A 110,677-nucleotide genomic window follows, 5' to 3' on the forward strand; every position below is an offset into this window, starting at 1 on the left:
CAAGCCACTGCGCTGTATCACTATCGTTCGCAATAACAAATCTACTCCGCTTGTGCTGGCCACTAACGACCTGACCAGTTCTGCACTGGACATCGCCCAGCGCTACAAGGAACGGTGGGGCATTGAGCTGTTCTTCAAATGGGTCAAACAACATTTGAAAATAAAACAGTTCCTTGGCCGCAGTGAGAACGCCGTACGCATCCAGTTGCTCACGGCCTTGATCAGCTACCTGTTGGTGGCGCTCTACAAACAACGCAACAGTTTAAAACGGAGCCTTTGGGAATGCTTATGTCTTGTCCGCGCAACACTGTTTCAGCGGCCTGCGACCGAGGATTCAAGCTATCGACGACGAAGACGCGAAGCTAGTCAAATAGCACAACTCCAGCCAGGACTATTCTGATGACAATGTCAATAAAATTATTCCGGACAGCAGTGCGCGTTCGCGGGGATGACGGAGTGACCGCATTGGTCCATCTAAAGAATACCGTTCGTGGCTTAACTTAACGGCATTAAAATCTGACGGGCACTATTCGGCAGTAGAAAATACCACAAGCTGATATCTGTTTTGATCGAGGTTGAACGGAGTCAAGGCTGTCATTTTCAAGCCTTGGACGTGAACCGCCAGCGAGTGGGGATTAAGGTCATTGATAAACGCTGCGCCGACATCGTAGTTCGCACGGGTATATTCTTTTACGGCCACAAACAGTTTTTTTGCAATACCGTGGCCTCGCCACGCTTTGCCGACACACACCGGACCATAAACAAAAACGCGTTGCTCTTGCAGTGTTTTGCCGCCGAACTGCTGTTCGGGGAATGTCTTGAGCATGGCGTCAACTACCGGATGGCGCGGTGGTGGCGTATCACTTGGCGCCATGCACAGGAAACCGGCAAGTCGTTCGCCGTCCATCGCCACCAGAATCCCCAGGGCCTGATTGATGGCGGCCACCTGCTGCGTGTTCATGCTGGAGACGATAAAACCTTGCAGCTTGTCTTCTTCACTTAGCTTGTCTGGCGTGTTTTCCAATTGCAACGCGATGATTTGTTCGTAGTCTTCCGGGATTGCCCGTCGAATTTCCATGGTGTTTTCCTTATCGGTGCCGTGTTGTTTGCAAGTTAATATTGTATGACACTCCTGTGCGCAAATTGCTCAATTTTAGGCAAACAGGTGGAGCAACTTTAAAAATGCGGCCGATATTGCTTGATACCACTTGTCTCGGAGCAATAAAACAATAATTGATCGAATACATCGCTTAGAAGTATGCTTAAGCCATGGAAATCGAACTAAAACTATTGCTGGCACCTGCTGATGTCAGCGGCTTCAAGCGTCATCCTTTGTTAAAACACTATGCGACCGGCAAACCGCAATCGCGGCAGCTAACCAGCATTTACTTTGATACGCCCGATCTGTATCTGCAAAAGAATCACACTGCGTTGCGGGTGCGCAAAGTAGGGACACGCTGGGTCCAGACTTGCAAGAGCGGCGGCCAGGCTGCTGCGGGCTTGCATCAGCGGCCGGAATGGGAGTCGGATATCCGCAGCGCGGCGCCTGATTTGCCCGCCTTGCAGAGACTGCTGGAGTCCGGCACGCCGGTGGCTGAACTGCTGTCCGCCCCAGGTCTCGCAAGCCGTTTGCAACCGATATTTACTACGCAATTCCGGCGCACCATCTGGCTACTGCGCTCGCAGGCAGGGGATGAGGTCGAGCTGGCCCTGGATCAGGGCGAAATCCGCCATGGCGACAGCAGCGTGCCGATCAGCGAAATCGAACTGGAGCTCAAATCCGGCGCTGCGGCGAGCCTGTTTGAGTTAGCGTTGGCACTGCAACATACCGTGCCACTGCGCGCCGCCAATGCCAGCAAGGCCGAGCGCGGCTATGCCCTGCATTCACCGCAGCCGCCAGCCACTGTGAAAGCGCAACCTGTCAAATTGGCGTCCGAGCTGACGTTGGAACAGGGATTCCAGATCTTGCTCGGCAACTGCCTGACACACATGCAAGGCAATGAAGATGGGCTTGTGCATGGCGTCGATCCGGAAAACCTGCATCAGATGCGTGTCGGCTTGCGGCGCTTGCGCGCTGTGCTCAACCTGTTTAAAAAAATCATTCCGGTTCCGCCAGAAATATCGAGTCAGCTTGACTGGCTGGGAGCCAAGCTGGGACCGGCACGTGATTGGGAAGTGCTGGCAATCGCCACGCTGGCCGATGCGGTAAGGCATTGTTCGGACCAGGCGCAGCTGGAAAATTTGCAGCAGCTTACCTTCAGCGAGGCAGGCAGGTATCGCCATGCCGCAGCAACTGCAGTCAACTCTCGCGCCTATACGCGTTTACTATTGATGCTTGGAAGCTGGATCGAGGGACGGCGGTGGCGCGAGCAGTTGAGCGCAGAACAACTGACTGTGCTGTCGTCGCCTTTGAAGAAATTCGCATTCAAGAAACTGACAGGTTTGCAGGAAAAATTATTGAAGCGCGGCAGGCGGATCAAACAGCATGATGCCGCCAGGCGTCATCGGATAAGGATCGCCGCCAAGAAAATGCGTTATGCCACGGAATTTTTTGAAGCATATCTGGCGCCTAAACGCAGTCATGCTTATGTCGGCGCACTAGGTGATCTGCAAGATGATTTAGGTGCCGCCAATGATCGCAGCGTGGCCGACCGGCTGCTGCAGCAGATTGCAGATTTGCATCCCGAACTGGCCGAGTCCTGCATCCTGGCTCGCAATCTGTTGGGATGTGATCAAAAAGGCAATAAATCTGAAACTGCCCGCTTATGGCAAAGATTCGTCGCATTGAAGCCGCCGATGAAGACCCATTCGCGCTGATTGCTTGGTCCCAAGGCCTATTTGGTGCAAAATACGCTCGCCAAGCTCTTCCTGTAACACCGTGGATGAAGGTGAGCGGGGCTAGAACTCATTTCACCCATATCCATGAGATGCGTTCTAAGACACCGGAGTGAAATCATGACCTACGAAGAATACCTGGACGAAGTCACCACCTTGATGGTCGAGTTATACGACCTGAAAGATGAAGCCGCGATCAAATACGTGATGCGGGCGCAAGCTGCAGATTTTTTTACCTTGCATGACGACGATCCCGCCATGCGTACGCTGGAGCGCGCGCGCGAAGACGCCAAGACGATTTACGAACAGCGCAACAAGTCGCGGCCTGAACTGTATCGCAAATAAGTTTGACAAATAAATTTGACAAATAAGCCAGGCTCAAGACGGTTACAATGGCCGTCCGCAATTTTTCCGCTTCCAGATCACATACATGACCGAATCCATCCGCCTTGCAAAACATCTCGCCAACCTGGTTTCCTGCTCCCGCAGCGAAGCCGAACAATACATCGAGGGCGGATGGGTCAAGGTCGATGGCAAAGTGGTGGAGGAGCCAGGGGTGCGCATCGGGTCGCAGCAACAGGTCGAATTGATGGCGGGCGCCACATTGGAGCCGCAAGATCCGGTGACCATCCTGTTTCATAAACCGGCCGGTCTCGATCTGTTTGCAGGCCCGGCGCTGAGCGAGTTGGCGTCACAATTGATTGTGCCAGACAAGCGCGCTGCCGACGACCGCGCCGAATTACGTTTTCTGAAACGCCACCTGAGCAATCTGAACCTGATCGAACCGTTGGAAACACAGGCTAGCGGTTTACTGGTTTTTACTCAGGATTGGCGGATCACCCGCAAACTGGTTGACGATGCCGCCAAGATCGAACATGAATTCATTGTCGAAGTGGCCGGCGATATCATTCCTGACGGTCTCAAATTACTGAATCACGGCCTGAGTTTCAACCGCAAGCCGCTGCCGCCGATCAAGGTCAGCTGGCAAAACGAAAAGCGTTTGCGTTTCGCCCTCAAGGCGCCGCCGCGCGGCCTGATCGTGCATATGTGCGATCAGGTCGGGCTACAAGTGGTCGCCAGCAAACGCATCCGCATCGGCCGCCTGCCGATGGCTGGCCTGGCGGTCGGTGAATGGCGTTATCTGCTGGGTTACGAGCGGTTCTGAGTACGATTTTGACTACGATTTAAATCCTTTTCACTCTGCGCAATAAATGGCTGCTCCGCTTTTAAATCAAGTGAGCGTGCGAATAAATAATAAGCGCTGCCAGAGACGATCAAGCCAATCAGCCAACCTATGTCAATCCCACCTATGGCTTTGGCAATTGGTCCTTGATAAAAGTCTCCTGCAATAATAAAAGGAATCATTGCGACAAAGCCGATCAGGTAGGCGCTTATTCCGCGCCATCCCCATGCCCCATAAATGCCATCGGGTGTGAAGAAATGCGTAATTGCATAATGACCGCGGCGCACGAAGAAATAGTCGACCAGATTGACAGCGGTCCAAGGCACCAAAAAGTACAGCATGATTGCCAGGAATCCTTCAAGCAAGTGCAGCGCCTCGCCGCTTAGCGCCAGCGTGAATGCCAGCCAGGCAGCGGCAACCACGACCGTAGTGATCATTCGGGTGCGAGGTGTCGGGTGAATCTTGCGGATCGAATCAACGCCCGTCAGCACGGTCAACACGCCGCTGTAGGCATTCAATCCCATCACGGAAACCAGCGAAATCACTGAGGCAATTACCACCAAATAACCAAAACCGGGCAAGACGTTAGTGCCAGCCTGATACAACGCAACCAACGCGTCCGTGCCGCCCAGACGGGTTGCCAGCCAAGCGCCCAAAGCAATCATCCAAATACCGGAAAATGAGGCGCCGCCGGCAATTGCTGTAATTAAAGCCGATGAACGTGTTTTACGCGGTAGATAGCGCGAGTAATCGGAGACATACGGGGCGTACGAAATATTGTAACTGGCACCCGCGGCAAATTGCGTCAGGAACGCGACCCAGCCAAAAGTCGCGGTGCTTGCAGCGGGCGTTATGAGGGCATCAGAGTTATTTGCAAATCCCAGCAACGCAGCCAGTGTCAGCACGACATACACCGGTACGCTGATCATGAATGAGTACTTGAACACCTTGTGCAACAAGTCATGCCCATAAATCGCCAACACAGCTGCAATTACGGTCGCAACAATGGCGACCACGCTACTTTTCCAGCCAAACAAACTCTGCAAACCACTACCCAGCAACGCAGCATTGACTACGTTGAAGCCGACGAACACCAGCAAAGTCCCTATCAAAGCCAGCACCACTCCGCGATAGCCAAATTGCGCACGTGACTGAATCATTTGCGGCAAGCCAAGTTGCGGCCCCTGCGAACCGTGAAATGCCATGAACAGGGTGCCAAACAGAATTCCCAATCCGCCTGCAAGTGCACTCCATCCAGCTGGCAATCCCATTGCCGGGCCGATAAAGCCGATGGATACCGTGAAAAAATGAAAGTTACCCAGAAACCAGAATGGACCCTGATCCCGCACCTTGGATGTGCGTTCACCTTCGGGAATGTAATCTATCGAATGTGCTTCAATAGTGGTGTGGCGTGATGTGCCACTCACGTCAATGGCCTGGGTATTTACAGTCATGTCTTCTCCTGATTTATTTTAATTTGATCGCAGGTGGCTGCACGTGATAGCACTTGGTAATGCTGTGCGTCTTTATGTTTTTTTTATGCGCTGTGTCCGTGTGTGCTGATTGATGGTGTCTACCTCTTCCATCGCCAGCGTCACCTGGCGTTGCTCGAGATAACAATATTCTTTCCGGCTCTCTTGCACCGCAGAGAAATCCAATTGCGCCGTCAAGGTGGAAACACCGTCATCTGCTTGCAAAAGGACGTCGCCATAGGGATTGATCACCATGCTGCCACCGGCAAACGATTCTCCGCCGGCACCTGGTCCGCAGCGATTTACAAGAACGGAGAACACTTGATTTTCCATGGAACGTGCGGCCAGTGCGCGTTGATGCACCACGCCATGGGGATGAATCAGGCCATCGCTGACGATAATCAGTTCCGCGCCCAAACTTGCGAGTGCGCGTGCCGACTCAGGAAATTCGATATCGAAACAGATTAATAGTCCGATCTGGCGACCGTTCCACTGCGCAGTTGTGAAACGATCGCCGGGACTGAAAATACCGATATCGGACGACCACAAATGTACTTTGCGATGATGTAAGACAATTTCACCTGCAGCGTCGATCAATACACTCGCATTGAAAAATTGATCGTCGCTTGCTTCGGCAAAACCAAGTACAACCGCTACTTCATGTTGCCGCGCTGCTGCGCGAACTTGAACGATCATTTCGCCGCTGACGGCTTGCGCCAACGCGGCCACATTATCTGCGCGCGGAAATCCACTGAAAACGGTTTCAGGAAAAACCATGAGCTGTGTGCCGGCATGGCGTTGCGATATTTTTTCCAGCACAGTCGCTAAATTGATGGCGAGCTCACCGTCCACAATCGCTACTTGAGCCATTTCGATTTTCATTGCAATTCCGCAAGTATTGATATGGTGTGAAACTAATATGATGACTAATAATCAATATTACGGGTATTGCGGCACTATAATATAGTGCCAATTTTATTTTTTTGATGGAGCCACTTTGTGCGTGGCACTTTCTGTAAGCCGAAACTCATAATTCGAGTCAGCTTTTGCAGCTTGATGCCGTATTCGCCTTGAACGCCACGACATTAGCTGCAATCCCGTCGGCCGCATCGGCCACCGTGCGCTGCACGCCGAGCACCAAGGCATCAATCCCCGAGGCCACCGCTTCGGTCACACTTAACTGGCAAGCACTACTGCGGCTGTTGTCGGAACGGCTGATGGTCCAGCCGTAGGTGGCTTGCACTTTTTCCCCCGGCACTGCGTCAAATTCACGCAACTCCACAGCAATCCGATAGACCGGCTGATCTGTCGGCCGACCGCTGCGGCTGACGTCGATCGCGCCCAGTCGATTGGCAATGCTGCTAGCCAATGCATCCCGTAATTCACTGTTGAACGGTGCGGACCAGCGCTCCTGCTCCAGGATGTCAACCCGGGTGCTGGAAGCGCTGCCGGCGCTTCTGACCACCAGTTGCGGCCGCGCCAGGCGTTCCGGCAAGGTGACCGGCGCGACGTCGATGAATAGTCGCGCGCTCTGGATCGCGGGCGCAGGTGCGGCCAAGGGCGCGGAAAGCGTATAAAAGCGCGTCGGCGGGGAAGCGCAGCCGGCCAGCAGCAGTGCGATGGCGATAGCGCTGAAGCGCGTCGATAGGATCGATGTCATTATTTATTTCCCTCTTGCTTGCCGCGGATCAGTGCTTCCGGATGGCGTTCCAGGTAATCGGTCAAAACCCGCACCGATGCTGCCGAGCGCGTCAGTTCCTGCAAGGTCTGGCGGATGTCTTGCTGTAACGGCGCGTTGTCGGACAGGGTGCGGTTGGCGTTGTCCAGCGTGGTGCGCACGTCTTTCATTGCTGCCGTGATTTCCGGCGCGACATCGTTATTCAGGCTCTTGGTCAATTGTTCGGCATTGAGCAAGGTGCGATTCAAGGTGCCCAGCGTTTTCTGCAAATCGGCGGCGATCTGGTCGAATGGCACTTTGCTCAGCTTCTTGGCGATTTCGGCGATCTGCGACTGGATTTCATCCAGGCTGTTCGGGATGGTCGGTAACTCGATTATCGCATTCGAGGTATCGATGGCTACCGGCGGCGCTTTCGGGAAAAAGTCGAGCGCGATATACAACTGGCCGGTCAACAGGTTGCCGGTCCGCAGTTGCGCCCGCAAGCCGCGGCTGACCATGTATTGCAGACGCTGTTTGGCGGTATAGCTCGAGTGCTTCTCGTCTTCGGCATACTTGCGCCCCAGCCGTTCCGGATAAATCTGCACCGCCACCGGCATGCTGAATTCACGGCGTTTGGCGTCGTATTCTATGCCTATCGATTTGACCTCGCCCAAGACCACGCCGCGGAAGTCGACGGTAGTTCCAGGCGTTAAGCCGCGCAAGGACTGGTTGAAATACATCACCACGGTTTCCGACGGGCCATCCGGTTCCTTCAAGGCGGTTTCTTCGTCTGCGGCCAGGTTGAAAGTGGTGTTCTCCTTGGCAGTCATGCCCAGTTCGTTATCCGGTGACTGGAACGCTATGCCGCCCAGCACCACGGTTGCCAGCGATTGCGTACGCAGCTTGAAGCCGCTGGCATTGATCTGCATGTCGAAACCGCTGGCATGCCAGAAGCGGGTGTTGACGCCAATGAATTTGTCGTAAGGCGCATCGATGAAAATACGCAGCGTGACACCTTTGCCGTCTGCGTCGAGGTCGAAAGCGGCCAGCTGGCCGACCTTGATCCGGCGGAAATAAACCGGCGAGCCGATATCCAGCGAGCCGATGTCGGTAGCGTGCAGCATGTATTGTTTGCCTGAAGCGTCGATCTTGACAATCGGCTGTACTTCCAACCCGGTAAACTCGTCCTTTTTATCCTTGGAAGTACCGGCGTCGGCGCCGATATACGCGCCCGAGAGCAACGTCCCCAGGCCTGAAACGCCGGAAGCCGCCACCCGCGGCCGGACTACCCAAAAGCGCGTGTCGGCGGCGGTGAAGCTTTCGGCTTCTTTCGACAGTTGCACGTTAGCCAGGACATGCGAACGATCTTTGCTCAAGGTGATGGTCTGCACCAGGCCGATATCGACATCCTTGTATTTGACCTTGGTTTTTCCGGCTTCCAAACCTTCCGCCGTGCGGAAAGTGATGGTGATGGCTGGCCCGCGTTCGACCAGTAACTTGACCACCAGCGTCAAGCCGACCACCGCGGCGACTATCGGGATCAGCCAGATCAGCGAAGGCAGCCAGTCGCGTTTCCGGCTTAGCCTGGGCTCGGGTAAGGGTGGTATAGCAGGAGGCGGAGCGCTAGGCGGAACGTTTTCATCACTCATCTTGTACTTTCGTTTCTATTGTTCTGATTCGCAATTTGCTTTGCAATCTGATTCTTATCAATCGCATCGTCGCTCCCGTCCCAGCTCAGGCGCGGATCGAAGCTGAGCGCGGCCAGCATCGTCAATACCACCACCGAAGCAAACGCCAGTACGCCGAAACCGGCGGTAATCCGGGCGAATCCTTCAATCTGCACCAGCCCGGCTAGCAGCGATACCACGAATACGTCCAGCATCGACCAGCGGCCGATGATTTCCACCAGCCGATACAATTTTGCGCGCTCCAGGCGGCGCCAGCGACTGCGCTTTTGCGCGGTCAGCGTCAACAAAATCAATGAAGCCAGTTTAAACAGCGGCACCAGGAAGCTGGCAATGAAAATGATCGCAGCCAATTCCCAGGCGCCGGAGACCCAGAAATAAATGACGCCGCTCATGATCGTATCTTCCTGCACGCCAAGCAACGTCTTGGTGATCATCACCGGCATCAGGTTGGCGGGGATGTACATGATGCAGGCAGCGATCAGGAAAGCCCAGCTGCGCCGGATGCTATCCGGTTTGCGCTGATGCAGCGCGCTACCGCAGCGTTCGCAATGTTCACCATGTTCGTGCATGCTGACTTCCCGCCAGACCGTGCCGCAATGATGACAGGACATCATGCCGAGGCCTGCAGCAGTCGGTGCCGCCAAGTTTTCGTCTTCGGCTGGTAGGGAAACCGGGACGGTGGTGTCGGCGTTCATGTGGAGCCTTCCTGGTTTTGCTCCGAATAAGCCATTTGCCAGAAATACCGGGGATTGAAGGAAATCACCGCGGTCAGCAATACCGTCAGTGCCCCGAACGCCCATAGCGCAACGCCGGGGATCACCGTCGCCATGTTCGAAAGCTTGACTATCGCCACCAGCACACCCAGCAGGAACACTTCAACCATGCCCCAGGGCCGCAGGTTTTGCATGGCGCGTACCAGCCAGCTAAAGCCGGCGGGGCGGCGCTGCTTTGCCAACGATACCAGCAGATAAAAGAGGAATAGCAGTTGCAACAATGGAAACAGGATGGTGGTGGCAAGCACCAGCAAAGCCACCAGCGACATGCCCTCGGCAGTCAGCGACATCACGGCGCCGAATAAGGTGGTGCGGCTGCTTAAGCCTTGCAGCTCGATTTCGACGATCGGGAAACTGTTGGCAAGCACAAACATGATCAGGCTGGCCACGGTCAGCGGCAAAATCCGCTCGCGCTGCCGGCCGGGATCACGCTCCAGTTCAGTGCCGCAACGCGGGCAGTGGGCAATTTCCCCGCGGCGTAGCTGCACCTTGCGATACAGCGCATCGCATCCTTCGCAGGCAATCAGGTCAGGGACTTCGCGCATAAACACTTAAAAATTGAGTAGATGGAATTCTAACAATAATCTGCGTCACAACTAGCAATAACTCGCAGATAGTTTCTACATCGTGCTTCATCCCGGCCAGATTTTAGGGCGAAGTACAGAAAGTGCAGAAGCGGCACACGTGTTTTTTCGAATACTCGTAAAATGACGGTTAAATTAAACGATGCGTTAAACAATGCCAAGACTGAAGCGCATGTTGCAAGCATGTCATTTATGTAATTACATGCCTTTTATTCACCGAAAATTTATCAAATGAGCACCACGAATAATAAAAGCAGTTTACCTGCCGCCGAAGCCGATCAAAAACTGGAGTATGTGACTTCGTGCGCGCTGCCGACGCCTTGGGCAACCTTCCAGCTGCACGCATTTATCGAACACGTCACCGGCAAAGAACATCTGGCCCTGACCTTGGGCGACGTCAACGACGGCGAACCAGTGCTGGCGCGCGTCCATTCCGAATGCCTGACCGGCGACGCCTTGTTCAGCCAGCGTTGCGATTGTGGCGCCCAGCTGGAAGGCGCTTTGCAAAAGATCGCGGTGGAGGGGCGTGGCGCGATACTGTATTTACGCCAGGAGGGGCGCGGCATCGGCTTGATCAACAAGATTCGTGCTTACCATATTCAAGACGGTGGCGCGGACACGGTGGAAGCCAACCAGCAATTGGGATTCGCCGCCGACTTGCGTGATTACAGCATCTGCGAAACCATGCTTGAACATCTGGATATCACGGCCTTGCGCCTGATGACCAACAATCCGCGCAAGGTGGCAGCTTTGCAAAAAATCGGCGTCACCGTGGTTGAGCGGATCCCGCTGATTCTCAACCGCAATCCGTTCAACACCCGTTACCTCGACACCAAGGCCGTGAAACTGGGCCACCTGCTGCCGGTCGACGGCCTGGAACACGATCTGGATGAAAACGAGTTGTAGGGTGGGCGCATCTTTGTGCCCACCCTACGGCTGCCTTGGCATCAATGTTTAGACGCTACATGCTTGGAGTTCACCACCGCATCGGTTACGTTGGCGGGAGCTTCGGCATAATGCTTGAACTCCATCGTATAGGTAGCCCGTCCCTGGGTCAGCGAACGTAGCGTGGTGGAGTAGCCGAACATTTCGGCCAGCGGCACTTCCGCCCGCACAATCTTGCCGACCCCGCCCGGGATGTCATCCATGCTCTGGATCATGCCGCGCCGCGACGACAGATCGCCGATGACATCGCCCATTTTTTCTTCCGGCATCTCGACTTCCACCGCCATCATCGGTTCCAGCAGGGCCGGGCTGGCTTTGCGGCAGCCATCCTTGAAGGCCATCGAGGCCGCCATCCGATACGCATTTTCGTTGGAATCGACATCGTGTGAGGAACCGAAGAACAGGGTGACCTTGACATCGACCATCGGATAACCCGCCAGGACGCCGGTAGCCAGGGTTTCGCGCACACCTTTTTCGACCGCTGGAATATATTCGCGCGGCACGGTGCCGCCTTTGATGGCGTCGATGAATTCGAAGCCTTTGCCCGGCGCCTGCGGCTCCAGTTTCAGCACCACGTGACCGTATTGCCCGCGGCCTCCCGATTGCTTGATGAATTTACCTTCGCTGGATTCGCAGATCTTGCGTATGGTTTCACGGAAGGCAACCTGCGGCTTGCCGACCGTAGCATCGACGCCGAATTCGCGCCGCATGCGCTCCACCAGTACTTCCAGATGCAACTCGCCCATGCCGGAAATGATGGTCTGGCCCGATTCGTCATCGGTTTTTACCCGGAACGACGGATCTTCCTCGGCCAGGCGGCTAAGCGCAACGCCCATTTTTTCCTGGTCGACCTTGGTCTTGGGCTCCACCGCTTGCGAGATCACGGTATCCGGGAATACCATTTTTTCCAGCGTAATGATGCTGCCAGGATCGCACAGGGTGTCGCCGGTGCTGGCTTCCTTGAGGCCGACCGCAGCGGCGATGTCGCCGGCGTACACTTCGCTGATTTCGGTGCGATGGTTGGCGTGCATTTGCAATACGCGGCCGATTCTTTCTTTTTTGCCTTTATTCGGGTTGAACACCGTATCACCGGAAACCAGCACGCCGGAATAGACCCGGAAGTAGCTCAGGTGGCCGACAAACGGATCGGTCATGATCTTGAAGGTGAGGGCGGAGAATTTTTCATCGTCGCTGGCGCGCCTTTCGACAATCAGGTCGTCCTGATCATGACCTTTGACCGGTGGAATATCGGTCGGCGCCGGCAAGAAATCGATCACGGCGTCCAGCAACGCCTGCACGCCGCGATTCTTGAAGGCGCTACCGCACAGCATCGGCACGATCTCGCCGGCGATGGTGCGTTGACGCAGGGCCGCCTTGATTTCTTCTTCGCTGATATCGGCGCCATCCAGGTATTTTTTCATCATGGCGTCGCTGGCGTCGGCGGCCGCTTCTATCATGCGGCCGCGCCACTCCTGGGCGCTGGCCTGCAATGCAGCCGGAATCTCGATGTATTCGAACTTGACGCCCTGGCTGGCGTCGTCCCACATGATGGCCTTCATCTTGATCAGGTCGACTACGCCGTGGAAATCGTCTTCGGCGCCGACCGGAATCTGCACCAGCACCGGATTACCCTTGAGCCGGTCGCGGATTTGCTGGTGCACACGGAAAAAATCGGCGCCGACCCGATCCATCTTGTTGACGAATGCCAGCCGTGGCACTGTGTACTTGTTGGCCTGGCGCCAGACGGTTTCAGATTGCGGCTGGACCCCGCCGACAGCATCGTAGACCATGCAGGCGCCGTCAAGCACCCGCATTGAGCGTTCGACTTCAATCGTAAAGTCGACGTGGCCCGGGGTATCGATGATATTGATACGATGAATCGGATAGTTGCCGGCCATGCCTTGCCAGAAGCAGGTGGTGGCGGCCGAGGTGATCGTGATGCCGCGCTCCTGCTCCTGTTCCATCCAGTCCATGGTGGCCGTGCCGTCGTGCACTTCGCCAATCTTGTGGCTGACGCCAGAGTAGAACAGGATGCGCTCGGTAGTGGTGGTCTTGCCGGCGTCGATATGGGCGCTGATGCCGATATTGCGATAGCGCTCAATAGGTGTTTTGCGAGTCATGACGATTTCCTCTATGAGAAATTATGATGATCAGTTTTTTTGCAGCTGCTGTGACGTGTGAGCTTACCCGTTTTTTTGATTGTCAGTGGCGGCGATGCAAGACACCGTTTTTTGCTTTGCAGTGGTATGCTTGTCGGCTTAACGCCAAGTGGCTAAATCTACCCGAATTAGTCCATCCAAATCGTCTCGTATTGTTTATCCTACCCCGACCTCTATGAACGCCAGAACCTTTTCCCAGAATACCGCTGCTCAGCGCATTCAGCAATTGCGCGCCGCAATGCAAAATCACAACGTTGACGCCTGCCTGATTCCTTCGGCCGATCCGCATTTGTCCGAATACCTGCCTGGACGCTGGAAGGGCCGTGAATGGTTGTCGGGATTCACCGGTTCTGTCGCTAATCTGATCATTACCGCCGACTTCGCCGGTCTTTGGGCCGACAGCCGCTATTGGTCGCAAGCGGAAGCGGAGCTGGCGGGCACTGAAATCGTACTGATGAAAACACCGACTGGCAGCAGTTTGTTGCATCTCGACTGGCTGTCTGCCAATTTGCCAGCCGGCCAGACATTGGCGGTCGATGCTGCGGTGCTCGGGCTGGCCACGGCCCGCGCACTGGAACAGGCGCTGACCAAAGGCGGCAGCAAATTGCGCACCGATCTCGATGTGCTGGGTGAAATCTGGAGCGAACGGCCGGGCTTGCCGATGGCTGAGGTGTATCAGCACGAAGCATCGCATGCACCGCTATCGCGTGCCGCCAAGCTGGAGCAGTTACGCCAGGCCATGCAGCAGCACGGCGCACAATGGCATTTCATTTCCACTCTGGACGATATTGCCTATCTGTTCAATTTACGCGGCGCCGATGTCAATTACAACCCGGTGTTCGTGGCCCATGCACTGATCGGTCCGAAACAAAGCACGCTATTCGTCGCCGACGGTAAAGTGCCGCCAGCCTTGCGCGATCTTCTCAGCCAGGATGGCGTCACGCTGGCACCGTATGAGCAGGCATCCGCAGCACTGGCAGCCGTGCCTGCCGGCGCAACATTGCTGCTCGATCCGCGTCGCGTCACTTTGGGCTTGCGACAGGCCGTGCCAGCCACCGTCAAGGTGGCCGAAGCAATCAATCCCACCACGTTTGCCAAGTCGCGTAAAAGCGTCGACGAGATAACGCACGTGCGGGCTGCCATGGAGCAGGACGGCGCCGCGCTATGCGAATTTTTTGCCTGGCTGGAGCAGGCGCTGGGCAAGGAAACCGTTACCGAAGTGATGGTCGATACGCATATCACCGCCGCCCGGGCGCGCCGCCCGGGTTTTGTAAGCCCGAGTTTCGCCACCATTGCCGGCTTCAACGCCAATGGCGCCATGCCGCATTACAAGGCCAGCGCAGAATCGCACGCCACTATCAGCGGCGACGGTTTGCTGCTGATCGACTCCGGCGGTCAATATGTGGGCGGAACCACAGACATCACGCGCATGGCGCCGATCGGCCAGCCATCGGCAGCGCAAAAACGCGATTGCACGCTGGTGTTGAAAGGCGTGATTGCACTCTCTTCAGCGCAATTCCCGCGCGCGATCAAATCGCCCTTGCTGGACGCCATTGCGCGGGCGCCGATCTGGGCCGCAGGCATCGACTATGGCCACGGCACCGGTCACGGCGTCGGTTATTTCCTGAATGTGCATGAAGGCCCGCAGGTCATTGCCGGCAGTGCTGCACCGGATCCGCATACGGCGATGGAACCGGGCATGATTACCTCGATAGAGCCAGGTATCTATCGTCCCGGCCACTGGGGTGTGCGGATTGAAAACCTGGTGCTGAACCAGTCAGCCGAGACCACCGAGTTCGGCGAGTATCTGCGGTTCGAGACGCTGACCTTATGTCCGATCGATAGCCGCTGCCTGGATCTGGGCTTGTTGCGCAGCGACGAAATCGATTGGCTCAATGCTTATCATGCCGAAGTCAGGAAACGTTTGTCGCCGCACGTGAGGGGCGACGCCAAGCAGTGGCTGGAGAGCCGGACCGAGGCGCTCTGACAGTAATCGTCGGTAGCCGCTAGCCGGTAGCGGGTAATCAGTAATGCGGCGGCCGGTCATTGACGGGCTGGCCCGCATTATTGTTATCCGCAGTATCCTTGATGCGCCGCGCCAAAGCTGCGCACAAGGTTTCCAGCTGGTCTATCTTCAATTGTTGTCGATACACCAGCTTGTTCAACTCGTCCAGCATATCGTCTTGCCGGGTAAGCTTGATTTCGATATCGACCATGCGTTCTTCTTGATTCATTTTCCGGGTTCCTTGGTGTTTCCTTGCTGTTACCTGTTTTACTGCAGGCCAGATGGTAGCGCAATAGCGCTGCCGGGACCGCCGTATATTTCATCTTAAAGCGGTCATCTGGTGGCGGTCGTCTCATAGCGGAGTCGCTGCGCGGAAATCCGCAACAGGTAAAGGTGCGATTCCGGATTTCCGCACGAAAATCCCCCAAAAATTCCCTTTGCGCTACGGTTATCTCCAATAAATCAGACACTTAGATTTTTCTCCTGCGCTGGCACGAAGTCTGCAATGTCTTGTACAAAACTAGTGTCAACAGGAGATAAAATGCCACGCAAATCAGTCGAGCTTAGCTGTATCAGACCATTCGTCTCGCATTCCGCACGGCGATAGCCACCGTTAGCCAATCCCCCTTTGCCACTTATGCCATCTGAATGGCATGATATAACTTGCATGCAAGCTACAGATGCACGGTGATTGCCGGGATTGTATAAAAAACACTAAAACCAGGAGATATCCATGTCCACCCTTCATCCGTCCGGCCAGGCCGCCCATGCTGCTGCCGCAGACACCCGAAAACGCATCTTTGCCATCGTCGGCGCCTCATCCGGCAATCTGGTCGAATGGTTCGATTTTTACATTTACTCGTTTTGCGCGATTTATTTTGCGCCGATGTTTTTCCCTAGCAGTAATCCGACCACGCAATTAGCCAGTTCCGCAGCCATCTTCGCGGTCGGCTTTTTCATGCGGCCGATCGGCGGCTGGCTATTCGGACGGATCGCGGATAAGCGCGGCCGGCGCACGGCAATGATGATCTCGGTGCTGATGATGTGCGGCGGATCGTTGATGATCGCCTGCCTGCCGACCTACGCCAGCATCGGCTACGCAGCGCCGGCGCTGTTGCTGCTGGCACGCCTGTTCCAGGGCTTGTCGGTGGGCGGTGAATACGGCACCAGCGCTACCTATATGAGTGAAGTCGCGTTGGAAGGGCGGCGCGGATTCTTCGCCTCGTTCCAGTACGTGACCCTGATCGGCGGCCAGTTGCTGGCGGTGTTGGTGCTGGTCATCTTGCAGCAACTCCTGACTTCCGAGCAATTGCACGCCTGGGGTTGGCGCATTCCTTTCGTCTTGGGTGCGATGGCAGCCTTGGTTGCACTGTATCTGCGTAAATCGCTGAGCGAAACTTCGACTGCAGAGACCCGCAAGAACAAGGACGCCGGCACGTTGGCCGGCCTGATGAAACATAAAAGAGCATTTATGACAGTGGTCGGTTTCACCGCCGGCGGCTCCTTGATTTTCTACACCTTCACCACTTACATGCAGAAATACCTGGTGAATACGGCCGGCATGAGCGCGAAAACCTCCAGCAACGTGATGACTGTGGCGCTGCTTGTGTACATGTTGATGCAACCGTTGTTCGGAGCGCTCTCCGACAAGATCGGCCGTCGTACATCAATGCTCTGGTTCGGTGCGCTGGCTACCGTGGCGACGGTACCGATCTTGCATGCGCTCAAAGATGTGACGAATCCCTACGCAGCGTTCGGGTTTATCATCCTGGCGATGGCGATCGTGAGTTTTTATACCTCCATCAGCGGCTTGATCAAGGCGGAAATGTTCCCGACCGAAGTGCGCGCATTGGGTGTTGGTTTGTCGTATGCGGTGGGGAACGCATTGTTCGGCGGGACCGCGGAGTTTGTTGCACTCGAACTGAAAAAGGCTGGCATGGAACCGACTTTCTACTGGTACGTGTCGGCGATGTGCGCAGTGGCATTCGTCGTGGCCTACAAGATGCGCGATCCGGAGAAGGAAGGTCTTCTCAAAGATGTTCCGCTTGAAACGGCGAAATTCACGCCAAATGGCCAGGTTGCCGCTTCACGTTAAAGGCTGGCTGAGGTTATGACAGCAAGAAAGCCGCTGCCATGGATTGTGCTGGCGATCGCCTGCGTCATTGCAGTGGTGTTGAGCACCTATGTCGTGGCCAGCAGAAAGGCCGGCAGCGATATCGGCGAAGCCAGCGAACGGCAGCTGCAAATCATCGCGCTCGATCTCGAATCCGTGCTGCAGAAATTCGAGACGCTGCCGTTTACCCTTGGCTTCCAATCGGATGTGTTGCACGCGCTGGCGCAGCCGGAAGACCAGCGCAACATCCAGCGCTTGAATCAGACGTTGCAATTGATCCAGAGGCAATCGAAGGTGGTGGCGATTTACATGCTGGATCGCAAAGGCCTGACGCTGGCCTCCAGCAACTGGGATACGCCTACCAGTTTTGTCGGCCGGGATTTCGGTTTTCGCCCTTATTTCCGCGAGGCTATCAAAGGCAATGCCGGACGTTTTTACGGTATCGGCAATGCCACCAATGTGCCTGGTTATTTCATCGCACAGCCAATCTATGCCAGCGCAGCAGACAGTGGCACAAGGGACACAAGGGACACAAACGGTGCAACGGGTGTAAATACCGCGCTGGGCGTGATGGTGGTCAAGATAGACCTGACCGAATTCGAACATACCTGGCGCAGCAGCGAAGAGCCGATTACGCTGGTGGACAGCAGCGGGGTGGTGTTTTTGAGTAATCGCCCGGCCTGGAAATATCACAGCCTGTATCCGTTGAACGGCGCGATACAGCAAGACCTGACCGGCACCCATCAATACGCGGATCAAGCGATTACGCCGGTGGCGTCGCTGCCGAAGCTGCAAAGGGCGGAATTCGGCCAGCATGTTACACGTGGCATTGGTCGCCTGGGATGGCAGCTTATGTTATTTCCTTCGCAAGCGCGGATTGCCCGTATCGCCATGTTGTGGACGCTGGCGGCGGTGCTGTTGCTGGCGATTGCAGGAATTTCCTTGTGGGCGCTATACCAACGCCGGCGGCGGTTGGAAGAACGGCTGGTATCGGCCGAATACCTGGATCGGACCATCGCCCAAAGAACCCAGGAACTGAGGGTGGCGAATCAAACGCTGGAAGCCAAATACGTTAAATTGAAAGAAACCGAGCATTTGCTGCGATCAACCCAGAACACGCTGATCCAGGCCGGCAAGCTGGCCATGCTGGGGCAAATGGCGGCTGGCATAGCCCACGAGTTGAATCAGCCGCTGGCAGCGATCCGTGCCTTTGCCGACAACGCCATGACTTTCCTGACGCGCGGACAAGCTGATAAAGCTACTGAAAATCTAAGCCACATCAGCAACGCGAGCGCCCGTATGGGCAAGATAGTCGGGCAGCTCAACGGTTTTTCCAGGAAAAGCCATGAAGCGGTAGCCATCATAGATTTGCCGAAATCGATAGAGGCGGCGGCATTGTTGTTGAACAACGAATTTCAGACCCATGATGCAAAGCTGCAGATCGATATCCGCCACCCGGCACAGGTGGTCGGCGATTCGGTGCGCACCGAGCAGGTGCTGATCAATCTGTTGCGCAACGCGCTGGACGCGGTGGATAATGCCGAACAAAAAAACGTCTCCCTGTTGCTGGAATGCGAGGCTGGCGAGGCGGTGGTCCGGATCCGCGACTCCGGGCCCGGTATCCCGGCGCAGGTCGCTCTGCATCTGTTCGAGCCGTTTTTTACTACCAAGCCGTCCGGCAAAGGTTTGGGCCTGGGCCTGGCCATTTCATCTTCCATCGTGCAGGCGATGAACGGCCGGCTGACGGCGAATAATCACAGCGAAGGCGGCGCCGAATTCGTGTTGCGTATTCCTTTGCTCGAATCGGTCGAATCATCGGTGGAATCTTGATGGAGGTAAGGGTGGCGACGCTGGAAGCAGTATTGATCGAGGACGAACAAGCAGTGCGAGAGGCAATCACCCAGACGTTGGAACTGGGTGGCTTCACCGTCCATGCTTGCGATAGCGTAGAGCAGGCACAGACGTGGCTGAGCGCCGGATTTGCCGGCGTGATTGTCACCGACGTGCGCTTGCCCGGCCGCTCGGGCCTGGAACTGTTGACGCAAGTGGTGACGCTGGATCCCGATTTGCCGGTGATTGTCGTCACCGGCCACGGCGACGTCAGCATGGCAGTGGACGCGATGCGCGCCGGCGCCTACGATTTCATCGAAAAACCTTTTGCCGCTGAGCGCCTGATGGAAACCGCTCACCGGGCGCAGGAAAAACGTAGCCTGATCATTGAGAATCGACGTCTGAAAGCAGCCTGGGTAGCGCATCCGGACATGCCGAGCCTGATTGGCCAGTCGAGCGCAATCGAGCGCGTCCGGACCATGATCCGCAGCGTCGGCCCGAGCATGGTGGATATCCTGATCAACGGCCAGACCGGCAGCGGCAAGGAAGTAGTGGCGCGCCAGCTGCATGTCGCCAGCGGCCGTACAGGTCCGTTTGTCGCCATCAATTGCGGCGCATTGCCGGAAACCGTATTCGAAAGCGAAATTTTCGGCCATGAGGCCGGAGCGTTCACCAGCGCTCAGAAAAGACGCATCGGCAAACTGGAATATGCAAAAGGCGGCACGGTATTTCTCGATGAAATTGAAAGCATGCCGCTGGCGCTGCAGGTCAAATTGCTGCGCGTGCTGCAAGAGCGCAAGCTGGAGCGGCTCGGCGGCAATGAAGCGATCGCCATCGATTGCCGCATCATCGCCGCCAGCAAGGCCAATCTGCTGCAGATGAGTGCGCAGGGCAGTTTTCGCGAAGATTTGTATTACCGCATCGGCGTGGTCAGCATCGACCTGCCGCGCCTGAATGAACGGCGCGAAGATATTCCACTGTTGCTGGCCCATTTTATCCAGGGCGCGGCGATTCGTTATCAGCGGCCGGTGCCGCAATGGACGCTGGCACAGATGGCGCAATGGCAAACCCGCGACTGGCCGGGCAACGTGCGCGAGTTGCGCAATTTTGCCGACCGGCTGGTATTGGGTGTGGCCGAGGGGGTAGGCGATCTTGTTGGCCAGGGCAACGGCGATGTCATCAGCGCCGTGCCGCTGCCGCAGCAAATGGATAGCTATGAGCGCATGCTCATCGCAGAAATGTTGAATCTGAGTAACGGCAACGTCGCCATCGCCGCGGATCGGCTGGGTCTGCCCAAGAAAACCCTGTACGACAAAATCAAGAAATACCAGCTGGCCGTAGGTAAAACATAAGCCCGGCATAGGGTCGCGTCAGGTAAGTCGTGCAGGTCCGACAATAAGTTGTTGAAAATGGGAGATGTTACAGAACATTATTCCACTGGACAATCGCGCTTGAATCTTTATCATTGGCATCTTTTTCAAGATGGATGTCACAATGAGCGCTTCACCGCTGCCTTCAGGCTCATTCAAAGCACCAGACCGCAGTTCCAATTTTCAATTCGGTTTTATCGACCTGTTAAAGGTCATCGCTGCGCAATTGATTGTCTTGCACCATCTGGCGTTCTATGGGCCGATGGCTGATCACGTCCGTCCCATCGCGCCGACACTGATTGGGTGGCTCGACGATTACGCCCGCATCGCGGTCCAGGTGTTCCTGGTGGTCGGCGGTTTCCTGGCGGCCAAGTCACTCTCGCCGCAAGGCACTTCAACCGTTTCCGATCCTCTGCGTGTTTTGTGGCGCCGTTACATGAAGCTGGTGCCGCCTTTCCTGGTGGCGACCGTGCTGGCAGTCGGCGCTTCAGCCTGGGCCGGATTGTGGATGACGCATTACTCCATCTCGGCGATGCCGACGGCGATGCAGCTGGCCGCTCATGCACTGTTGTTGCACTCAATACTAGGTTATGAATCGATCTCGGCCGGCGCCTGGTATGTCGCCATCGATTTCCAGCTATACGCTTTGCTGGCCATGCTGCTGTGGCTGACCGGTGGCCTGGCCAAGCGTCGCTCCATGCCATGGCTGACGCCAGCGCTGGTGGTGATCGGCGTCAGCGCATCGCTGCTGTACTTCAATCGCGATGCCGCCTGGGACGCCTGGGCGCCATATTTCTTTGGCAGTTATGGCCTGGGCGCGATTGCCTGGTGGGCGCGTGACCTGGGCCGCCGGCCGGCAGCGGTAGCGCTGCTGATGGCGGCGATACTACTGCCAACTTCGTACGCATTAGCGATCGATTTCCGCAGCCGCATTGCGGTTGCACTGCTGGTAGCTTGTGCATTGGTACTGGTAAGCCGACGCGGCATATTGCTGTCGCGCCAGCGTTTTGCCTGGGTACGCGCTTTCGGACGGATCTCTTACTCGATCTTCCTGGTGCATTTCCCGGTATGCCTGATCGTTAACGCCGCTTTCGCCAAATTCGTTCCGGCGCGGCCGTTGTTGCAGGCAGGCGGCATGGTGCTGGCCTGGGCTGCCAGCCTGGCCGCCGGCGCAATATTCTATCGTTGGGTTGAAATCCCGCTGAGCCGTCTTTCAGCGCGGGCATCCGGCCAAGGTTTGGCGTTGCAGGTTCCGGTCGCGGCATAACTTACGCCTGACAACGCATGTAAGCGCCGAGAGGGCGCTTACAGCATATCTTCCATCTCCTGCCTGCCGCTGGCGGACACAAGGTCCGTGCGCTGGCGCCGTTGACGTCGAAAATGCAGGAACGCCAGCACCAGCGCTGCCAATTGCAGCACTGCGCAAAAATAAAACGGCGCACCGATTCGCCAGTCGCCTTTGGGCAAATGCGACACCATTCCCAGCAACGGCGCGCCAATGACCGGCGCGACCACCGCCATCAGGCTGTTGAGCGAGCTGACCGCGCCTAGCGTCTGGCCCTGGCTGTGCGAATCGACAGCGCCAGAAATAATGCTTTGAATCGAAGCATTCACGGTAGCGCCGAACACATTGGCGAAAATCACCGCATACATCATCCATGACTGACTGGCAGCGCCCCACAAGAGGTAGGCAGCGGTAGAGGAAACCAATCCGATAACAGCTAGCCGTTGGGGACTAAAGCGCTTCAACAACGGTCCCAGCAACACGCCTTGCACAATCACCGACATGACGCCGACTGCCGCCAGCGACTGGCCGTTTTCTAGCGGCCCCCAGCCAAACTTGAACGTGGTGTACAGCACCCAGGTGGTATACAACACGAATTGCGCCAAGCCGTTACAGGCAACCACTGCAACCAGCGGGCCTACGGCTTTCAAGCGCGATAGCGCACGCAACGAGGTCAAAGGATTGGCTGCCTTCCAGCCGAACGCACGGCGCCGCTCAAGCGGCAGCGATTCCGGCAGCACGAAATAGCCATACATCAGATTGAGCAACGCCAGGCTGCCCGCAACAATAAAGGGCAAGCGCAAATTGATCGCGCCCAGCAAACCGCCCATTACCGGACCGACGATAAAGCCGACGCCGAACATCGCGCCGATCATGCCGAAACGTTTGGCGCGCTGCTCCGGCTCGGTGATGTCGGCCACATAGGCATTGCACACCGCAGCGTTGGACTGCATCGCGCCGCCGATCAGGCGCACCACAATCAGCATCCACAGCGCCGTGGAAAAAGCAGTCGCAAAAAAATTCAACGCCAGGCCGCAAAACCCCAGCAACAACACCGGCCGCCGGCCGTACTGGTCGGACAGCGCGCCGAGAATCGGCGAGCCGAAAAAGTTGGCGATGCCGAAAGCAAAGGCGATCGCGCCATACCAGAAGGCCTGGTCGGCTTGCGAACCGGTGAATTTCCCGACCAGAGCCGGCAGCACCGGAACGATCAGGCCGATTGAAATCATGTCGATCAATACGGTCAGCATGATGAAGGGCATGGCTGCGGTGCGGGTTCGGTTCTGGGGCGGGGCGGTGAAATTGGTCACGCTTTGCTACTCCGGTAGGTGGTTTCATGTTGTCGCGGCGCGCAGGGATCGCCTGATTGCCATCAGTCATCATATCCAAAATGCGATGCTGTGGCCGGGTGCCTATCCGTACTCGACGAAGTTATTCCTACGACACTTCATGCCAAAAATCCAATACTGATTGTTGTTTGTTGTGGCTTGGCAACGCAGTAGGCAATTATTGCCGTCTGTACATTTTGTAACACTTTCTCATTATCAGGCTGACATGTTGCTATGTAGTATTCATTCCCGGTCGTATCAAGAAAATAATACGTATGCTTAAGCGGGGAGTGCTATGGAGACACCGGATGACGCTGCCGGATGGCGCCAGCAGAAAAAAAGCAACTTGTTACCGAGCGGTCCGTATCGATCTTTTTGATGCCCATGTAGTTCAATTTATCGAAATTTAAATTGCAAAGGTTATTCATGAAGATATACCCATGTACGGTTACCCTGTTAACCCTCGCGCTGGCAGGTTGCGGTGGCGGCGGCAGTTCTTCCGGTGCGCCTGCACCGAGCACGCCAGTGGTGAGCGATGCGCAAAAGAACTATGAAAGCATGGCACTCTCTGCAAACGGCGGGTTGCACTACCTGGATGGAAGTTTGAGTATTTCAACTTCCTCGTCCGGAGCGTTAACAGTGAATCCCGGTAGTTTCTTTTTCACTTACGACTCAAACATACCGCTCTCTGCGGCCGGCGGTCCGCAGCTGCTATCAGAAACATATACGACTTTAGCCTCTACATTGCCGTTACCAAAATTTTCTGCCGCAGGCCGGTACCTGGTTAACGGGAATGTCTATACCGCAGCAGGTCCTACACAAGGAAGCGTCAGCTATTCAGGCAACAATATCCTGACCAATTTTTTTGCAGCAGACGGCAAGACCGTCATTCGTTCTCTGCTTGATTCCAGCGTCACGGCGGTGGGACTATCGGGGTTGATCGCGAGTTCGCCAACTGAGCTTTTCACAAATAGCAGCCTTGGGATCATCACCAACACTATCAATGGTTTGTCGCTATACAACAAGCAGGCCAGCTGGCAACCCGGTTCGGCATATCTTAAGATCGTCAGGCAGTCTGTCGGTGACACGCTATCCGTCGGCGATTGCGTTCTGCCGGTGACGACAGGCGTAAATATCACACCTTGCACCAACACGGTTTCGACGCTCGAAGGATTTTTTCCCCACGTCAGCTCAACCGACGGGTTGACGTATCAGATAACTGACGGCCAAATCGTCACACTGGCGGGTGTCCGCGCATGGGTCTCCAATGCGGCGCTAAAGGTAGCTACTCCGGAATTCCGTGTGTACTATCAAAGTAACGGTGCTATCTATCGCGGCGCGCTGTTGAGAGATGGGACGCAGCTTCAACTATCGGTACCCGGCGCCACTACACTGCAGAATTTTTATATTTTTCTGAACGGCGCTGCGATGCAGTCAGTTAAGTCGGCAGTTAACTTCTAAGACGGCGCAACGATATGGTGAATGGGCATGGCAGCGCCATTCGCCATATCGAGATTGCGTCGGATCAGATTTATCTCATTGAATAATTACTCTCGCTATTTTCCGAAAAAAAGTCCTCAGAAATATCGCTCCTGAATATCAATGATTCATGCCGGCATGGCTGAAGAAATACTCCAATCGTAATCGTCCGAAATCAGTAGCTGCCTTTCAATTTAAGGTTCAGAATCGATTCGTCTTCAGTTCATTTTCACTGATATCCGAGATGAATGCCGAGTGAACTGGCGGATATTTATTGTCGATAAAAAGGATTGGGTATGGCTAAAGTAACTGGTTTATCCGGGAATGAGATTTTCTGCCTGGCGTTAAAGAATTATTCGGCAGGTGAAATCGTAGTAGGCAACAGCGTCAACTCGATGGGCTTTCTCGGCGGGATCGGCGCCGGTTTGAAAAACATGCTTGGTGGCGAGATCTCGCAAGTGACTGCGGCGATCCACGAAGGCCGTGCCAGTGCCTTCGAGCGCATGACCAGGGAGGCGATGCAGGCGGGAGCCTCAGGCGTGGCAGGGGTTTCCAGCGAATTGAGATCGTTCAGCGGCAACACCGAGTTTTTGTTCGTGGGTTCATGCATCCACGCACGCAACCTGCCAGGCCGCTTCTTCACCACGGCCGGCGATGCGCAAGAACTGTATTGCCACATGGATGCCGGCTATGAGCCGATCCAGCATGCGTTCGGCAATATCGCCTATTCGATGGGAGTCGGCGGCGGCATCATGGGGTCGCTGAAGACTTTGGTGCGCGGTGAAATCGCAGAGTACAGCAATATCTTCAATACGACGCGCCACAAGGCGCTTGAACGGCTGGTCAGCCAGGCCAAGGCCGATGGCGCCAATGCCGTAGTCGGTATCCGCACCACCATATTGCCATGGATGGGAACGCATGAGATGCTGATGACCGGCACGGCATCGAGGCATAGTGCGCTTCCTGCCAGCGCGGACGGCAATCCGGTCACCAGCGATTTGACTGGTGAAGAACTGTGGGCAATGACCAGCCTGGGTTATGCGCCAGTCAAATTGCTGATGTCGACTTCAATCTACTCGCTGGGCATGGTGGGCGGCTTCATGGCGGCATTCAAATCCTTCACCAAGGGCGAGATCAGCGATCTGACTACATTGATTCATGATGCGCGTGAGATTGCGATTGAGCGTTTGAAAAGTGAGGCTGATGCGCTCAGCGCGGAGGAAGTCGTCGGAGTAAAGACCTATATCGCTGAAATCGGTAGCGGACTGGTCGAGTTCATGGCGATCGGTACCGCGGTCAAAAAAAATCAAGGCTTTTCGGTCAAGACCGCTGCGCTTCCTGCGCAGGCAATTATTCGCGACAAGGACACCTGGATTGATGGTGATTTCGGTTTTTCGCTGGATCGCAGCGGAAATCCCTGAGTTGCCCAATTTCTGAGCGCAATGACAATGTGATTTTGCCGCGCTCTCTGTAGCGCAAAGGCTGGCGGATGCTCGCCGGCGGGGACGCCTGGCCGAAGCGTTTGAGACGTCCAAGGTGCCGTTGGTGCCGCAGATCCAGATGGGCGGGGGTGGCGACACCAATGCATTCAATACTTTGCTGTCGCTGATGGGATCGCTTAAAGCCGGTGAGCTGACTCAGTCGTTGAAACAAGGAGAAACCCCGTGTGTGTAATTTCATGGGGTGATGGCAAAATTTCATTTAATGAAAATTTAAAAAATACTTTTAAATCATGCTGATAAATCACATTTCTAATGTGATTTATCAGGTTTGTGATCATCTTTACGTTACATATCCGTCCTTGTAATTAATTAATGCATTGATTAATCTCAATTGCATGGACCGACCAACGCCAACCCGCGGACGTCCCGTAGCTTCCGACCAGGACACGCGCGAAAAGCTACTTGATACCGCCACGCTATTGTTCTCGTCGCAAGGAATCGCGGCGACTACGGTGGCGGCGGTTGCGCGCCAGGCCGGCGTTACCTCGGCCATGGTGCATTACTACTTCAATAACCGCGACCAGTTGATCGAGGCTGTGGTGGATGAGCGGGTCTGCCTGTTCGTCAACAGTATCTGGGATCCGATTACTGGCGGCGAATCTCCCGAGCAAATGATCATGGGTATCGTCGAGCGCATGATCGCGACCACCGAAACCATGCCGTGGATGCCTGCCTTGTGGGTGCGCGAAGTCCTGAGCGATGGCGGTGAATTGCGCGAGCGCATGGTAAAGCGGGTACCGTTGGCCAAACTCGCCTTGTTCGCTGAGAACATCGGGCGCAGTCAGCAAGCGGGAACCATCAATCCGGGACTGGAGCCGAGCCTGATCTTTATCTCGGTGCTCGGCTTGACCATGTTGCCGCTGGCGATGGCGCGCACCTTGAAGAACAGGCCGCTAATGCCAGCCTTGAACAAGGCAGCGCTGCTTGACAAGGATGTTCTGAAAAGACACATCAAGGCGCTGCTGCAGCACGGGCTGGCGCTGCCGCCGATTACGCGTACCGACGAATAACCGAGGACAAATTCCATGTCTACGTCGCATAGCCTTGGCAAGCGGTTGCAGCGATCTTCAGTCCTTGTGATCGCGTCTCTCTGCTATCTGGCGTTGGCAGGATGCACGCCGAATAACGACAACGACTGGCAGGGCTATGTGGAAGGTGAGTATGTGTATGTCGCCTCGTCGCAAGCCGGCCGTCTCGATCACCTGTCGGTCCAGCGCGGGCAGCAGGTGGCGTCGGGCGGGCCATTGTTCATGCTGGAATCGGGCGATGAAATCGCTGCCCGGCGGCAGGCGCAACGCCAGCTGAATGCGACACAGGCACAGCTGGCGGATATCCAGAGCGGCAAGCGTCCACAGGAGCAGCAGGTCACGCGGGCGCAGCTGGCACAGGCCCGGGCCACAGCCACCAAGGCAGCGCTACAGCTCAGCCGCGATCAGATACAGTTCCAGGCCGGCGGCATCGCTAAACAGCAACTCGATGATTCACGTGCCGCAGCCGAGACTGCGGCGGCACAGGTCAGGCAGTGGCAAAGCCAATTGGCGGTGGACCGTTTGCCCAGTCGCGACGCCCAGATCCGTGCCCAACAGGCACAGGTTGCGGCGGCGCAGGCGGTGTTGGAGCAGGCTGACTGGAAGCTGGCGCAAAAGACAGTGACGGCAACCCGTAGCGGCCTGGTGTTCGACACCATGTATCGCGAAGGCGAATGGGTGGCGGCCGGCAATCCGGTGCTGCGCATGCTGCCGCCGGAAAACGTGAAAATCCGTTTCTTCGTGCCGGAAACCACGCTCGGCCGGTTCAAGCTGAACCAGGCCGTGACGCTCGGCTGCGATGGTTGCGAGGCTAAGGTGGCCGCGCACATTTCCTACATCTCGACCGAATCTGAATATAACCCGCCCATCATTTACAGCAATCAGTCGCGTGCCAAACTGGTCTACATGATCGAGGCGCGTCCGGCGCCGGCCGATGCGCTCAAACTGCATCCGGGGCAACCGGTTGAAGTGAGATTGCCATGACAGCAGCAAACACCGGTGCCGGTGCTGACATTGCCAACGGTGATCTGGTGGTGGATGTCGATCGCATCAACAAACACTTTGGCGACAAGCATGTGGTGAAAGATCTTTCACTGCAGGTGCGGCGCGGTGAGATATTCGGTTTCCTCGGTCCTAACGGCAGCGGCAAGACTACCTCGATCCGCATGATGTGCGGCTTGCTGACGCCAGATTCGGGTCACGGCACCTGCCTCGGCTTCGATATCATCAAGCAAAGCGACCAGATCAAGCGCAGGGTCGGTTACATGACGCAGAAATTCTCTTATTGGGATGATCTCAGCATCCGCGAAAACCTGGATTTTGTGGCCCGGATCTATGAGATGAAAAACCGCAAGGAAGTGGTCGATCAGAGCCTTGAAAAACTCGGGCTGAGCAGCCGCGCCAAGCAACTGGCCGGTTCTCTGTCCGGCGGCTGGAAACAGCGGCTGGCGCTGGCCGCCAGCATGTTGCATAAGCCGCAACTGCTGTTGCTGGACGAACCAACCGCCGGTGTCGATCCGGCGGCGCGGCGTGATTTCTGGGAAGAGCTGCACCGGCTGGCAGCCGAGGGCATCAGTGTCCTGGTCAGCACCCATTACATGGATGAGGCCGAGCGCTGCCACAAGCTGGCGTATCTTGCCTACGGCAAGCTGCTGGTGCAAGGCACGGCTGCCGAAGTGGCGGCTGGACAAGGCTTGACTACTTGGGCCATCTACAACAGCCGCAACGGCGATATTAACGATAACAAACTGGTCGGCTTGTCGCAGCAACTGCACGATCAGCCCGGGGTAGATCAGCTGGTGGTGTTCGGCACCTCCCTGCATGTATGCGGCAAAGACGCCGCGCTGCTGGAGAAAACCCTGCGCCAGATGACGCAGGGACAGGATCTGCGCATGGAGTTGATCGACACCAGCCTGGAAGATGTCTTCATCTACATGATGAACCGCTCGGCCGACAATTTCGGAGACCAGCCATGAGCCGGTTCGCGGGGCTATCCCTCTCTCGTTGGTGGAGCATCGTCCTCAAGGAGTTCCTGCAACTGATGCGCGATCGCGTCACGGTGCGCATGATCACGGTGATTCCCATCATGCAGATGCTGCTGTTCGGTTTTGCCATCAACAGCGATCCGAAACACATGCCGACCGCCATCATCAGTGCCGATCACAGCGAATTTACGCGTACCTTCATCGCCGCCATGAAAGCGTCCGATTATTTCGATATCGTCGCCGAGCTGCCGAACGAAACTTCTGGCCGCACCGCGCTGGCGCAGGGGAAAGTGTTGTTCGTCCTGAATATTCCTGCCGACTTTACCCGCAACCTGCTGCGCGGCGAACGGCCGGCGCTACTGGTAGAGGCCGACGCCACCGATCCTACCGCCACCGGCATGGCCTTGGCGGCCTTGCCGCAACTGGTGCAATCGGTGGCAAACAAGGATTTGCAAGGCGCGCTGGCAAAATTCAATGGCGGCAAGCCGGCTTTCGATGTGCAGGTCCAGCGTTTGTATAACCCGGAAGGCGTCACCCAGTACAACGTCGTGCCGGGCTTGATGGGCGTCATCCTGTCGATGACGATGGTGATGATGACCGGCTTGTCGATGACCCGCGAGCGTGAGCGCGGCACCATGGAAAACCTGCTGGCGACGCCGGTCTCGCCGATTGAAGTCATGACCGGCAAGATCATGCCGTATATCGCCATCGGCCTGATCCAGGCCAGCATCATCTTGCTCGGCGCGCGGTTCATGTTTCATGTACCGTTTGCCGGCAGCGTGGTTGCCATCTATCTGGCTGCGCTGTTGTTTATTGCAGCCAGCCTGACCGTCGGCATCACGCTGTCATCGATCGCGCAGAATCAGCTGCAGGCAATGCAGCTGACGATGTTCTATTTCCTGCCTAACATCCTGTTGTCCGGCTTCATGTTTCCGTTCCAAGGCATGCCGAAATGGGCGCAATTCATCGGCAACCTGCTGCCGCTGACGTATTTCAACCGGCTGATACGCGGCATTCTGCTGAAAGGCAACGGCTGGATCGATCTCTGGCCCAATGTCTGGCCATTGATGCTCTTCACGCTGATCGTGATGGGGATTGCGCTGCGCTTTTATCGCCGTACGCTGGATTGAGGATATCGTGAAGAGACACCATGTGAATCGCGTGCGCAGGAAGCCGTTTTGGCTGCCTTTGCTGTTGGCGGCTATCGCTGGCTCGCTAAGCGCCTGTACAGTCGGTCCGGATTTCCAAACGCCTGCAGGGCCAGTTGTGCAGCAGTACACATCGGGCACTCCGGTCACGGCGACCGTGGCAAGCCCAGGCGCGGGCGGCGCCACCCAACGGTTTGATCCCGCCATGGATATCCCGGCGCAATGGTGGAGTTTGTTTCATTCGCCGCAGCTGGACGCGCTGGTACGTGAGGCGCTTGCCAACAGTCCTTTGATGGCGCAGGCCAAAGCCACTTTGCGCCAGGCCAGCGAAACCCTGAACGGGCAGACCGGCGCCAGCCGTTATCCGCAAGTCGACCTGCAGCTGGGTAATACACGCCAGCAGATCGATACTGCGGCGCTCGGCATTCCGAGTGTGCCGCAGGCCGGGCCGTTTACGCTGTATAACGCAGCGGTTAATGTGACTTATACCGTAGACGCTTTCGGCGCCAACACCCGCATGCTCGAAGGTTTGCAGGCGCAAGTGCAGTATCAGGCCGATGAGCTGCAAGCGGCACGATTGACGCTTGCCGCCAACGTCGTGACGGCGGCCATCAGACAAGCCTCGCTGCATGCCCAGATCGTCAGCAGCGAGCAAATGCTGCAGCTGCAGCGCCAGCAGCTCGACATCATGGCGCAGCGGTTTGCCGCCGGCGGTATCGCCCAGCGGGATCTGAAAAGCCAACGCGCATTGGTAGCGCAGAGCGAAGCCGCGTTGCCGTCCTTCAGGCAGCAATTGGCGCAGGTCAGCCATCAGTTGGCTGTTTACCTGGGTAAAGCGCCGGCCCAGGTCGATCTGCAGCCATTGGATTTGAATACGCTGACGCTGCCGGCTACCTTGCCCCTCAGTTTGCCGTCAGCGCTGGCGCGCCAGCGTCCCGACATCCGTGCAGCAGAAGCGACGCTGCATCAGGCCGGTGCACAGGTCGGGGTGGCCACGGCCAATCTCTATCCGCAACTCACCTTATCCGGCAGCGTGGGGGCGGAGCAGACGCGTCTCTCTGATATTGCCAATAGCTTGAATGTCTGGAGCATCGGTATCAAATTGATGCAGCCGTTGTTCCATGGCGGCGAACTGCGCGCGAAAAAACGCTCGGTGGTTGCCGCCTACGATGCCGCCGCAGCAGGCTATCAGCAGACAGTATTGCAAGCGTTGCAGCAGGTGGCGGATACCTTGCGGGCCTTGGAAAACGACGCTCAAACCCTGCAGGCAAGAACCCAGGCAGCCGAGAACGCCGAAGACAGCCTGGCGATCACGCAGCGTCAGTATGAGGCCGGCGGCGTCAGCCATCTCAGCTTGCTGGACGCCCAGCGCCAGCGGATGCAAACCGATCTGGATCGGACGGTTGCGCAAGCGGCGCGGTTTACCGACACGGCCGCGTTGCTGCAGGCATTGGGCGGCGGCTGGTGGAATCTGCCGGCGGCAGGGGCGGATTGTATTCAAGTCTGCGAATGATGGCGTAGCAATAAATGAGGCGTCGCTATGTTGCGCTTTCGCCAATCATTGGCAACTGCTATCCATGCGGTATCAAAATTACAATATATCGCTTGCATCCTCCTAATCCCCGCGTTTATAGTCGCCTTATTTAATTGATGAATAAGCAATCTTAAAAGGAGTGATGGAAGATGATGCGCAAATTACTTCTTGTGGGTGGATCGTGATACGGTTGGGTATGTGCTTCGCGCTTCACCAGAAGATAAAGAACGTCTTGTTGCAGAAATATTAGAAAGAAAAACTCGCAATAAAACATACGATTTGGCAATGAATAGCTGTTCATCCAATGCTTCAGAAGTGCTGGGGACAATCGGCATCATTGCCTATGATCCGAGATGGACGGTCATACCCACACCTGCGGACATGGCGACGGCCCTAAAGAAATCGAAGCGACTGCAGAAGATCAATTTTTACTCGAAAAGTAAATGAAATTCTTATTTATGATTTGTTCAATGCTTATACTAGGTTGCAGCGAAACGCCAAGTGGAAATTGGCTTGCGGTAAAAGACATTCAAGTTTATTCGAGCGTCAATGGGCCAAAGTCCTTTGTCATAAACAAGGGTGATATTTGCGCCAAAGGACAATACTCATACGGGAAAGCAGATCGATACGCCGAAGTGTCCTGTGCGAAGGGCAAAGGATGGATCACCGATGATGAAAATTTAATCCAGTCTTGATGGGTAGTTTTCCAATATCATTCAAACTCAAGCAAGCCAGGCAATTCCGATTTCAGAAAATCCACAAACGCCCGCACCGCCAGAGCCAGGCCGCGGCGTGAAGGAAACAGCACCACCAGGTGGCCGGCCCTCGGCCGCCATTCCGGCAGCACCACTTTCAATGTGCCGGCTGCCAGTTCCGCGGTGCAGGCATATAGCGGCAACCCGGACACGCCCATGCCGGCCAGGGTCGCTTCCTTGAGCATGGATAAATTATCGGTTTGCAATCTGAGTTTGCTGACCGGTATATGGTGACGTGCGTCATCCTGGCCGAGCAGGCGCCATGCGGCTTCGGCTTCGTTGATCGATCCGTAGAGCAGGGTATCTGCCTTGGCGAGGCTCTCCAGGTTGTCGATCGAGCCAGCTTGCGCCAGGTAAGACGGGCTTACTACCAACGCCCAGCGTACCGAACAGAGGTTGGCCTGGATCAAACTCGACGATTCCTGTGCAGCGCCGAGGCCGCGCACCACCACATCGATATTTTCTTCAATCAGATCGACGCTGCGGTTGCTGGCCTGAACCATCAGGCGCACCTTCGGGTAGATCTGCATGAAGCGCGGCAGCAGTTTTGCCAACACGATGTCGGCGATGGCTACCGGGAGACTGACCCGCACCACCCCGGTTGGCTGATCCAGGCGCTTGCGTACCGCATCTTCGCCGGCCTGCGCTTCTGCAACCATCGCCACGCAATGCCGATAAAGCTCCTGGCCGGCGTCGGTCAGGCTCATGCGGCGGGAAGTGCGCTGCAGCAGCCGCGAACCTAACCGCGCCTCCAACTGCGTGATCCGGCGCGAGATACGCGATTTCGGGATGCCTAGGGCGTCTCCTGCCGCTGTAAATCCGTGCCGCTCCACTACCTGGTGAAACAGGTAGAGGTCGTTCAGGTCGATAGATAGAGGGTTCATAGGAATATTGCTGCCGATTACGCGGCTGCTAAAATTCATCGTTCCACTGGCGAAACGATAAGTTGTCATTTTGCGCCTTTTTCTCTAATCGTTGCAAGTTCATAATCCATCTCAGTCAGGAAAACACACAAGAAAGCACCGCAAGATAAGCAGAATCGCTTCAGCCACAGGAGAATCACATGAACAACACATTGCGTATCTCGGAAATCGTTGCCGGCCATGACATGGAAATCGGCCATGGTTTCCATGCCAAACATTTTGCAGAAAACGCATTCCACGGCCTGCTCGATCCGGTGGTCATGCTGGATCACTTCCACATGACCGCGCCAACCTTCGATCCGCATCCGCACGCGGGCATATCGGCGGTGACCTATATGTTTGAGGATTCCACCAGCCCGCACGTGAATTACGATTCGCTCGGCAACCAGGGACCGATTCATCCAGGCGACCTGCACTGGTTTGTGGCCGGCCGCGGGGCGGTGCATACCGAGCAGCCGGAAGGCAAGGATCCGCATGTGCATGCCTTGCAGATTTTCGTCAATCTGCCTGCCGGGAAGAAGCTTATCGATCCACAAGCGGTGCACGTGGATAGCGCCGACATACCTGAATTCCGCGCTGCCGGTGTGCGGGTCAGGGTGGTGACGGGAGAGTCTCAGGGAGTGGTTTCGCCGGCGGCCCTGCCGGAACCGTTCACGCTGCTGGATGGTTTTCTGGAGGCAGGCGCGTTCTTTGAACATTCCGTGCCAGCAGGCTGGAACGCCATGGTCTACGCCGTGCAGGGCCGGTTAACCCTGAGCGCTGGCAGCGATGCCACGCGGCAGGTGTTGGTGGAGGCGAGCGCGATAGGCATCGGCGGAGCGACAACGCTCACGCTGGCGGCGGCGGGTGCAGCGCACTTCGTCATCCTGTCCGGACCGGCTCTTAACGAACCGCTGGTCAAGCATGGCCCGTTTGTGATGAATACGCGGGAGCAAATGAACGATCGTCTCCAGGCTTATCAGCGTGGCGAGTTCGGGCGGCTGGAATTACCTTCCCAAGCCGTTGCTGGCGCAGATTGAGATAATTCCTTCAACGCGGTGCTGAAGGCGACTTCTTCTTGAGACCTTGAAACAAGCCGGCGCCGGCATCGAAGCCGCGGCAGACCCCGGAGGCGATCACGCCGGTGACGGTAAGCATCGCCGCTGTATGAACGCCCACGGCCGCGAGTGCCAGCGTCAATGAGCCGGATGCAGTGATTTCGCGGGCCGGCGTGTTCCCCATGCAAAGCGGAATCAACGCCGGCACCAACATCAATCCGGCACCGTGCGCGGTGGACATCATGAAGGACCAGAGCGCCAGCCCGGCATGACCTGCCGACATCCGGACTCGCCTGGCTTTGCGGCCCGACAGATGATATACCGCGACGACAACCAGCAACACGCCCGCCAGCGCTTGCAGCACGACGCGATCCATCGCCAGGCCAAACGCCACCGTGGCGGCCACCAGCGCGACCGATGCGGCGTGCCCGGCCGCGATCGGCACCAAAGCCCGCAATGCCTGCGCCCGATCACGCGACTGCACGCCCCAGGCGGCGGCAAGCATCCAGCCGGTAGCAGGATTCAGCCCGTGAAGGGCACCGATTCCTGCCACCGCCAGCCATGGCCAAAGACTCAACATGATGTGCTCCCGGGCTCAGGCAGTTCGCGCTTCAGACGTGGCCATCGCAGCATGAACCGGCAACCGAAGCCGGCTTCGCGATCGCCCCTGCTTCATAGCGGTCATGGTGGCGCACCCATGCCATTTTGTGAGGCACATCGTTCTCGTCGCGGCCCTTGGGCGTGAGGTCTATCATTTTGTACGCCCCCAGCATGACCTCTACGCCACGGCCAAAGGTCGAGTAGGTATGGAAGACTTCGCCTGCGTCGTCTTTGTAGAACACGCTGATGCCGGGCGCCTCCTCGGCCGGGAACGACTGCATGCCGTAGTTGTAGTAGACCTCGCCCTTGGCCATTTCTTCTGGCGTGAAGCTGACGTTGAAGTCGTGATTGAAATCGCTGTCATACGAGGACGCCCACTTGAACTGCCAGCCCATGCGTTGGCGAAAGCGCTCGATATCGGCCAGCGGTGCGCGCGAAATGGCGATCAGCGTGATGTCGCGATGCGCCAGGTGCACGTTCATGCCGTCGGTGTGGTCTGCCATGAAAGAACAGCTCGGGCAGCCTTGCTCCCATCCCGGGCCGAACATGAAGTGCTGCACCAGCAGTTGGCGGCGGCCTTCGAAAAGGTCGGACAGCGTGCGCCGGCCTTCTGGCGTATCGAAGACGTAGTCCTTCTCGACGCGCTCCCACGGTAACGCTCGGCGTTCACGGGCAATCTGGTCATGCAGGTGCGTCAGTTCCTTTTCGCGGGCCAGTAGCGCCTTGCGCTCCTTCAGCCAGCGGTCGCTGGAAACGACGGGATGGTTCGCGATATGTGCTTCGGCAATAGTGGTATTCATGATGTGCTCCTTGGCTCCAAGAGCCGTTAGAAATTTTTCAATGCGCCGGTCCGACGGCGCTGGTGGCGGGGTGACGAGCGTTCAAGAGCGGACTGTTTTTGGACGTCGTACGGCGCGAATCTTTCCGCTGGGTCCACCGCCGGCATAAAAGAGGTCTGCGCCGTCGGACTCGAGCCCGCTGACGCCGACACCGCGCGGCATCTCCAGCCGTTCGAGCACTGCGCCACTCTCTGGATTGATGCGGCGGATCTCGCTCTCGTCGCCTTCCCATGTCCCGTGCCACAACTCGCCGTCGACCCAGGTCACGCCGGTGACGAAACGGTTGGATTCGATGGTGCGGATGATTGCGCCGGTCGCCGGATCGATCTGGTGAATCTTGCGGTCGCGGTGCTGGCCCACCCACAGACTGCCTTCGGCCCAGGTGAGCCCCGAATCGTTGCCGTGGCCGGGCGCGGGGATGGAGGCCACCACGTTGCCGTTGGCAGGATCGATCTTGTCGATGCGCTTCTCGGCGATCTGGTAGAGGTAGGTGCCGTCGAAGGCGGTGCCGGCGTCGCAGGGGCACTCGAGTGTGCGTGTGGGTTCGCCGCTGGCGGGATCGAAGGCGATCAGCGTGGCCCCGGTGGCGGCCCAGACGCGTTGGCCATCGTGCGTCACGCCGGCTACATTGTCGGCGCCCGGGAAGGGGCCATATTCACGGACGATCTCGGCTGCACGTGCTGTTGCCTGGGGTCTGTCTTTACTGGTTTTGCTTGCGCTACTGGTCTTGCTGGTCATTGCGGGCTCCTTATGGCGCGCTTCGGATCGGCGCCGTAAGAGAACTCTATTCCATTTGGAGCGTAGCGGGGAGTAACAAGATTGTCGTGAATCCCGCCAGTGGCGGCGACAGCCAGCGACGCGTCCGGGCTTGCCCGATCGAGCGCACCCGTCCGGCGGCCTCAAGTTCGACCAGCGCGCGCTGGATGGTGCGCTGACTGGCCCCAAGGGCCAGCGCCAGGGCAGAGGTCGACCAAGCCGCGCCATCGGCAAGCAATGCCGCCAGCGATGCCTGATCGCCGTCGATGGGAGGGGCCAACACGACAACGGGGCGCTCGCCGTGCGGCTTGAGAACGAAGCCGCGGGCGGTGGCCTCGATCTGCGCCAGCTCTGTGACGAGCGCGCGCAGACGGCCGAGCTCTACCCGCAGGCGCGCCCGATGCGACTCGTTGGGGTGGCGGGTGTGGAACGCACACGCGATCAAGGCTTCCCGATCAACATCGCCTGGCCACGCCTCGGCAAGCGCGCGCGCCAATGCAAACAGCACTGGCCGGCGCGCCAGCGGCCGCCAGGCGGCGCCGACGCCCAGCCCGCGACGGCAGGCATCGACTACCAACGTGTCGGAGGCTAGAAGCGCTGCGACCTCGTCGAGGCGCAGCGTTTGCTCACCGTCGGCGAAAAAGCGCCGGGCGGCGGGGCGATCGAGTGCGGTCCATGCCTCCGCCACCTCGGCCAGGAGCGCCGGCACGCGTGCGCGGCCGGCCGCCTCGTGCGCACGGGCGAGCGCCGCCCGTGCAGGTTCGATGCGCAGTGAGCGCAACGCCAGCTCCGCCGCAGTCAGTTCAGCCACCGCCGTCAACGACAGCGGCAGGCCACGTGTATCGAGCTGTGCCAATGCCGTTTCGGCTTCGTCGAGGCGGCCAAGCAGCAAGAGCCTGCGCGCCGCAATGAGCCGCGCCTGCAGTGCGTTGGCGTGATCGGCGTGAGCCTCCAGCGTGGCCAAGGCCGCTGCCAGAGAACGGGGCGAGCTGCTGAGATCACGCACGGCCAGCGCCACCTCGGCTTCGGCAACGATACAGCGCGCGCGCGCCAGCTCCTCGTGGGCGCCGAAGCCACGAGCAGCGCGCCGAAGAAGCTCACGGGCGCGCGGATGCTCGCCGAGCTGAGCCATGGCAATGCCGCGCAAGGCCAGCGCCGGCGGGTCGTCACGCAGGGCGACGCGTTTGAGGGCGCCGAGCGCGTCGCCTGAGGCGAGGGCCCGCGCGGAGGCGGCGATCAGGGAATCCATGCTGAAAGGATACACTGCCGCGCTGATGTCATGCCGCGTTTGTGATGCTTTCGGGCACTAGGGCGCGCGGCCAGAGATTGGATTGGCGTTGAACATGCAGTCCAGGCTTGGACCGTGATCGAGACATTGAGCATCTGCTTTTTGGCGGTCGAATCCGAAGTGCTCGATGGCGGCTCCGGGTTCAAAACAAAGCATTAAATGTCGGCTTGCAATCTTTTTCAGGCAAAATTGGCTGTGCTGCGACGGGTAGCATCCGACCCAATCCAGTTGGTCATGGCTGACGAAAGCGGACGTTTAACGCCTAGGTTAAGCGCCAACGCTGTGCTCACACTGGCCTGCCTGATACATGACTTGAGAAGATGGTTATGACATGCCCGGCCGGCTCACTGACCCGGAAGATCTCGTGATCGATGGACGGCATGGCCTCGATTGGCGTGGGGGCGAGCCCCTGCGATGTAAAGAGTTGGTGAGCCAGACGAATATCATCAACCATTAAGTCGAATGGGGCGTTGCCTGGAACTACCTCGCTCTTGAGCATAAGGATTAGATGCGTTCCTCCACGCAGCTCAAAGATGGCCACTTCCGGTCCCTGATACACGGGCCGCATGCCGATCGTGCGCATGAACTGAGCAGATTCGTCCAGTCGATCCGTCTCCAGGACAACGTGTCCCACCCAGACCGGAGGCCGCAGATCGTTCTCGCTCATGCTCATTCCCCCAGACAATTCCTTTGGCGCCTAACGACGCTGTAGACAAAAACCACCAAATATCCGTGAAAAGCAGCAAACCAGAATTTACGATATGAATATACACCTGAGGCGTCTGACTGACTGCTTTCGGGTCACATACGTGGCCGGCAGCTCGTGTTAAGGGTTGTACGATGGCTGCCCACAGGCGCAGGTTGAGCGAAACGTGGCTAAGCTCGCAGGGCAGACGTCGGACAAGCATCGAGGGAGGAAACCGCGGGCATTATCTCGGAGGTCAAGGCAGACGACAAACTATGGGGATTTGAGCGGTGGAACTGCGGGTGATGGTGACGATGAGGCCGGTCAATGCGGCTTGGCCATCGCGATGATGCGCAATGGCCAAGCGTATCGCCGTGATATTTCGGTGATTTGCCGGGCAAGCAGATATCGCTATGCTGATGAAATTCTTCATGCTGCATCCCTGTCATTGTGATTTCTATTTTGCAACATTTATACACAATTTGTTCCAGTCGGTGGCCGATGCGTGGGCCAAGTCGACGCAATCATCACAATTTGGCTACACTGGCAGACCAAAGGCAACTGAGCTTCGAACATGCAAAACAACTACCAGAATCGGCAATGGATTTACGTCAAACGTCCGGAAGGACGTGTCAGCCACGAACACTATGCGTTGCGTGAAAACGAACTGGACGGCAATCTGTCCGCTAACGAAGTGATCCTGAGGGCCCGGATCGTCAGCGTCGATCCCTATATCCGCATCCAGCAGCACGAGCGTAATACCTACGACGTGCCGCATCCGCTAGGTATCGTCCAACGCGCCGGTGTGGTGGGCGAGGTGGTGGCTTCCGCCAGTCCTTTGTTCCAGACTGGCGATTGGGTCTCGGCATACAGCGGCTGGCAACTCTATGCCCGCTGCCATCATAGCGAGTTGACTAAACTTGATCCAGGCGCGGCCCCGGTGTCGACTGCGCTGGGTGTGCTTGGCATGCCGGGGCGGACTGCCTGGTTCGGTTTGACCGAAGCTGGCCGCCCACGGCCTGGCGACACCTTGCTGGTGTCGGGAGCTGCCGGTGCGGTTGGCTCTCTGGTTGCGCAGTTCGGTAAGCGGGCAGGATGCCGGGTTATCGGTATCGCCGGCGGCCCTGAAAAATGCAAATTCCTGACTGAAACGCTGAAACTTGATGGCGCAGTCGACTATCGCGCGCATACCACGCCGGCAGCTCTCAGCACGGTAATTCAAGCGGCTACCGGCGGCGTCGATATCTACTTTGACAATGTCGGCGGGGTGATTACCGATGCCGTCATTCCACTGATCAAGCGGCGCGCCCGCATTATCATCTGCGGCGCTATCAGCCAGTATGACGGTGGCCTGGATACGCCTGACATGGGTCCGCGCTTCTTGCAACACATGCTATTCCAGCGGGCGACCATCCAGGGCATCCTGGCGCGCGATTTCACCAATCGGATGGATGAGATGCTGGCTGTCGTGGCGCCGTGGGTGAAAAACGGTGAGATCGTGTTTCAAGAGACCTATGTGGATGGCTTCGACCAACTGCCCGAGGCACTCAACAGTCTTTTCGAAGGGAAAAATATCGGTAAATTGCTGGTCCGGGTCTAACCGCGTTGACATTGCATTGTGCCGTCGCGTGGCTAGACTGAACATTCTGCAGGGTCGGTCCATTTGACGTACTGACCTTGCCTTCCTGAAATGTGCCCGGCATTTGTATCTTCAAAGGAGGTCGATCATGGTTACGGTAGGTTTATTCGTTCGACTGGAAGTTAAGCCCGGAAAAGAGAGCGATGTTGAAGCTTTCCTGCGCGACGGCTTGGCCGTTGTGCAACAGGAACCGGCGACCACAACCTGGTATGCCATCAAGCTGGGGCCATTGACGTACGGTATTTTCGACACCTTCTCAGACGATGCAGGGCGCCAGGCCCATCTCACGGGGCGTGTTGCAGCGGCATTGATGGCAAGGTCGGCTGAACTGTTCTCGCAACCGCCGGCTATCGAAAAAATCGACATCCTCGCGGCCAAGCAATCGCGATAAACAATCCACCGTCCCGTTGGAGGACCTGAGGCTTTCGCTCCGCGCCAAGATTTGTCTCAAACAGTTTGCCGTAGTCAATTACAATTGAAATATGGCAACGTTTTGAGGATGACATATGCTCGTAGTCACTACAGAATACATCTCCGGTTATCGAATCAGGCCGCTTGATGGGCGTTCAATATAGTCCGGGCAGCGGTGAACGTCGCTATGTCCCAATTGATGATGGCAATCGCGGCGCCTGATATTGCAGGCAGCATTGCAGACAACAACGATATAAAGCAGATATATAAAGTAGATATATGAAGCAGATACTTGGCCCCTCATTCACACAGGTTGAAGAAATCGATGCGTCGCAGTTGGAACAGGTTGGCGGCTTCGGCAGTAGAACCAGCCCTTTGCTGGTAAAAGGCGCATTGCGTAACTGGCCGGTGCAGCAGAATTGGTCGTTCGAGAAAATGGCTCAACTGCGCAATAAGGACGGCTCGGAACCGACCCGTAAATTCCAGAACGGCCTGGTAGAGCAGGGCGAAACGCAAGAGCGTCCGTTGCTGCCGATTGCGCCGTACCTGCTTGAGCTGGCTGCGCTGGCGACACAGCCGGTGAGCGAAGAGGTCGGTTTGTTGCCGAACCGGCGTCGGCGGCAATTGCAGCCAGGCGAAGAATTCCATCTCAATTGGGCCCACATGCAGTCGTTTACACCGCATCGCAATTACCTGGCGCAGTGGAGCATCCTGGAAGATTTTCCGCAACTGCGTAGCGATTTCGATATCCGCAGCTTATGGCCGGGCTGGCGCTGGACTTGGGAATCGGTGTTCATGGGGCCGGCCAATACCCACACCGGACTGCATCGCGACGTTCCCAATAACTGGTTTTGCCAGGCGCGCGGCGTCAAGGAATTTGTCATGTTCCCGCCGTCGGAAGAAGCGTTCATGAAGCCTTCCAACAAGTATGACTGGGGCGCCACTTTGAGCACGATCAATATCGCCCGTTTCGACGAGCACCCGGAGCAGTTGCGCGCGCTGGGACAAGCTAAAGGGTTGTATGCGCGAGTAGAGGAAGGCGATGCTTTATTCATACCGAAGCGGACCTGGCACGCGGTGGTTTCGCTGGCACCTTCGATCAGCCTGGCGGTGTTCGGCCTGACCGCCAAGGAGATACTGCTTAGCGGCGTGCCGACGGCCACCAAGGATCTGCTGCACAATATGCATCTGTATCGATGGGGACACTGTATCTGCCACAAGCATCTGGCATAAAAATTCAATCACGGAGACGAATATGAAATTGTTCTATTGCGAAACCCTGAACCCGAGAAAAGCCTGTGCAGTCGCACGTTATTTACAATCGCCGGTGGAGTTTGTCCGCGTCGACCTTGGTAAAAGAGAAAACAGGACGCCGGAATTCCTGGCCATGAATCCGAATGGCAAAGTCCCTGTGCTGCAGGATGGGGACAAGACGCTGTGGGAGTCGAGCGCTATCATGTGTTATTTGTCGGATGCGGCGGAAGCCGACTTGTGGCCTCACGATGAACGCCAGATCGATGTGATGCGCTGGCTCAGCTGGGATTCCCAGCACTTCACCCGACATGCCTCCGTCTTGTATTTTGAATATGTCATCAAGCCTCTGTTTGGCCTGCCCGCTGCTGATGCGAAGGAATTGGAGGAGGCGACAAAACATTTCAGGACCTTTGCCGGCGTGCTCAATACCCATCTGGCCGATCGGAAATTTCTGGTGGGCGACGGATTGACTGTTGCTGATTTCGCAGTAGCGGTGACGTTGCCGTATGCCGATGTCGCCCACTTGCCACTGGGTGATTTTCCTGCGGTTCAACGCTGGCATGACCGGCTCAATGAGCTTCCAGCCTGGCGCCAGCCATTTCCTGTTTAATTGATACTCGCCTAAACCCGTCTGAGTTTAGGCGATTGCTTATTTCCTTTCGCAGATATCGAAAAATGAATTTGCTGATTGCGGTCTATGCGATCAGATGATGCCGCCGTTGGCGCGCAGGATTTGACCGTTGATCCAGCTGTCGTCGGCGCCGGCCAGGAAGGCGACAGTGGCGGCGATATCCTGTGGCTGGCCCAGGCGCTCAAGCGGCGCCAGCTTTGACAGACGGTCGACCAGTTCTTGCGGCTTACCGTTGAGGAACAGATCGGTAGCGGTCGGCCCGGGCGCTACGGCATTCACGGTGATATTTTTGCCGCGCAGCTCCTTGGCAAGAACGCTGGTCATGGCTTCCACTGCAGCTTTGGTGGCGGCGTACACCCCATAACGGGCGTAATAGTCGAGCTTCAGAAAGCCGCCCTGGCTGCTGTCCGGATGGCGCCACAGCATCTGGCTATGGGCGGCATTGCCGGCAATCAGGAAGGCTGCCAGATGCATCATGATATTTTCTGTAACGGTTACAGCAAGACTTCGGCGTACACCTTTTCTTTGACTTGCACCTGCGTCTTGATCAGGCTACAGCTTGTAGAACACTTCGACGATTTGCTGCTGCTCGGCGATGATGGCGGCATCGACCGGCACGGCGGTGTAGTTGCGGCTCTCTGTCGCAAGTTGCAATACCGTGGGATCGACACCCAATTGTGGCGCCAGACGGCTACCGATACGGGTTCGATAGCCGCCGCCAAGGGGTTTACAAACCTTCCATGCGCGCCGAATCAGGTGTGAAATTCGTCGCGGTGACGCCGTCGGCATTGATGACCGGTGCTTGGGTGTTAGTCATCTTGTCGGTCATATAGGCACCTGAACTCAGGTCGTGATAAACCGAGGTGCTGTTGATGTAGGATCCGGCATCGTAGGCATAGAAATAATTGACCATCGCGACGCGCCAAAGCTGGCCGCGCATATCGTAGTTATCCGACATCATGCCGTTCCAGCTATCTTCATCGAGATACATGACGCGTCGCCCGTATTGGTGACGGAAGCCTTCCTTCAATTTGGCTTCGAGCACCCAGACCCGGCGCAGTTCGTAGCGCATATATTCCGGATTGACGTGGTTCGGCTTGAGAAGATCGGCGTACTTGACGCTCGGCTCCTGGATGCGGTACGCGTCCCACGGCACGTACATTTCTTTTTTACCCAGAATCTTCCAGTCGTAGCGTTCAGGAGATCCATTGAACAAGCGATCGTCGTCTATGGTGCGGAACCCGCCTGGTCCCTGCGGCATGTCGAAGCCATACGCTGGTAACTGACGGACCCGCCGCGTGCCGGGATTGTACATGTACCCCAGGCGAGGTGTTTTCTGATGATTGTAGTACTCCACGCCGACCGTGATTGCGCCTTTGTCCCGTTCCGGCAGCAAGGTCTTCACTTTGAAGTGTGCGTAGACGCCGTCGGTCTTGCTCTGGGCATTCGGCATCAGCGCCGGAGAGAATATTTCAAAACGTACTCGTCCCCAGGCAATCGAACCATTCGGATACACCACCGCCTGGTCCTGCAAGCCGTTATAGGTAAATACAATCGAGGCAAGTTGATGGTTCCACAGCAGCTCCAGGCCATTCTTTGGAATCGGGAATGGCGGCGCCCCGTTCAAGGCATTCAAGCCGGTGCCGCCATCTTCCAGTTCGGCCTTGGCCGCATTTTCCCTGGCAATCTTGCACACCGAATTGTCATTGCCGAAATCGCGATGGGTTGGATATACCGGCATCTGGAAAGTGTCCGGATATTTTTTAAACAGCGCCTTTTGTCCGTCTGAAAGTTTGTCCTCATAGCTGTGCATGCTCTTGGCGGTGATCACAAACAAAGGCTTTTCGCTGGCATACGGATCCGGATAGGCATTGCCGGTCCCCTTGTAGTTGACGCCCGGCGGTATGCCAGTCCATTTGCCGCTGAACGCGGGGATCGTGCCTTCCTTGTTTCCCGCTTTTTCGCCGCCCATGCAAGTGAGTTCATTCCCTAGCGACTGTATTTCCTGCACAGTTCCTTTTGCATTGGCTGGGCCGGCAAATCCGCTACTCAATGCGATACAGGCAAGTGCGACACAGAGTGTTGTGCGATGGATCAATTTGTCTCCTCCATTGGTCGATTCAATTCTCTACCTCAAATCATTGCCAAACGCTGTCCCAGGCAATGCCTGACTATCCGCTTGCCTGGAGTGCGCCTCAATTATCGTCGCCGGCTCAGGCGTAATACTGTTTTGCGTACTCCCGATATTGGTAGATCGGCCCGTCGCCGCTGCACAATCTGGGGTGAGTCAGATGTTTCTTGTAGTTGAGTACCTTGAAGTCCTGCTCGACTTCGAAAGTAAAGCGCTCGATCCATGGCTTGCCAACCATTTCATTGATCTCCCTGGAACCGAGATCCTTGACGTACAGTCGTATGGTTTGCAAGAAGCTTTCGTTGTCGATCGGTGTGGTGGAGATAACGAAATTGGTGGCCCAGCCTTGACCCTCGAACAGTTGATTAATGGTCGTGACGCCGGTGAAATTCACTTCCAGATTCTTGATGCTGAACTGTTCGGCATCGGGGTCGATCTGGTAGTCGACGAACAGGCCATGCGGCTTGCGATCCATGTTGCGCATCACCGGCATGTTGGCAGCGCCGTGCAGTTGCACGATATGGGCGGTATCGAACAAGTTCTCGAAAATATCCCGGAACGGGCTGGTGCTGACCCATTGCCGGGTGTCGAACAGCACCCACTTATCCTGCTGCAACGCGGTGCTGACATACGGCTCGAAATCCGGCATTCCACCTTGCGGGTGATACCACATCAACACCATGCCGTCGACTTCACGGGTCAGGTGCAATGTCAGGCTGAGACTGTTCGATTGCGGTATGCCGGCGTACGGAACGTTGACGCAATGGCCTTGTTCGCCATCCCATTTCCATTTGTGAAAAGGGCAGGTAATCGCACCATCCTCGATGCAGCCGTCATGCGAAGCGAGATGGGCGCCCAGATGCGGGCAATAGGCATCGGCTACCTGGGCAGCGCCGGATTTGGTGCGGTAGACAATCAGTTGCTGGTTCAGGTAGCTGACCGGCTTCAGCGTGTCGGCGCTGATTTCGTGGGCATCGGCGACGCAGTACCAGCCTCTGGGGAAGGCGATTTCCGGTACGCGGAATTTCATTGGAATGGGTTGGATACTTGACATGATGCTGCCGCTCCTGTTTTTAGGTTGATCTTGTTTGATCGATGCGTTCAGACGCGTTCAATAAGCAGCCTGCACCAAGGTGCAGGCCAAGCCGGCGAGGTCAGGCAAATTCCGGCACAACGGGGCCGATCAACTGGCCGGGGAAGGCTTTGGTGAACTTGCCGTCGTCGAAGGTCGGAGTGCCGTTGACCAGCGTCAGGCGAACCGGCGCCGGGTCGCGCGTCCAGCGCCAGATATTGCCGCCATTACCATCCGGGACATCGAACACCTTCTTCATTTCGCGGTGCTTGATTTCGTCCAGGTGGAAGACCGTGATGTCGGCGCGTTTGCCGACTTTGATTTCGCCGCGGTCGTTCAGTGAAAAGTGATTGGCCAGTTTGCCGGTCTGCACATGGACGGCTTCTTCAATGGTCAAGGCGCCGGTCTGCTGGACATAATGGGTGAATAGCCGCATGTTTTCGCCCCCGCCGCACAGCATCTGGCCGTGTGCGCCGGCGTCGCTGATATTGCCCACTGTGTACGGATCTTTTAGCAGACGGATCACCATTTCCTCGTCGATGTCGAATGGTGCAAGATGTACCGTCGATTGCAGACCATTCTGAATCAGCCATTCGGCCATCGCGTCGGATGCATGCAAACCGAGCTGCTCTGCATACGCCGCCACGCTGAGCTTGACCGGGCCAATTCCGTTGTCGGAATTAAGCAGGTAGAGATTCTGCGGTTGCGCCATCGGCGAGTGACGCCATGCATCGTGGTCCCATGAATGGCGAGCGCGGGCACGCCACTCAGGATCGCGCAACAGGGCCAGTTTGGCGGTCTCGGTGTCGGCCAGCACGACCTCATGCCAGGCGTAATCGTTGGACTGGGCAAAGATCAGGGAGCGATTGACGCTCAAGGTATAGGTCGGGGAAACATGGGTAAAGCCAGTCCAGAAATCCCGTCCTTCGCTCTTGAAACGCTCGTGCTGTTCGATCATCGGCCCCTGGATATCTTTCTGGAACTGCAAGGTCGGTACGCCGAGCCATTGCACGCGCACCGTATGTCCTTGGCACAGGCGGCCGATGCGATCGACCTCTGCCGGTCCGGTCTTGCGCATGAAGGTATCGACGATGATTTGCAACGAAGTTCCCGGGAAACGATCCAGCACCGTGATCAGCGCCTTGAACTCGGCATCGTCGGCCAACAGGCTGGGGACAGGGCGGTCATCGCCGTCGTGGTCGTGCAAGTTGGAGGACAAGCCCAGCGCGCCGGCCGCCAAGGCATCTTCCAGCAACCCACACATGCGGGCGATTTCATCGGGTGTCGCGGCCCGGTCCCAGGCTTGCAGGCCCATTATCGCCAGGCGCAAAGCGATATGGCCCACGAAGCTGGCGATATTCGCCGATACCTTGACCTTCTTGCCAAGCGATTCTTTATAGGCCGACCAGGTTCTCCAGTCCCAGGCAACCGCGCTGACAAAAGGCGCGCTCGGGATATCTTCGAAGAACGAAAATATCTTGACCATTTCCATGCGCACTGCCGGGTCTTCGTGCACCGGCGCTACCGAGAAACCGCAGTTGCCCATGATGGTTGTGGTCACGCCGTAACCGGGCATCGGATCAAGATCCGGCTGCCACCACATGGTGCCGTCGTAATGGGTGTGGGCTTCGATAAAGCCTGGTGTTACGTAACATCCTTGTGCATCGAAGATGCGCTCGCCCTGGTGCGGCAGGTTGCGCCCGATTTCTGCAATCGTGTCGCCACGCATGCGTACATCTGCCAGGAATCCTGGTGCGCCTGTGCCATCCACCACGGTCCCGCCTCGAATCAACAGATCAGCCATTCGTCTCTCTCCTTTGTGGTTTTTAAATCGTGCATGGCTATCTTAGGACCAGCTTTTTTTTGACGGGACTATTTCTAAAAAGGATCATAAAATGATCCCTTTTAGATCAAACTAAAGTGTTCAACGTCGGCGGGCATCAATTTTTCGGGAATAGATTCGATGGAAAAAGGTTTGGCGAGGCAGAAAAATAATCGGCAACTGCCATTGTTGGTGGCTTGCCTGAAGCGTTTGTTGCGCGCCCGGGGGATTGGTTATCGTGAGATAGCGCAAACGCTGGCAGTGAGCGAACCCACCCTCAAACGCTGGTTCGCGTGCAAAGGCATGACGATCGAGCGGCTCGAAGATCTTTGTACTTTTGCCGATGTGAACTTGATTGAGTTAATTGAAATTACTACGCGCGACGCCGACGCGCGCTTGCGTCAGCTAAGTGTCGAGCAGGAACAGGCGCTGGCCGACGATAAGAACCTGGCGTTCGTGTTTGCCATCATCTTGCGTTCGGGGTCGCCGGACGAGCTCTGGCGAGAACAAGGGCTGGAGCAGGCGGCATTGGTCAGTTACCTGACCCGGCTGGATAAGTTACGCCTGATTGATTTATTACCGGGCAATGAGATGCGCCTGCTGACCGTGCGCGATGTCGAATGGCGCAAGGATGGCCCGATGCGCAATCAGGTCGCCCTGTGGATCATGGCTGAGCATGCCAAATCAACCGCCATGCGGCCGGGCATGCCTTGGGGAGCCGAGCTGGTCCGGTTGTCGGATGCCTCGCTGATCCGGCTGGAAGAGATGATTCGCGATTTTCAGCGCAATATCCGGCTGCTTGGGGATGCCGAGCGAAATGCTTCGCCGGCGCCGAAAGCGTGGTATTCGCTGATGATTGCTTCGAGCCACATCGATCTCGGTGGACTGCCGGCGAAACCGAAGCGGGTCGGTACGTAGACGCCAGGTAGGCACAACAACGTGCCCACTCTACGTTCTACGTATCAGTTAGGTTAATGCCTTATAGGCACCATCAGGTCATGTCAGGTACTCTGATGAAATCGTCAGGACCGGAGGTCGCATGGCAGCCGTAACATTTGATACCTTGAAATTTGTAAAGACACTGGAGGCTGCTGGAATCCCTTTTTCTCAGGCCGAAGCACTTTCTGATGCTGTTCGTGATTCGCATGAGGCGGCCGATGTCGCGACCAAACGTGACCTTGATGATGTGAGGCGTGATGTAGGTGACGTGAGGCGTGATGTTGATGGCGTGCGTAAAGATATGCACGCAATGGAGACGCGCATTGACGCTAAGCTTGAAAAGTTGGAGCTACGCTTAACTATCAAGCTAGGCGGCATCGTTGTATGCACACTTGGCGCTTTTACCGTGTTGTCTAAATGGGGTGCCTGATCAAATCTACATCATCATCCCGCCATTGACCTTCTCTATCCCAGCTGCAGTCAAAACCAGAACGGGCCAGTGCCTGGACACTGACCCGCTTCGTGATGCCAGATTGATGCATGCACGTTAGTTAAGTCTGGATGGCAGGCTCTAACTAATCGCGGATTTCCAGGGCGCGATTAAGACTGAGCGCAGCCAGTGAGCAAGCCGCACCCGACAGCAGGTAAAAGCTGACATAAGCCAAACCGAAATGCGCGGACAGTCCAAGCGCCACCAGCGGAGCAAAGCCCGCGCCGACCAGCCAGGACAGGTCGGAGGTGAGGGCGGCGCCGGTATAGCGGTATTTTGCAGGGAAATTGGCGGTGACTGCGCCGGCAGCCTGGCCATAGGACAGTCCAAGCAAGCTGAAGCCCAGCAGGATGAATGCGTTTTGACCAAACTCGCCGCCATTCATCAAGCTTGGTACAAAGGCGCTAAGCAACGCGATCAGCAAGGCACAAGTGCCAAGGGTGGTGCGACGTCCGAAGCGGTCGGCAATCAAGCCGGAGGCGATCACGCCAAGCGCCATCAGCCCCGCGCCAATGACCTGGATGATCAGGAAGTCGCTCACCGATCGCATCGAATACAGACTGATCCATGACAGCGGAAACACGGTGACCAGATGGAACAGGGCGTAACTGGCCAAGGCGGCCAGGGCGCCGATGATGACATTGCGGCCTTGCGAACGCGTCATTTCGAGCGCATTGGTCGGTTCCAGTTCGCGTTCATCGAGCAGATGAGCGTATTCCGGGGTCGAAACCAGGCGCAAGCGGGCGAACAGCGCCACGACGTTGATGGCAAACGCGACATAGAACGGATAGCGCCAGCCCCAGTCGAGGAAGTCTTCCGTGGTCAGGTTCGAGATCAGGTAGGCGAACAGGCCGCCGGCGATCATGAAGCCTACCGGCGCACCCAACTGGCCCAGCATGGCGTACCAGCCGCGCTTGTTTTGCGGCGCATTCAGCGCCAGCAGCGAGGGCAGGCCGTCCCAGGAGCCGCCCAGTGCTATACCCTGGCCGATGCGCAACAGCGACAGCAGGACGATCGAGGCGAAGCCGAGGTGTTGGAACGTCGGCAGGAAGGCGATGCCGGCCGTGGAAATACCTAGAATGAAGAGCGCCGCGGTAAGTTTGACCTCGCGCCCGAGGCGTTGCTGGATCGCCATGAACAGCACGGTGCCGAAAGGTCTTGCAAGGAAGGCAAAGGAAAAAATCACGAAGGCGTAAAGCGTGCCTTCCAGTTGCTGCTCAAACGGAAAGAAAACAGAAGGAAATACCAGCACCGAGGCCATGGCGTAGACGAAAAAATCGAAATATTCAGACGCACGGCCAATAACTACGCCGATAGCGATCTCGCCCGGGGCGATTTTTGAATGATCTGATTTGGCATTTCGCCCATCACTGACGGCCGAATGCGACGAGAAATTAGCGGAAACTTCGCCATTATGGCTATGGGTGCTCGTCATCATAATATTGTCTCTTATTAGGTTTCTGTTATTGGCACGCCAACCAGCCGTGTCGAACCCTTTCCGATGATGAAGTGCAGCACTTGCAAATAATGAAACTCTTAAGCTTCATTATCCTCGAAGCCCTACACTGGCAAGGGTAGGACAAAACGTCCAATCGCCAACGCGTACCAGTCAGTGTACATTATCACGATCTGATAGCTTTGACGGTACTTTTCCCCTATGGTTTCTCACATATTTCGGCGCGGATTGCTCCTCCTTCCCCTTGTTTTGTTGGCTGGTTGCAACACTGTGGTGATGAATCCGTCGGGCGACATCGCCTCGCAGCAGGGCCGTCTCATCGTTGTCTCTACCATTTTGATGCTGTTGATCATCGTTCCTGTGATAGCGCTGACTATATGGTTTGCCTGGCGCTACCGCAAAAATAACACTGCGGCACGTTACGAACCGGACTGGGATCACTCGACCCAGCTGGAGCTTGTGATCTGGGGCGCGCCGCTGCTCATCATCATCGCTCTCGGCTTGCTGACCTGGATCAGCACCCACACCCTTGACCCGTACCGGCCGATATCGCGCCTGGATGCGGATCGTCCGATTCCCGCCGACACCAAGACGCTCACGGTAGAAGTGGTGGCGCTGGACTGGAAGTGGCTGTTCATCTATCCGGAACAAGGCATCGCTACCGTCAATGAACTGGCTGCGCCGATCGATGTGCCGATCCGCTTCAAGATCACTTCGTCGGCCATCATGAATTCCTTCTTCATTCCCGCACTGGCCGGCCAGATCTACGCCATGCCGGGCATGCAGACTTCCCTGAACGCGGTGATCAACCGGCCGGGCGAGTACGATGGTTTTTCGGCCAACTACAGCGGCGCCGGATTCTCGGACATGAAGTTCAAATTCCACGGCATGACTCCCGAGAATTTCGAGCACTGGGTGCAAACCACCAAGGCAGCAAGCCGCAAACTGGATCGGGCCGATTACCTGCAACTCGAGAAGCCAAGCGAGAAGGAGCCGGTACGCTACTACGGCGCGGTTGATCCAAGCCTGTATCACGCCATCCTCAATCGCTGCATCGAGCCAGGCCAGATGTGCATGGACAAAATGATGGCTGCCGACGGTGGCCATCAGATGACGAACATGACCAAGCACAATGACTAATCGCTTGCAACATGAGCAGGCAGCGCTTGGTTCTGCCTGCGGCGGCGCTGTAATTTGTGCTGAATTTGCTGAATATACGATGCGCGCCGCGTTTCCCTTTTTCACCGGAAAGTAACGATGCTAGACAATATTGATCTGACCAAGCTGATCTTCGGCCGTCTTACCTGGGAAGCCATTCCCTATCACGAACCGATCCTGCTGGCGACCTTTGCCATGGTAGCCGTCGGCGGTATCGCAGTGCTGTGGGCGCTGACGCATTTCCGCCTGTGGGGCACTTTATGGCGCGACTGGTTCACCAGCATCGACCACAAGAAGATCGGCATCATGTACTGCATACTCGGCCTGGTGATGCTGCTGCGCGGCTTTGCTGATGCCTTGATGATGCGCGCCCAGCAGGCGTTCGCCTTCGGCGATTCGGCCGGCTTCCTGCCGCCGCATCACTACGATCAGATCTTCACCGCGCACGGAGTGATCATGATTTTCTTCGTCGCCATGCCATTGGTTACCGGCTTGATGAACTACGTCGTGCCGCTGCAGATCGGTGCGCGCGACGTTGCATTCCCATTCCTGAATAACTTCAGTTTCTGGATGACAGCCTTCGGTGGCGGCCTGGTCATGGCTTCCTTGTTCGTCGGCGAATTTGCGCGTACCGGCTGGCTGGCGTATCCGCCGCTGTCGGGCATTCTTGCCAGTCCGGATGTGGGGGTCGATTACTATATATGGGCGCTACAGATCGCCGGGGTAGGGACGCTGCTATCCGGCGTCAACCTGATTGTGACCATCGTCAAGATGCGCGCACCAGGCATGAACATGATGAAAATGCCGGTATTCACCTGGACTGCGTTGTGCACCAACGTGCTGATCGTGGCGGCTTTCCCGGTACTGACCGCGGTGCTCGCCATGTTGGCGCTGGATCGCGTCGTCGGCACTAATTTCTTCACCAATGACATGGGCGGCAACGCCATGATGTACGTCAACCTGATCTGGATCTGGGGCCACCCAGAGGTTTACATCCTGATCCTGCCAGCGTTCGGTATTTTTTCGGAAATCGTGTCGACATTCAGCAGCAAACGCCTGTTCGGGTATACCTCGATGGTTTACGCCACCGTGGTGATTACCATCCTGTCCTACCTGGTGTGGCTGCATCACTTCTTCACCATGGGTTCCGGCGCCAGCGTCAATTCTTTCTTCGGCATCACGACGATGATCATTTCGATCCCGACCGGCGCCAAGATATTCAACTGGCTGTTCACCATGTATCGCGGCCGCATCCGCTTTGAAGTACCAATGCTGTGGACTATCGGCTTCATGATCACCTTCGTCATCGGTGGCATGACCGGCGTGCTGCTGGCGGTGCCGCCAGCCGACTTCGTCTTGCACAACAGCCTGTTCCTGATCGCCCACTTCCATAATGTGATCATCGGCGGCGTGTTGTTCGGCATGTTTGCGGGCATCAATTTCTGGTTCCCGAAAGCGTTCGGCTACAAGCTGGATGATTTCTGGGGCAAATGCAGCTTCTGGTTCTGGACCATCGGTTTCTACGTCGCCTTCATGCCGCTGTATGTTCTCGGCTTGATGGGTGTAACACGCCGCCTCGGCCATTTCGAAGATCCGTCACTGCAGATCTGGTTCCAGATCGCAGCGGTTGGCGCGGTATTGATTGCCCTTGGCATCGGCTCGTTCGTGGTGCAGCTGATCGTCAGCTATCGCAATCGTGAAGCGCTGCGCGACACCACCGGTGACCCATGGGGCGGGCGCACCCTGGAATGGTCGACTTCGTCGCCGCCGCCAGACTACAACTTCGCGTTCACACCGAAGGTGTACGACAATGACGCCTGGCACGACATGAAGAGCCAGGGCTACACCCGGCCGCTGGATGGCTTTACCGCCGTCCACATGCCGAAGAATACCGCTGCCGGCATCATCATCGCCGGGCTCGCCGCAGCCTGTGGTTTCGCCCTGATCTGGCAAATGTGGCTGGTGGCCGGCCTCGGCTTTGCAGCGCTGGTGGCCGCGGTCATCACCCACACCTTCAACTACAACCGCGATTACTACATCTCGGCGGACGAAGTCGTCCGTACCGAGGGTGAACGCACACGCTTGCTGGGTAGCCATGTCTGAGATTACACAAACTTCCGCCGGCGCCATGGGCGCTAACTCCGGCTCTTTGAGCTCGCGTTTTTTCGTACGCGAGCATCATCCCGAAAACGGCACCTTGCTCGGTTTCTGGCTGTACCTGATGAGCGATTGCCTGGTATTCGCTTGCCTGTTTGCGACCTACGCCGTAATCGGCCGTAACTATGCAGGCGGCCCGACGGGCGCCGAGCTGTTCGACCTGCCATTGGTGGCAATCAACACGACGTTGTTGTTACTGTCGTCGATCACCTATGGTTTCGCCATGCTGGAGATGCAGCGCAAACGCCAGGGCGCTACCTTGGCCTGGCTGGCAGTGACCGGTTTGTTCGGCGCTTGCTTTATCGGCATCGAGCTGTATGAATTCGCGCATCTGATCCATGAAGGCGCAGGACCGCAACGCAGCGGCTTCCTGACATCATTCTTCGCATTGGTGGCAACGCACGGCTTGCACGTCACCTTCGGCATCGTCTGGCTGATCACGCTGATGTTCCAGGTCAAGCGCCATGGACTGACCCCTGAGAACGGCCGGCGCCTGATGTGCCTGTCCATGTTCTGGCACTTTCTGGACGTGGTCTGGATCGGCGTCTTCACCTTTGTCTATCTGATGGGAGTTTTGCCATGAGCGGCGGACATCAAGAACACCCGGCCCGCGTAGTCGGCCATGGTCACGACGGTCATCACGGCCAGACGCATGCCGATCACGGCACTTTGAAAAGCTACACCACCGGTTTCATACTGGCAGTGATCCTGACGGCCATTCCTTTCTGGCTAGTGATGGGTAAAGTCATCGACAAGTCCAGCACCATGGGACTGGTTCTGCTTGGCTTCGCCGCGGTGCAGATCGTTGTGCATATGGTGTATTTCCTGCACATGAACACCAAATCCGAAGGCGGCTGGTCGATGCTGGCGCTGATCTTCACGATCATGCTGCTGTTCATCATGCTGAGCGGTTCGTTGTGGGTGATGTATCACCTGAACCACAACATGATGCCGGGCATGATGCCTGACTCGACGGAAGTTATCCCCGAGTCGATGCACGACATGTCGAACATGCCGAGCACACACGGCACACACAGCACACACAGCACACACAGCATGGAAGATATGCACAACATGCCAAATATGAAGATGCAATGAAACAGCCGCAGCACGGCACTGTGACGGACGGCAAGGGGGCCGCAACTGCTACGCCCCAGTCTCGCTCTCGCTCCAGAACCGTGCCGCTGTTGCTGGCCATCTGCGGCGGGCTAATGTTTGCCGGTTTTGTCGCACTCGGCACCTGGCAACTCAAACGCCTGCAATGGAAACTCGATCTCATCGAGCGGGTTGAACAAAGGGTCCACGCGCCAGCCGTTGCCGCTCCCGGCCCCGAGCGCTGGCAGCAAATCAATGCCGACGCCGACGAATATCGGCGTGTCCGGCTTACAGGCACCTTCCTCTATGCGCTCACAGCGCGGGTCCAGGCTGTTACCGAGCTTGGCAGCGGCTTCTGGCTGCTGACGCCGCTCCGCAGCGCGGACGGCAGCGTGGTGCTGGTCAATCGCGGTTTCATCCCCGCCAAGGAAAACGATCACCATGACACTACGAACAGCGGTGTCGCGGTAGTTACCGGGCTTTTGCGCATGAGCGAACCGGGCGGCGGCTTCCTGCGCCACAATGATCCTGCTGCCGATCGCTGGTTTTCGCGCGACGTACAAGCCATCGCAGCGGCACGCGGCCTGACGCAGACAGCACCTTATTTCGTGGATGCGGACGCGACGGGCGTAACTAAAGCCATTGCCAGCCCGGGCCCCAGCCCCGGCCCCGGCCCCGGCCCCAATGGACAACAGTATCCGGTCGGTGGTTTAACGGTAATTGCCTTTCACAATAATCATCTGGTTTATGCTCTCACTTGGTATGCTCTTGCCTTGATGGTGGCGGGCGCCTGTTTTTGGGTTGGTCGCGAGGAACGGAATTCGCGCCGCAATGCCGCCGCCAATACTGATAGTATCGACCGTGAAGGTGAGGATGGCAGACGTGAAGATGGCAAGTAAAATTGATATTCTTGCAAAGACAGAAGAGTTGAAACACCGCGGAACGGTAGCGGCTGGCGTTGAAAATGCCGCCGGCCACAAGAATATGCTGCAACTGATCCAGCTGCGCTGGATTGCCGTGGTCGGACAGATCACGACCATTGCTATCGTCATCGTCGGTTTCGGCATTCAACTGCCGCTGCCGGATATGCTGAAGGTGCTGGCCTGCCTCGTAGCATTCAACATCGCCAGCCATCTGCGCTGGCATGAACGGCGGGTAGCCAGCAATGGCGAATTGTTCCTGGCGCTGCTGGTCGACGTCGGCATCCTGACCGCCCAGCTGTCTTTGAGCGGAGGAACCAGCAATCCTTTCGCCTTCCTCTATCTGCTGCAAGTGATTCTCAGCGCCGTATTGCTGGAAACCTGGTCGACCTGGATCATCGTTGCCATCACCAGCGCCTGCCTGGCCGGATTGTCGTTGTTTTCCGACCCGTTGACGCTGCCGCCCGAGCATGGCAATGCCTTGTCCAGCCTGTATGTCGAGGGCTTGCTGATTTGCTTCGTGTTGAATGCAGCTTTGCTGGTGTTCTTCATTACCCGCATCGGCCGCAACCTGCGGGCCGGCGATGCCCAGCTGGCCGATTTGCGCCAGCGCGCGGCGGAGGAAGACCATATCGTGCGAATGGGCCTGCTGGCTTCGGGCGCTGCGCACGAACTCGGCACCCCGCTAGCCACGTTGTCCGTGATCCTGGGCGACTGGCGGCGCATGCCGGAATTCAGCAAGAATAGCGAATTACTGGAAGAGATCGGTGAAATGCAGGCCCAGCTGCAGCGCTGCAAGAGCATTGTCAGCGGCATCCTGCTGTCGGCCGGCGAGGCGCGTGGCGAATCGTCTGTGAAGACCACTATCAGCACTTTTTTGAACGACCTGGCCAAAGAGTGGTGTGCGACCCGGCCGATTGTCTCGTTTGCCTATGAAAACCGGATAGCGCAAGATATGCCGGTGGCGTTCGATTCCGCCCTCAAGCAGATGATCTGCAACGTACTCGACAATGCGCTCGAAGCATCGTCGCAATGGGTAAGCCTGGAAGCTACCCGGGAAGCCGATGCGCTGACCTTGGTGGTGACCGACACCGGCCCCGGTTTTGCTCCCGCGATGCTGGCCCAGATAGGCAAACCCTATCAGTCGAGCAAGGGGCGCCCCGGCAGTGGCCTGGGCCTGTTTTTCGTCGTCAATGTCGCCCGCAAACTAGGCGGCACCGTGACGGCCCGCAATCGGGAGCAGGGCGGTGCGCTGGTCCAGCTTACCCTGCCTCTGGCGGCGATAAGCCTTGAAGAGGAAACACCACATGGCGACTGATCGTCTATTGTTGATCATCGAAGACGACGCTACCTTCGCCCGCACGCTCGGCCGCTCATTCGAGCGCCGCGACTACACCGTATTGCTGGCGACGAATCTGGACGAGGCCGCCGCGCTGCTGCGCCAGCATTCGCCGGGCTATGCTGTGGTCGATCTCAAGTTGAACGACAGCACATCAGGACTAGCTTGCGTCCAGATGCTGCATAAGCATGATCCGGCCATGTTGATCGTGGTGCTGACCGGTTTCGCCAGCATCAACACGGCGGTAGAGGCCATCAAGCTTGGCGCTTGCCAATATCTGGCCAAACCGTCCAATACCGACGATATCGAAGCTGCTTTCGGCCATGTAGCCGGCGTTGGCGAGATTGAGCTAAGCAATCGTTCAACGTCGATCAAGACCCTCGAATGGGAGCGGATTCACGAAGTGCTGGTGGAAACCGGCTTCAATATTTCCGAAACCGCGCGGCGCCTGGGAATGCACAGGCGTACGTTGGCGCGCAAGCTGGAGAAACAACGCATCAAATAACTGCAATAGTTAAATCTCATTCACGGGAACGGCGATTACTACACATCGACTGCTTCCGTGTTGATGCGGTTCAAGGCGCCATTTATGGCCCATTACTTGCAAGCAATGGAATTTAAGCAACACTATAAGCTGCTTCCTCGGACTTGGAAGAGACGAGGTGGCAATAGCGGCTGTTCATTTCAGCCTTTTTCTATTTGCTTATGGAGTTCCATCATGTCAGCTATCCTGTCCCAACACCCTGTCACCAAAGAAAACAAAGCAGAAGTTACCCCGTTGCCGTTTATCATTTTGCGGCCCGGCCTGCCAAAAACCTTCCATCATTCGATCGATGTTTACCTGAAAGACTCGAATGCTACCGGGAATATCTATTTTGCCCGGCATTTTGAATGGCAAGGGATCTGCCGCGAACGTTGGTTTTTCGAGTGCATTTCTGCCGACATGTTGCAATCGCTTGGTGTTTTCATTACCAAGGAGGCGCAACAGGAGTATGTGTGCGAGACATTTGCATTTCAAAAAATTGCGTGCGAGGTGAATACTTTCGCTATCAAGCAATGCTCGTTTTCATTGTTGTTCCGATTCTTTGTAGATGGCAGGCTTGTTGCGAAGGGCCATCAGCAAATAGTTTTCGCCAACAAGGAAAAGAGGATCACGCGCTTGCCTGATCATATTCTTGAAAAAATCCGTGAGTACGAAGTTGATGGAGGAGAGTAACCTCTGTTTTGGCAACTGCTTGATCTGAACTAAAGAACATGCGGAGGAGAGTGTATTTTGCTTTCCTCCGTTTGTCGCAGCGGCGCTGAAGCAATCGGGGTAATTGAGGTAATCGCTTCGCCAGGCGCGTTTTCCACCATCGGAAATTCGAGGGTAAATGTCGTATATTGGCCCGCAATGGAATCGCAGCGTATGCGTCCCCCGAAAGACGCCATCACCCGATGGCAAAAAGTGAGTCCGACGCCGGTGCCGCCGCTTTGCTTGGTCGTAAAAAATCCATCAAAGATATTCGGCAGCGCGTCTCCGGTAATCCCGGTTCCCGTATCCCTGAAATACAACCGATTGATGGACGGACCTCGCACCGTCCATATCTGGATCTCTCCCTTGCCGGCAACCTTGATCGCGTAAAGGGCATTTTTCAGCAAGTTGAAGAGTACCAGTATCAGCAGCGTATCCGATCCATAAAATCGAAATTCCTGATCCTCAGCAACGCTGACAACGATGCGCTCCCGGTCCTGGCGGTCGTAGGTATAGCGTTCAATCGCCTCGTTCAGGCAATGTCCCAGGTTGTGCTGCGCAAATGAGGTTTTGTCGATCTGATCCATTTTGATGGAGGCCAGCATCATATCCAGTACTGCACTGGTCCTGTCCACTTCATGGGTAAGCGTTTTGCCTATGGTGGCGAGATAGTTCAAGGCAAACGGCGGCAAAGAGGGGGCGCAAAGATTATTGGCAACCGCCAGTTGGTAGCTATCGAGAAGTGTCGGGATATATTTGTTGATTCCCTGCGCTTGATTGCGGATCGACAGCAGCGGGGTACGCATCTCGTGGGCGACGCTGGCGGCAATTGCCATCGGATTGAACAGGCCGTACTTGACAATGGCTACCGTAATGATGCCAAGACTGACCGCGATGAACAACACGCCAGGCGGATAAAACTCGAATCCGTAGTTACACAGATAATCGACGGCCGCAAAAAAATAGGTAAGTATGCCGGCGATGCACAAGCGCAGCCTGATGCGCTTATTCGGCGGCGCAGTTTTTTGCTGAAGAAGGGTGATATAGAGGCCGCGGCATACCACCACAACGGTTTGCAGCACATGGATCGGATGGAGTACTCCTGCCTTCGGATAGTATCCCCAAAAATATTCATAATAGCCGGCAACGAAGAGGTCGCTTCCAATCAGGAAAAGTGCCAGGATCGAAGCTATCCCATATGACAGATAAACCAGATGGCGTTCATTCGGGCGATCCGAGACTTCTGTCAGAAAATGGTAAAGGCTGGTCGGCAAGAACAGGATCAGGAGATAGCCGAACTTGATCAGGAACATCGCCACGCCTGGCGTGTGAACCTGGAACAGCACAGCCCAGGTACCCTGCCAAAACGCAGAAATAATGCACAGCGCCGAGAAGCTGATGCCGATGCGGGTAAAACCTTGCGTACAAAGTACGTACAGGCCGTAACCCAGAAAAACGGATGCGACCAAGGCGGGCAGTATTGAGTACATTGGCAGTATTTAAGGGTAAGTATCCACGTGAAGAAATAGACGAAAGTTGTTTACTCTATAACTTATAACGTCGTTTCAAGTCTGGCCGGGATAAATATACGCAAATACGCGCAAATTAAGCTGTTCCTCACCCAAACAATAAGTTGCAATGAGGAAATATATCACTCAAATGGCATAAATGGCATTTTTCCTGAATGATTATAACTAGCTCGGCAGATTTCGCTACCCAGCACGGCTGGCGCTTCCTGTGTTACCTGGCGGCTGCGCCTGCACGCAACTGCCCAATGACATCCTTTCCATTGCGGGCACGCTGCCGCACCTGACCAATTATTTTGTTTTTTTGATATGGCAGAAATGTATCCTGCGTCGCGAATAAGTATATATAATTTCCGCACGGCAAATATTGCCAATTATTAATTCAATGCTGATACACAGTAGGCGGCGGTCTGCAAAGCAAGGTTTTTTCTTTACCCTGAAGAGGCTCAAAAATGACAATTTTTGGAGAAGAAAATGAATCGGAATTTTAGTAGATTAGGATTAATTCTCAGTTTCGCCTGTTTTTCCATAGGCTCGGCTTTCGGCGCCAACACCATAAGACAAATACCCAGCAGCGGCACAGTCAACATTCCAGCCACTACCGTCGGCGTCGATGGCTTGTCATCACCGGAAACATCGCCGACATTTTCGAACGTCCCTAATCTCGCCGACGGTCCCACTGCTGCAGGCACTACAGGTGCAGCGGGAATAAAAGGAACGCAAAGCACCGCCGGCGTGCTCGCGCGGGTAGCGAAGTTCAAGATAAACCGCAGTATCGCCAAGGCACAGGGAAAAGGCGAGTGGACCGAAGCATTAAACAAAGATGTGCCAGACCGTCGAGTGCAACTCAGTTTTGACGGCGAAAATTCGCGTAACCAGCGACTTGCAAGCAGCGGCAACCAGTTTTCGATTGAGCCGCCGGATCAGGGACTCTGTGCCGGGAACGGCTACGTCATGGAGTCGTTAAACGACGTCATGAAGGTCTATAACCGTAAAGGCGTTGCATTAAGCGGCGATATTGCGCTCAATGCATTTTATGGATATGCGCCAGCAATTAACCGTCAGGTCCATCCACGAGCTTTTGGGCCCTCAATTACCGACCCGGCCTGTTATTTCGATCCGGACGTAAAACGCTGGTTCCACCTCGTCTTGACGCTGGACACCGATCCCGCCACGGGCGCGCAAACCGGTGCCAATCATCTCGACCTTGCGGTCAGCTCGTCAGCCGATCCGCTCGGCAGCTGGACTGTGTATAAGATTGCAGTGCAAGACGATGGCACGCAGGGTTCGCCGCAACATCCAAATTGCCCATGCCTGGGCGATTATCCGCACATCGGCGCCGACGCCCATGGCATCTACCTGACAACCAACGAATTCCCGTTTTCCGGCGGATTCAACAGCGCGCAGATATATGCAATATCGAAAAAGGCGCTGATCAGTGGCGCTGCTTCGATTCAAGTGGTGCAGCTTGATACTGCCGATTATCTGCTCGACGGCAACCCGGGATTCACTGTATGGCCTGCAGTGTCTCCGGCCGGTGATTTTGAGCGTAGTAACCGGGGTACCGAATATCTCTTGAGTTCGGTCGCAGTGTTTTCCAATTCCGGCAATGACAATCGCCTGCGGGTGTGGGCAGTCGGCAATACTAAATCGCTGGACGACGCAACGCCAGCGCTGACGCTTTTGCATAATGTCGTCAACGTTGATACCTATGGCGTACCACCCGCAATCCCGCAGAAACCAGGAAGCGCGCCTTTGAGGGACTGCCTGAACGACCGCAGCCTGGTGACGCCTGCCGGCGTTGGATGTTGGAATTATCTCACCGCAGTCCAGCCGGCAGTCCCGGAAACCCTGGCGGCGATCGATCCGAACGACTCGCGCATGCAACAGGTGTTTTTCACAGGTAACCGTTTGTATGGCGCACTCGATACCGTCGTCAATGTCGCCGGCCAGGAGCGGACCGGGATTGCCTACTATGTGTTGAATCCTTCCGTTTCAGCCAACCTCACCGGTGCATCGGTAATCAAGCAGGGCCAGCTGGCGATTGCCGGTAACAGCGTTACGCGGCCGGCCATCGCTGCTTTACCTAACGGTAAAGGAGTGATCGGCTTTACCGTGGCAGGAGCAGACCATTATCCGAGTGCAGGTTATATTCATTTCAACCGCGACAATGGTCATCGAGGCGAAACGGTGAAGGTCATTGCAAACGGACTCGGGCCTGACGACGAATTCGGCTCTTATAATGCCTTTGGGACGCCGCGTAGCCGTTGGGGCGATTATGGCGCGGCGGCGGTTGACGGCAACGATATCTGGCTAGCCAACGAATACATCGCGCATGCGTGCACGCTGGCGCAATACACCGATCCTGCAGCGCTGTTCAGTTGCAACGGGAGCCGCGTCGCCCTGACTAACTGGGCAACGCGCATCAGCCGGATTGCGCCCTGACGCCTGATTCGATAGTTCGCAATAAGCGTGCAACAAGTGTGCATTAAGTGCGCATTAAGTGTGCATTAATGACGGCTCCATACCTGGAGCCGTTTTTTCGTGACGATCATCATCAACGCCCTTATTTCCTAGCTTCCCTTCTTGTAGCTGCCGATCAGCGTGGCACTGGCGATAATATGGGCCGCCATGGTTTTCTCCAGCATCGCCTTGGTCGGTTTTCCGAGGTCTGGAAGTACGGTGTCCAGGGCGTAGAGCTTGTGGAAATAACGATGGCGTCCGATCGGCGGGCAGGGGCCGCCGTAGCCGGTACGATTCCAGTCGTTCAAGCCATCCTTGGTGCCGGCCGGTAGTTTCCCATCAGGAACCGCTGCATCGAGTCCGTCCGCCTCAGGCGGAATGTTGTAGAGCACCCAATGCACCCAGGTCGTTTGCGGAGCCGCCGGGTCGGGTGCATCCGGGTCGTCGACGATCAGGACCAGGCTGCAGGTCGCCGGTGGCAATCCGCTCCATACCAGCTCGGGAGAAATATCGTCGCCTTCGCACGTGTAGCGCCTGGGGATCGAGCCTTCGTGTGAAAACGCTGGAGAATTAAGCATCATGATCATGGTTTCACCTCTCCGGACGGGATCGTGGTGACAGTTAACAACGGCGCGCGCAATTGAGTGTGTTGCAACGCAAAAAAAATGCCCGCCGGTTTGATATCGCGCCTCTAGTCCAATTGGCTCAAAGAACGCCTTGCTATTCATCTTAATCTTTGCTAAGCCTGAATTGAATAATCATTTCTGAATATTCGGTTATTCGTTTGTCAGTGACTGCGATAACAGCAAGGAGAAAAAAATGGCTGATTCCGTGCGCAAGGTTACTTATTTTTCAATGGCGATTTCCAACAAGGCGGGCGAGGGTGTGAAAGTGCTTTCTGCTCTGGCCGATGGCGGCGTGAACCTGCTTGCGTTTACCGGCTTCCCGCGCGGCAAACGGGCACAGGTGGATTTTATCCCCGAAGATACGAAGAAATTTGTCGCAGTCGCCAAGAAAGCCGGCTGGGACTTGAATCCTAAAAAGACTGGTTTCCTGCTGCAGGGCAAGGACCGTACTGGCGCGCTTCTGGAAGGACTGCAGAAACTCGCCGATGTCGGCATGAAAGTGACTGCGATGGATGCTGTGGTCGGCGGCGACGGTAGTTATGGCGCGTTGTTTTGGGTGAAGCCGAAAAATGTCGCCAAAGCGGCCAAACTGCTCGGCGCAAAATGAAAAACTGGAATGCAGCAATGAACATGAGGAAAAACATGAACGATACCGAGAAGCGGCTGACAATCGATGCGCTGAATCGCATCATGGAGCTGGAACTGGCCGGCGTGGTGCGCTACACGCATTATTCATTGATGGTCTACGGATATAACCGCATACCGATCGTTTCCTGGCTCAAGGACAATGCGCTGGAAGGATTGGGGCATGCGCACAAGGCCGGAGAAATGGTGACACTGCTGGGCGGGCATCCGTCGCTCAAGATCGGACCCTTGCTGGAGACTGCGCAGCACGATATCGGCGATATCCTGCGCGAAAGCCTGGAGCTTGAAAGAACCGCGCTCGCAGCGTATTACGATTTGTGGAAGATGGCCGAGGGCCGGTCGATATTGCTTGAAGAATATGCGCGAGAAATGATCGTACTGGAGGAGCTCCATCTTGATGAGGTCAACAAGATGCTGCGACGTCCTGGCGACATCGAGCCTTTCGACATTGAAGCGGCTAAAGTGTAACCAGGGTTTGACTAGACCGCCTTGAAACTGAGGGTGACGACGAAGTCTTTATTGGCCGCATAGCCAAAGCGCATGTGGCCGTGATGCGCGCGCATGACTTCTTCTACGATCGACAGGCCCAGGCTGGCGCCAAGGCGGTCACCGCTACGCGCCGAAAACGGTTTCCTGATGCGGTCCCGGTCGGCTTCCGGGATGCCGGGGCCGTCGTCGCGGAATTGCAATTCCCAATCGGCGTTTTGCCGGCTGATTTCAATATGCAGTCTGGATGGCGCGCCATATTGCAAGGCATTCCCGAGAATATTCTTTATCGCTTCGCGGATACTGACTTTGTCACCCAGTATCAGGCATGGCTCATCCGGGGCCAGCATGGCGATGTCGAGATTGCGCTGGGCGTGAGCCGATAATATGTCGGTCATTTCGCGCCTGGTCAGCGCTGTCAGGTCGAGCGTTTCAAACTGCACCGAGTCCGCCCGGTGCTGCACCATGGCGTGGTTGATCAGTTGATTGATCAAATTGCCCAGATGATGCGTCAGCTCGCTCAGCCTGGCGATATGCCGAAGCCGGCCGCTCTCGTCGCGCTGCATCGATAGCAGTTCCATCTGCGATATCAGTGCCGTCACCGGCGTCCGCAGTTGATGGGCGGCGTCGCCGATAACGCGGCGCATCAATTCGCGGTGCACGGTGAGACGATGCATGAACTGGTTGATCGAACTCACCAGGGGATGGATTTCGGCCGGTACTTCTATGCTCAGCGGCGACAGGTCATGCAGGTCGCGCCGTTGAATCGCGAGACCGATATTCTTCAGCGGCGACAAGGTCTGGTACAAGGTAAACATTGCGGCAATCACCGTCAACAGACCCATCACTATAATCACCAGCGATGCGTTGGTGCCGAGATTTTTTGTAAACGACTCGCGTCCGTTGTTGGTCTGGGCCACCATGATCACCGCCCAGGATTGCGGTCCCGCGGCCGGTAAGCGTCTGCCGACGATGGCGATGCTGACCGGCAGATCCAGATACACGCCGCGGATTACCAGTGGTCCATCGGCTAGTTTGTCCCACGGAATGACCGGTTTGAATTCGGGATCGCCGGCAACCGTCCGTCCGGCAGGGTCAAGCACGGCATAGAACACTTGATCGCCGGCTGTTAGCATGGAGAATGCTGAAATCGGCGCGTCGACGTTTACTGTGCCGTTGTTGTACCAGGTGTTTTCGGCAATAGAAAGCGCGCTACCGGTCAGGATTCGGTCATAGGCTTCATTCGCCGCCAGACGGGTCGAAAACCAGATCGCAATCAATAGCGCAATGGCGCTGACAACCAGCACCAGCCCGACCCGGGTGACCAGGCGCAGATAGAGCGAACGGCCGACGACAATCATGACAGCACAACCTGATAGCCAAGGCCGCGCAGGGTCCGGATTTCAAACTGGGCGTGCGAGAGTTTCTTGCGCAGGCGCGCAATGTACTGCTCGACCGAATTGGCGCTGGGATTGTCGTCGATGGTGAATAGTTTATCGATCAGTTCGTCTTTGCCGAATATCCGTCCTGGATGGGAGATGATGATTTCAAGCAGGGTTATTTCGCGCCGCGTCAGATCCAATGGGACATCGTTCACCTTGGCCGTCCGGCTCTTTCGGTCCAGGGTCAGATTGGCGCACTTCAGCAGGTTGGTCGAATCGCCGCCACAACGTCGCAACAATACCCGGATGCGGGCTTCCAGCTCGCGAAAATCGAAAGGCTTGGTCAGGTAATCGTCGGCGCCGGTATCCAGGGCGTTTACCCGTTCTTCAATTTCGGCGCACGCTGTCAGCATCAATACCTGGGTGTTAAGCGGCACGCTGCGTATGCGTTTCAGCAAGGCATAGCCGTCAAGCTCCGGCAGCATCACATCCAGGATGATCAGGTCGTAACGTTCGTCCGTCACCATGTTTGCGGCCTTGCGGCCATTGGCCTCCCAATCCACCGTATGACCCAGGCGTAGCAGGTGCGCCACAATCGCGTCGGCTACGTCTGTCGTGTCTTCCACCAAAAGAATGCGCATCTTGTATCTCTATCTTTATTTCTATTTTCTACTTGTGTATTTATTTTCTGACAATGTGATTGTCATGAATTTAAAACCGTCAGGTTCGTTACAGTTTCGCAGATTAGCATTGGTGCGTAGGAAATATAAAAAATATGGAGACAAACATGGAAAAAGACGATTCCCTCGTCCACCAAGGCACAGCCGTGCTCCCTGCAGCCCCGGCGCCGCTGCTGGAAATCGATAACGTTACCCTGCAATACAAGACCAGCGATCATCTGGTGACTGCTGCCAAGCAGGTCAGCTTCAAGGTGTACCCATCCGATCGTTATATTTTGCTCGGTCCTTCCGGTTGCGGCAAATCCTCGTTGCTGAAGGCAATCGGCGGCTATCTGGAGCCGGTACATGGGACGATCCGCCTGAAAGGCAAGGAAGTGACGCAGCCAGGACCGGACCGGATGATGGTTTTCCAGGAGTTCGACCAGCTGCTGCCTTGGAAAACCGTGCGCCAGAATGTCGAATTCGCCTTGCATGCCAGCGGCCGCTTGCGCGGAACCGAAGCGGCTGAACGCGCCGCTTACTACATCGAAAAAGTCGGCCTGATCAAATTTATCGACAGCTTTCCGCATACGCTGTCTGGCGGCATGAAGCAACGCGTGTCGATCGCCCGCGGCATGGCAATGGAACCGGACGTCTTGTTGATGGACGAACCATTTGCGGCACTGGATGCGCTGACCCGCCGCAAAATGCAGGATGAATTGCTGCGGTTGTGGGAAGACACGCGCTTCACCGTTTTATTCGTCACCCATTCGATCGAAGAAGCTATCCGCATCGGCAATCGCATTTTGCTGCTGTCGCCCCATCCGGGCCAGGTCAAGGCCGAACTCAACAGCATCCCGCCGGAAGAAATCGGCAGCGCCAGCCAGGCGCAGCTGGAAATCCGGATTAACGACATGTTGTTTGCACATTGAACATTGAGGTTAGCCATGAAATCAACCAATACTGCTTTGCCCGAACTGTTTGTGCGCCCGGAATTCGTGCTCGACCCGCAGCGTGCCGAGACCGCTGAAATCCAGCGCCCGCTGTCGTTTGTCGAGTCGCTATATCGCCACGGATGGTTACGCAAAATCGTTATCCTGCTGGTGCTGGCCGTGGTGTGGGAGGTATATGGCCGCTGGCTTGGTAACTCACTGCTGTTCCCGAGCTTTACGGAAACGGTGCAGGCATTCTGGGCCGGCATCAGCAGCGGCGTTCTGCTGGAGAGAGCGGCCGTATCCATGAAGACCTTGCTGATCGGCTACGGCCTCGGCATTGCACTGGCTACCTTGTTGACCACGATTGCCATCAGTTCGCGCATCGGCACCGACTTTCTGGAGACGCTGACCTCTATGTTCAATCCGCTGCCGGCGATTGCGTTGTTGCCTTTGGCGCTGATCTGGTTCGGCTTGGGCACCGGCAGCATTATCTTTGTCATCGTGCATTCGGTTCTGTGGGCGGTGGCGCTGAATACCCATAGCGGCTTTCGCGGAGTCTCCAACACCTTGCGCATGGTCGGTCAGAACTATGGCTTGAAACGGTTCTCGCTGGTTGGCGCAATCCTGATTCCGGCGGCTTTCCCTAGCATTCTTACCGGGCTCAAAGTCGGCTGGGCATTTGCCTGGCGCACATTGATTGCGGCCGAGCTGGTGTTCGGCGTGTCCTCGGGTAGCGGCGGCCTGGGCTGGTATATTTTTGAAAATCGCAACCAGCTCGAAACGGCGAATGTATTTGCCGGCCTGTTCTTCGTGATCATCATCGGGCTTTTTGTCGAAAACTTCATCTTTGCCACGATTGAAAAACGGACTATCCGTCGTTGGGGAATGCAACACTGACCGGTTGTCTAAAACACGCAGCAGAGCATATAAAATAACGCATAAAAAGGAGACATCAATGAAACGCAGAGCTTTCAGCAAATTGGTAGCAGCAGGGGCATTGGCCCTGTCAACATTCATGAACGTCGCGCACGCCGAGGCATCCACTGTGCGCATTTCACACGGCTACGGCATCCTCTATCTGCCGCTGATGGTGATACGCGACCAGCAATTGCTGGAAAAACAGGCCAAAAAAATGGGCCTGGGCGATATCAAGATCAACTGGCTGACGCTGGACGGCGGCAATGTGATTAACGATGCGATGCTGGCCGGGAACCTGGACATTGCCGGCACCGGCGCGCCGGGCTTCATTACCCTGTGGTCCAAGGCGCAAGGAATTCCGCGGTCGGAAGTGATCGGACTGGGAGCGTTGAGCACATCATCGCTTTGGCTGAATACCAATAATCCGAATATCAAATCGCTGAAAGACTTTACGTCAAAGGACAAGATTGCGATTCCCGGCATTAAGACTTCGTTGTCAGCAGTGGTGTTGCAGATGGCGGTCGCCAAAACCTTCGGCGCCGAAAACTATGCCAAGCTCGATCCGTTGACAGTCAGCCTGGGGCATCCGGAAGCCGTGGGTTCGCTGATGTCCGGCAAGACCGAGATCACGGCGCATTTCACCTCGCCGCCGTTCTCTTATCAAGAGCTGAAGAATCCCAAAATCACACGGGTGCTGAATTCCTCGGACGTGTTGGGTAACATCACGCTGGATGTAGTGTTCGCACTCAAGCAGTTCACGGAGAACAACCCAAAGCTGGTACAGGCTTTCATGGCAGCGCAAGAAGAGGCTAATGCCTATATCGAAAAGGACCGGCATGGTGCGGCCGAAACATTCATCCGCGTCTCCAAAATCAAGTTGACGGTCGACGAAGTGGAGAAAATGCTTGCAGATCCTGATGTCCAGTTTCACACCACGCCCAACGGCTTGATGCAATACGTGCTGTTCATGGACAAGGCCGGCACGATCAAGACGCGGCCGGCAAAATGGTCGGACATGTTTGTTCCATCTGTGCGTGGGCGGCAGGGGAGTTAAGAAACAGGGTGCCTGGCGGCAGGGTTGAAACTGGGAATGGCGGGGCGCATGGGGCGCATCGAAACATCTGCTTCTTGCTAGTTTCGGTCATTTTAGGATAGGCTTGCCGCTTTCGCACTTTCTTAAAGCAAAGAGAAACCCCGTCAATTATGGATATGCCATCTCACCAACTCACCATGACCGTGCTGATGTCGCCTGACATGGCTAATTTTTCCGGTAATGTGCACGGGGGCGCGATTCTCAAATTGCTCGACCAGGTAGCCTATGCCTGCGCCAGCCGCTACGCAGGGCAATACGTGGTGACGCTGAGTGTGGATCAGGTGACCTTTCGTCAACCGATCCATGTAGGCGAACTGGTCAGCTTCCTTGCCAGCGTCAATCATACCGGTACCTCATCGATGGAAGTCGGCATCAAGGTGGTGGCCGAGGACATCCGGACGCAAGTGGTGCGCCACGTCAATAGTTGCTTTTTCACAATGGTAGCCGTGGACGGCGAACGCCGCCCGGTTGCGGTGCCGCCGTTACGTCCGTTCAGTGCGGAGGAAAAGCGCCGGTTCGAAGGCGCCATCCTGCGCAAGCAGCTGCGCCAGGAGCTGGCGCGCCGCTTTGAAGATGCCAAGACGACCTGAGGATTATTCCTTTATCGACCACGGTTTCGCCAAATCCAGACCAAGCGACTCTGCAAATTTTGTCAACTGTGCAGCATCTTTTCCAGCGGGTAGTTCACGCAATGCAGTAAAGGCAATCCATTTCGCATCGACCTCGAAAAAGTCACGCAGATTGACGCGCGTATCGCTGCGGCCAAAGCCGTCCGTACCCAGCGTGACGTAGCGCGCCGGCACATAAGCGCGGATGCTTTCCGGAATGCTGCGCACATAGTCGCTGGCGGCGATGACCGGTGCGTTGCTGCGTCCGAGTTGCTGCGTGATGTAGGCGTCCGCGGAAGAATCGGTCAGGCGCTGCAATCGTTCGGCCGCGATGCCATCACGCGCCAGTTCCGTATAACTTGTGACACTCCAGACTTCGGCGTTGATGCCAAGTTTCTCCTTCAATAGAGCAGCCGCGCCGATCGCCTCCTTCAGGATCGGGCCGGCTGCCAGCAAACGAACGTCAGCATTCTCTTGTGGCAGCAGGCAGTACATGCCGCGCCTGATGCCTTCTTCGACGTCTGCCGGCATGCTTGGTTGCGCCTCGTTTTCATTGGTTACAGTGATGTAATAGAAAATATCTTCATTGTTGCCGAGCATGCGGCGCATGCCATCCTGTACGATTACCGCCAATTCATAGGCATAGGCCGGATCATAGGAAACACAGTTCGGCACCGTAGCTGCAACCAGATGGCTGGAACCATCCTGATGCTGCAAGCCTTCGCCCGCCAGGGTGGTGCGTCCCGAGGTGGCGCCGATCAGGAAACCGCGCGCCCGCTGGTCCGCTGCTGCCCAGATCAGGTCGCCGATACGCTGGAAACCGAACATCGAGTAGTAAATATAGAATGGCAGCATCGGCAAACCATGTACCGAATAGCTGGTCGCGGCGGCAGTCCAGGAAGAAATTGCGCCGGCTTCCGAGATGCCTTCTTCCAGGATCTGGCCATCCTTGGCTTCCCGGTAAGACAGAATGGAGCCGATGTCCTCAGGCTCGTACAGCTGGCCCTGCGACGAGTAGATGCCGACCTGCTTGAACAGGTTTGCCATGCCGAAAGTACGTGCTTCGTCGGCCACTATGGGCACTATGTGTTTGCCGATGCCATCGTCTTTCAGCAGGGTGCCAAGCATGCGCACCAACGCCATCGTGGTCGACATTTCCTTGCCATCGGCATTCAGTGCAAATTTCGCATAAGACGATATCTCCGGCGCCGCAATCTTTGTCTGCGATGCGCTGCGGCGGGGCATGAAGCCACCCAGTTCCGCACGCCGTTGCAGCAGATGGCGCATTTCGGGGCTGCCGTCTGCCGGCTTGTAGAACGCCAGCGCTTCGCAGTCTGCATCGGAAATCGGCAGGTGGAAACGGTCGCGGAATTCGAGCAAGGTGCCTGCGTCCAGCTTTTTCTGCTGGTGGGTGGTCATCTTGCCTTGTCCGGCAGCGCCCATGCCGAAGCCCTTCTTGGTTTGAGCGAGTATCACCGTCGGCTGGCCCCGATGATTTGCCGCAGCGAGGTACGCCGCATGGATTTTTTTCATGTCGTGACCACCACGATGCAGACGATCTATCTCGTCATCGGTCAGCGTCGCGCCGATTGCCTGCAACGCTGGATTTTGTCCAAAGAAGCGGGCGCGGTTGAAGGCGCCATCGTTGGCGGCGAAGGTCTGCAACTGGCCGTCTACTGTCTGGTTAAGCGCATTGAGCAGGTCGCCCGCCTGGTCGCGCGCGAACAACGGATCCCAGTCCGAACCCCATAGCAGCTTGATGACATTCCAGCCACAGCCGGCAAATATCGTTTCCAGCTCATCGACGATATGGCCATTGCCGCGCACCGGGCCGTCGAGCCGTTGCAAATTGCAGTTGACCACGAAGACCAGGTTGTCCAGCGTTTCGCGCGATGCCAGGCTGAGCGCCGCCAGCGATTCCGGCTCGTCCATCTCGCCGTCGCCGAATACGCCCCATACCTTGCGCTCTTGCGGCGCCAGCAAGCCGCGGTGTTCCATGTAGCGCATGAAGCGCGCCTGGTAGATGGCGCTGATCGGTCCGAGTCCCATCGAGCCGGTGGGAAATTGCCAGAAATTTTCCATCAGCCACGGGTGGGGATACGAAGACAGGCCCCGCGCGCCATGTTTTTTCGCCTCTATTTCCTGCCGGTAGAATGACAGTTCTTTCTCCGCCAACGTGCCTTCCAGGAAGGCGCGCGCATAAATGCCGGGTGCCGAATGCGCCTGGAAATAGACCAGGTCGCCGCCAAAAGAGTCGGTGCGCGCGCGGAAAAAATGATTGAAGCCGACTTCGAACAGGTCGGCCGCAGAAGCGTAACTGGCGATATGGCCGCCCAGCTCGCCGTAGGCGCGGTTGGCGCGTACCACCATCGCCAGTGCATTCCAGCGCATCAGACTGGCCAGGCGGCGTTCGATCGACAGTGCATCGGCGCCGCCCGGAAACGGCGGCTCGTCTTCGACACGAATGGTGTTGGCATAGGGTGTATTGCGCGCATCGCGCCATTTGACGCCCCACGTCTGCGCCGCTGCACTCAGGCGCGACAGCAGGTAACGTGCGCGTTCCGGCCCGGATGCTTGCATGGTGGCCTGCAGCGCGGCTAGCCATTCTTCAGTCTCCTGCGCATCACTGTCGAATGGATTGTTCAGATTGTTGACGGATGACATTTCCATGGTCCTCGTTCCTTGCCTGTGAGTTTAAGGATAAGGTAACGGTAAAGAAGCAGCATGGGCAACCTAAATTGACTGTGTATTTGCATTAATTAAGCATAAAATACTTCAATGATTAATCAATCAGATTTTTATACTGCATATGGATCTTGATTCAACGGATTTGCGTATTTTGATGGCGCTGCAGGAAAACTCAAATATCAGCAATATCGACCTGGCGAAGAAAATCAACCTGTCGGCGTCGCCGACGCTGGCGCGGGTCAAGAATCTGGAAGCCGAACAGGTGATCTCGCGTTACGTTGCGCTGGTCGATCCCCCCGCGCTTGGTTTGAAAATGAACGTTTTCATCCAGGTGAGCTTGGAAAAGCAAGAGTCCGCCGCGCTGGCGCGCTTCGAAAAAGCCGTCAGCCATTTCGAGCAGGTGATGGAGGTCTACCTGATGACCGGCGACGAGGACTATCTGCTGCGCATCGTGGTGCCGGATATCCAGGCACTGGAACGCTTTATCCTGGATCACCTGACAAAAATCCCGGGTATCAAGAATATCCGTTCGAGCTTTGCCTTGAAGCAGGTGAAATACAAGACGGCACTGCCGATCAACCCCTAAGGCAGAGCCATGACTCAAGCCTGCAAACGGCAATTATCCCGGGGTTGGCGCTCTGATTATTCAGTGCGCCGGTCCTGGCACAGGAAACGTGGAGAGAACGGCGTGTAAGATGATTTCTTGCGGTGCGCCTTGCGGATACCCGCGCGGCGCACCGGAGAATCAAACGGCTCAACCGTTGCGGAACAGGAAGCTATAAGCGTTAAGTGCAGGTACTCCGCCCAAGTGGGCATACAGCACCTTGGAACCTGCGGGAAACTCGCCCAGCCGCACTTTTTCGATCATTCCGTGCATCGACTTGCCTTCGTATACCGGGTCGGTCAACATGCCTTCCATGCGTGCGCACAGGCGGATCGCTTCCAGCGTGCCGTCGTTCGGCAAGCCATATTCCGGACCGCCGAAACGCGTATCCAGCACCACATCCTTGGCAGTGATGTCACGGCCCAGTTCGACCAGCCCGGCGGTGTTTTTCGCGATACGCAGAATCTGCTCGAAGGTCTGTTGCGGCTTGGCCGAAGCGTCGATGCCGATCACGCGGTCGGCACGGCCGTCGGCGGCAAAACCCACCAGCATGCCGGCTTGCGTGCTACCGGTTACCGAGCAGGTAACGATGTAATCGAACTTGAAACCCAGCTCGGCTTCCTGCTGCCTTACTTCCTCAGCAAAACCGACGAATCCCAGGCCGCCGCGCGGATGCTCCGAACAGCCGGCCGGGATAGGGAAGGGCTTGCCGCCGGCCTTGCGTACATCTTCCATGGCCTGCTCCCAGCTTTGGCGGATGCCGATATCGAAGCCGGCGGCGTCCAGCCGCACATCAGCGCCCATGATGCGCGACATCTCGATATTGCCGACCCGGTCATACACAGCATCCGAATAGTTAACCCAATTCTCTTGCACCAGTACGCACTTGAGGCCCAGGTGCGCAGCCACCGCGGCAACCTGGCGGGTTTGATTCGACTGGATGCCGCCGATCGAGACCAACGTGTCGTAGCCGCCTTCCAGCGCTTCAGGGATCAGGTATTCGAGCTTGCGGGTCTTGTTGCCGCCGAAGGCCAGGCCGCTGTTGCAGTCTTCGCGTTTGGCGTAAAGCGCAACCTTGCCGCCAAGGTGGGCGCTTAGCCGTTTCAGCGGCTGGATAGGTGTCGGTCCGAAAGTAAGCTGGTGACGTGGAAATTTTTTCAAGTTCATGGCAACGGCTCCTGGGGTTGGGGTGGGAGTAGGTATCCACGCATCAAGGCTGGCGAAGAAAACAGGCATGCTGAAATCCAGCTTTCATTGATGTTGAAACCAAATCCATATTAAAATCAATCGCAAGAAACATGGTTGCAAGTTTTATCGATTATTCAGATTTAAAATATGAGTATTGAAAACATAGGCATATTTTATTTTGCCTAAAGACATATGAAAGCAACAAAATTTCGCTCAAAGGCGTCGCCGGCCGATGCCACCGGCGAAACCATGGATCGCACCGACCGGGCGATCCTCAAGGCGCTACAGCGCGACGCCTCGGTGTCGAATGTTGCGTTGGCGGCCAAGGTGAACCTGAGCGCTCCCGCATGTCTGCGAAGAGTCGAGCGGCTCAAGGAATTGGGGCTGATCAAAGGGATCGTGGCGCTACTCGATCCACGCGCATTGGATGCCGGCACCTTGGTGATGATCGGCGTGGTGCTGGACCGATCGACGCCGGAGTCGTTTGCCGATTTCGAGCGGGCGGCGCAAAAAGTGTCGGGTTGCCTCGAGTGCCATGTGGTGACAGGAGAGTTCGACTACTTCATGCTGTTGCGGACCAAGGATAACGACAGCTACAACCGCCTCCATGCGGAGCAGTTGCTGTATTTGCCGGGAGTGCGGCAAATCCGTACATTCATGGTGCTCAAGCAAGTTCTCTCAACTACCCAGCTGCCGATCTAGCGCGCGATTGCGTATGCCAGATCGACTTGCATCGATTTGCGGTTATTTGCGTCGGCTTACTGTGATCTCAGATGATTCAACATATAGTCCAGGAATGTGTCGACCACGCGCGGCAGGGTACGCCCGATCAAGGTTTGCACTTCGACCTGGCACCCATCCAGGCCGCGATCGCGGATCGGCAGCATGGTCATTTTTCCCTCTGCGACCCTGTCCCGAACCGATACTTCTTGCCGCACAGAGAATGAATACCCTTCTGCGCAGGCCGCGTCAGCAAGTTGCTGGAAAATTTGCGAATTGATTTCCGACGAAGGATGGGTAATATCAATAAATGGAACGCGAGAACCATTCATCTTTAGCTGAGAAGTTATTGCAAGCGCCCGAGACCTTCGTGCGTGAACACCATTGTGCATTTTTGTACGAGCCTTATTCTAGAAAATTGCATCGACGGGTCTACTGTTATGAGCATGATCGGTATGAAATGTGGGTGCACATGGAGTCAGACCGCGCTGGGCGCTGATTCAAGGCTAATTTAAGGGTGTTCAAACTTCGCATAATTTGTAATCTGTATTGCTGCAAATTAGTTACTACGCCGTAGCCGGAACCCGCATCCAGCCTACGTTTGCGACGCGTAGTAACCAATTAAAAGAAGTGGACATTTTGTCCGTTTTTGCCCGTCTTTTCTGTTCTTCCTCTGCCATCAAATCCAGCATTTCGCTGCCACTGATTCCGGCTTCATGCGCGATGATTTTTGCGGTCAATGCGTCGGGGATTCGGCCCCCTTTTACGTATCTGTGCAGCGTTACTTGCTGCATGCCCCAGTCCTTCGATGCTTGATTGATTGAACGGCCTTTTAATGCTTTCGCTATCACTTCTAGATAACTCATAGTTATTCCCCATTGGCAACGGTTATACCTTTCGGTATAAATTTCGATTCATACCAACCGGTATAAGACCGTTCGGTTTGTAGGTAAACCTTACGCACATTTAATCAATCAGTCTAGGGGCTAGAAATCATGAAAAACACCATCCAAATTTTGCACGTTGTCACTGTTGCTGGTCGTTCGAAAAAAACCGGTAACGATTACGACATGCGTATGGCGCAATGCATCGTGCACAAGGTCAATCGTGACACTGGCGTGGTGGAACCTTTGGTCGGCGAATTGGTGCTGCCTGAGCGTTTCAAGGAAACTGCGCCGGGCATGTATGAGGTGGAATTTGAAGTCGCCATCTCGCAGCAAAAGCGCGTGGAATCGACTGTCGCATCGATTACGCCAATTTCTCAAAAGCCTGCTGCTAACGCGGCTCCGCAAGCCGCTGCTGCTAAGGCGGCGTAACCATGACTGCCATTCCGACCAGTATTTTCGAGACGCCTGCTGATGCTGCTGCTCGTCATTTGCGGTTGGCGCAAATTTCCAGTGACGGTCTTCATCGTGTTCTTGAAGAACGTCGCACATGTTTCAAGCAAGGTTTGTACTACGCCGCTATTGGGCTTGGCGAAATGGCTGCTAGTCGCATTTCATATCTTGGCGGCATGGCAGGGGAGTGGTAAGCATGCAACCGGAAATATATTTCGCCATGTTGATGGCGACGATGTACGGCTTTTGGGCGCTGAGTATCGGCGGCGTCTATTGGCTGCACATTTGGCTCTGTGAGACGTTCTGATGTCGACTTGTGCCAAAGCAGTACAGCAGCAAGACGGGTCTTACCTGCTCGTGTTGGATCCGTCTGTAACGATTGTCACCACATGTCAGTACGTGGTGCAAACGGGTGATGAGGCATCTTTGGGGTCACTACTCGCCTTAACACCCGATCAAGGTCTCGCTATCGGTTCGGCAATTGGTTTGTTGTTTGCCGGTGCGTGGCTCTTTCAACCAGTGATCCAAACTTTTAAGGGTGGTTCAAATGAAGAACATGATTAACGCAGTAAAGCACGCGTACTTGTCGAAAAAAGAAAAGCTGGCGATTGCTGGTACTGGCCTGTTGGCTGCTGCTGGTAGTGCGTCGGCTGCTGTGGACACCACGGCGATTACAACCGCACTCACTGATGCTGGCGCTGCTGTGGCGGTGGTTGGTGGTGCCGTGGTGGTCGCCTATGTCGGCGTCAAGGTGTTTCATCTGGTGCGTTCGGCGCTGTAATAGCGGAAGCAACAAAAATCAAACGGGGGCTTCGGCCTCCGTTCTTATTTCGGGGGATATATGGGATTGGTCGTGTTGATAGCGGTGGCCGGTGCGTTCTGGATTCTGTTCCGATCATGAACTACCTGCTGAAGCGGATTGTGGTCGGCGTGTGTATCGCGCTGGTGATGATGCTGGTGCATAAGGTCAGTCATGCGGCTGGTGCGTATTGGGTTCATACGGGCAATGGGTCTAGTGGTCAGTTTTCTAGCGCGGCGGCTGCGTGTACCGATTATGAGGTGCAAAACGAGGCGCAGTATGGATGGAAGTTTGATCATATTGTCCTGCATGATGGTTGGGCTGAGTGTTGGGCGCAGCAAGGCTATGCGCCGGTGTATCGTGGCAATGCGACTATGGTTGGCACGTGTAGTACCGGCATCGGTGCGGACGGCTCCTGTGGTCCTCCGCCGGTTGACTGTAGCTCTGGCAAGCCAACACAATTCCTGTTTGATACGGGGCCTGTCGGTCCAACGAAAAGCAAGGTGCCGACGAACGATGGCTTCTGCGGTTTGAGTGCCTATCCGAAGCCTGCTATTTCCAGTTGCTATAACTCGACTTCTGATCCTCGTACTGCGCATGTGATGTGTAATTATGTTGGCGCTCGTGACGGTACGACGGCTCCTAACGGCACTGCGCCGCCTCCTGTTGATCCCGCACCTGATTTGCCAAAGCCTCCCGTGCCGGTTCAGGTGCAGGGCGATCCGGGTCAAGGTTGTCCAGGCGGCACGCAGAATGTTGGTACTGATTCTAGTGGTACTCCCATGTGTAAAGGCATGGGTACGAACCCTGCATCGCAAGATCAGCAAAGCACGAAGAATCCTGATGTGACGACGAATAACGCCGATGGTTCTACAACCAAAAAGACAAGCGAAGTCGTGACCAACTCGGATGGCAGTAAAACGACTTACACGAATGAGTGCGTGACGGCGACAACCGGCTCGGTCAACTGCCACACCTACAACAGCACGGGCAAAACAATCACGGGTGCGCAGGGTAGCGCTGACGGCAAGGCTCCGGCTGCTGCTGGCACGTCTGGTGCGCCTGGCGGTGGTGATTGCAAAGATGGAAAGTCATGTAGTGACCTGTGTGCCTTGCATCCTGAGCTGAACGTTTGCTCAAATTCTCAGGTGTTAGGCGGTGGCTGCGATGGTGCGCAAGATACGACTGCTTGCACGGGCGATGCAATTTCTTGCGCCATCTTGAAACAGCAGCGTGTGGAGTGGTGCCAAAACTCGCAAACGACGCCGACTAAGACGTTGGGGGATGCCTTGTTGTCTGGGTCTGACCCGATGGCGTCAACGTTGCCGACTGCGGCTAACGGCCAGACGTTGGCGGTTGGGTCGCTTGATCAATCTGGTTTCTTGGGTGGTGGTGGGTGCATCACGGATAAGACGATAACGCTGATGGGTGTGTCTAGGTCGTTACCGTTCTCGCAGGTGTGTCCGTATCTGTTGCCTTTGCGTGGGGCCATCATGGTGGTGGCGGGCTTGGTGTCGCTGGCGATGATGCGTGGCGCGATTATGGGGGGCTGATTATGCCGTTGCTTGCGTTGTTACCGGAGTTGTTGGGTGGGCTGGCCTTCGTTATGGGGTCGTTGGTGGGGCGTGTGTTGCTGGCGTTGGGGATGAGTTACGTGACGTACAGTGGCATTGATGCGATCAATTCCAACATTGTCAGTACAGTCCAGTCGAACCTGTCTGGTGTTGGTGCTGATGTCGTCGGCATGCTGTCGTATCTGTGGCTGGATAAGGCGGTGAGCATGGTGTTGTCGTCGTATGCGGCGGCGGTGGCGATGAAGGTGACGGCGGGTTCGATCACAAAAATGGTGATAAAAAAATGATTACTATAATCACGGGATTGCCTGGTAACGGTAAGACGCTGTACGCGTTGTGGTTCGTCAAAATGTGGGCTGAAAAAGACAATCGGCCTGTGTTCTATTCGGGGATCAATGACCTGAAATTGCCTTGGACTGAGATCGACGCTGATAAGTGGTTTGATGCGCCGCCAAACTCCATTGTGGTCATTGATGAGTGTCAGCGGGTGTTCCGTCCGCGTACCGCAACAAAGGAGGTGCCTAAGCACGTATCTGAGCTTGAGACGCATCGCCACAAGGGTATTGATCTTGTGCTGATTACTCAGCATCCGTCGCTGGCTGATATCGCGTTGAGGCGGTTGGCGGGTAAGCATATGCATGTGGTGCGGCGGTGGGGTACACAGTCGGCGACGGTGCATGAATGGCCTGCGGTCAAGGATAACTGCGATAAGAATCCGGGCCGCAAGGATTCGATCAAACATGCGTGGAAATATCCCAAAGCGGTGTATGAGTACTATAAAAGCGCTGAGGTGCACACGGTTAAAAGACATATACCGATGCGTGTCATCATGCTATTTGTTATTCCGCTGCTGCTGATCGGTGCGGGATATTACTTCTATCATTTCGTGATGAAGCGGGTGCATCCTGAGCTGCAGTTGCAGGCTACGGCGCAAGGGCAGCAGATGGTCGGTACGGCTCAGGGCGGTGTCCAGCGCGCCTCGTACAAGAATGCAAAGGATGATGCTCAGCAGTTCATGTTTGACCGGACGCCGCGTGTTGCTGGATTGCCGCAGACGGCTCCCAGGTATGACGAAGTGACGAAGCCCACTACTGCGCCGGTGCCGGCCGCTTGCGTGGCCAATGCGAAGCGATGCGATTGTTTCACTCAGCAGGCGACGCCTATTAACGTGCCTGACCTGCTCTGTCGTGACATTGTGGCGCGTGGCTATTTTGTCGATTTTGATGATAACGGCGGTCACAATCAAAAGCAGGGCGTGGCGATGGCGGCGGCTGATACGCGGGTGGCAGAGCCTACGCAAAAAGCGACTGGCGGCGGTTCTGGTGCGGTGGTGGCGGTCTTGGGCGATGAAGAGGGGTACGGCGTTCTCGGAAAGCGCACAGGTCGCTCTGCGGGCTCGAAATAAGCGTGACGCGTCACGAAAAATTGCGGCTGATTAGAGACGGCCCGAAGGGCAAAATATCCCCACGTTAGCAAGGCCAAAGGTTTTTACATGCGGTGTTCCGTGCAAATGCCGGTCGCCGCGACAAGCGCCGCGAGGGGGATTTTTAGTCGTGCAGTCATGCCGGCCGATGGGGTAGGGTAGAAGCGCATCACGTAATAACCCCTCGCTCCTGAAAAACCGGTTTTGACGTTGGGTTGTGGTGCGTGGCTGAGGTGCAAGGGGTGGCGGTCGTTGTGTGCCCGCCGCCCAGTCGGTCGCGAAGCGGCGGCAGGCGGCGGGCGCGCAGCGCCCGCCTAAACTTGTACTACGAACACTTAACGGAACCAAGTAAACAAAGGGTTTCCAGCCGATAGGCAAATGAACTAGGTTTTTTGAAGTCCAGTTTTTGAAGTACAAAAGAAAAAGCCCCGAAGTGATCGAAACACTTCGGGGCCGTCCGATAAACCAGATAGCAGCTGGAGTACCGAATGCACGAATTTCACACCGATTCTATCGAGTCGTCAAGTACTTTTGTAACAACTCCGCAAGAAAAACCACAAGGCTGGACAGATGACGGTGACCGCAACACGTGGCAGGACGTGTACACGGCTCGCCAGCGTATTTTCCCGAATGGACAGTCTGAACTGACTATCTCTAAGGAAAAATACTTTATAGGTCCTGCGGTCCTCGGTAAAGCGCGTGCAAAGCGTGGCGAGCGCATGACGGACGATGAGGGCAATGTAGAGGATGACGAACAGTTCGGATCGCGTCGCGCTCGCAATGATGACGTTGCCTCGCGTCGTGCAAAAAAGAATGTTCGCCTCTGCTGCAAGGAAATCAGTGCTGATCGGCTTGTGACGTTGACATACCGTGAAAACATGAAGGACCGTGATCTAGCGCTTAAGCATTTTGACGGCTTCAGGCGTCGTTTGGGGCGGTGTAAGGCGTTTCACTATGTCGCCGTCATGGAAGAGCAAGAGCGGGGCGCTATTCACTTCCATATCGCTGTTAATGGTCGGCAGGATTACAACCTTGTGCGCTCGATCTGGCAATCGGTTGTCGGTCTTGGTCAAAAGGGTGAACAGATGGCGCAAGCGAATGTCCGTGATCCTCACAAGTTCGGCTTCGGCAAGAATGGCGCTCACAAACTGGCGTCATACATTGCGAAGTACTGCGGCAAACAGATGGATGTGCGTGAGCTGAATCAAAAGCGTTATTTCCGGTCTAAGGGCATCGTTCTGCCGGTGGTTAATACCTGGCGAATTTCCGCAACTACGATGCTTGGTGCTGTTCAGACGGCGTTTAGCATCGTTGCTGAGTTCGGGCTAGAGGGTGTTCAGACATGGTGCAATAACGCGTTGGGCGTCGTTTGGATAGCTACAGCGCCGCGAAGTGGGCCGCTGATAAATACCTGTCCGTTTTGAGTCAAGGTTGAATTCGATTGTGGTGCCGGACACTAGGCCAAGTTTTATTCGTGCTGGGTTGAAATTCATCTGACGCATGATATTTTGGTGTTCGGTGTGTTGTAAACGCAACAGTTCTGGAATCCACCATGGAATTTTTCGTTCGCCTTTCAACCAAGCGCGGACAGATTTTTCTGATCGTCGTAGGCGTTTGCTAAGGTCTTTTATCGGGATGCCTTGGGCGTAAAATTGCATTTCGATGGGGTTCGCATAACGTGTGTTTGGGTACTGCATTCTGGCTCCGATTTTGGACAAAAAAAAAGCTCAAGTTTGACACTTGAGCCATTATTTTGCAGCGCTACCAATTACGCATAATTTGTAGAATATCCAGTACCCTTTTTACCTCATATCACCACGCCGAGAACAAGCTCCGGCGCGGGGTACAGCGTGATATGAGTGACTCAAAATTTCCGGAAATTTTTTCCACGGCTACCGCAATAGTCGCCACTCCCGCGACTGCAAACTGTAAAGAAATTCGCTCCCAATAAGCCCGTTTCGCTGGGTTCTTTTCCCTGTCCTTGTGTACCGCTGCTAGTGCCGCTCTGAGGTCGATTTTCGCCATGTCGGCCAGCATCGAAACTTCGGCGTCGTCCGGCGCTCGGCGTTGACTTCTGAGGTCTGAAATCCTCGCAGTCGTTACGCCAAGCCGTTGAGCGAGGGAATAGTCACTTGTCAATCCCTGCTGTTGCTTGGCTGCATCAATTAAGTCAATTTGGTTCATAAAACCTCCTTTTTTGCCACTTTACACTACCGCTCGCCGTTGACAACACTCGCACCTGCGAGCTACCTTTCGCACAACTCGCAACCGCGAGCTAATTTAAGCGAAAAGGAATTTACCATGAGCGATGCACCTAAACAGCCTCTTAAGGCAAATCAAACAGTAATCGTTGGTCGTATTGACAACGTCCGCAACTTCGAAGTCTCGGGCAAGAACACTTTCGAGACCCGCGTTATCCAGGCAGCAGCCGACGAGTATTCCTCCCCTTCAGCGGTAGCACTGATGTCCCATCACCGGCTTGGCGGCTCCGGCGATCTCGTCCAAGTTTTGGTGTCGGTTGCCGGTTTCCGTGACAGCTACAAGGACAAGCAGGGCGGTACTGTGCAGACCGCTCGCAACACCCTACGCGTGGTCGAGTAAGGCTTTTGACGTTGGGCTTGTCCCAGTTATCAACAAGTGGAAAACGGGAGGAAAAGTGGGCAAATATCAGGATGGCGTTGATCAGTATGAAAAAGATTTTCAAGGTGTTCAAAAAAAGAATTCGATTTTTGAAACCTTCGGTGCCAAGCCGTTTGACCCGCTGGAAATGGTCCGTGATGAATTGCGATACAAGCGCCTCCGTCGAAACATCGGCGTGGCTGCAAAGCTGCACGAGATCAGCGTGGCGGCGGGTCGCAAAAATCATAACGTCATCATGGTCACGTTGACCTACGCAGTTGATAACTGGGACTCGCTGCACATGTCTACCTACATCAGGCATGTGCGGCAATGGATGTTTCGGCGTACCGGCCAAAAACTGAAATATGTGTGGGTCGCTGAAATGCAAAAGCGTGGCGTGATTCATTACCACGTTCTGTATTGGATGCCTCGTGGCATAACGATGCCAAAGGCTGACAAACAGGGGTGGTGGCCGCATGGCTCGACGAAGACGGAAAAGGCAAACAAGCCCGTTGCCTATGCGATGAAATACGCGTCGAAACTGGATTCGAAAGAGGGGTTTCCAAATGGTGCAAGAACATATGGTGTTGGCGGTCTCGTTGAAGCTGATCGCAGTGCTCGCCGCTGGTTTAATTTTCCTGGCTTTATTAAAGCACGTGCGGCGGTCGGTGACTGTTGGAAGCGATCGGTGGGAGGTGGATGGCTTGAACATGCAACAGGTCAGTTATGGCCTTCAGAGTGGGGCGTTTGCCTTGTCACGAAACTTAGATTGTCCATCGTCCGTCTTCACGATCATGGCCGTCCCCTCGATGTCGGAGGGCCGTTCTCATGGCTGAAGCCAAATCTGCAGGTCGCGTAAACAGTCTGATGCGCACTGAGTACATGCAGCAGCGTCGGCAAGCGGTGTGCATGCAAATGCGCGCCAATTACAGTGACCTCGATGTAGATGGGTACATGGATTTTCTTTTTGCGCATCAGGCAGATCTTGGCGCGGATTTTGTAACTCGGCAGGTTGAGTGGGCCGAAAGTATTTTGCAAGGCCGCCTTGCCGTGGCACTACCGGGGGCCAAGCGTCCAGCGGCCCCGGTGAACAGCCTTCCACACGGCGCAGCCGGTGGAGGCGGCTCCACGGAGTCGGCTGTTCGCATACGGGCGCATTGGGAGTGACGGATGTTTGATACAGCATCAGTACAGGATTTACTCGCAGCGTGTGGGTTCGTTGTGGTCTTCGCGCTCGGGTGGATAGCGGGGTCGCTCTCATGAGTGATCTCGCTGTAATGATCGGGGGCTTGGTGAGTTGCTTTGCTCTCGGTTTCACAATGGGTCGGACGATTAAGGCTGTCCGACAATTTTTTGATTCAATGTCATAGGGGAAATTCAAATGAGCAAAATTCTGCAAAAATCAAAACTGCTGGCCGTTAAGGTTGGCGTTCCTGTCGCGGTTCTGGTGGCTACTGGTGCCGCTAATGCTGCGGCTACTCTCGACCCTTCGGTCGCAACGGCATTCACCGCCATCGGCGATAACGCGACTGCCATGTTTGGTTTGGCGATGCCTGTCGTTGCATCGGTGTTGGGCATGTTCATTGTTCTGCGCCTGTTCAAGAAATTCGGCAATAAGGCTGCTTAATTCGTATGCTACGCGCTGCCATCCTGCTGACTCTTTGCATGGTGACAGCGTGGGCGCTCGAGGTGCATCAAAAAGCCTCCTCCCCCATGCCTCCAGGCGCTAGCCGGGGGCATGGGGGAGGGGGCTTTTCTTCTTCTGAGTGTGATTGTTTAATTCCTCCTAATCGTGGCCTTTATCGGTGACCGTATGAGACGACTAGCATCCTTGTTGCTGATTTTGTTGATCGTGCTGGATCCGGTCATCGCTATTGCCGTAACGCCCACTGTGCTACCTCCCGCGGGTGTCGCTGGGCCGTACTCAACATGGTTTCCGTCCGGTCAGACTGGCTATGTAACCGGCGTGGCTGAGAGTTCTTATATTTCAGGCCCAGACTTGAAAGCTGCAAAGTTGGCAAAAACGATGATCAATGCAGGCTTGTCGGGCCCTGTGGAGGTAGCTGTTACAGCTGAGGCTACTGTTGGGGCTGATGCGATTGCGGTGCGTGCGGGTGCGATGGCGGTGCCTGTGGTTGGGCAGGTTATTACCGTTGTCGCTACTACTTATCAGCTGGCTCAGATGCTGAAAGATGCGGGCTATCGCTATGGTAATTGTCAAAATCCCGGCTTGGTTGTTGGGCCGGGTCAAGGGTATTGCAAGCCTGATCCGAAAAATCCACCACAGGTTACGTCAGGCTGGATTGCTGCGGATATTGGGACTGCAACCAAATTTTCATCTGGACAAGCTGCCTGCGATGCCGACAAGATACATAATGGATGGGGCTTTTCACCGACATTCGTTGTCGAGACGCCTGACCCTGGTCAAACTGCGGCGGGTAGTTGTAAGTATCAGGGTGCAGGTTCTCAGCTCTCCATTGTTTATACTGCTGACGCGCCGTCAACGCCGGGTGGTTTTCTGCCTGCCACTGCTGATGATGTGGCCGGTGCGGTCAAGTTGAAAATGATCGCGGATTCGAATGCACGCAAGGCGCTGTTCGATGCGATGCGTGCTGACGCTACCGGCACGCAGCAGCCGGACACTTTGCCGCCGTTGTATCCGGCTACATCGCCGGTTACTGTAACTGCGCCTCCGGTGACTTCTCCGGCGTCTTCGCCAAGTATCCAGACAATTCCTAAGCCTGACGGTTCTATTGACACGGTGAAGACGACTGAACAGACGACGGTGACGCCGACCACAACCGGCACGACTGTGGGTGATACAAAGACGACCTTTCCGAGTACCACCACCACCACGACAACGACGACTAACAACGTTACGAATCAAACCACGACAAGCACGAACGTCGTGAACAATCCACCTGCGTTGCCGCAGTTTCCGAACGATTACAACAAAGAGGTGACGCAACAGCAGATCGAGCGTGATCTCAACACGGACTCAGCGCAAGCGATGCCTGACCAGCAGAAAGTCATCACGGATGCGGGTACTCAGGGCGATACTGATCGCGACAAAATTTACACCGATATCAAGTCAGGTCAGCAAGATAAAAGCGCGTGGTTTTCGTGGGTCTGGTCGCCGCCTGTTGGCGTTTGTTCGCCGATCACTGGCACGATTGCAGGCTTTCATGTCGAGTGGGATTTGTGCCCATCTATCGCTATCATCCAGGCGATTATTGGTTGGTTGCTTGCGATATTCAGTGGTGCTGAAGTGTACGGTCAATTATTCAGGCGGGAGGATTAGTTATGTTGAAGCTCATCACTTTGTTGTTGTCGGGGATACCGGCGATCATCGCGGCCATTATCAGCATGATCGGGCGTAAGCTCGGCACGGCTGCGGCCTCCATCGCGTCGTTTGTCATCATTACTTCCGGCCTGATCATTTGCATTAACACGATCTTGCAGACCGTTCTTGGTTACATGACGATTCCGCCGTTCATCGCTAATTCGGTCGGCCTGTTCATTCCGATTGATTGGGCTGCGTGTCTTTCGGCTATTGTGAGCAGTCGTATTTGTCGTGCTGCTTACGACATGGCGAAGTTGAAAATCGAGTTGATCAATAATGCGAGTTAATCATGGCTGACTATCTGGTGTACGGCAAAAAGGGCAATGGCAAAAGTTTGGTCGTGGTCGGGCGCATCAAAGACGCGCTGTTGGCTGGAAAAAAAGTGGCCACGAATTTGAATCTGCAGTTGGATAAGCTGCTGCCGACGGGGTCAAGGAATGTTAGTTGCTACCGGTTGCCGGACCGTCCGACGATTCAGGATATGCAAGCCATCGGTATCGGCTCGGACAAACTCGACGAGGCCACGTATGGCCTCGTGGTGCTTGATGAGATGGCTACGTGGATGAATGCCCGTTCTTGGGCCGATAAAGAGCGGCAGTCGTTGCTGGATTGGTTTGTGCACTCTCGTAAGTTGCGATGGGATACCTATTTTATTTGTCAGTCGCCAAATCAGATCGATAAGCAGGTGCGTGAGTCCCTGGTCGAATTGACCGTGTGCTGCCGCCGCCTGGACAAGATTCGGATTCCGTGGCTTGGTTCGGTCACAAAGCATTTGCTCGGTTTTGAGTTGCGGGCGCCGAAAATCCATGTCGCGACGGTGAAATATGGCATGGGCAACGATGCGATTCTCAATGATCGATGGACGTATCGCGGCGTGAATTTGTATGCGGCGTATGACACTGAGCAAGTCTTCAAGGCCAATTACACGGAGGGGATTTTTTCTTACTTGTCGCCCTGGCATATCAAGGGGCGTTACGAAAATCTGCCGGTGGGCTGGCGTGATCGCATCAAGGCGTTTTTCTCGCCGACGCTGACAAGGCTTCCGGCCAAGCCGTTGCACCCAGTGGCGCGTCTGGTGTCGCAATTGCCGGTGGCTGAGCGTGTGCGGCATTTTCAACGGCTTGAGCAATTGGGGGCGTTTAAATGAAACGTGATGGTTGGTTTTATATGTGGCTGGCGGCTGTCGTTGTGCTTGGCCTGTTGCTGGTTTTCGGTGATGCGGATGCCGCCGATGAAGTTCCTGTTGACGCGCCGGAAGCGTTGATTAAGCCGATTGAAAAGCCGAAACCAAAAGAGGATACGCTGCGCGTTGAAAAAGTCTCTAGGGCGTTGAGTGACCAGACGATGAAGCGCGATCAACTGCTAGCGTATCTCGCTTCCAAGCGGTCCTATGCTGAGCGTGGCGGCTGTGAGGCTGACGGCTTTCTGTCGTGTCAAGGGGAGGGCGCTCGTATCGAGGGATCACCGGCCAAGACGGATGAGGGCCGCTATCGACCTCGGCCCGGCACTATTCGTGATTATCACGAATAATCGTTATGCGTCACACAAAATAATTAGCGTGACGCGTCACAAATAACTTGATTTATCGTGACGCGTCACGTATAATATATTCATACTTCGGGGGATATATGAAACAGCCAAACGACAGCAAGACGGTAGACATTTTCGAAGGTGAAAAACGCGGTCGTGGTCGTCCACGCGTCGAGAACGCCAAGTCTCCGGCTGAGCGTGCGCGTCTGTATCGCCTGAATAAGAAATCTCGTCCACAGGTCGTTGCTGCGCCTAGTGTTGATGCAGTGAATGCTGCGTACTGGAAGAAGCGCGTCGCTGAGTTGGAGGGCCAGGTTATCTCTCTGGAGCGAGATTCTTATAATTCTGACGTGCGGGCGCGTTTCGCTGAAGATCTATGTGATGAGCAACTGGTCGAGATTGCGCGATTGCGTGCGGAACTAGATAAAGGTGACGCGTCACAAAAAGGGACTTCGCTTAAATCGTATGGCAAGCTGGAAGCTGAATTGATCGTGGCGAACGCTCGTATTTTGACGTTAGATGCTGAGTTGCAGGATGCGCAGGATTTTATTTTTAAGCGTGATGCGTCACAAAAAAATATTTCCAAGGTTGCTGTAAAGATGGCGCTTAAAAAACCGTCACGAAAAGCCGTCACGAAAAAAGACTCTCTGGAGGAGCAGTTCGATTATCCCGATTAAGTCCAGTTGGGGCGGGGCTGAGTTTTTCAACACGAAAAACAAACATTGCTTTGTGTTAACGATAAAATGCCTGCCAAACAGGGGGCATTATGCAAATTCCATCTACTACTGAGATTGTCGTTCTACTGGTTGGCGTGCTGATGTGGCTTATTGGTCGCCGCGCCAATCAAAAGCAAAAAAAATCGGCAGGGCGTTCAGCAGCTCGGCCTGCGGCGAAAAAAACACCTGTCCAGCGTCAGTTTGAGCGTACTGCCTCTATGGGTAAGCTGACCGGCGCGTGTTTCGGTGATCGGGCTAAGGCTGATCGTCTGGTTCAGTATGAAAAGAAGCGAGCGCCTGGCATCACGCATGCTGAGGCGATTCATCGTGCTTTTGAGCGTTTGGAAATTGATCGTGGCCGTCATAACTGAACGGCTCTTATGAGTGGCCGGGTCTGGGCTGCAAGGCCCAGGTAGACCAGTGAGGCCGCGAAGCTGCTTGCGGTGCAATGCGGCCTCGGAGGTGGCGAATCTCTGCACGTATTCGCCACCTAAAAGCGGGGTTGATCTTATCTCGTCATGTATCTGCGCATGCTGAGCCAGCGGCGCTTTTGCGGACTGAGCCGGTTTTCAGGTGGAAGCGGCTTTTTGCTTCTTCCTGAATAACGCTCAAAGGACCGCAAGCCTGTCTTTGTGCTGTAGCTGCGGTCGTTGGCTGCCATGATGGACCAGCGAAGTTCTGCGGCGCGTCCGGTGCGGCTCCGGTCTCGTTTGAGACCGTACAGGGCTTCCATGTAGCGGCTTTCCAGCACGATCAGTCTGAGTGCCCACTGTGGGCAATAGGTTTTGCCGGATTCCCAATCCGTGATAGTGCGCACGTGCCGGCCTGTGATTTTGGCGGCGGCTTCGACCGAAAAGCCGCTCATGAGCCTTGCTGAGAAAAATTCTGATGGAAAACAATATTTATTTTTTGATGCGATACGCTGCTTTTTCATTGACATGAACCCCTGAATGTGAATTACCAAAAGAAAAGGCCGAGATACATTGTCTCGACCTGTTTTTTATCCTTGCCGGCATTGTAAATCGTCGACGTTTTCCGCGCATTTTGAAGGCATGATTCGGGTACTGGAAATTCGCATAATTTGTATTATGTCAAATCGTCGTCGCAAATATCACACTCTATTTGCAGTACGGACATGGCTTGAACGGCTGTTTCTTGGCACTACACCGCTGCCGGCAGCAAGCTAACAAATCCAGTATTTCCCTCTTTTCCACGCCTGCTAATTGCAGGCGTTTTTTATGGACGGCCACCTTCCGATACTCCCGACGCCGCCGCGCATTATTCCAGCTGACCTTACGCAAATTCCGCAAATGCCAATACGAATGCCGAATCTCCATCATAATGCGCTCCAGATCGGCCCGGCCGATCTGCTCGCGCTCAAACAGTTCCAGTTGCATAAAATGCAGCGATTGTAATTTGGAAACAAAAGACGCGTTGAGAAAAGTCAGGAACAACCGCCACGGCCTGTCTTGCGTGTGCTTCGCCACTCCAGCAGAACAACCTGATCAGTTAGTGCTACGCACTAATTTGCCAATTCCGGTTCTCTCTCCGTAGTACCAGCCATCATTTCCCAGAGTTCCCCGCCTATTCGCTGAACGATGCCATGCGCGTGTTTTGCACCGTGTCTACGTGTCTGCGTGTCCTACGTGTCCTACGGCACTCCGGCACTCGCACTCGCACTACAAGGGGTATTCATAAAAATCATGTGCCTCCGGCCATAAACGATTTTTACAAACCTTCCCCCTGTTGCAAAACCCTATTGCGCATGGCCTCTTTTCATCGGGCGAAGAACTCAGGGAAACGACGGCAGGCGGTTTCAGAGACATAACCAAAATCGCCGAATTTAACAATGGGCTCCAAATCTTGGGACCCGATCAGCGGAAAGGCAAAACCATGGAAAAGAACACTAAGGCAGTCACAACAAAGACCCCAATTCCTACACGCATTTTCGAAACACCCGACGAAATTGCACGTCTCCATCTGCGTAACAAGAAAATTCTCAATGATGGCCTGCATAGGATGATTGAAGAGCGCAACGCTTGTCGTGACCAAGGTTTTTCTTATGCCTACGTTGGACTTGAAAGCATGATTGAGAATCGCATTCGGTGTCTCGGCGGCATGGCCGGAGAATGGTGATGGACAAAGAATCTGTGACGGAACAAATCTGCATCGCCATTCAAGATCTCATCACGTGCGAATCGTACTCAGTCCAATTCAATGACGGCTATGCACGCGGCGTTATTTGGATGGCATTCAAGGCAGGCTTCATTTCGGAAATCGAGTCGAACTCTTTTCATAATCTGATCGAGGCATACGTAAATCGGAGGCCGAAATGAAAGACCACACCGACACAGTGACTATCGATCTGCTCGGCGGCAAGCGCCCTCGCGGTCGCCCAGCAACTGGATGCGCAATGACAGCAGCAGAACGTAAACGCTTGCAACGCGAACGTGCAGGCCGCGTTACGTTCACCGTCGAGCTGCCCGAGGAACTGGTCGAACAGTTCAACGATTTCCTGAAATTCAAGGATCTTACGAAGAGCGCCGTCATTGAAAAACTGATTCGATCACAGCTTTTGCGCAAGCGTTAATCATGGCGATCACTTTCTATGCCGGCAAGCCAGGCGAAGGCATGTCGCTTTTCCGTGACCAACCAGGTGTGACTGGTCCAGAACAGGTCACACCTGGTCGGTCACACGATTGTGACTCAGCTGCCGTGACTGATGCCGGCACAGTCACACCTGGTCGGTCACATATGTGTGACTCATCGATCGTGACCAACCGGCGCCGGGTCACGGCATCTGGGTCACAGCTAGTGCTGTCGATATTCCCTGGCATCGATCTATTCGGACTGGGCTTTGAGCAGGAAGGCTTTCCTGTAGTACGCGGACCAGACCCGTTGTTTGGCGGCGACATACGCACATTCAGGATTCCGGCCGGTAAGTTCGACGGCATCATCGGCGGGCCACCCTGCCCTGATTTCTCCAAAGCGCGCAGATCCGCGCCAACCGGATACGGACTTGAAATGATTGATGAGTACGTGCGGATCGTGAAAGAAGGCCAGCCGCTCTGGTGGCTGATGGAGAACGTCCCTGGTGTACCTAATGTCCGCATCGAGGGCTACTCGCACCAGCGTATCGACCTCAATGCACGTGAGGTCGGACTGGATCAAAACCGACACCGACATTTTCAGTTCGGACACCGTGACGGCTTGCTAATATCCATCGCCAGGGGCGCGAAGTCAACCTTATTTGAGCCGTGCTGTACGGCATCAGAAGGAACTCAGATGGGAAGGCGCGACTGGCACAAGTTCTGTCGCTTGCAAGGCATGCAAGATAGTCTTGATCTGGATCAGTTGACACTATCAGCCAAGTATCGCGCTGTTGGCAACGGCGTACCCGTACCGATGGGTAGAGCATTGGCACGGGCAATCCTGAATGCTCAGTCTCCGAATGAAGTTCGGCTGTGTGGTTGCGGGTGCGGACGACCTGTTTCCGGCAAAGCTACCTATGCAATCGCAGCTTGCCGGAAACGTATTTCTCGACGCGATTAATTATCGTGACAAGTCACGTTTATTTAGCGCCAATTGGGCGACCAGTTCGCTTGCCGAGAACACCGTAACCATCCTCGTCAAACGACACTACAGACGGCCCTGTGGACACCACCGCCCCGCCAGAACCAGTGCCAGACTCTGAACGATCAGTGCCCGCAATTTCACGCTGCCGAGCGTCAGACACACGCGCCCAACCCTCAAGCGGAAACTGCGTGGCAACATAACTCACCTTGCCCTTCGCAATGGTCGCGTAATCCATCTCAGGACTAATGCGCACCTCATAACCAAGATCAACTATCTGGCGCATCGTCATACGCTCAATAGCACGCAGGCCATCGTCAAACCATTCAAACACCGCAGACATTTTTTGGTTATTGCGCACCACCATCGACAACCGCAAACGATAACGTTCGCTCAAATCCTGAATAAAATCCTTCTCATATTTTTTTTCAGGCACAGGCGCAGCAGGAACGCCTTGAGTAGATTGGCCATTACCCTGATAACTGGAAGACATGGACGGCGTAGACGTAGCGTGCTTACCCATCAGAGACTTTTCCAAACCGCCGCCCTTAAATACGTTATAGACGTAATAGACAGACACGGAAAACACGATCAGGAACAGCGGAATCCACTTTCTGAAAGCCGAGTTGGACCAGATGGACTGGCGCTTGTCAGAATAACGTTGAGCCGTCTCAGCGCCCTTCTCAAAGCTCTTATAGCTGCCGAATATTGCTTTGTTATACGGCGTTTTTCCCGAGCTAACGTGTTTGAATTTTTCCGGACCCGTGGCTTTCGCCAAGCTCCAGTTATAGTGATTTCCGGCACCAACCATATCCAGCTTGGTGAAATTAATTTTGGTATCGACACGCCGCCGCCATATCTTGTGACAGTCCTTCAAATCCTGCCCCATGAACACGATATCCAGACCTTTGTGCCCATGCTCTGCAACGAACTTGGTTACACCCGGAGAAAGCGGTTTGCGACCAGAATCAGGAAAGTAGTTTTGCAACTCGTCGATAATCATCAACGAGCCAACCGGTATATCGATTTTCTCAACCTCAGAAATCTGATTTTCATCCAGTTGATGCAAAATTTCTTGACATTTTTCGAGCGTGATACCGGCCAGATCTGCCAACTGGGGGAAATTGAGTTCATCGATACGGACATAGCAATGACGCAATTGCTTCAACGCCGGAATCAAGTGCTTCTCGACAGCCTCATAGGTCTTACCTGAACGCGGAATCCCTTCGTGAAATATCAACATTTACCATTGTCCCAATGTGAGAGCTTTTCGGCCCATGCGAAACACGAAGCCAGCAGCCAAAATACCCATCGCCGTACCGATCTGGAAATGCCCGACAAAATACAGCACGTAATCCGGCATCTGATTAATCAACGTACCAATCGAATACTGCGTCAAGAAAGCAGGCGCAGGAATAGCACCCACAAGCGCGCCAAGACCATTAATGGTAATGTCCAACAGATTGATGACGCCATCGCTAAAAAAGTCCCACAGCGCCGTAAAAAAGCGGATCACCAGATCAATGAACCACTGAGTGAATGCTTTCATCATAGGAAGGCCATTTTAAAAGCGGCATAAGCGGCAACCAGCAACACGCCATAGCCAATTACGTTAAACACCGCGTCAGTGCCGGGACCGCAAAAATACTGACCAAGGTTGACGCTCATCTTGAGATACGGCACAGCAGCAGTCCACGAAGGACAAGCGCCGCCGTTGACGTTGACAACAAAGAAATTGGTTCCGGCGGCGATGAACGGCGCAGCCATCACTTTCGAATTGAAATCACTCATCACGCCAGCAAATGTCCGAGTTTTGACCTGGTAAAGATCGCCAGTAATGTCGGTCACAGGATCAGACTTCGCATCATCCGGCTTTTTATCGCCCGTAGTAGGATCCCGATCATTACGCCCCGGCGTACCATTAGAACCATTACCAGTCGTACTCGAAGTACTACAAGACTTAGAGCCATCCGTGGCAGTCGTGCAACTAGTCGTGTTTGTAGTGACCGAGCCATCGGAATTCGTAACGCCCTTTGTGTCAGTAATAGTCACAGACCCATCACCATTGGTAGTTGACTTCGTACCAGAATCAGTCGTCTTACCAGCATTCGGCGAAGCAGAAGGATCAGGGATCGTAGGCTTTGAAGCCTCCGGCGTGCTACAGATCGACTGGCCACTAATACCCATGCCAGTCGCATACGAACCGACAGGACAACCATTATCTTTAACCTTTGGTTGATCGACAGGAGGCGTCGCACCACCACCAGTTCCGGAACCATCGCAGAACTGCCCATCAGACGAAAAAGGCGGACTGATCTCATAATTATTTGGCGACACAAGCCGCTGAAATGACCCACCGTAAGAGCACGAAGCGATACACACATGCACCGCATTCTTAGTCACATATTGGAGACTAACAGGAGCGCCATCAGAGGAACCCTCAGCAGGACAAGATTTATTACAAGCTCCAGTCGACGAATTATAAGTGGTACCAGCAGGACAGGAATTGCCAATGAGCCGCACACTAACTCGAAAAGCGACAGGACCACCTTGCTGCGCATAACACTCCGCTGTAGTCGCATGCATCACAATATGGTCATAGACCCAACCAAACTGAGCCTCATTCGTAAGCTCATAATCCTTACAGGCAGACACAGCATCCGGAAATTGTGCTGATGAGTTATTGTCTGAATGAGCCCAGAAATAATCCACAGCATAGCTGAACATGCACACCGCCGACAGCAATACGCCGACGACGAAATAGAGAAGACATCGTAAGCTACGCATTGCGGAACCCCGCCACCACGGCAGCAGCACACATCACGCCCACCGCAAACGCCATCAAGTCCCAGACCATACATCCCCCGTCGTTAACGAAAAAGAGAGAGCACAACGGCTCTCTCGTGATACAAAAACAGCCAGGTCGAATTAGCCGAAGAACGTAGCGAGTTTTTTCGAACCCCACTTTGCAACGCCTGGCAAGATCATGATCGCGCCCATCGCAACGATTGCGGTCACGATAGTGCTTGCATCGATGCCGGAACTGATGGACGAAAAATCCGTGCCAACAGCATACGCGCCAGTAGTAGCGAACAGCCCAGTAGCAACAGCGGCCAGTGGTGCAACAACTTTTTTCAGGTTAAACATTTGAATATTCCTTCAGGTTAGCGCCGCCAAAAATTAACAAGAGAACCAGCCATATGAGCCACTAGAAACAGTGTCAATGGACCAGCCACACCGAGAGCGAAGACGGCGGCAATTTCGTCACTCGCGGGTATTACAAAAATCGATTGCGCAACATCGGCCAAGCGATTGATTGCAGCGATGAATACATCGGCTTGTTCAGGAGTCATGAGTTATCACGGGCCAATGTATTTACCGTTGCTATCGTGATACACCTCATACACGGACTTATTCCCATGCTTAGCTTTCCACTCAACATCCTCACGTGCCTGGCGCTCATTACGCTCTTGATTAGCAACATGCGCTTCCCAAGCGGCAGAGCTATCACCACGCACACCATGATCATCAAAATACGAAGCAATCTTTGTCACTGACCAACGGGCAACATAAACCATCGACCAGATCACCGCCAACGCAATCAAGCCGCCAACAATATTTGCGGCAACGGCATCACTAGGAACAATGGTAGAAAAATCGATGATTGACATAATTGCCTTTAATTATTTATACAATTACCCACCCGCTTCAGCCACCGCAATCAGCACGATAAAAAAAGCAGTGAACAGAAGCGGGTACATAACAACCTCATTAATTACCGCGACAAGTCACGTTTATTCAGAACCGATTAACCAGAGATAAAAGACGCTGCCTGATCAACCACCTTTGTCACGTGAAATCCTTCATGACAATGCAACTCCGCCGTATCCACCGCCTCACCGTAATCAGCAAATCGCCCCGCTTCGTGCGCCCAAGAAGTGAAGCCAACATCGCCATCTTCCGGCATCAAAAAACACTTGCTCTCGCTATCCTGCACGATGTACAGGACAACGAAATTAAGCTGTTGCGCCATTCTGTTTCGGAGCTGGCGCAGCAACCTTGACAGGGATCAATTGCAAGATGATTTGCGACCGCGTTTTGCCGTTTGTCACAGTTTCAATCTCAGCTTCCGCAATGAATGGCAGCGGCAGATGCGCATATTTCTCGTATTCATCCGACAAGCCGATCGTGTACTCAGTCGATGCAGTACCGCGCATGTTGCCCTTGCTTTCATCCAACCGCGTTTCTGCAAAAACCTTAGTGCTGTCGAATTTCTGCCCGTTGTCCATCTGGCCCTTGTTCGCCTTGAAGCCGGTGATTTTCAGCTTGGCGATGGTGGATGTTTCTGACGTTTGTTGAATGCTCATTACAATTTCTCCGATAAGTAAAAGGCTTGAAAAACCTTATGCCCCATGCAGCCCATGCGATGGGAGGTTGAAATAGGACGGCCCATATGGCTTAACCTGGCGATGCATCGGCACAGGAATCGTATCCAGTGACGCGCCGAGTGGTTTCATGCGTTTAGGCCACGCGTTCAAGTCAGGATGACAAAGGCGATCCAGCGTTTCTTTGTCCCCGTACATATTGCGGAAAGCGCGCAGATGCTTGCCGTAAGAGCCTTTCAGGTTTTCTTCACAAGCCTCGACAACAATGTGCGCGGTTTCAACTTTCAACTTGATACGTTTCGGCGTTTCGGTTTTTGCGAATTGCGCAATGCAGGGATAACCATCACAAAAATAGTCGGACGGGTGCAGCAGCACATCGAAAGGGATCACGCGATCGGACGACTTGAATTCAAATTCAGCGCGGCACCACAAACTGTTTTTGTCGCCCTCTTTCCGGCCCTTTTCATAGAAGCGCAAGAACTTGCCGGACGTTCTACGTCCGATAGTCAACGTACGCCCTTTACCGGATGGCCGATGCCAGTTGCCGACACGCTGAATTTCCGGAGGCAAACCGCCAGTACGCGCCGTGAAACCGCCCTGCTTCCACTGTTCCTCAGCCCAATCCACTGACAGATAAGCGCCAGTGAAATCGTCATGCGCCAAGTCGATACGAGAGATTTGAGGTTGTACCGCTGTCGAGGCCAGAAAATCGAATAACCGTTTTTCCCATCCAGCAGCAGCATTCGCACAGCCCAAGCCATTCAAGGTCACGCCCATCTTTTGACGCTGGCCACCGAAGCAAACGAAGCCCATGTCATCGCCCAATACCCACGAATCACGGAAGAAATTCAAGCCTTTTTCCCGATGCGCCGTGACACCGAAACCGAAAATCTTTTCCAACTGCCGACTTGCTTCCGTCACGATCTGTTCATCACCGATCAAGGTTTCCCGAGCAGTACGAAACCACGTATCTTCAAGAACACTAAAATTCACCCAGTCAATAATTGCGCACTCACCTTCCGACCGACCACGCACCATCACCTGTTTCACAACCCCGCCGAACATCACTAAATCGACCGCTTCCAGCTCCGCGACTACCGTTTGACCCATGTTATTAATGGGTGCATCTGCAAGCCGCCCCACCGGCTGAACTGGGGGGTGCGCCTTCGGCACAGCCGCCGCAGTGCGTTCCGTCCTCGCTTCGCTCCGGGCGAGTACGCCTGCGGCAGCAACGCCAATATCAACCCCCTGCTCGCCCATTGCGTAAATCTGCCCCTTGACGAAGCGAGAAGAACTCACAGAGCCGCCGGAACGACGAACGTACTCTTCAGCAGTGATTTTTGATTTGACGCGTTTCACGGACGGTTTACCTTTTGGCTAGAAGTGGTAAAGTTGCAAAAAATTTATCAGGAGCAATTAATGCTAAAAATCTTGGCTGTAATCATCGTTGTGCTAATCGTCCTGGCTGTTCTCGCGACTACAGCGAAAAACAAAGGCAAGTCGAACAGCGCAAAAAAAGACTACGACTACAAAAAACGACAACTGCTTACAAACAACGAAAAAAAGGTGTACCAACAACTGATTGACGCCTTGCCCGGATATCTCGTTTTTACACAAGTAGAGCTATCACGCTGCATAGAAGCCGAAGGCCCATCACACCTAACAATCAGCGGAAAAAGCCTTGATTTCGTAATTTGCAATAAAGACTTTGATGTCGTTGCAGGTATCGAAATCGATGACAAGTCACACACAAAAACCAAACGAACAAAGGCTGATGCTAGAAAAAACAATGCTATGGAAGTCGCAGGCATCAAACTAATTCGGTGGCCTGCTACTCCCCTGCCCTCAATCGCAAAAATCCAAGAAGCTTTTCCAGCTATCACGGAACCAACAACCGAAAAGGCCGCAATACAAAGCACCCAAGACAAAAAAATAAAAATCCTAGAGCAGCAACTTTTCAACATGGCGCGAAAACTGGAAAAATCCGAGAACTAACGACCGGTTTACCTTTTCACCCAAACTGCTATGATTCGTAAAAATATTCACCTGAGAATGTATTCAGGTGAGAATATGCTCTCACATGAATACACTTGTCAACAGGAAACGATATGAAAAGCGTTAAATATTTGGAAGAGTTGAAAGAAAAGCAAGAATTGAAGAGTGACCGGCAACTTGCAATAAAGCTGCACATGGGAACTGCGACGATCAGTCAATACATGACCGGCAAGCGGATCATGGACAACGAAGCCTGTTTGGCAATAGCTCTTGAACTTGGAATTGATCCGCTGAAAGTGATCATGGCGGCAGACATTGACCGCGCAGAACGCGCCGGTCAGCATTCACTGTGGGAAGTTTTTTCACGGAGGACAGCGACACTGGCTAGCGTTGCCCTCGCAACTGGCATTGTCACTTTATTTTTGACACCAACGCCCTCGCAAGCCACGCCCCTGCTCAAAGCTGACGCCCCTACGATTTGTATTATGTAAAATCGTCGTCGCAGATATCAGGCATTATTTGCAGTACGCGCACAGCTTTCTAGCGCTTCAACGAAAATGTGTCAGGTTAAACAACGTAAAACGGCTTCGACGATTTTGTCAAACAGGTGGTGCCGGAGCTGCAGCAAAGCGGCCAGTTCCGGCTAGACTACCAGGGCGACCGCTGCGCGGCCATCTGCAGGACTGAGCCGGCTAGCGCCCAATCCTGCCTCTCTCCCTGCCTCTCTCCCTGCCGCGCTTCCTCAATACAGCGGCACCGCTATGCTGAACATGATCGACTGACTGCGGCCGTTGCCGACATTGATGTTGCTGTTGTAGTCGACGGTGAACGTCATGCCGTTCGACAGCAACAGCCTGGCGCCGAGGCCGGCCGCCCAGTTGCCGGTGCCTTGGCTGCTGGTGTGAATCACATAGGCCGGTCCTGCCGCTGCCAGATCGGCATAGGCCAGCGTGGCATCGTCCGCCCCTTGGAACTGATGGCGGAACTCCAGCCGGGCGCGTGGAATCCAGGTGCCGATGCGGGTCACATATTGACCTTCAGCCCTGACGCCCAGCGTGCCGCTGCTGGTGCGCACGGTTTGCTTGAAGTAGGTCAACGCGTTCAAACCGGACGCTGTTTCCGTGTATTGGTCGAGCGTAGCCGACATCAGCTCGAGGCGACCGTATGGCGACCACATCCAGCCGTCATTGCGATATTCAATGCCGGTGACAATGGCGCCGAATATCTGGTCGCCATGCCGCAGCCCGGTGGCAAATCCACCGCCATCGGTGATGTAGCGGGTGGCATCGAAATTCAATGTCCCATAGCCCAGCACACCGTCGATGAATACGTTCTTGGTCGGCCTCAAGCTGCCATACACCGCTCCCACCACACTTTCCGCGGTGCTCTTGGTGCCGTTGTTGCCGACATCGCTGCTGTCGCGGCTGAAGCCGCCGCCGATACCGATGCTGGCAAGGTCATTGATACGATAGTCGCCGCCGACGCTCACGCCGTTGGTAGTGAAGCGGAATCCCTGCTGGCGGCCATTGACATAATGCTGGCCGAAGTCGACCGCGCCGCCCATCCACAGCGACAATGGCTGCTTCTGTCCGTCCTGATGCACCGGCATGTCCGGCAGGTCGGTGATGGTTTTTTGGGTATCGTTTGCCGCCAGCGTGCTGTTGCCGCCAAAGCCGTTGCTCAAGCTGCCGCCGGTTCCGGTATTGCCCTGCCCGGCTGCCTGTTGCGGCCAGCCGACCTTGCGCATGTGCGGTTGCAACGGCGAGCCGAACAGGCGATCGACATCGTCGTTTTGCCAACGCGCCACGTTGTCTGCCGGTTTGCCATCCTGGGTCGGCGGCATGAAGCTGACGCCGAAACTGGAGCGGCCCCAGCCGTCGCCATGCAGGCTTTCCAGGCGCCGCGTGAAATTGGCGGTCTGGGCGCTGGCAAAGCGCCGGGTGCTGTCCGCCTGGGCGGCCAGCAGACCGATGACTTCAGGGTCGGCCGACATGTCGCGGCGCGGTGTGACGGAGACATTGACGCTGCCCGGCGCCGACGTAGCGAAGGCATTGCTCAGCGTGTAACTGATCACGGCCGGACCGGCAAAGGTGCTGGCGGCGGTGAACGTCATCTGGTAGGACGGCTTGCCGGCTGTACCAACATCCCGGATCGTCGCGCTGCCTGCCGCGGCCGGCGCTATCGATACCACCGCGGCGCCAGTGAACGGACCGCCGCTGGCGCCAGCCATCAGGTCGACACTGACTGCTGCGCCGGCACTGACCGTAGCGCTATGGGCACCGGCCATCGGCATCGGATTGACGCTGACGGTTGCGGTTACCGGAGCCGATGCGCCAAATGCATTGGCCAGGGTGTAGCTAAACTTGATGTCGCCGCTGCTGCCGACCACCGACGTATAGATGATGTCGGTGCCGCTCACCACCGCGGTGCCGGCACTCGGCGGCGTCACGATGGCGACGCCGGTGAACGGCCCGCCGCTGGCGCCGTTGGCGGTGTGCAGCGTGACCGGCTGACCGGCCAGGATGGTAACGCTCTGCGCAACCGGCACCGGCACAGCCAGCGGGGTCACATTCACCGTCAGTGTCGCCGGCGACGAGCTGCCGCCCGGTCCGGTTGCGGTATAGGTCAGGCTGTCGCTACCGAAATAATTACTGGCCGGCGTGTAGACCACGTTCAGTCCGTTGACGATCGCGCTGCCATGGCTCGGCGCGGTGGCGATCGCAATGCTGGTGATCGGCCCGCTGTCGTTGGCGGTGACAGTGACCGTCACCGCCTGGTTGGCAGTGGTGACAGCAGTGTCGTTGAGCGCCACCGGTTGCGCCTGGCCGACGCTCAACGTCACGGCCTGCTGCCCGCTGAAATTGTGCGCATCGGTAGCGCCGACCGTGAATGGAAAGCTGCCTGCTGCCGTTGGCGTACCGCTCAACAGGCCGGTGGTGGTATTCAATGTCAGCCCGGCCGGCAAGCTGCCACTGACCAGCGCATACGTATATGGCGCGACGCCACCGGCAGCAGTGAACTGCTGGTTGTAGGCAACGTTCACCTTGGGCGCTGCCGCCACAGCGGCATTCAGCGTGATGGCTGGAGCGCCGACATTCAATGCATAGCTGTTGGTGGCACTAAATGGCGCACCTGCGCCGGTGCTGCTGTCGCTGACCCGGATGCTGACGTTGAACGTGCCGCTCAGGTTGGTGGTGCCAGACAGCACCCCGGTGCTTGCATTGAGCGTCAATCCGCTCGGCAAGGCGCCGCTGCTGATTGCGTAGCTGTATGGCGCCGTCCCGCCGCCGGCCGTCAGCGAAGCGCTATACGGCGCTTCCGCAGTAGGGTTAGGTAAAGTTGCCGGATTCAAGGTCACGGTAGCAGCGGCAATCGTCAAACTGTACGCCTGGCTGCCGTTGAAGTTGTTAGCATCCAGCGCCCTCACAGTAAAACTAAACGTGCCGGCCGCGGTCGGCGTACCCGTCAGCGCGCCGGTCGATGCATTGAGTGTGAGCCCGGCCGGCAACGCGCCGCTGGTGATGCTGTACGCATAAGGAGCGACGCCGCCCGCGGCGCTGATGGTTGCCGAATAGCTGAGCGCTACAGTGCCGCCGCCAACGGTGCTCGGAGACAAGCTGATGGTCGGAGCCGCAACCGCCAGCGTATAACTCGTTTGCACACTGAATGGCGCGCCAACCCCGGTACTGCTGTCGGTTGCCCGCACCGTGATCGGGAAATTTCCTGCCTGTACGGTCGTGCCGGACAACGTGCCAGTTGCCGTATTTAAGCTGATGCCGGCTGGCAGGCCGCCGGACGTCAATGCGTAGCTGTAGGGTCCCGTGCCGTTGCTGGCGACAAAAGTGACGCTGTACGGAACGGCGGCGCTCGCCGCCGGCAGCGTCGGCGGATTCAATGTCAAACTCGGTCCGCCAATGGTGATGGTGTAGGCCTGGCTGCCGCTAAAACTGTTGGCATCCGTAGCGCGTACGGTGAAATTGAAACTGCCGGCGGCAGTTGGCGTGCCGGATAGCGCCCCGCTGCCGGCATTAAGTGAGACTCCGGTCGGCAACGCTCCCGCGCTGACGGCATAGTTGTAGGGTCCGACGCCGCCGCCTGCGGCGAGCGCAGCGGTATAAGGTTGCGCCACCGTGCCGCCGGACATGCTGGAAGGCGTCAGCAGAATAACCGGGGCACTGATCTGCAGCGTATAGCCGACTGTGGCAGAGAACGGCGCGCCGGCACCGGTCGAGTGATCGGTCGCCGTCACGCTAATCGGGAAACTGCCGCTTTGCGTTGGCGTTCCAGACAACGTAGCGGATGCAGCATTCCAGCTCAACCCGGCAGGCAGGCTGCCGCTCAAGCCGTAGGTGTAGGGTCCGACACCGCCGCTGGCCGAGAACGACTGTGAGAAGGCATTGCCGTAGACCGGCGCCAGGGTCGGCCCGGCTGGCGTCAGGCTGACGGTTGGCGCTGCGATGGTCAGCGTAAAGGTCTGCGATCTCGTGAAAGGTCCGTTGCCGGTGCTGCTGTCGGTTGCCGCTGCAATCACTGAGAAACTACCCGCTGCTGTCGGCGTGCCGGAAATGGTCAGGCTGCTGGCGCTGCTTCCTGTCACAGTCAATCCAGCCGGCAAACCGCTCACGCTGTAACCGGAATACGGCGTGGCGCCGCCGCTCCAGGTCAGCGTTTGGTTGTAGCTGACGCCGTCGGTTGCCGACCATGATCCGGATGGCGTGATCGTCAGCGTCGGCGGCGTTACCGTCACCGACACTGTGGCAGGGCTGGATGTGCCGGCGCCATTGGTCGATGTATAGGTAAACGAATCGCTGCCGGCGTATCCGGCCATTGGCGTATAAGTGATCCTGGTGCCGCTGGCTGTAGCCGTGCCGTGAGCGGCGGCCGACGCCACCGCCACCGAAGTTGGCGCACCTCCGCTCAGATTCAACGTGATCGGATTGGCGCCGCTGCCATAGGCAACTGTGGCGCTGACGGCTCCCGCAACAGGCAGACCGGCATTGACGGTTACCGAATAGGCGCGCGAACCGGTGTAAGGGGTGGTGGTTGAACTATCAGTCGCGGTCACCGCGAAATTGAACGGCCCCGCCACAGTCGGCGTCCCGCTCAGCGTACCGGCGGATGACAGCGTCAATCCATTCGGCAAGGCACCAGCTGTAATGCTATAGGTATAAGGCGCGGTTCCGCCGCTGGCCGCGATGTTTAGATTCACGGCGGTACCTGCCGTCATCGTCGGCAGAGTAGTCGGCGACAGCGCAATGATTGGCGCGTTGACGGTGAACGAGTAGGCTCGCGAGCCGGTGTACGGGCCGGTGCCGGTGGAACTGTCCGTCGCTGTGACGGTAAAATTGAAGACGCCGCCCGCAGTTGGCGTACCCGATAGCACGCCTGACGACGACAGCGTCATTCCGGCCGGCAATGCGCCAGACGTCATTGCGTAAGTATATGGTGCAGTACCGCCGTTGGCGGTCAGAGTCTGACTACCGTAGGCAACGGCCACCGTAGCAGCCGGCAAGGTGGTCGGCGCAACGGCGATTGTCGGTGCATTGATCGTCAGCGTATAGGCAAGTGAACCGGGAAAGGAATTTTGATCCGTAGCCCGCACCGTGAAGTTGAAATTGCCGCCGGCAGTCGGTGTGCCCGACAGCACGCCCGCACTCGACAAACTCATCCCCGCTGGCAGCGCGCCAGAGGTAATCGCAAAGGCATAAGGCGCCGTGCCGCCACTGGCGTTCAGGGTCAGCGAGGACCCGTTATACAAGGTGCCAACGTTGCCGGCGCTCAGGGTGGGTGGACTCAGCACAACGACAGGTGTGGCGTTGATGGCAATGCTGACATCGAACGGCACCGGATACGGACCGCTGCCGGTAGTGCTGTCGTGTATGACGATTGAAGCGGTATAGGTGCCGGCGGTAGTCGGGGTACCCGAAATCACACCGGCCGATGTCAGGTTCAATCCCGGCGGCAAGCCCTTGCCGGTGATTGTCTGCAAGGTATAACTGTAAGGAGAGGTGCCGCCTGAACCGTTCAATTGCTGGCTGTAGGGAATACTCACCGTCCCTGCAGGCTGGGTCGTGGTTGAAATCACCAGTACCGGCGGCGGCACGGTAATGGAATAGGACTTGGTTGTCGTCAGCGGGGTCGGCGTGGTGGAATCCTGCACGCGGATCGCCACGGACATCGGGCCGGTGTAGGTTGAGGTGCCCGAAATCACGCCCGCTGAAGACAAGGTCAGGCCGGTCGGGAGGCTGCCGGAAGAAATCGAGTACGTGTAAGGTGCTACGCCGCCTGAAGCAGTCAGTGTTTGGTTGTAGCTGACGCCAACCGACGGATTCGGCAAGGTCGCGGGCAGCACGATGATCGGGGATGTCGGCGCCTGGATCGTGACGTTATAGACAATTTGGCCGCCCGAATCGTCTAGCACGGCGAAGGTGTCGGATAACGCTCCGTCGCCATTATTCGTGTAATGAACCACGTTGGTGGTCACGGGGTTCCACAAGGCCCCATGCGATGGCGCAAGCGCCACCCCGGAAAGTCCGAATGGCGAACATGCTCCTGGCGCACTTGACAGATCGGCACTGTAAACGCCGCCCGAAGCGACGGTAATGGCAACGGGTGTCGGGCACTCTGTGCTCGGACCCGCCGCATACGTCAGGTTGCACAGGCAAACAAGCATCGCACACAGCAAACTGACCAGTGCGCGCGGGAACCAACTCCAGTCCCCGGCAAATGCCCCTCGCCTTTCGATTTTTCCCCGTTGATCAGGTACAGAGCCGGTTGCGAACGATGACCGTTCGCAACTGCCGGCACAAACGTGCGAACGCAGCAACATGATTTCTCCCTGATGTTTTTTTGTATTCGAGCGCATGTTTTACGATGGCTCACCATCGTTTTAAGCATTACTCGAGAAAGAGTCGAATAGCTCTTTTTACATACGGCGGCGGCTATTGACGATTACCTTATGGCAACGTATGCTACCTTGAATGTAAACAAAATTACAAATAAGAATCGTTGTTTATTGCCAATTGTTGCTTTAAATACACAAGCAACACAGTTGGCGTTCGCCATGCCACCATCAGTGCATTACCACATCAATCTTGGGAGAGAAAACGATGGCTGAATGTTACGTTGGACAGATTATGTTATCCGGCTTCGCTTTTGCGCCGCGCGGCTTTGCCCTCTGTAACGGGCAATTGCTTCCGATCAATCAAAACCAGGCACTGTTTGCCCTTCTCGGTGTCATGTATGGCGGCGATGGCCGCGTTACTTTTGCCCTCCCCAACCTGCAGGGACGCACCCCGATACATGCCGGCCCTTCGGCCGATTCATCCTGGCAACCGTCGCCGTATACCCAAGGCCAGCCTATCGGTGTCGAAACCGTCACACTGCAGCAAGCGCAATTACCAAGTCACACCCACCTGCCCAATGGCACCGCCACAGCAGGTGCCGTCAAGAATCCCGCCAATACGCTCTACGGCGGCAGCGGCACTGAAGCCATCTATGCCCAAACCGGTGGCTCCCAGGCAGTGCTTGCGCCGCAAACCCTGGCTTCGGTCGGCGGCAACGGTCCGCATGAAAACATGCAGCCGTTCCGGGTCTTGAATTTCAGTATTGCCCTCAGCGGCATTTTCCCATCGCGCAGTTAGCCGTTTCTCTCGCAACCTTTAACGGAATAAAGCCATGACTACACCCTATGTAGGTGAAATCCGCCTGCTCGCCTTTCAACGCGTCCCTACCGGATGGTTTGCATGCGACGGCAGCGTACAATCGATCGCCGAATATCAAACGCTGTACATGTTGCTGGGAACAACTTATGGCGGCGACGGCGTCAACACCTTCGGCGTGCCAGACATGCGCGGCCAGGTGCCGCTGCATCAGGGCAATGGCTCCGGCCTGTCGCCGCGCGTGCTCGGGCAACCAGGCGGCAGCGAAAACGTCACTCTGACGACCGGCACGATGGCCGCCCATACCCATCCATATAGCGCCACCAGCGCCGAGGCAACCGCCAACGTGCCGGCGGCGACGGTGCAATTGGGCGCTGCCGCCGGCAGCGACAAGATGTACGCCACCAGCATTGCCGGGCTTAACCCCTACGTCATGTCGCCGGCATCGACCAGCAGTGCCGGCGGAAGCCAGCCGCACAACAACACGATGCCGACGCTGACAGTGTCATTTTGCATTGCATGGGCAGGAGTTTTTCCGTCGCAGTCGTAACAGCCAGAGCGCCTGCCAGGTTGCATTGCACGCTGCAGGCGCTGCCATCAGATAAGACGAGGAGAGAGCATCGTGACCACACCATTCCTGGGTGAGATTCAAATTTTCGGTTTCAACTTTGCGCCTGTCGGCTGGGCGCAATGCAATGGCGCCATACTACCGATCAATCAATATACTGCGCTGTTTTCGCTGCTTGGCACCAACTTTGGCGGCGACGGACGGAACACGTTCCAGCTGCCGAATTTTGCCGGTCGCGCCGCCTGCAGCCAAGGCCAAGGGGTCGGCCTGACGCAACGCGACATCGGCGAGAATTTCGGCACGGAACAGGTTACCCTGGCCCTGGCGGAAATCCCGAATCATAGCCACGCCGCCAATCTTTACCATCAGGGCGACACAACGTTGCAAAGCAACGTGCCCGCCAACGGTTATGGACTGACAGGGCCGGCGAACACCACGCCATTCGTGCAGAATGCCACCGCCAATGCAGCCTTCGCACCGACCGTCGTCGGACTCGCCGGGGGCAACCAGCCGCACGAAAACCGCCAGCCGCTGCTGCCTCTGAACTTCTGCATTGCGCTGCAAGGTGCATTCCCCTCGTTTGACTGATCCAGGGCACGGTGCGCTGCCGGCATTCCCGGCTGGCGCGCCCCTGGAAACCCCGGTTGCCCTGCAACGGCGCGGCATCCGCCTGCGCCCCTGCATTGCGGCGGATATTGGCTTCCTGACCTCACTCTATCGCCAATTACGCATCGCGGAACTGGCGCCGCTGCCCTGGACGGACGCACAAAAACATGCCTTCATCGACAGCCAGTTCGCGCTGCAGCACAGGCATTACCTGACGCATTATTCGCATGCCGACTTTTTGCTGATCGAATGTAATGATGAACCGATCGGACGCCTTTATCTGTCTAGGCAGATGTCGGAATTCCTCATCATCGACATCAGCCTGACGCCGGGGTGGCGTAACGGCGGCATCGGCACAGCGCTGATCCGGCACGCGCAGGTGCTGGCGGAGAATGCAGGAGCAGGATTGAATTTGCACGTTGACCAGCGCAACGATGGCGCACGAAAGCTGTACGAGCGTCTCGGCTTCATCGCAACCGACGTGGGAGGCATTTACACCGGCATGCGCCGGCCGGCGTCAACCGGCACGCAAAACGACCAGGAAAGCCAGGTTAATTGAACACCGCCTGATAAAGAAAGCCTTGGTTGTCGCGCGCAACCGGCACCAGGAAAATCCCCACTTCACCGATGGCGTCGTGCTGCATCCGATAGATCTTCTGCGTCAACAGGATCGGCGAACAATTCCTGAACAATAAACTGAACGGGGAGCGCAACATCCCCTGCAAGGTCGGGGCTGCCAGCGGTCGGACTTCGACCAGCGTAAAAGCGGCGTTGCCTTCGTCAGGGGCGACAAATGTATCGTTCAGACGTGCTGCGAAATGTTCCTGCGTGAGGATATCCATAAAGCCATTGAATTGACAGCGTTGATCGAGGTCCATGGGACTGGATGTCGAGGCTGTATTGGCAAAGCAAAGACCTATACCGCCTCATCGGTTCATTTTCGCACTCGGAAAATGCGGGAATGCGACGTGATGAACGTTTCATCATTTTAATGGAATTCCCGATTCGGGCACGATGCGCTCGACAAATTCTCGGGTGAACTGCCTGCGACGCATCCGCACTTCGTATATACGCCGCACAGCAAGCATCAGACCCTTCACAACGCCGGCCGCAAAGCTTGGGATTCCGGCCCACGCGGCGACGCTCCCGAGTACACGGGTTGGGATGTGATCATCGTTCGGGGCGGAAAAATCGCAGCGCTCTATGTCTTTCTCGATTCCGAACCCTCGTGACCAGCCTACCTGCGCGCGCTTCATTTTATTCCCGGCCGTAGGGAGCAGACAGAAAAATATCGCGAGAATAATCTCCGGCTGCCCGCGGTTATACAAGTGACGACACGCACCAGTGTTTCCAGAACAGGAAACATGGACTGGCCCCACAGCGCAAAAGAGGTGCTACGGCGCAGTGCCGCCCCCGGTTGGCACCTGATAACACTCTGGTGTTCATTTGATTGGCAAACCGACGCTTTTCCCGGTATGTCATGTATCGCTATCTTTCGCGATCTTATAGGAGATCATCATGAAATTCGCAAAAACCATTCTCGCCATTGGCGTCGCGCTCCTCACTCTTGCCGCTGCCGGATGTGCACAGCTTGATCCCATGAATACTGCCTCGGGCATGACGCCAGATCAGGGCAGCATGTACTCCGGACAGTGACGCGAGCTGCAACAGCCCGTTGGCCGGATCTGACGACGGCTGCCGGTTATTTTTCCTGGCAGCCGTGATCCCATTCATATGCTTATTCGTTGGAGGCAAACCATGAATCCCATCCACGTCATGAAGTACAGACGGTGGTTGAGCACCCGCCACGCGCCCATCGCCGTCACCTTGTTGGTAGCCGGTTGCGCCACGCCGGCATCCATTCCGCCGGGTGCCAGTCAGAACGACGTTCAGGCTCGGCTCGGCGCTCCGCGCGAGGTGTATCACCTGCCGGATGGCACCACACGCTGGCTTTATCCCACCCAACCTGCCGGCGAATACACGTGGGCAGCCGACATCGACGCGCACGGGCAAGTTGTCAGCATCAAGCAAGTATTGACCACCGAGGAATTCGGCCGGGCCAAGATCGGCCAGTGGACCACGCAGGATGTGCTGGCACATTTTGGCCGACCTGTCGAAACCGCCTATTTTCCCCTCATGCGGCGCCATGTCTGGAGTTACCGCTTCCTGCAAGACGGCGTGTGGTATTCGATGATGCATTTTTACTTCGATCCGGATGGCGTATTGCGCCTTACCCAAGCCGGCCCGGATCCGGAAGAGGATCAAAACTGAAAATAATCGTAAGCCGGACTACCCGCCCGGACTGAGTCCGCGGGTAAGACGGCGCCACTGCGGCCTTGATGTGTTTCCGCGAGACAAGCGGCCTGAGGATCGGCGCGTATACCGCCGCACTCTTCGTTTTATTCCCGGATTTGTCGCGCCAATCAAAAAATATCGCAGGAATAAATCCCGGTCACTGACGGTTATGGGTGTATGAGCGTCGGCATTTCAGGCGCTCGGATGCTGCGGGCCTTCCCCGACCGGACAGGCAATGGAGGAACTCATGAGAAACAATCACAAGACACCCCCATATGGTTGGCGTAGTCGCCAAATAGACCAGGCGCAAATCATGGAAAGCGGGAGCTCACCGTGATCGCGGCCGACAACTCACGCCGGTCGCGCCGATTCGAAGAACTGGCGTTGCCGCATCTGGACGCCGCCTACAACCTGGCGCGCTGGCTGACTGGCAGCGCGAGCGATGCCGACGATGTCGTGCAGGATGCGTACCTGCGCGCCTTCCGGTTCTTCGACGGCTTCCATGGCGACAACGCGCGTGCATGGCTACTCGCGATCGTTCGGAACACCTGGTTTACCGAATGGCGCAGGCGGAACGACGCAGCTGACGACACCCCCTATGACGACGCACTGCACGACGATGAGTGACTTCCAGGATGGATCGACGAGATCGGCAGCGATCCCGAAACGCTCGCTGTGCGGCGCGACGACGTGGACTTGATTCATCGCGCGCTCGGCGCATTGCCGGTCGAATATCGCGAGGTGCTGGTCCTGCGCGAGCTGGAAGACATGAGCTACCGCGACATTGCGACCGTCGCCGGCGTTCCGATCGGCACCGTGATGTCGCGACTGGCGCGCGGCCGCAGCCTGCTTTGTGCGGCAGTGCGCAAGGCGCAGGGGGCGATGCCTTCGGAGCTTGCGCCAGTGCGCGGCAAGGCAGACGGCAACTTGGTCAGGATGCCTGTGCCGAGTTCACCAAAAGGAGTTAAATAATGGACAAGAAAGAAACATTAAGCTCGCTTGGCAGTGTGCTGCGTGACGGATCACTCTATCATCGCGCCCCACCCCACCTGCGCGCGCGCGTGCTCGCAGAGTTGCCGCACGAGTTGCCACGCGAGTCTCCCCGCCGGACGTTCTTCGCATGGGGCGGCTTCACTACAGATGGCATACGGGCATGGCTTAACGGCGGTGTTACGGGG

At 55.9% G+C, this 110,677-nt stretch carries 117 protein-coding genes and 2 pseudogenes (1 of these 119 cut by a window edge); 73 read left to right on the top strand and 46 right to left on the bottom strand.

The features are described from left to right. A partial coding sequence (locus tag KHU29_RS22530; RefSeq protein ID WP_211452938.1) for a transposase occupies positions 1-400 on the top strand: 400 nt, incomplete at its 5' end. Positions 401-526: 126 nt separating this feature from the next. Here the strand turns inward: KHU29_RS22530 and KHU29_RS11460 are convergent. Continuing rightward, positions 527-1,078, bottom strand: a complete 552-nt coding sequence (locus tag KHU29_RS11460; RefSeq protein WP_211452939.1) for a GNAT family N-acetyltransferase — start codon at positions 1,076-1,078, stop codon at positions 527-529. A gap of 191 nt (positions 1,079-1,269) precedes the next feature. On the opposite strand from KHU29_RS11460, the gene KHU29_RS11465 reads away from it, so the two are divergent. The 3 genes from KHU29_RS11465 to KHU29_RS11475 all read left to right on the top strand — a co-directional run bounded on the left by KHU29_RS11465 (position 1,270) and on the right by KHU29_RS11475 (position 4,000). Then, positions 1,270-2,817, top strand: a complete 1,548-nt coding sequence (locus KHU29_RS11465; RefSeq protein WP_211452940.1) for a CYTH and CHAD domain-containing protein — start codon at positions 1,270-1,272, stop codon at positions 2,815-2,817. A gap of 138 nt (positions 2,818-2,955) precedes the next feature. Then, on the top strand, positions 2,956-3,180 hold the full coding sequence (locus tag KHU29_RS11470; protein ID WP_092411871.1) for a hypothetical protein: 225 nt from the start codon (positions 2,956-2,958) through the stop codon (positions 3,178-3,180). Between the two features lie 85 nt (positions 3,181-3,265). Next, positions 3,266-4,000, top strand: coding sequence for an rRNA pseudouridine synthase (locus tag KHU29_RS11475; RefSeq protein WP_211452941.1), 735 nt, complete (start codon positions 3,266-3,268; stop codon positions 3,998-4,000). On the opposite strand, the gene KHU29_RS11480 is transcribed toward KHU29_RS11475, so the two are convergent. The 6 genes from KHU29_RS11480 to KHU29_RS11505 all read right to left on the bottom strand — a co-directional run bounded on the left by KHU29_RS11480 (position 3,985) and on the right by KHU29_RS11505 (position 10,153). Continuing rightward, positions 3,985-5,472 carry a purine-cytosine permease family protein gene (locus KHU29_RS11480; RefSeq protein ID WP_211452942.1) on the bottom strand — a complete coding sequence of 496 codons (1,488 nt, stop codon included), beginning with the start codon at positions 5,470-5,472 and terminating at the stop codon, positions 3,985-3,987. The genes KHU29_RS11475 and KHU29_RS11480 overlap by 16 nt on opposite strands. A 72-nt stretch (positions 5,473-5,544) precedes the next feature. Further along, positions 5,545-6,372 (bottom strand): carbon-nitrogen hydrolase family protein, encoded by an 828-nt coding sequence (locus KHU29_RS11485; RefSeq protein ID WP_211452943.1) that lies wholly within the window; start codon positions 6,370-6,372, stop codon positions 5,545-5,547. 157 nt (positions 6,373-6,529) lie between these two features. Next, positions 6,530-7,150, bottom strand: a complete 621-nt coding sequence (locus KHU29_RS11490) for a PqiC family protein (protein WP_211452944.1) — start codon at positions 7,148-7,150, stop codon at positions 6,530-6,532. Continuing rightward, positions 7,150-8,796 (bottom strand): PqiB family protein, encoded by a 1,647-nt coding sequence (locus KHU29_RS11495; protein WP_211452945.1) that lies wholly within the window; start codon positions 8,794-8,796, stop codon positions 7,150-7,152. The genes KHU29_RS11490 and KHU29_RS11495 overlap by 1 nt, the downstream gene beginning before the upstream one ends. After that, on the bottom strand, positions 8,793-9,530 hold the full coding sequence (locus KHU29_RS11500; protein WP_211452946.1) for a paraquat-inducible protein A: 738 nt from the start codon (positions 9,528-9,530) through the stop codon (positions 8,793-8,795). Before KHU29_RS11500 ends, KHU29_RS11495 begins: the two co-directional genes overlap by 4 nt. Then, positions 9,527-10,153, bottom strand: coding sequence for a paraquat-inducible protein A (locus tag KHU29_RS11505; protein ID WP_211452947.1), 627 nt, complete (start codon positions 10,151-10,153; stop codon positions 9,527-9,529). The genes KHU29_RS11500 and KHU29_RS11505 overlap by 4 nt, the downstream gene beginning before the upstream one ends. 270 nt (positions 10,154-10,423) lie before the next feature. Between KHU29_RS11505 and ribA the strand changes: the two genes are divergently transcribed. After that, on the top strand, positions 10,424-11,098 hold the full coding sequence (gene ribA / locus KHU29_RS11510; protein ID WP_211452948.1) for a GTP cyclohydrolase II: 675 nt from the start codon (positions 10,424-10,426) through the stop codon (positions 11,096-11,098). A gap of 41 nt (positions 11,099-11,139) precedes the next feature. Here the strand turns inward: ribA and fusA are convergent, their stop codons facing one another. Beyond that, on the bottom strand, positions 11,140-13,257 hold the full coding sequence (fusA, locus tag KHU29_RS11515; RefSeq protein WP_211452949.1) for an elongation factor G: 2,118 nt from the start codon (positions 13,255-13,257) through the stop codon (positions 11,140-11,142). Between the two features lie 214 nt (positions 13,258-13,471). Between fusA and KHU29_RS11520 the strand changes: the two genes are divergently transcribed. Then, the gene (locus tag KHU29_RS11520; RefSeq protein ID WP_211452950.1) at positions 13,472-15,283 is read left to right on the top strand and encodes an aminopeptidase P family protein; all 1,812 of its coding nucleotides are present in this window, start codon (positions 13,472-13,474) and stop codon (positions 15,281-15,283) included. A gap of 37 nt (positions 15,284-15,320) precedes the next feature. Here KHU29_RS11520 and KHU29_RS11525 read toward each other — a convergent pair whose 3' ends face one another. Then, complete coding sequence (locus KHU29_RS11525) at positions 15,321-15,530, bottom strand: SlyX family protein (RefSeq protein ID WP_211452951.1); 210 nt, start codon at positions 15,528-15,530, stop codon at positions 15,321-15,323. A 504-nt stretch (positions 15,531-16,034) separates the two neighbouring features. On the opposite strand from KHU29_RS11525, the gene KHU29_RS11530 reads away from it, so the two are divergent. From KHU29_RS11530 to KHU29_RS11545, 4 genes are all read left to right on the top strand, one after another. Next, positions 16,035-17,396: an MFS family transporter gene (locus KHU29_RS11530; protein WP_211452952.1), complete on the top strand. Its 1,362-nt coding sequence runs from the start codon at positions 16,035-16,037 to the stop codon at positions 17,394-17,396. A gap of 15 nt (positions 17,397-17,411) precedes the next feature. Then, positions 17,412-19,244 (top strand): sensor histidine kinase, encoded by a 1,833-nt coding sequence (locus KHU29_RS11535; RefSeq protein ID WP_211452953.1) that lies wholly within the window; start codon positions 17,412-17,414, stop codon positions 19,242-19,244. Next, complete coding sequence (locus KHU29_RS11540) at positions 19,244-20,596, top strand: sigma-54-dependent transcriptional regulator (RefSeq protein WP_211452954.1); 1,353 nt, start codon at positions 19,244-19,246, stop codon at positions 20,594-20,596. Before KHU29_RS11535 ends, KHU29_RS11540 begins: the two co-directional genes overlap by 1 nt. Positions 20,597-20,738: 142 nt before the next feature. Then, the gene (locus KHU29_RS11545; RefSeq protein WP_246541866.1) at positions 20,739-21,881 is read left to right on the top strand and encodes an acyltransferase family protein; all 1,143 of its coding nucleotides are present in this window, start codon (positions 20,739-20,741) and stop codon (positions 21,879-21,881) included. Between the two features lie 38 nt (positions 21,882-21,919). Here KHU29_RS11545 and KHU29_RS11550 read toward each other — a convergent pair whose 3' ends face one another. Beyond that, complete coding sequence (locus KHU29_RS11550; protein WP_343216051.1) at positions 21,920-23,209, bottom strand: TCR/Tet family MFS transporter; 1,290 nt, start codon at positions 23,207-23,209, stop codon at positions 21,920-21,922. A 444-nt stretch (positions 23,210-23,653) separates the two neighbouring features. On the opposite strand from KHU29_RS11550, the gene KHU29_RS11555 reads away from it, so the two are divergent. The 9 genes from KHU29_RS11555 (at position 23,654) to KHU29_RS11595 (ending at position 32,598) form a co-directional block, all read left to right on the top strand. Next, entirely contained in the window at positions 23,654-24,688 is a 1,035-nt protein-coding gene (locus tag KHU29_RS11555) for a hypothetical protein (RefSeq protein WP_211452956.1), read from the top strand. Positions 24,689-25,002: 314 nt separating this feature from the next. Continuing rightward, the gene (locus KHU29_RS11560; protein ID WP_211452957.1) at positions 25,003-26,127 is read left to right on the top strand and encodes a heavy metal-binding domain-containing protein; all 1,125 of its coding nucleotides are present in this window, start codon (positions 25,003-25,005) and stop codon (positions 26,125-26,127) included. A 416-nt stretch (positions 26,128-26,543) separates the two neighbouring features. Next, positions 26,544-27,218 (top strand): TetR/AcrR family transcriptional regulator, encoded by a 675-nt coding sequence (locus KHU29_RS11565; protein ID WP_211452958.1) that lies wholly within the window; start codon positions 26,544-26,546, stop codon positions 27,216-27,218. A gap of 15 nt (positions 27,219-27,233) precedes the next feature. Further along, positions 27,234-28,220, top strand: coding sequence for an HlyD family secretion protein (locus KHU29_RS11570; protein WP_211452959.1), 987 nt, complete (start codon positions 27,234-27,236; stop codon positions 28,218-28,220). Beyond that, entirely contained in the window at positions 28,217-29,212 is a 996-nt protein-coding gene (locus KHU29_RS11575) for an ABC transporter ATP-binding protein (protein ID WP_211452960.1), read from the top strand. Before KHU29_RS11570 ends, KHU29_RS11575 begins: the two co-directional genes overlap by 4 nt. Continuing rightward, positions 29,209-30,351: an ABC transporter permease gene (locus tag KHU29_RS11580; RefSeq protein ID WP_211452961.1), complete on the top strand. Its 1,143-nt coding sequence runs from the start codon at positions 29,209-29,211 to the stop codon at positions 30,349-30,351. The genes KHU29_RS11575 and KHU29_RS11580 overlap by 4 nt, the downstream gene beginning before the upstream one ends. Positions 30,352-30,358: 7 nt before the next feature. Continuing rightward, positions 30,359-31,882: an efflux transporter outer membrane subunit gene (locus KHU29_RS11585; protein WP_211452962.1), complete on the top strand. Its 1,524-nt coding sequence runs from the start codon at positions 30,359-30,361 to the stop codon at positions 31,880-31,882. Between the two features lie 189 nt (positions 31,883-32,071). Further along, complete coding sequence (locus KHU29_RS11590) at positions 32,072-32,350, top strand: hypothetical protein (protein ID WP_211452963.1); 279 nt, start codon at positions 32,072-32,074, stop codon at positions 32,348-32,350. Further along, a complete protein-coding gene (locus KHU29_RS11595; protein WP_211452964.1) occupies positions 32,347-32,598 on the top strand; it encodes a hypothetical protein in 252 nt (83 codons plus the stop codon). The genes KHU29_RS11590 and KHU29_RS11595 overlap by 4 nt, the downstream gene beginning before the upstream one ends. Positions 32,599-32,615: 17 nt before the next feature. On the opposite strand, the gene KHU29_RS11600 is transcribed toward KHU29_RS11595, so the two are convergent. Next, positions 32,616-33,542 carry a LysR substrate-binding domain-containing protein gene (locus KHU29_RS11600; protein ID WP_211452965.1) on the bottom strand — a complete coding sequence of 309 codons (927 nt, stop codon included), beginning with the start codon at positions 33,540-33,542 and terminating at the stop codon, positions 32,616-32,618. Between the two features lie 179 nt (positions 33,543-33,721). Here KHU29_RS11600 and KHU29_RS11605 point away from each other — a divergent pair, with 179 nt between their 5' ends. After that, the gene (locus KHU29_RS11605) at positions 33,722-34,600 is read left to right on the top strand and encodes a pirin family protein (RefSeq protein WP_246541868.1); all 879 of its coding nucleotides are present in this window, start codon (positions 33,722-33,724) and stop codon (positions 34,598-34,600) included. Positions 34,601-34,610: 10 nt separating this feature from the next. On the opposite strand, the gene KHU29_RS11610 is transcribed toward KHU29_RS11605, so the two are convergent. The 6 genes from KHU29_RS11610 to KHU29_RS11635 form a co-directional block, all read right to left on the bottom strand. Further along, entirely contained in the window at positions 34,611-35,198 is a 588-nt protein-coding gene (locus tag KHU29_RS11610; RefSeq protein WP_211452966.1) for a hypothetical protein, read from the bottom strand. A gap of 31 nt (positions 35,199-35,229) precedes the next feature. Next, on the bottom strand, positions 35,230-36,018 hold the full coding sequence (locus KHU29_RS11615; RefSeq protein ID WP_211452967.1) for a DUF899 domain-containing protein: 789 nt from the start codon (positions 36,016-36,018) through the stop codon (positions 35,230-35,232). Between the two features lie 81 nt (positions 36,019-36,099). Further along, positions 36,100-36,795, bottom strand: coding sequence for an NHL repeat-containing protein (locus tag KHU29_RS11620; protein WP_211452968.1), 696 nt, complete (start codon positions 36,793-36,795; stop codon positions 36,100-36,102). 46 nt (positions 36,796-36,841) lie between these two features. After that, positions 36,842-38,062, bottom strand: coding sequence for a helix-turn-helix domain-containing protein (locus KHU29_RS11625; RefSeq protein WP_211452969.1), 1,221 nt, complete (start codon positions 38,060-38,062; stop codon positions 36,842-36,844). Between the two features lie 325 nt (positions 38,063-38,387). Next, the gene (locus tag KHU29_RS11630; protein ID WP_211452970.1) at positions 38,388-38,768 is read right to left on the bottom strand and encodes a VOC family protein; all 381 of its coding nucleotides are present in this window, start codon (positions 38,766-38,768) and stop codon (positions 38,388-38,390) included. Between the two features lie 274 nt (positions 38,769-39,042). Next, positions 39,043-39,219: a hypothetical protein gene (locus KHU29_RS11635; RefSeq protein WP_211452971.1), complete on the bottom strand. Its 177-nt coding sequence runs from the start codon at positions 39,217-39,219 to the stop codon at positions 39,043-39,045. A 141-nt stretch (positions 39,220-39,360) separates the two neighbouring features. On the opposite strand from KHU29_RS11635, the gene KHU29_RS11640 reads away from it, so the two are divergent. The 4 genes from KHU29_RS11640 (at position 39,361) to KHU29_RS11655 (ending at position 42,700) form a co-directional block, all read left to right on the top strand. Continuing rightward, positions 39,361-40,386 carry an NADP-dependent oxidoreductase gene (locus KHU29_RS11640; RefSeq protein ID WP_211452972.1) on the top strand — a complete coding sequence of 342 codons (1,026 nt, stop codon included), beginning with the start codon at positions 39,361-39,363 and terminating at the stop codon, positions 40,384-40,386. 127 nt (positions 40,387-40,513) lie between these two features. Then, the gene (locus KHU29_RS11645) at positions 40,514-40,816 is read left to right on the top strand and encodes a putative quinol monooxygenase (protein WP_211452973.1); all 303 of its coding nucleotides are present in this window, start codon (positions 40,514-40,516) and stop codon (positions 40,814-40,816) included. Positions 40,817-41,115: 299 nt separating this feature from the next. Beyond that, the gene (locus KHU29_RS11650; RefSeq protein ID WP_211452974.1) at positions 41,116-42,069 is read left to right on the top strand and encodes a cupin-like domain-containing protein; all 954 of its coding nucleotides are present in this window, start codon (positions 41,116-41,118) and stop codon (positions 42,067-42,069) included. A gap of 22 nt (positions 42,070-42,091) precedes the next feature. Further along, positions 42,092-42,700 carry a glutathione S-transferase family protein gene (locus tag KHU29_RS11655; protein ID WP_211452975.1) on the top strand — a complete coding sequence of 203 codons (609 nt, stop codon included), beginning with the start codon at positions 42,092-42,094 and terminating at the stop codon, positions 42,698-42,700. Between the two features lie 93 nt (positions 42,701-42,793). On the opposite strand, the pseudogene KHU29_RS11660 reads toward KHU29_RS11655, so the two are convergent. The 5 genes and pseudogenes from KHU29_RS11660 to KHU29_RS11680 form a co-directional block, all read right to left on the bottom strand. Continuing rightward, positions 42,794-43,084, bottom strand: a pseudogene (locus KHU29_RS11660) (SDR family oxidoreductase); the annotation flags it as partial. Between the two features lie 189 nt (positions 43,085-43,273). Next, positions 43,274-43,396: a hypothetical protein gene (locus KHU29_RS22350; protein ID WP_281416112.1), complete on the bottom strand. Its 123-nt coding sequence runs from the start codon at positions 43,394-43,396 to the stop codon at positions 43,274-43,276. Between the two features lie 52 nt (positions 43,397-43,448). Further along, entirely contained in the window at positions 43,449-44,819 is a 1,371-nt protein-coding gene (locus tag KHU29_RS11670) for a DUF1329 domain-containing protein (RefSeq protein WP_246541869.1), read from the bottom strand. 115 nt (positions 44,820-44,934) lie between these two features. Then, on the bottom strand, positions 44,935-45,906 hold the full coding sequence (locus KHU29_RS11675; RefSeq protein ID WP_211452976.1) for a Rieske 2Fe-2S domain-containing protein: 972 nt from the start codon (positions 45,904-45,906) through the stop codon (positions 44,935-44,937). Positions 45,907-46,006: 100 nt separating this feature from the next. Continuing rightward, a complete protein-coding gene (locus KHU29_RS11680) occupies positions 46,007-47,728 on the bottom strand; it encodes an N-acyl-D-amino-acid deacylase family protein (protein WP_211452977.1) in 1,722 nt (573 codons plus the stop codon). A gap of 171 nt (positions 47,729-47,899) precedes the next feature. On the opposite strand from KHU29_RS11680, the gene KHU29_RS11685 reads away from it, so the two are divergent. Both KHU29_RS11685 and KHU29_RS11690 read left to right on the top strand, forming a co-directional pair. Further along, the gene (locus KHU29_RS11685) at positions 47,900-48,664 is read left to right on the top strand and encodes a helix-turn-helix domain-containing protein (protein WP_211452978.1); all 765 of its coding nucleotides are present in this window, start codon (positions 47,900-47,902) and stop codon (positions 48,662-48,664) included. A 121-nt stretch (positions 48,665-48,785) separates the two neighbouring features. Next, positions 48,786-49,115 (top strand): CCDC90 family protein, encoded by a 330-nt coding sequence (locus KHU29_RS11690; RefSeq protein WP_211452979.1) that lies wholly within the window; start codon positions 48,786-48,788, stop codon positions 49,113-49,115. A 145-nt stretch (positions 49,116-49,260) separates the two neighbouring features. On the opposite strand, the gene KHU29_RS11695 is transcribed toward KHU29_RS11690, so the two are convergent. Beyond that, the gene (locus KHU29_RS11695; RefSeq protein WP_211453054.1) at positions 49,261-50,610 is read right to left on the bottom strand and encodes an MFS transporter; all 1,350 of its coding nucleotides are present in this window, start codon (positions 50,608-50,610) and stop codon (positions 49,261-49,263) included. Positions 50,611-50,832: 222 nt separating this feature from the next. On the opposite strand from KHU29_RS11695, the gene cyoA reads away from it, so the two are divergent. The 8 genes from cyoA to KHU29_RS11735 all read left to right on the top strand — a co-directional run bounded on the left by cyoA (position 50,833) and on the right by KHU29_RS11735 (position 58,516). Further along, positions 50,833-51,771 (top strand): ubiquinol oxidase subunit II, encoded by a 939-nt coding sequence (gene cyoA / locus KHU29_RS11700; protein ID WP_211452980.1) that lies wholly within the window; start codon positions 50,833-50,835, stop codon positions 51,769-51,771. Between the two features lie 117 nt (positions 51,772-51,888). Then, a complete protein-coding gene (gene cyoB, locus KHU29_RS11705; protein WP_211452981.1) occupies positions 51,889-53,892 on the top strand; it encodes a cytochrome o ubiquinol oxidase subunit I in 2,004 nt (667 codons plus the stop codon). Next, positions 53,885-54,529 (top strand): cytochrome o ubiquinol oxidase subunit III, encoded by a 645-nt coding sequence (gene cyoC / locus KHU29_RS11710; protein ID WP_211452982.1) that lies wholly within the window; start codon positions 53,885-53,887, stop codon positions 54,527-54,529. The genes cyoB and cyoC overlap by 8 nt, the downstream gene beginning before the upstream one ends. Beyond that, positions 54,526-55,044, top strand: coding sequence for a cytochrome o ubiquinol oxidase subunit IV (gene cyoD / locus KHU29_RS11715; RefSeq protein WP_211452983.1), 519 nt, complete (start codon positions 54,526-54,528; stop codon positions 55,042-55,044). The genes cyoC and cyoD overlap by 4 nt, the downstream gene beginning before the upstream one ends. Then, positions 55,041-55,940 (top strand): SURF1 family protein, encoded by a 900-nt coding sequence (locus tag KHU29_RS11720; RefSeq protein ID WP_211452984.1) that lies wholly within the window; start codon positions 55,041-55,043, stop codon positions 55,938-55,940. Before cyoD ends, KHU29_RS11720 begins: the two co-directional genes overlap by 4 nt. Continuing rightward, positions 55,930-57,279, top strand: coding sequence for an ATP-binding protein (locus tag KHU29_RS11725; RefSeq protein WP_211452985.1), 1,350 nt, complete (start codon positions 55,930-55,932; stop codon positions 57,277-57,279). The genes KHU29_RS11720 and KHU29_RS11725 overlap by 11 nt, the downstream gene beginning before the upstream one ends. Next, positions 57,269-57,805 carry a response regulator transcription factor gene (locus tag KHU29_RS11730; protein WP_211452986.1) on the top strand — a complete coding sequence of 179 codons (537 nt, stop codon included), beginning with the start codon at positions 57,269-57,271 and terminating at the stop codon, positions 57,803-57,805. Before KHU29_RS11725 ends, KHU29_RS11730 begins: the two co-directional genes overlap by 11 nt. 213 nt (positions 57,806-58,018) lie before the next feature. Further along, complete coding sequence (locus tag KHU29_RS11735) at positions 58,019-58,516, top strand: acyl-CoA thioesterase (protein ID WP_211452987.1); 498 nt, start codon at positions 58,019-58,021, stop codon at positions 58,514-58,516. Between the two features lie 29 nt (positions 58,517-58,545). Here KHU29_RS11735 and KHU29_RS11740 read toward each other — a convergent pair whose 3' ends face one another. Beyond that, positions 58,546-60,024, bottom strand: a complete 1,479-nt coding sequence (locus tag KHU29_RS11740) for a sensor histidine kinase (protein ID WP_246541871.1) — start codon at positions 60,022-60,024, stop codon at positions 58,546-58,548. 510 nt (positions 60,025-60,534) lie between these two features. Between KHU29_RS11740 and KHU29_RS11745 the strand changes: the two genes are divergently transcribed. Further along, on the top strand, positions 60,535-62,505 hold the full coding sequence (locus KHU29_RS11745; protein WP_211452988.1) for a hypothetical protein: 1,971 nt from the start codon (positions 60,535-60,537) through the stop codon (positions 62,503-62,505). Positions 62,506-62,633: 128 nt separating this feature from the next. On the opposite strand, the gene KHU29_RS11750 is transcribed toward KHU29_RS11745, so the two are convergent. Further along, a complete protein-coding gene (locus tag KHU29_RS11750) occupies positions 62,634-63,110 on the bottom strand; it encodes a YbhB/YbcL family Raf kinase inhibitor-like protein (RefSeq protein ID WP_211452989.1) in 477 nt (158 codons plus the stop codon). A 232-nt stretch (positions 63,111-63,342) separates the two neighbouring features. Here KHU29_RS11750 and KHU29_RS11755 point away from each other — a divergent pair, with 232 nt between their 5' ends. After that, a complete protein-coding gene (locus tag KHU29_RS11755) occupies positions 63,343-63,756 on the top strand; it encodes a hypothetical protein (protein ID WP_211452990.1) in 414 nt (137 codons plus the stop codon). Positions 63,757-63,791: 35 nt separating this feature from the next. Then, the gene (locus KHU29_RS11760; protein ID WP_211452991.1) at positions 63,792-64,262 is read left to right on the top strand and encodes a ferritin-like domain-containing protein; all 471 of its coding nucleotides are present in this window, start codon (positions 63,792-63,794) and stop codon (positions 64,260-64,262) included. Positions 64,263-64,273: 11 nt separating this feature from the next. On the opposite strand, the gene KHU29_RS11765 is transcribed toward KHU29_RS11760, so the two are convergent. Then, positions 64,274-65,641 carry a sensor histidine kinase gene (locus KHU29_RS11765; protein WP_211452992.1) on the bottom strand — a complete coding sequence of 456 codons (1,368 nt, stop codon included), beginning with the start codon at positions 65,639-65,641 and terminating at the stop codon, positions 64,274-64,276. Then, entirely contained in the window at positions 65,638-66,303 is a 666-nt protein-coding gene (locus tag KHU29_RS11770; RefSeq protein WP_211452993.1) for a response regulator transcription factor, read from the bottom strand. The genes KHU29_RS11765 and KHU29_RS11770 overlap by 4 nt, the downstream gene beginning before the upstream one ends. A 146-nt stretch (positions 66,304-66,449) precedes the next feature. On the opposite strand from KHU29_RS11770, the gene KHU29_RS11775 reads away from it, so the two are divergent. The 4 genes from KHU29_RS11775 (at position 66,450) to KHU29_RS11790 (ending at position 69,857) form a co-directional block, all read left to right on the top strand. Then, positions 66,450-67,253, top strand: a complete 804-nt coding sequence (locus tag KHU29_RS11775) for an ABC transporter ATP-binding protein (protein ID WP_211452994.1) — start codon at positions 66,450-66,452, stop codon at positions 67,251-67,253. A 15-nt stretch (positions 67,254-67,268) separates the two neighbouring features. Next, positions 67,269-68,153 carry an ABC transporter permease gene (locus KHU29_RS11780; RefSeq protein WP_211452995.1) on the top strand — a complete coding sequence of 295 codons (885 nt, stop codon included), beginning with the start codon at positions 67,269-67,271 and terminating at the stop codon, positions 68,151-68,153. A gap of 58 nt (positions 68,154-68,211) precedes the next feature. After that, complete coding sequence (locus KHU29_RS11785) at positions 68,212-69,228, top strand: ABC transporter substrate-binding protein (protein ID WP_211452996.1); 1,017 nt, start codon at positions 68,212-68,214, stop codon at positions 69,226-69,228. 149 nt (positions 69,229-69,377) lie between these two features. Beyond that, complete coding sequence (locus KHU29_RS11790; protein ID WP_211452997.1) at positions 69,378-69,857, top strand: acyl-CoA thioesterase; 480 nt, start codon at positions 69,378-69,380, stop codon at positions 69,855-69,857. A gap of 3 nt (positions 69,858-69,860) precedes the next feature. On the opposite strand, the gene mdeB is transcribed toward KHU29_RS11790, so the two are convergent. Next, complete coding sequence (gene mdeB / locus KHU29_RS11795) at positions 69,861-72,545, bottom strand: alpha-ketoglutarate dehydrogenase (protein ID WP_211452998.1); 2,685 nt, start codon at positions 72,543-72,545, stop codon at positions 69,861-69,863. Between the two features lie 139 nt (positions 72,546-72,684). Between mdeB and KHU29_RS11800 the strand changes: the two genes are divergently transcribed. Continuing rightward, the gene (locus KHU29_RS11800; RefSeq protein ID WP_211452999.1) at positions 72,685-73,149 is read left to right on the top strand and encodes an Lrp/AsnC family transcriptional regulator; all 465 of its coding nucleotides are present in this window, start codon (positions 72,685-72,687) and stop codon (positions 73,147-73,149) included. A 168-nt stretch (positions 73,150-73,317) separates the two neighbouring features. Here the strand turns inward: KHU29_RS11800 and KHU29_RS11805 are convergent, their stop codons facing one another. Continuing rightward, positions 73,318-74,334 (bottom strand): 1-aminocyclopropane-1-carboxylate deaminase, encoded by a 1,017-nt coding sequence (locus tag KHU29_RS11805; RefSeq protein WP_211453000.1) that lies wholly within the window; start codon positions 74,332-74,334, stop codon positions 73,318-73,320. 213 nt (positions 74,335-74,547) lie between these two features. Between KHU29_RS11805 and KHU29_RS11810 the strand changes: the two genes are divergently transcribed. Then, complete coding sequence (locus KHU29_RS11810) at positions 74,548-75,057, top strand: Lrp/AsnC family transcriptional regulator (RefSeq protein ID WP_211453001.1); 510 nt, start codon at positions 74,548-74,550, stop codon at positions 75,055-75,057. A 56-nt stretch (positions 75,058-75,113) separates the two neighbouring features. Here the strand turns inward: KHU29_RS11810 and KHU29_RS22355 are convergent, their stop codons facing one another. Together KHU29_RS22355 and KHU29_RS11815 are read right to left on the bottom strand one after the other, a co-directional pair. Beyond that, positions 75,114-75,248 carry a hypothetical protein gene (locus tag KHU29_RS22355; protein ID WP_281416113.1) on the bottom strand — a complete coding sequence of 45 codons (135 nt, stop codon included), beginning with the start codon at positions 75,246-75,248 and terminating at the stop codon, positions 75,114-75,116. A 393-nt stretch (positions 75,249-75,641) separates the two neighbouring features. Further along, positions 75,642-75,941, bottom strand: coding sequence for a hypothetical protein (locus KHU29_RS11815; protein WP_211453002.1), 300 nt, complete (start codon positions 75,939-75,941; stop codon positions 75,642-75,644). A 129-nt stretch (positions 75,942-76,070) separates the two neighbouring features. Between KHU29_RS11815 and KHU29_RS11820 the strand changes: the two genes are divergently transcribed. The 8 genes from KHU29_RS11820 (at position 76,071) to KHU29_RS11855 (ending at position 81,632) form a co-directional block, all read left to right on the top strand. Next, positions 76,071-76,391, top strand: coding sequence for a hypothetical protein (locus KHU29_RS11820; RefSeq protein WP_211453003.1), 321 nt, complete (start codon positions 76,071-76,073; stop codon positions 76,389-76,391). A gap of 2 nt (positions 76,392-76,393) precedes the next feature. After that, positions 76,394-76,606, top strand: a complete 213-nt coding sequence (locus tag KHU29_RS11825; protein WP_211453004.1) for a hypothetical protein — start codon at positions 76,394-76,396, stop codon at positions 76,604-76,606. Positions 76,607-76,718: 112 nt separating this feature from the next. Further along, complete coding sequence (locus tag KHU29_RS11830; RefSeq protein ID WP_211453005.1) at positions 76,719-76,976, top strand: hypothetical protein; 258 nt, start codon at positions 76,719-76,721, stop codon at positions 76,974-76,976. Next, entirely contained in the window at positions 76,960-77,193 is a 234-nt protein-coding gene (locus KHU29_RS11835) for a major capsid protein (RefSeq protein WP_246541874.1), read from the top strand. Before KHU29_RS11830 ends, KHU29_RS11835 begins: the two co-directional genes overlap by 17 nt. Before the next feature lie 116 nt (positions 77,194-77,309). Further along, entirely contained in the window at positions 77,310-78,764 is a 1,455-nt protein-coding gene (locus KHU29_RS11840) for a hypothetical protein (RefSeq protein ID WP_211453006.1), read from the top strand. Between the two features lie 2 nt (positions 78,765-78,766). Then, a complete protein-coding gene (locus KHU29_RS11845) occupies positions 78,767-79,072 on the top strand; it encodes a DUF2523 domain-containing protein (RefSeq protein WP_211453007.1) in 306 nt (101 codons plus the stop codon). Beyond that, complete coding sequence (locus tag KHU29_RS11850; RefSeq protein ID WP_211453008.1) at positions 79,069-80,190, top strand: zonular occludens toxin domain-containing protein; 1,122 nt, start codon at positions 79,069-79,071, stop codon at positions 80,188-80,190. Before KHU29_RS11845 ends, KHU29_RS11850 begins: the two co-directional genes overlap by 4 nt. Before the next feature lie 506 nt (positions 80,191-80,696). Then, entirely contained in the window at positions 80,697-81,632 is a 936-nt protein-coding gene (locus KHU29_RS11855; protein WP_211453009.1) for a rolling circle replication-associated protein, read from the top strand. Between the two features lie 388 nt (positions 81,633-82,020). On the opposite strand, the gene KHU29_RS11860 is transcribed toward KHU29_RS11855, so the two are convergent. Further along, positions 82,021-82,392: a hypothetical protein gene (locus tag KHU29_RS11860; RefSeq protein ID WP_211453010.1), complete on the bottom strand. Its 372-nt coding sequence runs from the start codon at positions 82,390-82,392 to the stop codon at positions 82,021-82,023. Positions 82,393-82,509: 117 nt separating this feature from the next. Between KHU29_RS11860 and KHU29_RS11865 the strand changes: the two genes are divergently transcribed. The 9 genes from KHU29_RS11865 (at position 82,510) to KHU29_RS11905 (ending at position 88,787) form a co-directional block, all read left to right on the top strand. After that, positions 82,510-82,809, top strand: a complete 300-nt coding sequence (locus KHU29_RS11865; RefSeq protein ID WP_211453011.1) for a hypothetical protein — start codon at positions 82,510-82,512, stop codon at positions 82,807-82,809. A 55-nt stretch (positions 82,810-82,864) separates the two neighbouring features. Further along, on the top strand, positions 82,865-83,686 hold the full coding sequence (locus KHU29_RS11870; RefSeq protein WP_211453012.1) for a rolling circle replication-associated protein: 822 nt from the start codon (positions 82,865-82,867) through the stop codon (positions 83,684-83,686). Positions 83,687-84,208: 522 nt separating this feature from the next. Next, the gene (locus KHU29_RS11875; RefSeq protein ID WP_211453013.1) at positions 84,209-84,454 is read left to right on the top strand and encodes a major coat protein; all 246 of its coding nucleotides are present in this window, start codon (positions 84,209-84,211) and stop codon (positions 84,452-84,454) included. Positions 84,455-84,658: 204 nt separating this feature from the next. After that, positions 84,659-86,128, top strand: coding sequence for a hypothetical protein (locus KHU29_RS11880; RefSeq protein ID WP_211453014.1), 1,470 nt, complete (start codon positions 84,659-84,661; stop codon positions 86,126-86,128). A 2-nt stretch (positions 86,129-86,130) separates the two neighbouring features. Then, a complete protein-coding gene (locus KHU29_RS11885) occupies positions 86,131-86,457 on the top strand; it encodes a DUF5455 family protein (protein WP_211453015.1) in 327 nt (108 codons plus the stop codon). Positions 86,458-86,459: 2 nt separating this feature from the next. Then, the gene (locus tag KHU29_RS11890; RefSeq protein WP_211453016.1) at positions 86,460-87,317 is read left to right on the top strand and encodes a zonular occludens toxin domain-containing protein; all 858 of its coding nucleotides are present in this window, start codon (positions 86,460-86,462) and stop codon (positions 87,315-87,317) included. Next, positions 87,314-87,700 (top strand): hypothetical protein, encoded by a 387-nt coding sequence (locus KHU29_RS11895; protein WP_211453017.1) that lies wholly within the window; start codon positions 87,314-87,316, stop codon positions 87,698-87,700. Before KHU29_RS11890 ends, KHU29_RS11895 begins: the two co-directional genes overlap by 4 nt. A 98-nt stretch (positions 87,701-87,798) precedes the next feature. Next, a complete protein-coding gene (locus KHU29_RS11900; RefSeq protein ID WP_211453018.1) occupies positions 87,799-88,377 on the top strand; it encodes a hypothetical protein in 579 nt (192 codons plus the stop codon). An 89-nt stretch (positions 88,378-88,466) separates the two neighbouring features. After that, positions 88,467-88,787 (top strand): hypothetical protein, encoded by a 321-nt coding sequence (locus tag KHU29_RS11905; protein WP_211453019.1) that lies wholly within the window; start codon positions 88,467-88,469, stop codon positions 88,785-88,787. Between the two features lie 137 nt (positions 88,788-88,924). On the opposite strand, the gene KHU29_RS11910 is transcribed toward KHU29_RS11905, so the two are convergent. Both KHU29_RS11910 and KHU29_RS22195 read right to left on the bottom strand, forming a co-directional pair. Then, positions 88,925-89,350: a helix-turn-helix domain-containing protein gene (locus tag KHU29_RS11910; protein WP_211453020.1), complete on the bottom strand. Its 426-nt coding sequence runs from the start codon at positions 89,348-89,350 to the stop codon at positions 88,925-88,927. A gap of 184 nt (positions 89,351-89,534) precedes the next feature. After that, positions 89,535-89,903: a hypothetical protein gene (locus KHU29_RS22195; RefSeq protein ID WP_246541876.1), complete on the bottom strand. Its 369-nt coding sequence runs from the start codon at positions 89,901-89,903 to the stop codon at positions 89,535-89,537. Positions 89,904-90,309: 406 nt separating this feature from the next. On the opposite strand from KHU29_RS22195, the gene KHU29_RS11920 reads away from it, so the two are divergent. The 3 genes from KHU29_RS11920 (at position 90,310) to KHU29_RS11930 (ending at position 91,968) form a co-directional block, all read left to right on the top strand. Further along, positions 90,310-90,552, top strand: a complete 243-nt coding sequence (locus KHU29_RS11920) for a hypothetical protein (protein WP_211453021.1) — start codon at positions 90,310-90,312, stop codon at positions 90,550-90,552. A gap of 196 nt (positions 90,553-90,748) precedes the next feature. Further along, positions 90,749-91,006, top strand: a complete 258-nt coding sequence (locus KHU29_RS11925; RefSeq protein WP_211453022.1) for a hypothetical protein — start codon at positions 90,749-90,751, stop codon at positions 91,004-91,006. A gap of 2 nt (positions 91,007-91,008) precedes the next feature. Further along, positions 91,009-91,968, top strand: coding sequence for a DNA cytosine methyltransferase (locus KHU29_RS11930; RefSeq protein ID WP_211453023.1), 960 nt, complete (start codon positions 91,009-91,011; stop codon positions 91,966-91,968). 19 nt (positions 91,969-91,987) lie between these two features. Here KHU29_RS11930 and KHU29_RS11935 read toward each other — a convergent pair whose 3' ends face one another. The 9 genes from KHU29_RS11935 to KHU29_RS11975 all read right to left on the bottom strand — a co-directional run bounded on the left by KHU29_RS11935 (position 91,988) and on the right by KHU29_RS11975 (position 97,733). Further along, on the bottom strand, positions 91,988-93,232 hold the full coding sequence (locus KHU29_RS11935) for a zonular occludens toxin family protein (RefSeq protein ID WP_211453024.1): 1,245 nt from the start codon (positions 93,230-93,232) through the stop codon (positions 91,988-91,990). Continuing rightward, the gene (locus tag KHU29_RS11940; protein WP_211453025.1) at positions 93,233-93,541 is read right to left on the bottom strand and encodes a DUF2523 family protein; all 309 of its coding nucleotides are present in this window, start codon (positions 93,539-93,541) and stop codon (positions 93,233-93,235) included. Further along, the gene (locus KHU29_RS11945; protein ID WP_211453026.1) at positions 93,538-94,716 is read right to left on the bottom strand and encodes a hypothetical protein; all 1,179 of its coding nucleotides are present in this window, start codon (positions 94,714-94,716) and stop codon (positions 93,538-93,540) included. Before KHU29_RS11945 ends, KHU29_RS11940 begins: the two co-directional genes overlap by 4 nt. Positions 94,717-94,917: 201 nt before the next feature. Then, on the bottom strand, positions 94,918-95,136 hold the full coding sequence (locus tag KHU29_RS11950; RefSeq protein WP_211453027.1) for a hypothetical protein: 219 nt from the start codon (positions 95,134-95,136) through the stop codon (positions 94,918-94,920). A gap of 17 nt (positions 95,137-95,153) precedes the next feature. Next, positions 95,154-95,342, bottom strand: a complete 189-nt coding sequence (locus tag KHU29_RS11955; RefSeq protein ID WP_211453028.1) for a hypothetical protein — start codon at positions 95,340-95,342, stop codon at positions 95,154-95,156. 6 nt (positions 95,343-95,348) lie between these two features. Then, the gene (locus KHU29_RS11960) at positions 95,349-95,660 is read right to left on the bottom strand and encodes a hypothetical protein (protein WP_211453029.1); all 312 of its coding nucleotides are present in this window, start codon (positions 95,658-95,660) and stop codon (positions 95,349-95,351) included. A gap of 137 nt (positions 95,661-95,797) precedes the next feature. After that, positions 95,798-96,022, bottom strand: a complete 225-nt coding sequence (locus tag KHU29_RS11965) for a hypothetical protein (protein WP_211453030.1) — start codon at positions 96,020-96,022, stop codon at positions 95,798-95,800. Further along, positions 96,006-96,356, bottom strand: a complete 351-nt coding sequence (locus KHU29_RS11970) for a hypothetical protein (protein WP_211453031.1) — start codon at positions 96,354-96,356, stop codon at positions 96,006-96,008. Before KHU29_RS11970 ends, KHU29_RS11965 begins: the two co-directional genes overlap by 17 nt. A 36-nt stretch (positions 96,357-96,392) precedes the next feature. Next, a complete protein-coding gene (locus tag KHU29_RS11975) occupies positions 96,393-97,733 on the bottom strand; it encodes a replication initiation factor domain-containing protein (RefSeq protein ID WP_343216052.1) in 1,341 nt (446 codons plus the stop codon). Between the two features lie 60 nt (positions 97,734-97,793). Here KHU29_RS11975 and KHU29_RS11980 point away from each other — a divergent pair, with 60 nt between their 5' ends. Both KHU29_RS11980 and KHU29_RS11985 read left to right on the top strand, forming a co-directional pair. Further along, positions 97,794-98,369 carry a DUF2726 domain-containing protein gene (locus KHU29_RS11980; RefSeq protein ID WP_211453032.1) on the top strand — a complete coding sequence of 192 codons (576 nt, stop codon included), beginning with the start codon at positions 97,794-97,796 and terminating at the stop codon, positions 98,367-98,369. A 113-nt stretch (positions 98,370-98,482) separates the two neighbouring features. Continuing rightward, on the top strand, positions 98,483-98,860 hold the full coding sequence (locus KHU29_RS11985) for a Cro/Cl family transcriptional regulator (protein WP_211453033.1): 378 nt from the start codon (positions 98,483-98,485) through the stop codon (positions 98,858-98,860). Between the two features lie 251 nt (positions 98,861-99,111). On the opposite strand, the gene KHU29_RS11990 is transcribed toward KHU29_RS11985, so the two are convergent. Further along, positions 99,112-105,198, bottom strand: a complete 6,087-nt coding sequence (locus tag KHU29_RS11990; protein WP_211453034.1) for a putative Ig domain-containing protein — start codon at positions 105,196-105,198, stop codon at positions 99,112-99,114. Positions 105,199-105,478: 280 nt separating this feature from the next. Between KHU29_RS11990 and KHU29_RS11995 the strand changes: the two genes are divergently transcribed. From KHU29_RS11995 to KHU29_RS12010, 4 genes are all read left to right on the top strand, one after another. After that, positions 105,479-106,012 (top strand): phage tail protein, encoded by a 534-nt coding sequence (locus KHU29_RS11995; protein ID WP_211453035.1) that lies wholly within the window; start codon positions 105,479-105,481, stop codon positions 106,010-106,012. A 34-nt stretch (positions 106,013-106,046) separates the two neighbouring features. Then, complete coding sequence (locus KHU29_RS12000) at positions 106,047-106,580, top strand: phage tail protein (protein ID WP_211453036.1); 534 nt, start codon at positions 106,047-106,049, stop codon at positions 106,578-106,580. A gap of 72 nt (positions 106,581-106,652) precedes the next feature. Next, a complete protein-coding gene (locus KHU29_RS12005; RefSeq protein ID WP_211453037.1) occupies positions 106,653-107,186 on the top strand; it encodes a phage tail protein in 534 nt (177 codons plus the stop codon). Further along, entirely contained in the window at positions 107,179-107,763 is a 585-nt protein-coding gene (locus KHU29_RS12010; protein ID WP_211453038.1) for a GNAT family N-acetyltransferase, read from the top strand. The genes KHU29_RS12005 and KHU29_RS12010 overlap by 8 nt, the downstream gene beginning before the upstream one ends. On the opposite strand, the gene KHU29_RS12015 is transcribed toward KHU29_RS12010, so the two are convergent. Both KHU29_RS12015 and KHU29_RS12020 read right to left on the bottom strand, forming a co-directional pair. Further along, positions 107,756-108,046 carry a DUF6916 family protein gene (locus tag KHU29_RS12015; RefSeq protein WP_211453039.1) on the bottom strand — a complete coding sequence of 97 codons (291 nt, stop codon included), beginning with the start codon at positions 108,044-108,046 and terminating at the stop codon, positions 107,756-107,758. The genes KHU29_RS12010 and KHU29_RS12015 overlap by 8 nt on opposite strands. Before the next feature lie 141 nt (positions 108,047-108,187). Then, positions 108,188-108,460 (bottom strand): hypothetical protein, encoded by a 273-nt coding sequence (locus tag KHU29_RS12020; RefSeq protein WP_211453040.1) that lies wholly within the window; start codon positions 108,458-108,460, stop codon positions 108,188-108,190. A gap of 262 nt (positions 108,461-108,722) precedes the next feature. Here KHU29_RS12020 and KHU29_RS12025 point away from each other — a divergent pair, with 262 nt between their 5' ends. From KHU29_RS12025 to KHU29_RS12040, 4 genes and pseudogenes are all read left to right on the top strand, one after another. Next, positions 108,723-108,860, top strand: coding sequence for a hypothetical protein (locus tag KHU29_RS12025; RefSeq protein ID WP_211453041.1), 138 nt, complete (start codon positions 108,723-108,725; stop codon positions 108,858-108,860). Between the two features lie 102 nt (positions 108,861-108,962). Continuing rightward, a complete protein-coding gene (locus tag KHU29_RS12030; RefSeq protein ID WP_246541878.1) occupies positions 108,963-109,475 on the top strand; it encodes a dethiobiotin synthetase in 513 nt (170 codons plus the stop codon). A gap of 357 nt (positions 109,476-109,832) precedes the next feature. Continuing rightward, positions 109,833-110,517, top strand: a pseudogene (locus KHU29_RS12035) (RNA polymerase sigma factor). Continuing rightward, a protein-coding gene (locus KHU29_RS12040) for an anti-sigma factor family protein (RefSeq protein WP_211453042.1) crosses the window boundary here: on the top strand, positions 110,471-110,677 show its beginning. It continues 498 nt past the right edge of the window; the window shows 207 of its 705 coding nt (coding positions 1-207); its start codon is at positions 110,471-110,473; its stop codon lies off the right edge, out of view. Before KHU29_RS12035 ends, KHU29_RS12040 begins: the two are co-directional and overlap by 47 nt.

This window comes from Collimonas antrihumi (assembly GCF_018304965.1).
GTDB classification, from domain to species: Bacteria; Pseudomonadota; Gammaproteobacteria; order Burkholderiales; family Burkholderiaceae_D; genus Collimonas; species Collimonas antrihumi.

What these genes read in the sequence shown, in the direction of transcription:
- KHU29_RS11460 (WP_211452939.1), bottom strand. Translation starts at nt 1,078, where the DNA reads ATGGAAATTCGACGGGCAATCCCGGAAGACTACGAACAAATCATCGCG.
- KHU29_RS11465 (WP_211452940.1), top strand. Translation starts at nt 1,270, where the DNA reads ATGGAAATCGAACTAAAACTATTGCTGGCACCTGCTGATGTCAGCGGC.
- KHU29_RS11470 (WP_092411871.1), top strand. Translation starts at nt 2,956, where the DNA reads ATGACCTACGAAGAATACCTGGACGAAGTCACCACCTTGATGGTCGAG.
- KHU29_RS11475 (WP_211452941.1), top strand. Translation starts at nt 3,266, where the DNA reads ATGACCGAATCCATCCGCCTTGCAAAACATCTCGCCAACCTGGTTTCC.
- KHU29_RS11480 (WP_211452942.1), bottom strand. Translation starts at nt 5,472, where the DNA reads ATGACTGTAAATACCCAGGCCATTGACGTGAGTGGCACATCACGCCAC.
- KHU29_RS11485 (WP_211452943.1), bottom strand. Translation starts at nt 6,372, where the DNA reads ATGAAAATCGAAATGGCTCAAGTAGCGATTGTGGACGGTGAGCTCGCC.
- KHU29_RS11490 (WP_211452944.1), bottom strand. Translation starts at nt 7,150, where the DNA reads ATGACATCGATCCTATCGACGCGCTTCAGCGCTATCGCCATCGCACTG.
- KHU29_RS11495 (WP_211452945.1), bottom strand. Translation starts at nt 8,796, where the DNA reads ATGAGTGATGAAAACGTTCCGCCTAGCGCTCCGCCTCCTGCTATACCA.
- KHU29_RS11500 (WP_211452946.1), bottom strand. Translation starts at nt 9,530, where the DNA reads ATGAACGCCGACACCACCGTCCCGGTTTCCCTACCAGCCGAAGACGAA.
- KHU29_RS11505 (WP_211452947.1), bottom strand. Translation starts at nt 10,153, where the DNA reads ATGCGCGAAGTCCCTGACCTGATTGCCTGCGAAGGATGCGATGCGCTG.
- ribA (WP_211452948.1), top strand. Translation starts at nt 10,424, where the DNA reads ATGAGCACCACGAATAATAAAAGCAGTTTACCTGCCGCCGAAGCCGAT.
- fusA (WP_211452949.1), bottom strand. Translation starts at nt 13,257, where the DNA reads ATGACTCGCAAAACACCTATTGAGCGCTATCGCAATATCGGCATCAGC.
- KHU29_RS11520 (WP_211452950.1), top strand. Translation starts at nt 13,472, where the DNA reads ATGAACGCCAGAACCTTTTCCCAGAATACCGCTGCTCAGCGCATTCAG.
- KHU29_RS11525 (WP_211452951.1), bottom strand. Translation starts at nt 15,530, where the DNA reads ATGAATCAAGAAGAACGCATGGTCGATATCGAAATCAAGCTTACCCGG.
- KHU29_RS11530 (WP_211452952.1), top strand. Translation starts at nt 16,035, where the DNA reads ATGTCCACCCTTCATCCGTCCGGCCAGGCCGCCCATGCTGCTGCCGCA.
- KHU29_RS11535 (WP_211452953.1), top strand. Translation starts at nt 17,412, where the DNA reads ATGACAGCAAGAAAGCCGCTGCCATGGATTGTGCTGGCGATCGCCTGC.
- KHU29_RS11540 (WP_211452954.1), top strand. Translation starts at nt 19,244, where the DNA reads ATGGAGGTAAGGGTGGCGACGCTGGAAGCAGTATTGATCGAGGACGAA.
- KHU29_RS11545 (WP_246541866.1), top strand. Translation starts at nt 20,739, where the DNA reads ATGAGCGCTTCACCGCTGCCTTCAGGCTCATTCAAAGCACCAGACCGC.
- KHU29_RS11555 (WP_211452956.1), top strand. Translation starts at nt 23,654, where the DNA reads ATGAAGATATACCCATGTACGGTTACCCTGTTAACCCTCGCGCTGGCA.
- KHU29_RS11560 (WP_211452957.1), top strand. Translation starts at nt 25,003, where the DNA reads ATGGCTAAAGTAACTGGTTTATCCGGGAATGAGATTTTCTGCCTGGCG.
- KHU29_RS11565 (WP_211452958.1), top strand. Translation starts at nt 26,544, where the DNA reads ATGGACCGACCAACGCCAACCCGCGGACGTCCCGTAGCTTCCGACCAG.
- KHU29_RS11570 (WP_211452959.1), top strand. Translation starts at nt 27,234, where the DNA reads ATGTCTACGTCGCATAGCCTTGGCAAGCGGTTGCAGCGATCTTCAGTC.
- KHU29_RS11575 (WP_211452960.1), top strand. Translation starts at nt 28,217, where the DNA reads ATGACAGCAGCAAACACCGGTGCCGGTGCTGACATTGCCAACGGTGAT.
- KHU29_RS11580 (WP_211452961.1), top strand. Translation starts at nt 29,209, where the DNA reads ATGAGCCGGTTCGCGGGGCTATCCCTCTCTCGTTGGTGGAGCATCGTC.
- KHU29_RS11595 (WP_211452964.1), top strand. Translation starts at nt 32,347, where the DNA reads ATGAAATTCTTATTTATGATTTGTTCAATGCTTATACTAGGTTGCAGC.
- KHU29_RS11600 (WP_211452965.1), bottom strand. Translation starts at nt 33,542, where the DNA reads ATGAACCCTCTATCTATCGACCTGAACGACCTCTACCTGTTTCACCAG.
- KHU29_RS11605 (WP_246541868.1), top strand. Translation starts at nt 33,722, where the DNA reads ATGAACAACACATTGCGTATCTCGGAAATCGTTGCCGGCCATGACATG.
- KHU29_RS11610 (WP_211452966.1), bottom strand. Translation starts at nt 35,198, where the DNA reads ATGTTGAGTCTTTGGCCATGGCTGGCGGTGGCAGGAATCGGTGCCCTT.
- KHU29_RS11615 (WP_211452967.1), bottom strand. Translation starts at nt 36,018, where the DNA reads ATGAATACCACTATTGCCGAAGCACATATCGCGAACCATCCCGTCGTT.
- KHU29_RS11620 (WP_211452968.1), bottom strand. Translation starts at nt 36,795, where the DNA reads ATGACCAGCAAGACCAGTAGCGCAAGCAAAACCAGTAAAGACAGACCC.
- KHU29_RS11625 (WP_211452969.1), bottom strand. Translation starts at nt 38,062, where the DNA reads ATGGATTCCCTGATCGCCGCCTCCGCGCGGGCCCTCGCCTCAGGCGAC.
- KHU29_RS11630 (WP_211452970.1), bottom strand. Translation starts at nt 38,768, where the DNA reads ATGAGCGAGAACGATCTGCGGCCTCCGGTCTGGGTGGGACACGTTGTC.
- KHU29_RS11635 (WP_211452971.1), bottom strand. Translation starts at nt 39,219, where the DNA reads ATGAAGAATTTCATCAGCATAGCGATATCTGCTTGCCCGGCAAATCAC.
- KHU29_RS11640 (WP_211452972.1), top strand. Translation starts at nt 39,361, where the DNA reads ATGCAAAACAACTACCAGAATCGGCAATGGATTTACGTCAAACGTCCG.
- KHU29_RS11645 (WP_211452973.1), top strand. Translation starts at nt 40,514, where the DNA reads ATGGTTACGGTAGGTTTATTCGTTCGACTGGAAGTTAAGCCCGGAAAA.
- KHU29_RS11650 (WP_211452974.1), top strand. Translation starts at nt 41,116, where the DNA reads ATGAAGCAGATACTTGGCCCCTCATTCACACAGGTTGAAGAAATCGAT.
- KHU29_RS11655 (WP_211452975.1), top strand. Translation starts at nt 42,092, where the DNA reads ATGAAATTGTTCTATTGCGAAACCCTGAACCCGAGAAAAGCCTGTGCA.
- KHU29_RS11675 (WP_211452976.1), bottom strand. Translation starts at nt 45,906, where the DNA reads ATGTCAAGTATCCAACCCATTCCAATGAAATTCCGCGTACCGGAAATC.
- KHU29_RS11680 (WP_211452977.1), bottom strand. Translation starts at nt 47,728, where the DNA reads ATGGCTGATCTGTTGATTCGAGGCGGGACCGTGGTGGATGGCACAGGC.
- KHU29_RS11690 (WP_211452979.1), top strand. Translation starts at nt 48,786, where the DNA reads ATGGCAGCCGTAACATTTGATACCTTGAAATTTGTAAAGACACTGGAG.
- KHU29_RS11695 (WP_211453054.1), bottom strand. Translation starts at nt 50,610, where the DNA reads ATGACGAGCACCCATAGCCATAATGGCGAAGTTTCCGCTAATTTCTCG.
- cyoA (WP_211452980.1), top strand. Translation starts at nt 50,833, where the DNA reads ATGGTTTCTCACATATTTCGGCGCGGATTGCTCCTCCTTCCCCTTGTT.
- cyoB (WP_211452981.1), top strand. Translation starts at nt 51,889, where the DNA reads ATGCTAGACAATATTGATCTGACCAAGCTGATCTTCGGCCGTCTTACC.
- cyoC (WP_211452982.1), top strand. Translation starts at nt 53,885, where the DNA reads ATGTCTGAGATTACACAAACTTCCGCCGGCGCCATGGGCGCTAACTCC.
- cyoD (WP_211452983.1), top strand. Translation starts at nt 54,526, where the DNA reads ATGAGCGGCGGACATCAAGAACACCCGGCCCGCGTAGTCGGCCATGGT.
- KHU29_RS11720 (WP_211452984.1), top strand. Translation starts at nt 55,041, where the DNA reads ATGAAACAGCCGCAGCACGGCACTGTGACGGACGGCAAGGGGGCCGCA.
- KHU29_RS11725 (WP_211452985.1), top strand. Translation starts at nt 55,930, where the DNA reads ATGGCAAGTAAAATTGATATTCTTGCAAAGACAGAAGAGTTGAAACAC.
- KHU29_RS11730 (WP_211452986.1), top strand. Translation starts at nt 57,269, where the DNA reads ATGGCGACTGATCGTCTATTGTTGATCATCGAAGACGACGCTACCTTC.
- KHU29_RS11735 (WP_211452987.1), top strand. Translation starts at nt 58,019, where the DNA reads ATGTCAGCTATCCTGTCCCAACACCCTGTCACCAAAGAAAACAAAGCA.
- KHU29_RS11740 (WP_246541871.1), bottom strand. Translation starts at nt 60,024, where the DNA reads ATGTACTCAATACTGCCCGCCTTGGTCGCATCCGTTTTTCTGGGTTAC.
- KHU29_RS11745 (WP_211452988.1), top strand. Translation starts at nt 60,535, where the DNA reads ATGAATCGGAATTTTAGTAGATTAGGATTAATTCTCAGTTTCGCCTGT.
- KHU29_RS11750 (WP_211452989.1), bottom strand. Translation starts at nt 63,110, where the DNA reads ATGATCATGATGCTTAATTCTCCAGCGTTTTCACACGAAGGCTCGATC.
- KHU29_RS11755 (WP_211452990.1), top strand. Translation starts at nt 63,343, where the DNA reads ATGGCTGATTCCGTGCGCAAGGTTACTTATTTTTCAATGGCGATTTCC.
- KHU29_RS11760 (WP_211452991.1), top strand. Translation starts at nt 63,792, where the DNA reads ATGAACGATACCGAGAAGCGGCTGACAATCGATGCGCTGAATCGCATC.
- KHU29_RS11765 (WP_211452992.1), bottom strand. Translation starts at nt 65,641, where the DNA reads ATGATTGTCGTCGGCCGTTCGCTCTATCTGCGCCTGGTCACCCGGGTC.
- KHU29_RS11770 (WP_211452993.1), bottom strand. Translation starts at nt 66,303, where the DNA reads ATGCGCATTCTTTTGGTGGAAGACACGACAGACGTAGCCGACGCGATT.
- KHU29_RS11775 (WP_211452994.1), top strand. Translation starts at nt 66,450, where the DNA reads ATGGAAAAAGACGATTCCCTCGTCCACCAAGGCACAGCCGTGCTCCCT.
- KHU29_RS11780 (WP_211452995.1), top strand. Translation starts at nt 67,269, where the DNA reads ATGAAATCAACCAATACTGCTTTGCCCGAACTGTTTGTGCGCCCGGAA.
- KHU29_RS11785 (WP_211452996.1), top strand. Translation starts at nt 68,212, where the DNA reads ATGAAACGCAGAGCTTTCAGCAAATTGGTAGCAGCAGGGGCATTGGCC.
- KHU29_RS11790 (WP_211452997.1), top strand. Translation starts at nt 69,378, where the DNA reads ATGGATATGCCATCTCACCAACTCACCATGACCGTGCTGATGTCGCCT.
- mdeB (WP_211452998.1), bottom strand. Translation starts at nt 72,545, where the DNA reads ATGGAAATGTCATCCGTCAACAATCTGAACAATCCATTCGACAGTGAT.
- KHU29_RS11800 (WP_211452999.1), top strand. Translation starts at nt 72,685, where the DNA reads ATGGATCTTGATTCAACGGATTTGCGTATTTTGATGGCGCTGCAGGAA.
- KHU29_RS11805 (WP_211453000.1), bottom strand. Translation starts at nt 74,334, where the DNA reads ATGAACTTGAAAAAATTTCCACGTCACCAGCTTACTTTCGGACCGACA.
- KHU29_RS11810 (WP_211453001.1), top strand. Translation starts at nt 74,548, where the DNA reads ATGAAAGCAACAAAATTTCGCTCAAAGGCGTCGCCGGCCGATGCCACC.
- KHU29_RS22355 (WP_281416113.1), bottom strand. Translation starts at nt 75,248, where the DNA reads ATGACCATGCTGCCGATCCGCGATCGCGGCCTGGATGGGTGCCAGGTC.
- KHU29_RS11815 (WP_211453002.1), bottom strand. Translation starts at nt 75,941, where the DNA reads ATGAGTTATCTAGAAGTGATAGCGAAAGCATTAAAAGGCCGTTCAATC.
- KHU29_RS11820 (WP_211453003.1), top strand. Translation starts at nt 76,071, where the DNA reads ATGAAAAACACCATCCAAATTTTGCACGTTGTCACTGTTGCTGGTCGT.
- KHU29_RS11825 (WP_211453004.1), top strand. Translation starts at nt 76,394, where the DNA reads ATGACTGCCATTCCGACCAGTATTTTCGAGACGCCTGCTGATGCTGCT.
- KHU29_RS11830 (WP_211453005.1), top strand. Translation starts at nt 76,719, where the DNA reads ATGTCGACTTGTGCCAAAGCAGTACAGCAGCAAGACGGGTCTTACCTG.
- KHU29_RS11835 (WP_246541874.1), top strand. Translation starts at nt 76,960, where the DNA reads ATGAAGAACATGATTAACGCAGTAAAGCACGCGTACTTGTCGAAAAAA.
- KHU29_RS11840 (WP_211453006.1), top strand. Translation starts at nt 77,310, where the DNA reads ATGAACTACCTGCTGAAGCGGATTGTGGTCGGCGTGTGTATCGCGCTG.
- KHU29_RS11845 (WP_211453007.1), top strand. Translation starts at nt 78,767, where the DNA reads ATGCCGTTGCTTGCGTTGTTACCGGAGTTGTTGGGTGGGCTGGCCTTC.
- KHU29_RS11850 (WP_211453008.1), top strand. Translation starts at nt 79,069, where the DNA reads ATGATTACTATAATCACGGGATTGCCTGGTAACGGTAAGACGCTGTAC.
- KHU29_RS11855 (WP_211453009.1), top strand. Translation starts at nt 80,697, where the DNA reads ATGCACGAATTTCACACCGATTCTATCGAGTCGTCAAGTACTTTTGTA.
- KHU29_RS11860 (WP_211453010.1), bottom strand. Translation starts at nt 82,392, where the DNA reads ATGAACCAAATTGACTTAATTGATGCAGCCAAGCAACAGCAGGGATTG.
- KHU29_RS11865 (WP_211453011.1), top strand. Translation starts at nt 82,510, where the DNA reads ATGAGCGATGCACCTAAACAGCCTCTTAAGGCAAATCAAACAGTAATC.
- KHU29_RS11875 (WP_211453013.1), top strand. Translation starts at nt 84,209, where the DNA reads ATGAGCAAAATTCTGCAAAAATCAAAACTGCTGGCCGTTAAGGTTGGC.
- KHU29_RS11885 (WP_211453015.1), top strand. Translation starts at nt 86,131, where the DNA reads ATGTTGAAGCTCATCACTTTGTTGTTGTCGGGGATACCGGCGATCATC.
- KHU29_RS11890 (WP_211453016.1), top strand. Translation starts at nt 86,460, where the DNA reads ATGGCTGACTATCTGGTGTACGGCAAAAAGGGCAATGGCAAAAGTTTG.
- KHU29_RS11895 (WP_211453017.1), top strand. Translation starts at nt 87,314, where the DNA reads ATGAAACGTGATGGTTGGTTTTATATGTGGCTGGCGGCTGTCGTTGTG.
- KHU29_RS11900 (WP_211453018.1), top strand. Translation starts at nt 87,799, where the DNA reads ATGAAACAGCCAAACGACAGCAAGACGGTAGACATTTTCGAAGGTGAA.
- KHU29_RS11905 (WP_211453019.1), top strand. Translation starts at nt 88,467, where the DNA reads ATGCAAATTCCATCTACTACTGAGATTGTCGTTCTACTGGTTGGCGTG.
- KHU29_RS11910 (WP_211453020.1), bottom strand. Translation starts at nt 89,350, where the DNA reads ATGAAAAAGCAGCGTATCGCATCAAAAAATAAATATTGTTTTCCATCA.
- KHU29_RS11920 (WP_211453021.1), top strand. Translation starts at nt 90,310, where the DNA reads ATGGAAAAGAACACTAAGGCAGTCACAACAAAGACCCCAATTCCTACA.
- KHU29_RS11925 (WP_211453022.1), top strand. Translation starts at nt 90,749, where the DNA reads ATGAAAGACCACACCGACACAGTGACTATCGATCTGCTCGGCGGCAAG.
- KHU29_RS11930 (WP_211453023.1), top strand. Translation starts at nt 91,009, where the DNA reads ATGGCGATCACTTTCTATGCCGGCAAGCCAGGCGAAGGCATGTCGCTT.
- KHU29_RS11935 (WP_211453024.1), bottom strand. Translation starts at nt 93,232, where the DNA reads ATGTTGATATTTCACGAAGGGATTCCGCGTTCAGGTAAGACCTATGAG.
- KHU29_RS11940 (WP_211453025.1), bottom strand. Translation starts at nt 93,541, where the DNA reads ATGATGAAAGCATTCACTCAGTGGTTCATTGATCTGGTGATCCGCTTT.
- KHU29_RS11945 (WP_211453026.1), bottom strand. Translation starts at nt 94,716, where the DNA reads ATGTTCAGCTATGCTGTGGATTATTTCTGGGCTCATTCAGACAATAAC.
- KHU29_RS11950 (WP_211453027.1), bottom strand. Translation starts at nt 95,136, where the DNA reads ATGTTTAACCTGAAAAAAGTTGTTGCACCACTGGCCGCTGTTGCTACT.
- KHU29_RS11955 (WP_211453028.1), bottom strand. Translation starts at nt 95,342, where the DNA reads ATGACTCCTGAACAAGCCGATGTATTCATCGCTGCAATCAATCGCTTG.
- KHU29_RS11960 (WP_211453029.1), bottom strand. Translation starts at nt 95,660, where the DNA reads ATGTCAATCATCGATTTTTCTACCATTGTTCCTAGTGATGCCGTTGCC.
- KHU29_RS11965 (WP_211453030.1), bottom strand. Translation starts at nt 96,022, where the DNA reads ATGGCGCAACAGCTTAATTTCGTTGTCCTGTACATCGTGCAGGATAGC.
- KHU29_RS11970 (WP_211453031.1), bottom strand. Translation starts at nt 96,356, where the DNA reads ATGAGCATTCAACAAACGTCAGAAACATCCACCATCGCCAAGCTGAAA.
- KHU29_RS11980 (WP_211453032.1), top strand. Translation starts at nt 97,794, where the DNA reads ATGCTAAAAATCTTGGCTGTAATCATCGTTGTGCTAATCGTCCTGGCT.
- KHU29_RS11985 (WP_211453033.1), top strand. Translation starts at nt 98,483, where the DNA reads ATGAAAAGCGTTAAATATTTGGAAGAGTTGAAAGAAAAGCAAGAATTG.
- KHU29_RS11990 (WP_211453034.1), bottom strand. Translation starts at nt 105,198, where the DNA reads ATGTTGCTGCGTTCGCACGTTTGTGCCGGCAGTTGCGAACGGTCATCG.
- KHU29_RS11995 (WP_211453035.1), top strand. Translation starts at nt 105,479, where the DNA reads ATGGCTGAATGTTACGTTGGACAGATTATGTTATCCGGCTTCGCTTTT.
- KHU29_RS12000 (WP_211453036.1), top strand. Translation starts at nt 106,047, where the DNA reads ATGACTACACCCTATGTAGGTGAAATCCGCCTGCTCGCCTTTCAACGC.
- KHU29_RS12015 (WP_211453039.1), bottom strand. Translation starts at nt 108,046, where the DNA reads ATGGATATCCTCACGCAGGAACATTTCGCAGCACGTCTGAACGATACA.
- KHU29_RS12020 (WP_211453040.1), bottom strand. Translation starts at nt 108,460, where the DNA reads ATGAAGCGCGCGCAGGTAGGCTGGTCACGAGGGTTCGGAATCGAGAAA.
- KHU29_RS12025 (WP_211453041.1), top strand. Translation starts at nt 108,723, where the DNA reads ATGAAATTCGCAAAAACCATTCTCGCCATTGGCGTCGCGCTCCTCACT.
- KHU29_RS12030 (WP_246541878.1), top strand. Translation starts at nt 108,963, where the DNA reads ATGAATCCCATCCACGTCATGAAGTACAGACGGTGGTTGAGCACCCGC.